This window comes from Hymenobacter sp. (assembly GCF_036388155.1).
Classification (GTDB): Bacteria; Bacteroidota; Bacteroidia; order Cytophagales; family Hymenobacteraceae; genus Hymenobacter.
Genome location: NZ_DASVSI010000025.1, coordinates 1 through 115343, shown reverse-complemented (window position 1 = coordinate 115343; position 115343 = coordinate 1). Strand labels below are relative to the sequence as shown.

Sequence of the window (115343 nt, the reverse complement as noted above, 5' to 3'; positions counted from 1 at the left end):
CTTGACCCGCGAGCGGGTGCGGCAGATTAAGGAAAAGGCCATTCGTCGCCTCCAGCACACCACCCGCTCGAGAGCGTTAATGCCCTACTTGGGCTAGCGGCTGTGGTCTAACCCAGGTGGGTAAAAGGTTGGTTTAAAAGTCGCTTTCACTTCTTTCCCCAAAGGAAGCGAGTTCACGGCACGACCGTTTTGAACAGCTAGTCGTAATGGATTTTTAGTGCATCTTTGCGTAAATTTAACCAAGTAGTTAAACTGTCTGTACAATGGACCTGCCGAAACGCTCCACCGAAGAACTGATTCTGGATGCCGCGCAAGCCGTGTTTCTGGAAAAGGGCTTGGCCGGGGCCCGGATGCAAGAGATTGCCGACCGCGCCGGCATCAACAAAGCCCTGCTGCACTACTATTTCCGCAGCAAGGAGAAGCTCTCGGCGCTGATTATCGAGCGGGCCATCGGCGTGATTCTGCCGCGTGTGATGGCCGTGCTCGATACCGACGTCGAGCTATTTGACAAAATCCGCCTCGTGGTGGACCACTACCTGACCTTCGTCAGCCGCAACAGCTTCCTGCCCCTGTTCCTCGTGAACGAAATGAACCGCAACCCGCGGTTTTTCTTCCGGGCCGTGGCGGAGCAGGAGCGCCCCCGCCTCGACAAGTTCCGCCGCCAAGTGGAAGAAGCCGCGGCGCAGGGACGCATTCACCCCATCGCCCCCGCGCAACTGTTCATGAACGTCATGTCCCTGGTCATCTTTCCGTTCCTGGGCAAGCCCATCATTCAGGTGGGGTTGGGGCTCAGCGACGAGGACTTCAACCGCGCGATGGAACACCGGCGCACCGAAGTGGCCGAGTTTGTCATCCGGGCCATTCGGGCCTGATGTTTTTTTGCTCATTCATTAACCAAATAGTTAAATCGCATGGATAAGAAAAAGAAAGGGGCCGCCTGCCTGCGTTGGCTGGGTGAGCAGGTGACGCGGGCGAGGCGCAACGAGCCGTGGCACGGCGTGCTGCGGCCGGCCCAATCCGATTGTTCCTCGACCCACGCCACCCCAGTGGGGGGGCAATAATCCCGCTTCAGCCCATGGAATTCGTCATTGTCCTGCTGACCCCCGTCCTGTTCATGCCCCTGATTACGGGCTACATGGCGCACGGAAACGGGCGCTCCTTTTGGCGCTGGTTCGGCGTCGGGTTCGCGCTGCCTTATTTCTCGCTTTTACTCATCACATACGTCGTCCACCGCGACCAGCGGAAGTCCCGGACGGCTCACCCCAATCCGGCCAACGCCAATGTGCCCTGAACGCCTTTCCGGCACCTACTGGCGCGTACATGGGGCGGCTAGCCATCGGCCGGCTCGCCAGCTGCCAGGCCACATAATTCGCTCCGACGCGTTGGCTAACTTCAATACCTTCTTTGAATGAACGCGCGACCCCTAGAGCACGCAATGGGCAAAGGCTTTGCTTACCCTTGCTGCTATCGCTGGCCAGGCATAGGCATTAAATGCTTCGTCGTATTTATGCCATTTGTCGGGCGACGCCCTACTGGTTTTTGCTGCCTTAACAGAAGAAATATACGTCCGACTTCTGTCCACCATTTCTAGACCACCTCACTGCCGCTGCCCACGAATGTGGCACACCCGCGCGGCCAGGCCTGGCCGCGGCCCTTCGCCCTCGTATACGAGTCGTCGGCCACGGATGCGCCGCGCAGCGTCAAGGCCACTAGTGGCTTCCAGGCCAGAGGGGCGGATGAGTTCGTGGGGCCGAACGTGGAAACCACCAACGGCCGGCAGGACTATGTATCTTCTCCAGTACCGGCCCGGGCATGGCCACCCACGACGACATGACGGCGCAGGCCGACTATGCCCCTGGTGAGCACGCAAGGGCGGAGCTAAGCAGCCTGCTGCTTGGCCACGGCCGCCCTCTGCCGCCAGCCCGAGGGCGGGCACCTGAGCGCCAACCAGCCCGTGATGTTCGCTTTCAAAGGCCATACGCACACGCCGGTGCTCAACGGCACTACCTACGCGCGCCATTAATCGAGGGGGAACGGCCCCGGCAGCGTCATCTTCGAACTGCCCGCCACGCCCGGCGCTCGGCTGGAGCTACGCTAACCCCGGAGCAGGTGGCGGTACTGATTGGAGCGGTAGCAAAGGGGCAGCTCAGCTTCTGGGGGTAGGGGCAAGAAGCACGCAGTAAGGGCTGGGGAAGCCTTCTCTGTGGGTACGACCTTATGATATAAAAGAAATTTCTTCGCCTAGCTTTCTTATATATTAAATGTTAAAAGTGCAAAATCGTAAATAAAAAAAGCGGCTTTATAAAATCCTCTCAACTGAGAATTGTCGTAATTAGAGGGCTAAAAGTCGCTGTTTAACTGGTTTTTAGTTCTTTTGTATAAATTATTCCGTTAATTTGTTCTTTCAGTAGGCTAGACATATACGCGTTTGTGTTCAAAGTAAATTCATATTTAATCGTTGTTCAGCAACGCTATTTTAGCTGTGCGTCGGACGCACGATGCCCTTTAAAAATATTTCCATCAGTGATGCTCGTCATTCCTTTTAGCTAATCAATTATGAACGCACTATTACAAACCCCACAGGGGGAAGAGGGTAGTTACCCGCCCTGGCCGGTTTATTGGCTCCTAGCGCTGCTAGGGGCGTTGCTGGCCTTTGGCCCGGCAGCCCAGGCCCAAATAGGCGCTACGCCGGGCGATGACGGCGCAGGTATCATCTCGGCGAATTTTAACACCTACTATCCGGCCACAGCCAAGGCCGGGACTACCAGCATCAGCGCAGGTGCGGCCACTGGCACCGGACTGGCCGTTGGGGCCGACGACCAGCTCTCCACTGGTACCATGACGATTTATAGTAGCGCTAGCCGCGCCGAACTGCTGGAAATGCGTTCGGAGCCCAATGCCACGAATGCTAACTCTTTCTCAATTCTTTTTTAGTCAATTTAAGTATGAACACAATGCTACGATTTTGGGGGGCGGGCGCAGCCAAGCCGCATCAGCCAGCCAACCGGACGAGAGCCATCCTTAACGTTAGCCAGGCGCAGGGCGTACTTGCCGCCAGTTGTTCTGGCCGATTCAGGCTGGCCATCGGTTCCTTGCTGTTGTTGCTGCTGCACAGTGCAGGGATACAAGCGCAAAGCATTACCGGTACCGTGTTTGAGGACGTAAACTACGGCGGCGGCGCTGGCCGCAACCTGGCGGGCAGCGGCGGCGTGGCCCGCCCCGGTGCCACGGTGGAGCTATACAATGCCACCGGCAATTACATAACAAGCACCACCACCAACGCGTCAGGCGTATACAATTTCCCCGGGTTAGCGGCCGGCAACTACACCGTGCGGGTGGTAAACTCGACCGTTACGTCCTCGCGCACGGGGGCGACGGCGGCCCTGATACCGGTGCAGACGTACAACGGCACCACCACCCGCGTGGGCGGCGAAGCCCCTGCCAAAACGGACGTGGGCGCGGCAGCCCCCAGCAACGGCATCGGCACCGGCCCGGCGCTGCTGCGCTTCGAGGGCGGCACGGCAAACGGCGACAATACGGCCTTTGTGGACCTGGTGGAGGTACTCAACAGCGGCGGCAACGTTGTGACCGGTGCCGCTAACAACAGCTTTGAAACACCCGACCTGGGCAACGCGGGAGCAAGCTTCAGCTATGGCCCGACCGGTGTCAGTCCTACCAATGCTTCCTGGACGTTCAATGCCCGCTCAGGCATTGCCGCTACGGGCAGTAATTTCAACGTGCCTGCATCCCCGCTGACCGGGCAAGGTGACCAGGTTGCTTTGCTGCAAACGCTTAGTAATGCTCAGCCGACGCTGGAACAGGGCATCACCTTGCCCGCTGGCACGTACACCATCCGGTTCCGGGCCTCGCAGCGCAACGGTAACAATACCGCCAACCAAACGGTGCGAGTATTGGTGAACGGCATCCAGGTGCTGGCCAGCTTCGCGCCCTCTGCTCCCGTCGCTGGCCTTGGCTTCACGCAGTACACCACCGGTGCCTTCACGATATCCCCCACGCTTGCCAGCCTGGTCACGACCACCGCGGCACCCCAGAGCATCCAGGCCGTGACGGTGACCGGTACGGCCCCTACGACCGCCGACTTTGGCTACAACTTCGATACGGTGGTGAATACCAACAACACGGGCCAGGGCTCGCTGCGGCAGTTTATCGCCAATGCCAACGCCTTGGGCGACGAGAATTTACTGGCGCAGAGCGGCAGCAACAGCGCGGGTGCTTTGGTCGCCGGCAAGGAAACGAGCATCTTCATGATTCCCTCGGGTGCGGCGGTAGCCGGCCAGCGGGCCGGCCTTCCTAGCGGCCTCACCACCAGCACGGCCAATGGTATTACCAGCAACGTGGCGAACATCAACATCACAACGGTGCTGCCGAATATTACGGGCGCTAACACCAGCATCGACGGCACCACCCAGACCTTCAACATTGGCAATACCAACAATGTGCCCCTGGGCACGGGTGGCACGGTAGGCACCAGCAGCACGGCCCTGGCGCAGTTCAATGGCCCCGAAGTGCAGGTGAAAGGCGTAAACAATATCAACGGCATCACCATTGCAGACAATACCAACAATACCAACAATACCAACAATACCACCGTGCGTGGCTTGAGTATCTACGGCTTCAATACGAGCATTTTCGGGGGCGTGAATAGCACGGGCACCCGCATTGAGCAGAACGTCATTGGGGCTTCGGCCGTCAGCTTCACCGACCCCGGCGCGGGTATCCGTACGCAGAACGAGGGAATTAACCTGAATGACTCGGACAACGGCTTTGTCACCAACAACCTCATCGGCTTCAACGGCAGCATGGGCATCTGGGTACTAACCAACGGCAACGGCTCCAACGGCAACAGCATCACGGGCAACGAAATCCGGGGCAATGGCCTGTTGCGCAACGCGGGCAATGGCGAGCGTCTGGTATTCGACGGGATAGAGCTGCAAGGCGCCAGCACGAACAACACCGTATCGGGCAACCTGATTACGGCCAACCTCGGCCACGGCATCGACACGTTCGGCAACACCATTGGCGGCAATACCATTACCGGCAACACCATCAGCAACAACGGCGTGGGCGTGGCCACCAACACGGGCGAAGAAGGCTCGGGCCTGCGCGTGTTTGGCGCCACCAACACCACCACTATCGCCAATAACGTCCTGACCGGCAACAACGGTTCGGGCGTGCTCCTGCTGGGCACGGCCAATAGAGTAACTATTTCCCAGAACGCGATGAGCGGCAATACCCGTTTGGGCATCGACCTGCTTACCACGGGCGAAACCAACCTAGGTAGCACGGCCCCCGGCACCCCTTTCTGGAACGGCAACACGGGCACTACCCCGAACGTGACCCTGAACGACAACGGGGAAGCCGCCACGGGTGGCAATGGCTTGTTGAACTTCCCGGTTATCACCTCGTCAACCCTTGTTGGCACGAACCTGGTCGTGACGGGCTATGCCCGGCCCGGTTCGTTGATTGAATTGTTCCTGGCTACGCCGCTCACCACTGACCCCACGAATACGAACAAAGGCTTCGGGCAGGGCTCTGCTTACCTGGGCAGCTTTACGGAAGGCCTCGCCGGCACTGACACGAACAGCGGCACGGGCAGCTACGGGGTGGGTGGCGCTACCGTGAACGGCCTGAACCAGGGCACGGATAACACCAACCTGTTCACCTTCACGATTCCGCTCACCGGCATCGCGGTGGGCACAGTGCTCACCAGCACGGCTACCCTAGGCAACAGCACCTCGGAGTTTTCGGGCAACGCCCCGGTGAAGTTTGCCCCGGTGCCGGCTTATGTGACCAACCCGGCCATTTCGAGCACCGCCGGCCCGACGACGCTCTCGGCCCTGAGCGCCACCGACGCGGACGGCACCGTGGCCAACTACACCATCACGAGCGTACCGGCGGGCTCGGCGGGCACGCTGTTCTACAACACCAACGCCGATGGCGTCAGCGGCACCTACCAGCTCGTGACGGTTCCGCTGACCCTGACCCCGGCCCAAGCCGGCAGCCTGCGCTTCGACCCCACCGGGGCCTCTGCTGGCAACGTGACCTTCACGTACACGGCCACCGACAACGAGGGCAATACCAGCACCACGGCCACCAACGGCGGCACCCCGGTGCAGGGCCCGGCCGTGTTCACCATTCCGCTGAGCAGCGGCGGCATTTCGGCCAGCAACGACTCGAACACGGTGCCGCTGAACACGGCCAAGACGGGCAACGTGCTGCTTAACGACTACAACCCCGACAACACCGGCCTGGCCGTGGCCCTGGCGGGCACCGCCACGGCGGGGGGCACCACCACCACGTACAGCGGCGGGACGGCGACCACCGCGCACGGCACGGTAACCGTGGACGCCAGCGGGGCCTACACCTACACCCCGAACGCGGGCTACATTGGCTCCGATGCCTTTGCCTACCAGGTGTGCAGCACTTCGGGCACCATCACCTGTGTCACCGCGCTGGTCACGCTGCGGGTGTACGACCCCGGCACGGCCTGTACTTCCGGCACCGGCCCCAACCTGCTGGCCAACGCCGATTTCAACCAGGGCAACACGGGCTTCGTAACCGACTACACCTTCGTGACCAAGCCCAACCCGCTGGTGATGAACGGTAACGGGCTGTACCCGACGTTTAACTACGCCGTGGACGCCAATGCCACCGACTACCACCTGGCCTTCTTCGCCCGGGGCAACAGCAGCGCCACCAACCCCAACGACCAGTTCCTGATGCTGAACGGGGCGCCCAGCGTGGCCCGCATCTACAGCCAGACCGTGGCCGTGCAGCCGAACCGCTACTATACCTTCTCGGCCTTCCTGAACAACCTGTTGGACCCGACCCGCAATACCGGCAAGCCCGAAATCGGCTTCGTCATCAACGGGGAAAGCACCTCGGGCACGCGCCTCATCAACGAATCTCCTGACCGCTGGATAGAGGTTTCCGACATCTGGTATTCGGGCTCGAACACGACGGCCACGTTTGAAATCCGCAACCTGAGCACAATCGCCAGCGGCAACGACTTCGGCATCGACGACGTGTACTTCGGTACCTGCAACCTTGCCCCGATTGCCAACAACGACCTGCGCACCACGCCGCGCAACACAACCATCACCTTCAGCGCCACGGCCAACGACACCGACGGCGACGGCGCGGTGGTGCCCGGCACCTTCCTGTTCGCGAACGGCGCGACGAGCGTCAGCGTCACGGGCGGCACCTTCTCGGTGGACGGCAGCGGCAACGTGACCTTTGCGCCCACCACGGGCTTCACCGGCACGGCCGTGACCACCTACACGGTGAAGGACAACAACCCCTTGGCCGCTACCTCCAACCCCGGCACCATCTCGGTGACGGTGGGCCCGCCGCCGGTTGACCTGGCCACGGCCATCGCCGCCAGCGCCACTACGGTAAACGCCGGCGCGACCGAAACCCTGACCGTCACGGCCAGCAATAACGGCCCGGCGGGCACCGCCACCAACGTGACCCAGACCGTGCAGCTGCCGGCCGGCCTCACCAACGTAGCGTTCGGTACGCCCACGGTGGGCGCGGGTGCCACGCTCGTTGCGGGCAGCACGCCCAGCTACAACAGCACCACCGGCCTGGTGACCTTCCCGGTCATTGCCTCGCAGGCCACCGGCGCCACCGGCAACGTGGCCTACACGGTGAGCTTCAACGCCCCGGCCAACGGCCCCTTCACGGCCACGGCTAACGTGACCAGCGCCGACAACAGCGACACCAACCCGGCCAACAACGCGGCCAGCACGACCATCGCCGTGAACCCGCGCTTCGACTTGGTGACCACCCTCAACGGCCCGAACACGGCCGTGCAGGGCACGCTGGCTACCTACACGGTAACCTCGGCCAACAACGGCCCGAGCATCGCCCCGAACGCGGTGCAGACCGTAACCGGCTTGCCCACCGGCCTCACCCAGGCATTTGTGAGCAACGGCGGCTACTACAACGCCACCGCTGCTACCCAAACCTTGTACTATGTGAACGGCAGCTTCACGACCACCAACCCCGGCGGGGGCGCTGCGGCCTACACCCTGGCCGCGGGCGGCGTGATATTCCCGCCGGTGGCCAGCTTCGCCAGTAGCCAAGCCCTGTCGAACACCATCAGCTTCGTGGCCCCGGCCAGCGGCGCCGCCATCACCCCAGTGGCCACGCTGACTCCGAACACGAACGGCGCCGGTGAAACCCTCGTTGCCAACAACACCGCCGGCCTGAACGGCGTGCCCAACGGGGCCACGACCACCACGGCTCCGGCCAACGCCGACCAGGCCAACCTGAGCGTGGCGACCCTCACGACATCGGCCAGCAGCGTCGCTCCCGGCGCGGCCGTGACGGTGAACGTGACTTTCAAGAACAACGGCCCGAACACCGCCGCCGGTGTGGCGTACCAGCTGAGCCTGACGCCCGGCACGGTCATCACCAGCCCCCTGCCCACCGGGGCGAGCTACAACTCGACCACGGGCATCGTGACTCTCAACGGCATAGCTGCTACCCTGGCTTCGGCGGGCACCCAGAGCTACGCCCTCACCTTCACGGCCCCCGCCGTGGGCCCGGTGCTGGTGGCGGCCAACGTGAGCAGCACCCAGACCACCGACCCCGTGCCGGCCGACAACTTCGCCAGCACGAAGGTGGAAATCCTGCCCTCGGCAAACGTGGGCACGAGCATCGCGGGTCCGGCTTTGGCCCTGGCCGGCCAGTCGGTAAACTACGCCGTGACGACCACCAACAGCGGGGCCGCTTCGGCCCAGAACGTGGTGCAGACCGTGGCCCTGCCCGGCGGCCTGTCAGTAATCACCCTGCAGCTGAACGGCTCGACCGGCACGCTGAGTGCGGGCGTCATCACCTTCACGGGCGGTGCTACCTACAGTGTGCTGACGGGGATGCTGACCCTGCCCACCATCGCTAACGCGGCGGCGGGCAGCACCACCACCAACAGCATTACGTTCGTGGCCCCGTCGGGGGTGGCCAGCTTCTCGGCCACCGCGGCCGTGAGCAGCACCACGCCGGACGCGGTATTGGCAAACAACTCCGCCACGGCCACGACGACCGTCACGCCTTCGGTGGACGTGCGGACGCTGGTAAGCGGCCCGGCCTCGGTGCTGGTGTTCAGCCCGATGACCTTGTCGGTCACCACACTCAACGACGGGCCTAGCGTGGCCGCCACCGTGGTGCCCGCCCTGCAGCTGCCCGCCAACCTGACCAACGTGGTGGTGCCCACCGGCGCCAACTACAACAGCACGTCGGGCCTCGTGACCTTCGCCAGCATCAGCAACCTGGCCAGCGGTGCGGCCGTGACCAACAGCGTGTCGTTCACCATGCCCGATGTGGCCCAGGTAACGGCCCTTGGCACCTCGGCCGTGAGCGGCGGGGCCGTGGACCGCAACGTGGACAACAATCGCGTGAGCTTCACCACGACCTCGGCTACGCCCACCGACCAGGTGGCCGACCTGAGCGCCACTGTCACCAGCTCGGTGGGCCCGACGGGCTCGGTAGCAGCCGGCTCGCCGGTGACCCTCACCCTGACCATTGCCAATGGCCCGACCTCGACTTCGGACGTGGCCGCGAACATCCGCCCCGTGCTGGCCCTGCCGGCCGGGCTGAACGTGACCACCCTGCAGGTGAGCGGCCAGACGGGCAACTACAACAGCGGCACCGGGGTGGTAACCTTCCCCAGCGGCGCGACCTACAACGCGAACACGGGCCAGGTGATTTTCCCCGTCGTGAACACGCTCCTGGCCAGCGACGCCGCCGGCTACGCGGCCCTGACCTACACCGTGACCCTGACGGCCCCCGGCACCGGGCCCTTGGTGGCGACGGGCAGCGTGGCTTCGGCCACCAGCGACCCTGCTCCGGCTAACAATCAGCAGACCCTAAACGTGACCGTGACGTCGGCCGCCGACCTGGTGACCAACATCAGCGGCCCGGCTTCGGCGCCGGCCGCGGGCGGCCAGGTGGCCTACGCCATCACCACGACCAACAACGGCGCGACGCCGGCGGCCAGCGCCACGACCACCGTGGTGCTGCCCATCCCCAGCGGCGCCAGCTACTCGGTGAACGGCGGCGCGGCCCAGACCTACAACGGCACCGGCGTGACCCTGCCGGTGGTGCCCAGCCAGCAGCCCGGTGCCAACGGTGCAGTGACCAACACCATCAGCTTCACCTCCCCGAGCGGCGCGCCGGGTACCACATTCGCGGTGACGGCCACGGCCAGCACGACCACCACGGAGACCAACCCGGCCAACAACGTCTCCAGCGCCACCACCACCCGCGCCAACCAGGTGCCCGTGGCCCAGAACGTCGTGAACAGCCTGCAAGCGCCGGAAGGCAACACGGCCGGCCAACTGCGCATCTCGCCCCTGGCGGCTACCGATGCCGACGGTACAGTGGCTACCTATCAACTCACCGGCAGCCTGCCGGCCAGCAGCCAGGGCGTGCTCTACTACAACAACAACGTCGACGGCACCAGCGGTAGCTTCGTCGCCCTGCCCATCGGCCAGAGCCTGACCCCGGCCCAGGCCAATACCCTGCGCTTCGACCCGGCCACGACCTACGCCGGCAACGTGCTGTTCATCTACACCGCTACTGATAACCTCGGTGCGGTGAGTGCGGCGGCCCTCTACACCATTCCGGTGGCTACGGATGTGCAGTTCGCTTACAAGACAACGCCGGTGAAGGGCGGCAATGCCAACCAGTACCAGAACGGCAACGTGCTGGCCTACGGCATCGACCCCAACGGCGCGGCTTATAACACGGCCGGCCTCATCTACAACCTCGATGGGACCACGGCCATAGGCACGGTAAACAACGGCATCCGCATGGGCAAGATTAGCGTGGCCGACTCGACCTTGCTGGCTGGCAAAGGCATCCGCTACACGTCCAGCACTGGCTTGTTCACGGTAGTGGACCGCACCTTGCTGCCCCGCACCGGCCAGGCTATTCCGGTCAGTGTGACCACAGTCGACTTGTTTGGCGGCATCACTACGCAAACGGTGAGTTTGGTGCTCGGCCAGAACCCGCTGCCGGTGGAGCTTACGGCGTTTACCGCTACCGCCGTGAAAAACGTGGACGCTTCGCTGGCCTGGACTACAGCCTCGGAGAAGAACAATGACCATTTCGAGGTGGAGCGCAGCCTCAACGGCGCGGACTTCGTCAAGATTGGGCAGGTGCAAGGCCAGGGCAGCACAACCAGCCCGACGGCCTACGCCCTACTCGACACCGGCATCGGCCCGAAAGCCAACGGCGTGACCGTTTACTACCGTCTCAAGCAAGTGGACACGGACGGCACGGGCACCTACTCGCCCGTACGCACCGTCAGCTTTATAAAAGGTGTGGCCCTGACGCCGTCCATCGGCGTATACCCGAATCCGGCCACGACGGTCACCCAACTGGACTTGACGCAGGTACCGGCTGGCACCTACCAGGTGAGCGTGCTCGATGCCACGGGCCGTGTGGTGCTGCAAACCAGCCGCGATGCGGGATTCGCACAGGCCCTGGACCTGCGCACCGTCGCCAGTGGTACCTACACGGTGCTGGTGCGTGGGATGAGTAATGGCAAAGCCATAAACCTGACGAAGCGCCTCATCAAAGAGTAAGCTTGCTTGCGGTTCGCCGGTTTAAGCTAGACTGGCGGGGCGGAAAAGTGCCCGGTTGTTTCTAAAGAAACAACCGGGCACTTTGTTTTGGGGCACCCTCGGCCGGGCGCTGCCCCAAAACCACGCGGCGTCGCGCACCTGCGGCAACCAAGTGAAGACGACAAATGTGGCAGTTCGTCACGACGCCACGGCCCAGAGTATTTCCCTGGGCGCCCATTGGTCGGCCATGCCGTGGCTGTAATGCGTGACCACCAGGGCAGGCACTGTGCCCAATGCACGTACAACAACGCCCCCGCCGCTTAAGACCCCTATGAGGGCAGCCTGCAGAAACAGGCGGTATTTCATGTCTTGAATATAAATCCTCCTTGATTTGAAGGGAGCGCGTTTATCGCAGTGCCGTTTGGCTGAACACAGGAACGCTGCCGTTTTTCCGGAAAGCAGAACCCTCTGTCCCGCTGCTACACCTGCTCTGGCCATGACTCCTGCTTTCGTTTGCTCCCTGTTGGCTTGGCTGGCCGGGGCCTGTGCCTGGCACTGGAAATTGCCACCCCTGACGCCCGGCATCATGTGCGCCTGGTGCTGCGCGCCCGGTGCCCGTGCCCCCTGCCCTACAAATGCAGTCTCGAGGAGTTGCACCCGGACAACTCCTGGTACGAGGTGCGGGAAAACGTGCGCCACCGGAAGCCCCGCCGGGAGGCCGTTCCGCTCAAATACGCGACCCCCTTTGTCTCCTTGCCGGAGGGGCGAACGGTCCTGGTCCTCTCGTCTCCGTGGAACCTGGTCCCCGCCGCCCGGGCCACGACCTCGGCCTTCCGGGTCAAAGCCGCCTACCGCGAGCAGGGCAATCCCCGGCAGCAAGCCGCCGCGGTGTACTCCGCCGGGCGCCGGTGTTCGGCGGTCCCACCCCATAATCTCGATTGCTTTTCGATCGTGTAAGTGAACACGACCAGTGTGGCGGGGCCACAACTGGTCAGTGCGTGGCCGTTAGACCAGCAAGGCGTGGACCCGGGCGGCGTGGCGCCGGATGGCGAGCCAGCGCGGGTCGGCCCACAGGGCGTCGTCGGAATCGGGCTCGTCGTAGGCGTCGAGCCGGTGCATGAAGGCCGCGAGCTCGGCCCCGGCGGCGGCGTTCAGGCCGGCCTGGCGCCAGGCTTCCAGTGCCACGAACGCGGGGAAGCGGCACTCCTGATAGAGGTAGCGCAGGGCCTGCAAAAAGGACGGCTCGGCGGCCCCCGCCCCGCCGGCACCAACGGGAAACAGGAGGTCGCACAGGCCGCCAACAGCGCGGCGCAGGTCCTGTTTCCACAGGGCGTACTCGTTTGACATGGTGAAAAACGTTGGGGATTTTGCGAGCCGACTCTACGACCGCCGTGAGTCGCCCGGATTTGGCCGGCCCGGGCAGTTCCGGCCAGCGGGCGAACTTTCCCCCCGAATCACCCGGGCAAGTAGATGAAGGGCGGCTGTTGTTGCTGGACCAGGAGGTTGATGGGGGCCAAGCGGTGGCAGTAGTGCTGCGCGCCTTCCTCCTGCACGCGCCGGTTGGGTTCGTGCAGCTGCTTGGCGAAATAGGCGATGACGTCGACCGTTTGGTGTCGATAAGAGGCGCGCGAATCCCATAAGAGGCGCGCGAATCCCACCGCACGGGGTTGCCCATCACCCGCTGCAGCGCCAAAACGGCGGGCACTCCCGGTTGACTGGCGAGCTGCCGGAGCGGGTACATCCGATTCGTGGGTTTGACCCCGTCGGTGTGGTCGCAAAACCCCAGCCCCTGCGCGGGGCCCGCGCCGCTCGCCGGGGCCAGGTGGGCATTAAAGAGCCGCAAGAGTTGGCGCCACACGGCCTGAAAAACGGTGTTCGTCACCCCTTGGCGTTTGGCCGTGCCCCCCGCCAGCAAGCGCCGGGCGGTCCGTCGGCGGCACCAGCCCACGCGTTCGAGCAGGAGGCGCAGCCGTTCGTTGAGGGGAACGTGCGCGACGGGGCCGGGCTTGCTGATGAAAGCGGAGGCGTGCACTTCCTCGGACACGAGCAGGCCGTACGTGGCGGACAGGGGCGGCCAAAGCGGTGAAGGCCCGCCGACCGGCCTGGGAGGTGAACCGGGCCGATGGCCAAGCCGGCCAAGAAGCAGGGCTGAACCGGGCTGGTCGGCGTTAGCCCCGAATCACCGCTTTCGTACACATGGAGAAACTGCGTAGGCAAGCAAAGCACGCATGTTGGCGCGTCTGCTTCGGGGAACAGAAAAAAGGCGTGCAAAGTAGAAGCGCAACCCAAGCGTGACCAATGACCACAATATTTTCCGTTTAGATATACGCAGCCTCATCATTGTTTTCCCACCTGCCAAGGTATCATGACGGTTTTGGACACAAGAATTGTGTGCTTACTAGCCCATGTTTTTCTATCACTGCTTCTGTGAAAAACATGCCTTTTGCGCCGCCGTGCGCGCTCCTGATTAGCAGCCTCTTGATAGCAAGCTGCTCCCCTACGCCCACGAAGGAGGGGGCGTGCACGGCCCCAAGGCACGAAGTCCACCACTACACACCCAATTGGAGCTATTAAGACACCTTGGACCCCATCCGGCTGGCAATCGACGATTCGCTGGTCGTCGCCCAGATGGGCCCACGCAACATCACGGGCGATGAATGTTGAGTCCTCCAGTTAACCCAATCGGCTGTTGACCACAACTGCCCCACCCTTCTTGGGTCTCTCTTACTACCGATAGATTTCCCTATTTTTACCGATGGCCGGCCCCTTGTTTACCTGGAATGCTACCGGTATAAGGCCGCTTTTTTCCTGGAACGACAGCTGCCAGACTGCTTTGTTGTGCCTGGATGCTGCCACCCTCAACATGCCGTGGCACTGTCCCGAGTCGGGTCATGGCCTCTTTATCCAATTTACTCGCCAAGCCGTATGTCCTTATCTGTTACCGCTTGCCCGTTGTGTTCGAGAAATTGTGGCCTCGAGGTCGACACACAGGAGGGCAGACTTGCAAAAATCCGGGGGGATGAAAAGCATCCCATTAGCCAGGGCTACATCTGCCAGAAGGCGGCCCGGCTCGAATATTACCAAAACCACGACGACCGCCTGCGCTACCCGCTTAAGCGCCAGCCCGATGGCTCGTTCACCCGCATCAGCTGGGACACCGCGCTGCGTGAAATCGCGCAGCAGCTCAACCAAGTAAAAAAGCAGCACGGCGGGCCGGCGTTTGCCTTCGTGGGCGGCGGCGGGCAGGGCAACCACTGGGGCGGCGTGTACAGCAGCCAGATGCTGGCCGCGATGGGCAGCCGGTACATCTATACCGCCCTGGCGCAGGAAAAAACCGGCGATATCTGGGTGAACGGTCGCCTGTTTGGCAGCCAGCTCTGCCACACCACCGAAGACATCGAGCACGCCGACTACGTGCTGTTCATCGGTACCAACCCGTTTCAGGCCCACGGCATCGTGAATGCCCGCGACACGCTGAAAGCCCTGCAAAAAGACCCCGCCCGCACCATGGTCGTCATTGACCCGAAGGTGACGGAAACGGCGAAAATGGCCGACATCCACCTGCAGCTCCGGCCCAGCACCGATGCGTACCTGCTGCTGGCCCTGCTGGCGGTTATCGTGCGCGAAAACCTGTGCGACGAGGAGTTTCTGGCCCACCATTGCACCGGTTCCGAGGCGGTGAAACAGGCGTTGCTGGCCATTGATACGGAAGACTATGCCCAGCGCTGCGACGTGCCGCTGCCCGACATTGAGCGCGTGGCAAGAGGCTTTGCCCAGGCAAAAAAGGCCTGCGTGCGGGTCGATTTGGGGACGCAGCATTCCAAAAACACGACCCTGAACGGCTACCTCGAAAAGCTGCTATACCTGCTGACGGGCAATTTTGGCCGGGCCGGCGGCAACAACCTGCACACGTACCTTATCCCCCTGGCGAGCAATACCGACGAGCGAAAAAAGGGCCTTCGCACGGCCGCGCATCAGATGTTTCCGATTGGCGGGCTGTATCCGCCCAACATCCTGCCCGACGAAATCAATCATGCCGGGGCTGACCGGGTGCGGGCCGTGTGGGTCGACAGCGCCAACCCGGTGCTCACCTACGCCGACACCCAGGCCTACCGCGACGCCTTCGAGAAACTGGAATTGCTGGTGGTGGTCGACATCGCCATGACCGAAACGGCCCGGCTGGCGCATTACGTGCTGCCGGCGGCCTCGCAGTTCGAAAAAGTCGAAGCCTCCGGCTTCAATCTGGAGTTTCCTGCCAATTTCTTTCACCTGCGCCACCCGCTGTTTCCGCCCCTGGAGGAGGCGCTGCCCGAGCCGGAAATCTATACCCGGCTACTGGAAAAAATGGGCCTGCTGCCCACCACCTTCCCGGTGCTGAGTCTATTGGCGCGGGTTGAGCCCCGGGCCACGGCCCGCCTGGGCTATTTGCTGGCCTTGCAACTGTTGTTTAAACGCAAGCCGTTCTTGCAAAAATTGGCCAGTTCCGTGCTGTACCGCACCCTGGGCAAAACCCTGCCGCCGTCGCTGGCCGCCGCCGCGCCGCTGCTGGGCCTGGCCGTGGGCTACGCCACGCGCTACTACCACGCCGTGAAAAAAGCCGGCCTCGAGGGCAGCCGCCGCACGCTGGGCAATGCCCTGTTTGAGGCGATTTTGGCGAGTCCATCGGGCCGGATTATCAGCCGGCACGACTACGCCGACGTGTGGTCGCTCCTCAAAAACCCCGACCGGAAGATTCACCTGGAAATCCCGGAAATGGTGGTGGCCATGCAGGCGCTGAAGCAAGCGGAAGTAGCCAGCGACGATTTCCCGTTCGTGCTCATGGCCGGCGAGCGGCGCAGCTACAATGCCAACCAGATTTACCGCAACCCGGCCTGGCGCAAAACCGACCCCAAGGGCAGCCTGCGCATGCACCCCGACGATGCCCTGGAGCTGGACCTCGCGCCCGGCGCGGAAGTGGTGTGCGAGTCGGCCCGTGGCAGCATCCAGGTGTTCGTGGAGGTCGACACTACCGTACGCCGGAAAATGGTGACGCTGCCCAATGGCTACGGCCTGCGCTACCAGGGCGGCCCGCCAGCCGGCCCGGAGCTCAACATGCTGACGGACAGTGAAAATTGCGAGCCTTTCACCAAAACGCCCTACCACAAATACGTACCGGTGAAGATTCGCAAGGTGGCGGGGGCCGCCGCCTCGTAGCCCCCTGCGCTACCCGGAGGCTTGTTACCCAAAGTCAGTTTTTTCGCCCTTATCAGCCGGCACGTACCCACCAACTGACAAGAGCATTTTTAAATTGCGCCAGCGCGGCCAAGGCGCGTGAAAAATCAGTTCAGCCGTGGGCGTGGAGAATGCTGCTTTTCAGGACTTAAAATCGGCCGTTCTGTTTGCAGTAAAGCGAGTGGTTTTACCTGTCGCGAGCCGTAAGTGGCCGTAGGTACGCCGGACAGGCGCGCCCGCGTCGGACAAGTACTTTCGCTCTTGGCGCAGCACTTCGAACGGTTTGTGCATCTTTGCCTACCCCCCGTTTCGCATCACCCGGTCATGCCGCTGCAAAAAACCACCAAGCGCGACTTAGTGCGCACCTGCATCCGCGTGTTTCGCCAGCAGGGCTACTACCGCACCACCATGGCCGACCTGGCCCACGCCAGCGGCCTCACCAAGGGCGTGTTCTACCACCATTTCGCCAGCAAAGAGGAAATCATGCAGGCCGTGCTAGCGGAATCCAGCGCCTTCTTTGCCGAAAAGGTTTTTAAAGTAGCCTACGCCCCCGATTTAACTGCCGCGCAACGGCTGGAGGCGATGGTGGCGGCCGCGCTGAAAGCGTTCAGTTCTGAGCAGGGCGGCTGCATCTTCGCCAATACGGTCCTGGAGACGGCGCACGTGGAAGACACTTTTCTCGACCAGATAAAGGTTTTTTTCGCAGACTGGCAGCACGCGCTGCAAACCATTTTCGGGAGCCGGCACGCCGCGGCCACGGCCGAAAAGCTGGCCATTCGGGTAGTGGCCGATGTGGAAGGCTCGCTGTTGCTGATGCAACTGTATAAGAATTCAGCCTACCTGACGGCGGCCTTCGAGCGCGCCAAAGCATTGCTGTAACTTTTTTGACGGTTTTACATACCAATCGTTTAGTATGCATTAAAACGGCCGTAGCTTTCGGCCTTCCCCAGCAGGCCGGGCGGTTAGCCGCTTTGCTGCTGACCATTTCTCTTTTTCAACGCTATGGCACCCGTTCCTGCGCTCGCGCCCGAAGTGCATACCATTCCGGCCCTCGACGGCCTGCCGCTGGGGGGCCTGCTTTTTCTGCCGCCCGCCGGGCAGACGCCGCGCGCCGCCGTGCAGCTCAACCCGGCCACCGGAGCCAACCGGCGCTACTACGAGCCCTTCGCCCGCTACCTGGCCGAGGCCGGTTTCGCCGTGTGCCTGTGGGATTACCGCGGGGCGCAGCACTCGCGGCCCGTGCCGCTGGCCAAAGCCGCCTACCGTTTCGCCGACTATGGCACCCTGGACATGCCGGCCGTGCTCGACTGGCTGGAAGCCCGCTTTCCGGGCCTTCCGCTGCTGGTGCTGGGCCACAGCGTGGGCGGGCAGCAGGTGGGCCTGATGCCCAACGTGCACAAGCTGGCCGGGCTGGTGGCCGTCGCGACCTCGGTGGGGTACTGGAACTACATGCCGCTGGGCTACCGCCTCAAGACCCACTTCTTTTTCCACCTCTTCAGCCCGGTAAGCCACGCGTTGTTGGGCTACAACGCGGCCGGCCGCTGGGGCCTCATGGAAGACCTGCCTCGCGGAGTGGTCGAGGACTGGCGGCGCTGGTGCAGCGTGCCCGACTATTACTTCGACCCGCGCTTTACCCCCGACCTGCCCCCGCACCACTACCAGGACCTGCGGTTTCCGGTGAGCGTGTACTGGGCCACCGACGACCCCGTCGCCAACGCCCGCTCGGTGCCTCAGTTCTGGAAACATGTGCGCAGCAGCGCCGGCATCGACATGCACCGCCTCGTGCCCGCCGATTTGGGCGTGCCGGGCATCGGGCACTTCGGCTTTTTCCGCCGCGGGCTGCGGCCCACGCTCTGGCCCCGCCTGCTGGCCGACCTGATGCGCATGGCGGGCCCGCCGTAGGGGGCAAGGGGCCGCCCGCCAAATGGAAAGAAACGGAACATACCTTAGCCAGGAAGCACGCCGGAAACGAAGGTAATCCAGCAGCGATTGATTCGAAAAGTTGTTTATTGCCGTTGCTTAAACGATTTTGCTGTAATGCCAGCAGTCGTTATCTGAAGCACTGTATTCCCAGCTCCTTTGCTCCGCTATGACACACCGCGTTGCTCTTTTGGGCTTGTTCGTCGTTGTTGGCGGGGCCGCCTTGGCCTTACCCGGTCGTGATTATCACCCCACCTGGTACGTGGGCGCCATGAGCAACTGGAACGCCCGCGAAATGCCCCTAAATTGCTCGCTCCTCGGCGATGGCGCCTACGAAGCCGTCATTTTCCGCGACGGCGTGAATGCCGACCGCGACGCCACTGGCTACAAACGCGAAGTGGTGAAAGTGTCGGTCAAGGCCCAGCTGAAGCTCAACCTGGGCCCCGGCGGCGGCTGGGCCGGCCGCATTTATCCCGTCAAGTAATTCCCACCTCTCACACTCTGCTGCCCATGAAAAGACGCCATTTTTTACAGTTGATGGGCGTGAGCCTGGCGGGCTTGCTGCTGCCGGGGGCCAGCGAAGGGGCGCCTCGTCGCCCCGCAGTGCAGCTGCCCGAGTCAGTGTTTGTGCAGTTGGCCGACGGCGTGCACGCCCTCACCTCTGCGGATAAGAAAACGTGGACGTATCAGGACATCACCGTTGGCCTGAGCTACCAGCAGAACGCGCTGGAAGTGGCGGTGCAGTCGCCCACGCAGGCCCTGCGGGAAGTACAGCTGCGGTGGCCGTACGCCACCACCGCGGCGGCCACGGTGTGCGGCGACCAGTGGGAACGCACCTACGGGAACGTGGCTTTTGAGCAGCCCAAAGCAGAACGCCGTTTGCCCTGGTATTTCGTGCAGCACGATGGCCAGGCCACGACCTGCTTCGGGGTGAAAACGGGCGGCGCGGCGTTTTGCAGCTGGCAGGTGGGCGGCGGCACCATGCAGCTGAACCTGGACACCAGCAGCGCTGGCGTGGGCGTGCAGCTGGGCGGGCGCACGCTGGCCGCGGCCAGCATCGTGACGACGCAGAACGAGCGGAAGGAAAATGCCTTCGCCACGGCCCGTCGCTTTTGTGGCTTGATGTGCGAGCACCCGCGCTTGCCCAAGCAGCCCGTGTACGGCATCAACGACTGGTACTTTGCCTATGGCCGCAACTCCAGCGACCTGATTATGCAGCACACCGCGCTGCTCGCCGACCTGGCCCCGGCCGGCGACAACCGGCCGTTTTCGGTGGTCGATGCCGGCTGGGCGGCGTTCTCGCCGCTGCTGCCCAACGACTGCTGCTGGCAGGACGACTTCACGCGGCCCAACGAGAAATTCGGCGACATGAGCACGCTCGCCGGCCGCATTCGCCAGAAGGGCATGCGGCCGGGCCTCTGGACGCGCCCGCTGTGCGCGCCCCACACCGCCAAAGCCACCCTGCTGCTGCCCAGCATTCCCGGACGCAACGAACCCAAAAAGCCCGTGCTGGACCCCTCCATCCCGGAAAACCGCGCCCGCATTCAAACTGTCATCCGCGCCCACGCGCAGTGGGGCTACGACCTGGTGAAGCACGACTTCACGACGTATGACCTGCTGGGGCGCTGGGGCTTTGAGATGACCGACGGCCTCACGGCGCCCGGCTGGCGCTTTTACGACATCAGCCGCACCACCGCCGAAATCATGCTCGACCTGTACCGCGCCATTCGGGAAGCGGCCGGCCCGATGTATTTGATTGGCTGTAATACCGTCAGCCACCTGTCGGCGGGCTTGTTTGAGCTGAACCGCATTGGCGACGACACCAGCGGCGAAGAATGGGACCGCACCCGCAAAATGGGCGTGAACACCATGGGCTTCCGCCTGGTGCAGCACAACGCCTTCTACTCCGCCGATGGCGACTGCGTGGGCCTTACGCCAAAGGTGCCTTGGCCGAAAAACGAGCAGTGGATGCGCCTGCTGGCCGAAAGCGGCGCGCCGCTCTTCATCTCGGCGCAACCCGAAGCCGTGGGCGAAGCCCAGCGGAAGGCCATCAAGCAGAGCTTCGCGGCCGCCGCCCGGGTGCAGCCCGTAGCCGAACCCCTGGACTGGCTGACCAACCCGTGGCCCACCAAGTGGCGCCTCAACGGCGTGCCCACCGCCTTCGATTGGGCGTAGCTCGTGGCCCTGCCGCAAGCCGATTTTCCGCCCTTCTTCCTTTCCCAAAACCCACCCATGACCCGACTTCTTTACCTCCTTGGCGCCCTGGCCTTGCTTGGCTCGCCGAGCTTGGCCCAGACCTATAACATCACGAAATACGGGGCCGTGGGAGATGGTAAAACGCTCAGTACGCGGGCCATTCAGCAGGCCGTGGATGCCTGCAACCGCGGCGGGGGCGGCATCGTGGAAGTGCCCGCCGGCACGTTCCTTACCGGCACGGTGAACCTTAAAAACAACGTCAACCTGCACCTCAACGACGGGGCCGTGCTCCAGGGCAGCCCCAATCTCACCGATTACCAAACGTACTCGGTGCCGGAGTACGGGACCAACCGCTACGGCATTCTGTACACCGTCGACGCCCAAAATGTGTCCTTGACCGGCCACGGCGCCGTCGATGGCAACAACGAGGTGTTCTACGACTTCACGAAGGCCAAGACCCTGGACACGGCCACGACGCGCTACACCCGGCAGAAAAACAACTACCGCCGCGTGGCCAGCGGCGTCGGCGACGGCCCGGTGGTGCCCAAGGACCGGCCCCGGCAAATGGTGATTTTCGCGAAGTGCCGCAACGTGCGCGTGACCGACGTGTCGCTGCTCAACGCCACCTTCTGGACCCTGCACTTCGCCGACTGCGACGCCGTGAACGTGGACGGCATCCGGCTGTGGACGGGCATGCTGGTGCCCAACGCCGACGGCATCGACGTGACCAGCTCCAGCAACGTGACCATCGAGAACAGCGACATCCGGGCCGGCGACGACGGGCTGGCCATCGTGGGCTACGACCACCATTTCGAAATCGCGGGCTTCAGCGGGCTGAAGCACCCCTGCGAAAACATCAACATCAGCAACTGCAACATTCAGTCGTACTCCAGCGGCATTCGCATCGGGTTTCTCGACCAGAACCCGGTGCGCAACGTCAACGTCAGCAACTGCAACATCACCAACTCGACGCGGGGCATCGGCATTTTTCTGCGCGACGAAGGCTCCATTGAAAACCTCACGTTCAGCAACGTGCGCATCGAAACCAAGCTGCGCACCGGCGACTGGTGGGGCAACGGCGAGGCCATTCACATATCGGCCATTCGGGGCAAGGACAAGGTAAAGCTGGGCAAAATCAAAAACGTGGCCTTCAACAACGTCACCTGCAAGGCCGAAAACGGCATTCTGCTCTACGGCACCGCCGAAAGCGCCCTGGAGGACATCACCTTCAACGGCCTGAGCCTGGAGTTTACCGACAGCCCGCTCAACGACGTGGCCGGCGGCAACGTGGACCTGCGCGGCAACTCCGACCCCAAATTCGGCTTGTTTGCCCGCGACATTCCGGCCTTCCTGGCCGAGCACGTGAAGGGGCTAACCGTAAACGATTTTAAGCTGCAGTGGACCAACCCGCGGGCGCCTTTCCTTACCCACGGCATCGAAACCAACAACGTCACGGGCCTGCGCGTGCGGCACTTCACCGGCACCGGCGCGCCCAGCAACCCCAAAGCCGCCGCCGTGGCCCTGAAAAACAGCCCCGGCGCCGTGGTGGACCGCAGCAAAAAGGACATCAAGAAACTGTAAACCGACAAGTGGCCCGCGGCCACCTCGTCTCATTCACTATCCAACATCCATGTGGGGCTTCGGAAAAATCATTGCGCTTTCCAGTTTAGGGGCTGCGCTGCTGCCGGCGGCGGCGCATCAGCAGGCGCGGAGCTTGCCCGCTTCCGCAACGGCCGTGCCCAAGAAGCCAGGCTTCGTGCGCCGGCACGGGCAGCTGAGCGTGAAAGGCACGCCAGCCCAGCGGCAAGCCCGGCGTCGTTGCCGGTCATACGTAAACTGCTGTTGCTCTGATACTACTCTCTGTGGAAGAACGATCGTGCCTGTGACCCGCACTACCACCCGGCACGTTGCTTGAAAAAAGAAGTAGCCCCGACCAGTTGAGGGGCCGAAGCTACGCAGGATGAACCCAAAGGCCTTCCTTAAAGCAGCCTGAAGGTAAAAAACGTGTCCCATTCCTTGGTTTTTATCACAGCATCTTTCGGTATTTCGACCGTTTGAGTAAATTGGAACTGCTGAGCCGCGAAGCGTCCGTCGACTGTTTTACCACTGACACCCTGATACCCCGCCTGAGCGGTTCCGAGCCGCTCGCGCGCAGGCAGCGGTGGCTGAGGGGATGGACGAGTGGCTCGGCCCTCACTTCCGCAACCGCTCCGCTAAGCGGCATGGGCGTCGGCCCAGCCACTACCGCGCCCCCAAAAAGAGCGTTTCGGACGGGAAGCGGAAATCGGCCTCCCGCCCGCCACCGACGCCGCCAGCCTGGGCGGCAGCGGCAACTTTTCGCTCTGAACCGCTGGGCTACGGCAGCAGCCCGCTACCAGTGGAGCTGACGGCCTTCACGGCCGCCGGCCCCACCGCCGTGCGCTTGGCCTGGGCCACGGCTTCGGAGAAGAACAGCCGGCAGTTTGGGGTAGAGCGCAGCGCGGATGGGGTGGCATTTGCCCGCATCGGCACGGCCGCGGCGGCCGGGCAGCAGCAGCGCTCTACCACCGCCTCAAGCAGGTGGCCGCCGACGGCACGTTCCGCTACCCGTCCGTGCGGGGGGGGACGCTGAAGGGCGCGCCGGCCTGGCCCTGCACCCGAACCCGGCCATCGGCAAGGCCTGCACCCTCACCGGCACCGCGGGTGACGGACGCGCCGGGCCGCCCGGTCGCCGCGGCCACGGCCGACGCTTCGGGCACCGCCGCGCTGGTGCTGTCGGCGGGCGTGGTGCGCACGGGCAGTAAGGCGTTGAGGCTGACGACAGAGTAGACCGGCCGGGGCGTGGAGCCTTAACTTTGACCGGCTAGCTAGCCCGTGCCGGCCGGTCCTTCCTCTCTTATGCAACATTCCTACTTCAGGCAAGCCTTCTCCCTGAGCCGGCTGCGCGGGCTGGCCGTGCTCGCGGGCCTGCTGGGCGCGGCCCCGGCCGCCCTTGCCCAACCCACCGTCCTGCCCGGCCCGGCCGGCTCCGGCGCGTTCGGCACCACGGTCACGGTGCTGCCCAACGGCAACTTCGTCGTCGCCGACCCCTTGTTCGACGCGGGCGCGGCGGCCGACGTGGGGGCCGTGTACCTCTACAACGGGGCCACCAACGCCGTCATCAGCACCCTGACCGGCAGCACGGCCAACGACCAGGTGGGCAGCGGCGGCGTGGTGCTGCTGGCCGACGGCCACTTTGCGGTGCGCAGCCCCGATTGGGGCAACGGCGCGGCTGCCCCCCGCGCCGGGGCCGTGACCTGGGGCAGCGCCACGGCCGGCGCGGCCGGCGCGGTGAGCGCCGCCAACTCGCTGGTGGGCACCACCGCCAACGACCAGGTAAGCGCCGAGGGCCTGACGCCCCTGCGCAACGGCAGCTACGTGGTGGCCAGCAGCCAGTGGGACAACGGCGCGGCCACCGACGCCGGGGCCGCTACCTGGCGGCCCGCTGGGGCGCCGGCCGGGGCCGTGGTGAGCGCCGCCAACTCGCTGGTGGGTACCTCGGCCGGCGACCAGGTGAGCTTCTACGCCGTCAATGCCCTGCCCAATGGAAACTACGTGGTGCAAAGCCCCTTCTGGAAAAACGGCACGGCAGAAAGGGCCGGGGCCGCCACCTGGGGCAGCGGCACGGCCGGCACCGTGGGGCCGGTGAGCGCGGCCAACTCCCTCGTCGGCACCCAGCCGGACGACTTCGTGGGGGGCTACAACTTCACGGTGCTGCCCAGCGGCAACTACCTGGTGTACGCCGACCGCTGGAACAACGGCCCCGCCCCCAGCGCCGGGGCCGTGACCTGGGGCCGCGGCACGGGCGGCACCGTGGGGCCGGTGAGCGCGGCCAACTCGCTGGTGGGCACTTCGGCCTACGACAACGTGGGCTTCTGGGAAGCCACCGTGCTGCCCAACGGCCACTACGTGCTCCACAACGACGGGTGGCATAACAGCAGCGGCGGCCCCTTCTCGGCCGGGGCCGTGACATGGGGCAACGGCCTGACCGGTACCAGCGGGGCCGTGAACGCCGCCAACTCGCTGGTCGGCGACGGGCTGTACACGCTGAGCGTGGGCCGGGAAGCCCCCGTGGTGCTGCCCAACGGCGACTACCTGGTGGTAACCCCCCGGTGGGGCAGCGCCGCCGTCGAACTAGCCGGAGCCGTGACCTGGGCCAGCGGCGCCGGCCCCACGGCGGGCCTGATAGGCCCGGCCAACTCCCTCGTGGGCACCCACGACCGCGACCAGGTGGGCTTGGGCGGCGCGGTGGGGCTGGCCGGCAGCCAGTACGTCATCAGCAGCCCCAACTGGGACAACGGCGCCACCGCCGACGTGGGCGCGGTGACGTGGCTGGCCGGGGGCCAGGCCAGCGTGAGCGGCGCGGTGGTGAGCGCGGCCAATTCGCTGGTGGGCAGCACGGCCGGCGACCGGGTGGGCAGCACCGGCGTGACGGCGCTGGCCAACGGCCACTACGTGGTGGGCAGCCTTTACTGGAACAACGGGGCCGCCGCCCAAGCCGGGGCCGTGACGTGGCGCAACGGCACGGTGCCGACCGGCGGCGCGGCGGTGAGCGCGGCTAATTCGCTGGTGGGCAGCACGGCCGGCGACCAGCTCAGCAACTACGGCATCCAGGCGCTGCCCAGCAGCAACTACGTGGTGAACAGCCCCGAATGGAGCAACGGGGCCGTGCCGCGCGCCGGGGCCGCGACGTGGCTGCTCGGCACCGGCCCCACGGGCGGGGTGGTGAGCGCCGCCAACTCGCTGGTGGGCACCACGGCCGACGACTACGTGGGCATTGAAACCACGCTGTTGCCCAACGGCGACTACCTGGTGAACAGCGGGGGGTGGAGCGCCCCGGGCGCGCCGCAGGCCGGGGCCTTCACTTGGGGCAGCGGCACCAGCGGCGTCCGCGGGGTGGTGAGCCCGGCCAACTCGCTGGTGGGCTCCCGCCCCGGCGACTTGGGCAGCAGCACCGTCACGCCGCTGCCCGACGGCAAGTACCTCCTCTGGAGCAGCGACTGGGACAACGGCCCCACGACCGACGCCGGGGCCGTCACCCTGGGCCGGGGCGCGGCCGGGCCATTCGGCCCCGTTTCGGCCTGCACCAGCGCGGTGGGCACCATGGCCGGCGGGGGCGACGCCCTTGCGGCCGCCTACCACGCGCCTTCGGACCGGCTCATTGTCGGCCTGCCGAAGGAAAACAAGGTGGTGCGGGGCGACGGCCCGCCCGCCGCGCCCACTGGCGCCGCCAGCCAGAGCTTTAGCCCCGGTGCCACCGTGGCCAGCCTGGCCGCCACCGGCACGGCCGTGCGGTGGTACGCCGCCGCCAGCGGCGGCACTCCATTGCCCACCAGTACCCCGCTGGCCAACGGCAGCACCTATTACGCTACCCAAACCGTGGGCGGCTGCGAAAGCACGGCCCGCTTAGCCGTACAGGCCAGCGCGCCGCTGCCCGTGGAGCTAATCACCTTCACGGCCGTGGCGGAAGGCCCCGCCGCCCGCCTGCGCTGGGCCACGGCCAGCGAGGTGAACAGTGTCCGCTTCGACGTCGAGCGCAGCGCCGACGGGGTGGCCTACGCGAAGGTAGGCGAGGTGGCCGCCGCCGGCAGCAGCGCCAGCCCCCACGCGTATGCCTACTTGGACGGGGCCGCGCCGGCCGGCCAGCTCTACTACCGCCTGCGGCAAGTGGACCAGGATGGCACGGCCACCTACTCGCCCGTGCGGGGGGTGGTGCTGGGCGGCGCCGGCCTGGCCCTGTTCCCCAATCCGGCGCCGGGCGCGGCCACCCTCACGGGCGCGCAGCCCGGCACGGTGGTGACGGTGACGGACGCGCTGGGCCGCCCCGTGGCCGCGGCCACGGCCAACGCGGCGGGCACGGCCGCGCTGGCGCTGCCGGCCGGGGCGCCAGCGGGCGTGTACGTGGTGCGGGCGGGCAGCAAAGCCCTGCGCCTGACGGTGGAGTAACCGAAGCTTTTTCCGTTGCTACCCGGGCTCCATTCGGGCCGCGGTTAGCGGTGAGCCGGGCGCCCAGTGATAAGGCGTTCTGCGGGCAGCCCAACCCGTTGCGTTGTGTCTGGGCCAGGGAAAGAACGGCTCCGCGCCGAGGTCTCGGTGCTGCTCATTCTACCGCCGGTGAGGAGATGTCAATACCCCGTCGTTGGGGTTTACGAAACTCGCCTCTCCAGGGCATTTCGTAAACTTTGATTGATAGACGAGTTTCGTAAACTCTAACTAGGCAAGCCAAGGCTGTGACGGGCTCTTGCGAGCCTGTCAGCCATTTAAGTTATCGGTTCCCGAAAGGAGCATTTTAGGGCCGCCTCAACGGCCTGTCGTTGCCTTGGTCAAGGCCGTTACCGGGTAAAGGACAAGTCCCACACGCTGTACGGCGCACCAGGTACGCGTTCTTGCGCCACGCGCAACGTCAGGTGCTGGTTCGTCAAGCGGTGAAGGAAGACGGGACCGGCTTCTATTCCGGGGACGGGGACGACCCACAGGGTACTATCCTGGCGGGTATAGGAGCGGGCAACCGTGTAGGTGCTGTCACCGGGAAAAGACCGGTCTTCCAGCACGTGGTGATAAATTAATTCGCGGGGCGTAATGTCCAGGGAACGATACTGCGCCTGCGGCGGTCGTTGCGTGCTGGCCTCCAACACGGTGCCGTCCGGGCGGTAGAGGACCTGGTGCTGTTGTTGAAACCGCCAGTGCCCAAGCAACGGAGCCCCGGACGAGGCCGGTCGACAACCCGAAAGAGAGTACAGCAGCCACAGCAAACCAAACCTGTACATCATCGCCCTAAATTGGGGATGGGGTTCTGAACGCATTCTACCCGTCCGGTACGTAACGCCCATGAAGTCTAAGTAAAGGGCCGAACGTAAACGAGGGGTTTGGGAATCGAACTGCAATTGCTGAACCAGCAGAAAAGAGAAACTCCCCGGAATACAAGGAGCAACGCCCGCCGCCCAACTTGCCCTCGTGCTCCCGCTTACTTCAGCGGCTGCAGCTGGTAGCGCAGCATCTTGCGGCTGGCTTCGTAGCGGAACACCAAGACCTGGCCGCGCGGCCCGACCACAAAATTGCTCAGTTGGTCGGCCTGGTAATTGACGACGGCAGGGGCTTGTTCGCCGTTCACGGCTTTGTTCACAACCTCGACGCCGGTGTTGAGCTTCTGTTGCAGGGAGGCCAGCCGGCCGGTGAGCCGGTCCAGGGCCGGGCTGCTGGCCATGGGCGGGGTGGCGGCGTAGGCGGGGAGCTCGGGCAGCTTTTCCGCTTCGGTCAGCGCCCGGGTGGCCGAGCGGGTGGGCGTGTTGGCCAGCACGGTGGCGTAAGCGTAGGCCTGGTTGCCTTCCACCCCGGTGTAGACCAGCGTGGGCTCGCCCCGTCGGTTCATCACGCCGCGGTAGCTGCTCAGGCGCTGCTCGGTGGGGGTGCCCAAGGTTTTAAACGTACGGGCCACGGGGTAAACGCTGGCGGTCGGATAATTCAGCACCACGAACGGACCCGGTTGGGCACCATTGCTGTACTCACCGACCAGTTTGGCGTCGGCGCCGGTGGTGGTGAGCAGGTCCAGGAGTTCGAAGCGGCCCTTGCCTTCGTAGAGGCGGCGGCCCAGCGCCGGTTCACCGGCGGCCGCGGCCAACTCCGCCCACGGCGTCAAGGTCGGTGCCACGGCTTGCCCGTCGGCGCGGTAGGCGGTCATGAACACGCCGAGCACGCTGTCGCGCCGGGTGGCCCGGGGTTGGGCGTAGAGGCCGGCGGCGGCCACGCGCCCGTCGGAGAGGGGCAGCAGCAAGGAGGGCAGCAGCGCGAGCTGCGGCTGGCGCACCGGCGTGCGAAACAAGACCTTGCCCGTGGCCCGGTCCAGCCCGAGCACGACCACGTCGGTCAGGCTGCGCTGCTGCGGGGTGTTCGGGTTGACGAGGTACGATTCGGACAGGAGCAGGGCGACGAGGTCTTTGCTGACGGCGACTTGCAGGGGCACGTGCTGGCGCAACTCTTTGGGGAAGTACATGCGCGACCACTGCGTGTTGAGGTTCTGGTCGAGCACCGTCACCGCGTAGCCGGCCGTGTCGCGGCGAAACGGCTGCACCACGCAGTAGCCTTCGGTGGGCGTCATGGCCAGCAGGGGCACGCCGGCGGGCACGCGGCGCCGGTCCGGGGCCGCCACCAGGTCGCGGCGCAGTTGGGCGCCGCTTTGGGGGTTGAGGGTGTAGAGCGAGAGGGCCGCGCTGTTCTGGTCGTGGAAGGGCAGGGCAAACGTGGTTTTGCCCTCGAGCCGCGGGAGCGCCGCCGCGCCCACGGGCACGGGCAGGGCGTACTGGTGGCGCACCTTCAGGGCCGGGTCGAGCAGGCGCAGGGCGAAGATGTCCTGGCCGTCCTCGCCCGCTTCGCTGCGGTAGAACACGGCGTAGCCCTGGTCGTCGAGCGGCAGCACCTGCGGGGGCTGCGCCACGCCCCGAATTTCCTGCAGGGGTTGTTGCGCCCGGCTCGCCAAGGGCAGGAGCAGGGAAGCAAATAGAAATAGAGATTTCATGAGTAGAATGATATGCGCTTAGTTACCGCCCGGCACGTCCAGCACTTGCAGGTGCAGGCGGGAAGTGGCGGGGTCGAAATGGGTGTAGAGGAATTTGCCCGGGGCGTGCGGCAGCACTTCGTCGAAAAACAGCGCGGCCGGCGCGTAGTCGATGGAGCCGCCCAAATCGTTGGCGTAGCTGCGGGCGGTGAACTCGCCCCGGTCGGGGCCCCCCGCCACGGCGGGCTGGTCGAGGTAGCGGCGGGTGAAGAGGTTGTCGCGCGCGTCGGTGGCGGGCTTGATGCTGTTGACGTAGAGCAGGTCCTGGTGCCAGTTGAACACCACGAGTTCGGGCAACTGGGCCGGGTCGCGCTGGTAGAGGAAGCGGTAGGCGTAGACGCCTTTGCTGTTGAACTCGGCGTTGCCTCCGCCCAGGGACTGGTCGTTGTAAATTTTGTAGGGCTTGGGGATGCGCCGCAGCGACTCGAGCTGGCCCTGCGGGGTGAACTGGAGCACGACGACGTCGAGGATGTCGCGGCGCAGCGGGCCGGGCCCGGCGGCGCCGTTCAGGCCCGGGGCGCGCACCCCGCCCGCGGCCTCGTACTGCGGGTCGGTGAAGCTGAAGTTTTTAAACGTCTCGCCCAGCAGCGCGTAGCCGCCGCCCGGGCGGGGCAGCAGCGCGTGCACTTTCACGCCCGGCACCTCGCCCACCGTGAACTGCTGCAGGGTGGAGTGGGTGTTGAGCTTGCCGGCCAGTTCCCGGGCGTAGCTCAGGCGGGTGAGAAAATCCGGCTTGCCGTCGGGGCCCAGGGCCAGCATGAACAAGCCGCCGGACGGGGGCGCGGTGGTGGAAGTCACGGACACCAGGGGCGTTTTCTGCGCCGGCTCCGCGTAGGAGCCCGTCAGCAGCAGGTGCCCGGCCGCGCTGAGGCCCGCGAAGGTGGGGGTGAGCGGCGTGGCCTCGGCGGGCAGGTCCTGGTGAAACGTTTCCGTGCCCGTGGCGCCGTCCAAGCGCACCACTTCGTAGGTGCCCTTGGTGTGGTCGGCCACGACGTACACGTGGGCCGCGTCGGCTTGCACGAAGCGCACGCGGTACTTGCCTTTTTCGGGCGCGTACTCCTTTTTCCACTTCACGGTTAGGTCCGGGCCGTAGCGGGCCACTACGTACCCCGTCTTGCCCGGGTCGAAGGGGTAAGCTAGGTAGAAATCGCTGCCCCCGGCCGGCACCAGCGCGGCCTGGCTCACGAGGACGTCGTTGGCCGGGAAGCGGACTTCCTTAAACTTTTGGCCCGTCGCGTCGACGGTCAGGAGCAGGCCTTCTTTGCCCGTGAAGAAATAAAACACCGCCTGGTCGCCCACCATGCGCGCGTCGCCCTGGAACCAGCCCCGGCCCAGGCGCAGGTCGGTGGAGCCTTTCTTTTGCAGGTCCCGCCCGTAAATCTCCAGGTGGAATAAATCAAACGTGTTGCGCTCGGGCCGCAGCATGAAATAGAGCTGCCCGTCCACGGTCCGAAAGCCCCGGTAGTAGCCGGCCCCTAAATCGGAAATGGTGGCCTGCTGGGCCGCCGCGGGCCGGGCCCCGAACGGCAGGGCCGCAAGGGCCACGAGGCTGCCGCGTAGCGCCAGCCGCTTCAGTAAAGGATTAATCATGCAAATGGGGTAAAGAAGACGAATAAGACGTGGCGGGGAGATATATAAAATTCATTGGGAATGCAGGCTTCCGTCAAAGGTAGGGGCTGGGATAGCAATCTGAGCCGGTGAGTGTTGCTGCATTGCCGGCCGAGTCCCAATGCAGGGCAATGAGTGAGAAAAGGCGCATTTGCAGGGCGACCCGGGGGCCGGGCTGCCAACCGCGTAAACATGCTACTTCTCACTCCAGCGTAGCCGCTAGCCAGGCAAAACCCCGTGGTACACCTACACACTGGTTAGCGCGAGCGCACCAAGTCGTGCGTGCCCCGCACCGTGACGCGCAGGCCATTGCCAGGATTGACGAGAAAACCCGTCAAATACTTCCTACCTAACATTTTAGTCCCATTCGCCCCGGTGCGGGCTCTCGCCATATTGGCCGGGTGTGGGCAGGGGGGCGGCACCTGGCGGCACCAAAGTTTTATTTTTCCGCCTGTGTAGGCAGCAATACCTGGTAGGTTTCCCAGAACTCGGCGCGGTAGGGCACGTTCGAATCCACTTCGTAGAGCGAGGTGTGCAGCTCCACCGGCCGGGCCAGTTCCACGCCGGTGGTGAGCAGCTCGTGCACGTCCCGCCAGCGGTGGTGGTCAGCGCTCCCGCGCAAGGCGAATTCCCAATTTGTTTCGCGCCGGGCGTACTGGCGGAAGTAGGTGCCGTTGACGTCCGCGTACTGGTAGACGTCGTGGTGGGTGCGGCGCCCCGTGGCCGGCTGCGTAAGGCCGTAGCGTTTAAACTCCTTGGGCTTGGTCAACTCGGTCGGGCTGCGCGTGGTGAAGGCCTCGTACTTGACCACCGCAAAGTTTTCCGCGTCCACAAAAATGCTGCCCTCATACGCCTCGGGCGCGGGGTAGCCGTAGGGTGTGGTGAACGCGCTGGGCCGGTTGCACACAAAAGCTACCTCATACACGGCCCGGTTTTCATACTGGGTCACGCCCTTGAGCGCGAGCGTGTACTTGGGCAGGGCCCCGGCCTCCAGCGGGTTGCGGGTCGTCAAAACGGGGTCGTCGGCCCACAGCAACCAGAACGCGGGCGGCTCCCGGTACTCCGGCCGGGTGACGTCGCCGGTCTTGCGCTGCTGCCGCAGCTGCAAAAAGCGCTGTTTGCTGCCGTGCTCCCAACTACCGCGGCGGTAGCCCTCCCGGTCGTAGCCGTCCAGGGCGGCTTCCGTTTGCACCCGCAGCGAATCGTCGCGCCAGTACTGGGCCCGCGAGTAGAGGCGCACGCTGTGCGCCTGCTGCGGGTAGTTGGCGACAATCCGCTCGCGGGCGTTGCGCAAAATGGTGGCCGCGCTGGGCGGGGCCCGCACCACCACTTCCCCCAGCAAATGGGCCTGCGGCACCAACTGGATGCGCAGCGGCGGCTGGGCAGTTGCCTGGGCCAGGCGCACGGAGGCGTAGCCCAGGCAGGAAATCTGCACGGTGTCGCGGGCGTGCGCCGTGGGCACGAACAAGACAAAATCGCCCGCCAGGTTGGTGACCGTGCCCGTGGCCGTGCCCCGAATGCCCACGCTGGCAAACGAGAGCGCGGCCCCGCTCTTGGCGTCCCGCACTTGGCCCCGCAGCTGGCGCCCCGTCACGGGCGCGGCGGCGACGATGCCCGCGGCCAGCGGCGTGGTGGGGCGCATGGTCCGGATGTAGTACAACCCGTCAAAAATATCCCCCCAGGGACCGCGCAGGGGCAGGTAGCCCAGGGGAGCGGCGTAATAGTTGCCCGGTGGGCTGTGACGCAGGTCCACAAACCCCTCGGCGCAGCCCTCGCGATAGAACGCCGCCTCCACGCTGCCGGGCGGGGGGATAAGCACCGGGTGGAGGGAGGTGGTGTCGCCGGTGCGGCCGTAGGTGCCCTCGTGGGCCACAAAGCCCAGCGCGTAGACCTGATTGCCCAAAGCCTGCTTCACCAAGCGCCCCATCGGCACGGCCCCGCCCAGCAGCTGGCGCGCCGTCAAAGGTTCGTCCTCGTTTTCCGTTAGGCGCTGCTGGACCTGCATCCGGCGTACGTAGGCCGCTGTGCCCGAATCGTCTAGTTCGAGCAGTTCCACGCGATTGGCCAAGTGATAGGATGCGGCCCACACGATAATCTTCGGGTGCTCGGGCTGCCGGGTCAGGAACAATAAATTATCGGCCATGAGCGCGTCGCGCGGATTCTGCGCCACTTCTTTCCGGCCGCGGGCGGCGGATTTCTCGTCCTGGGCGTAGCGGGCCGTCGTCTGCAGCCACTGCTGCCAAAAAGCGGCCCGGCCGGCCTGGGCCGGCTGGTGGGCCGCGAGGTAAGTAAGCGAGGCACGGACGCGCTTAAACCAGCGCGACAGCGCCACCGTGTCGGCCGGGTGCCGCAGCAGCTGCTTGAAATCCCCGCCCGAGAGCTCGGCCAGCAGCTCCTGCGCCGGGTAGAAATCGGCTTCCTTCCACGCCGTGCGCCGGTCCTGGGCCACGAAGTCGCGCAGTTCGGGCAGCAGTTGCTCGGCCGAGTACTCGCCGGACAACTGGCAATCAAAGCCGGCCAGGCGCAGCTTCGGGTGGGTGCCCAGGTAGGCGGCCAGGGCCTGAAATTCGGCCGTGCCCGACCAGATGCCTTCGTATACGGACTTTTGCAGCACCGGCAGCACGGCTGTGCCCGCCGCCACCTCCCGGCGGGCCTTGTCCAGGGCGTACATGTCGCCCTCAAAGGCCAGGGTGGTGAAGCCCAGCGAGTCGTGCAGGTAGCGAATCAGGTCGATTTTGGCCGCGAACGTCGCCCCGTCGTAGTGGGTCTGCTCGCCGAGCATCACCACGCGCGCGGTGCCCAGGGCCCGGCGCAGCGGGGTGTACTTGGTGGGAGCCTCCAGCGAAAGGCATTGCAGGGGCAGGGCCGGCAGCGTTTGGCCCGCAACTGGGAAATAGGCGGCACAGGCTAAAACCCCCAGCAGCAGTCGGAATAGCCGCAGATACCCAGTTTTGTTCATTAGGGGGCGAAAAATAGAAATGTAGGCAGGGGGTGCCGAAACAGGCTGCCCGCCAACGCGCACGCAGTGAAAGGTATTGCCCCGTGACTTGTTACGCGATGAGGAATAGCCGCGATGGAAGGGAATGAGTTCGCCGCCGGGCGCCCCGCGCCCGGCGGGGTACCGACGCCGAAGGGGCAACGCCAAGTACCGTTTAGGAGAACAACGCCACGCCCACCGCTCCCCAGCCGCTAAGGTTCTTGCCGGGCTGACGCGGCAAATAATGCAACGGCCGGGGTTACTTCGCGCAGGAGGAGGAAGTCTACAAAACCCAGCCGAAGGGTTTCAGCTTTATCTTTCAACCCGATAGTTACCCGCGCGCCGCCGCCATGCCTCCAACCCCGGCCCCCTTTTCTGCCGACGCCCCCGTTCTAGACGCTTACGGCTCCCCCGGCGACGTGCTGCGCGAGCTGGTGGAGGTGTCCCTCACCGGGGTTATCTTCTACCGACCGGTGGTGGACGCGGCCGGGGCCATCGTCGACTTCGTCTTCGACTACCTCAACCCCGCCGCCCAGCGCATGATGAGCATGCCGGCCCGGCCCACCCTCACCCACCGGGAGCAATGGCCCCACAGCGAGCAGCAAGGCACGTTTGCCTTTCACGTCGACGCCTTCGTGTCGGGCGAGCCCCGGGCGTTCAACATCAACTACCAGTTCGACGGCTACGACAACTACTACCGCCTGGCCGCCCGCCGCTCCGGCAACGGCCTGCTGATGAGCTTCACCGACACGGCCGACCAGCCCCGCACCGGGGTGGAAATCGCCCTGCGCCAGGCCCAAGCCCGCGAGCAAGCCGCCCGGACCGACGCCGAACGCCAGCGCCAACAGCTGCACGAGGTGCTGCACCAAGCCCCCGTGGCCATGGCCTTGCTTGAAGGCCCCGAGTTCCGCATTGCCTTGGCCAACCCGGCCGTGCGCGAAATCTGGGCCCGTTCCGAGGAAGAGTTGCTCGGCCAGCCCCTGCTCCAGGCCCTGCCCGAGCTTGAAGGGCAAGGCGTCGACGACTTACTCGGCGGCGTGCTGCGCAGCGGCGAGCCGTTTTTTGGCACCGAGCTCCCCTTTGAGGTGAGGCGACGGGGCCGCCTGGAGACCATCTACTTCAACTTCGTCTACCAACCCCAGCGCGACGCCCGGGGCGAGCCCACGGGCGTGCTCGTGGTGGCCAGCGACGTGACCGCCGTCGTGCTCGCCCGCCAGCGGGTGGAGGAGCAAGAGCAGCAAACGGCCGCCCTCAACGAGGAAATCCGGGCCAACAACGACGAACTGACCCGCAGCCAACGGGAGTTGCGGCGCCTCAACGCGGAGTTGGAAGGGCGCATCCACGCCCGCACCCAGGACCTGCAACGGGCCCGGGTCCTGGCCGAGGGGCAGAAGCAGCGGCTGGAGCGCTTGTTCCAGCAGGCCCCGGCGGCCATCTGCATCCTCACCGGGCCGGACATGGTCTACGAACTGGTCAACCCGGCCTACCAGCAACTGTTCCCCGGCCGCCAGCTGCAGGGACGCCCCCTGCTCGAAGCGCTGCCCGAAGTTGCGGACCAGGCCGCCTGGCACACGCTGCTCGAGGTGTACCGCACCGGGGTCAGCCACCACGAGGCGCGCCTGCTGCTGCAAGTGGCCCCGCACGAGGACGCGCCGCTGCAGGACTTTTACTTCGACAACGTGCAGCAGGCCCGCTACGACGAGCGGGGCCGCATCGACGGGGTGGGGTTTTCGCCTTCGACGTCACGGCCCAAGTGCTGGCCCAGCGCGTGCTGGAGGAGCGGGAAACGTCCTTCCGCCTCATGGCCGACAACGCCCCGGCCATGCTCTGGGTCACCGACCCGGCCGGGCAGTGCACCTACCTCAACCGGCCCTAGTACGCCTTCACCGGGCAAACGGGGGAAGAGGGCTTGGGCCTGGGCTGGACCATGGCCATCCACCCGGACGACGCCGGGGCGGCGGGTGATGCGTTCCTAGACGCCAACGCCCGTCAGGCGCCGTACCAGGCCGTGTTCCGCCTGCGCCGACACGACGGCACTTACCGCTGGGTGCAGGACACGGGCTTGCCCCGCTTCGCCGACGACGGGGCCTACGAGGGCATGGTGGGCACGGTCATCGACGTGCACGAGCGCCGGCTGGCCGAACTAGCCTTGCAGCGCCTGACCAAGCAACTGCGCGCTTCCCGCGACCGGGCCCGCGGCCTCAACGCGGAGCTGCTGCGCGCCAACGAGCAACTCACCCGCACCAACGTGGACCTGGACACGTTCATCTACACCGCCTCGCACGATTTGCGCGAGCCCATCAACAACCTCGACGGTCTGGTGCAGGCCCTGCGCGAACAAGTGGTCCAGGCGCCCCTCCCGGACCCGCTGGTGCCGCGCCTGCTGGGCATGATGCACGAGGCGGTGGCGCGCTTCCAGCTCACCATCGCCCAGCTCACCAACCTGGCCCAACTGCAACAGTCCCAGTCCCCGGCGGCCGAAACCGTGGACGTGCGGGCCCTGGTCGAGGCGGTGCGGCTGGATTTGGCGCCGGCCCTGCACGCGGCCGGGGCGCGGCTGCGGGTGGACGTGCCACCGGGCACCGTGGTCTCGTTTCCGCCCAAGCACCTGCGCAGCATCGTCTACAACCTGCTCAGCAACGCCGTCAAGTACCGCGCCCCCGACCGGGCGCCCGACGTGCGGCTGCGGTGGCGCCGCGAGGCCGGGGGCTTCGTGCTCGAAGTGGAAGACAACGGCCTGGGCCTGGACGCGGGGCAGCAAGCCCGATTGTTCGGCTTGTTTGAGCGCCTGCACCACCACGTGGAAGGCTCCGGCGTCGGCCTGTACATGGTCCGGCGCATCGTCGAAAACGCCGGCGGCACTATCGGCGTGCGCAGCCAGCCCGGCGCGGGCGCGGCCTTCACGGTCCGGGTGCCGGGATAGAGACTACAAGCCCCAGCGTTGGCCAAGGGACGCAAACGCCCGCCGGCTTGGTGCGCAGGGGCGTCACACCGCCCCTCCTTTAAAGAAGCGTTTCGACGCTGAGGAAGCATCGTGTCGAAGCAAGTTTGAGCAGAGGCGGAATACCGGCGTGAACCGGTCCATCCGCAGCACCCTGTTCCGGTTCTTTGACTTGGCCTAGCAAGCCTTTCGGCCAGGAAAGGAGGCCATCGGCCGGGGCGTGGCCGTTCCGCCCTGGCAAGGCCTGTAGGTTCGTTCTTCCACTTTTTTGCCCACGCGGCTGTAGCCTCGTGCCCGACAGGATTTTTGCCTTCTCCCATGCTTCCTTCCGACCTGGCCGTTGACCTCGCCACGGTGGTCCACGGCGACACCCTATTCGCCGGGCCCGCCGCATTCCCCTGGCCAGCGCCAGCCCGGCTCCGGGTGCTACAACACGTACTGCCGCCACGGCCCCAAGCCGACGACGGCCGGAAAACCGCCTACGCCGTGGGCTCATACTTCGCCGCCGGTAGCGGGGGGCTGGTCGACCTACTCCCCCTCAGGGACGCCCGCAGGGCGTTGGATAACGCCTGCCGCGCCACCGGACGGAGCACGCCCCGGGGCTTTTACCGCGCACCGCCGGGCGTTGAGTTCGGCTTTCTCACCGGCGTGGCCCGCCAGTTCAACCCCGCCGAGCCGGCAACAATCACGACGGGTGGTCCGCGCGATTCGCGCCCCACCGTGCCCCGGCCTCGCTGGTAAGCACATACTCCTTTCATCTAATTCCTCTTTCCATGGCCAGCTCCCTTTACCCAGGTTACACGCCGCCCAGCTTACAGCACGTCGACATCATTGAGGTCGCCGGGCGCCAGTATTGGTGTAAGACCTTTCAGTGCACTGAGCAGCAATTGCGGGCGGCAGTGGCCGCGGTCGGCCACGACGTCAACAAAGTCCGCGAGCACGTGCACGGAAAGGGGTACCGCCCGTAACCCCAGCTACGAGCATCGGGGCGGCGGTTTTCTGACCCGAGCCTTTCCCAGGCAGCGGCGCCGTATGCGTACATAGGGTGTACCGCACTGGAGGCCTTCTAACTTCACGTAAAACTTCCCCGCAAGGAAGCAGTAACCGCTATGCCCCCGCGACAGGAGTAGGTTTATTTGCTTAGATGCATAGCCTCGCCTCGATAAGGAGGTACGTCAGTCCCGGATGGGTCAGCGGCCCGTCTGCAACGCCTGGCGCAACAGCGGGAGGGGGTGCAGCCGCTGGGGCACCCCGAAGGCGTTGCGGAGGCGGTTGTATTCAACCGGGGCGAGGGCAATCACCGCCACGCAGCGCGCGCCGTGAAACACGGCCAACTCCCAGGGCCCCTCGTTTTGCACCACCGTCCCGAGGCACTCGTTGGGGTAATCACGCAGGTGGAACAAGGCGTCGCGCATCCCCCGCAAACGGGGGAACGACCATTTATGATGCATGCGACCAACATATTTATTAATCTATAAAACTCTGTTTATCTGTTAATTAATGCACAAAAGGCTTTTATTCTCTCAACGCGTCATCGCTTTAAGAGAAAAGGGCACCGCTAAACCCTGGCCGATGTTGTCCTCTGGAGAGGACCCTTGTCTGGGCAAATGTATCCCAGGGTCCGAACGACAAGCAAGCACTGCGAATGCGTCGTCACTGGCGGAGCGACGGCTCTGCTGCAAGAACGCCGCGGACGCGTAAAAACGTATTCTTCTTATCGTCAAGCCCTGACACACAGTACGGAAGGATTTACCAACCCCTCGTGCCTGGAGCCCGTTACTGACCCGAAGCCTACGCCCGGGTGGGCGAGGGAAACAACCATTATTCCCCTCTACCACGTTTTCCCCGCTCCGTGACGGATTTCGCCGCTTTGTTCCTGCACCAGGCGGAAGCCAGTGCCCACGTGCAGTTCGCGTACGACCCCGTCGCTGGCCGCGTGGCCTACGTCAACCCGGCCTGCGAAGCCGTGCTCGGCGGCACCCGGGCCGGGGTCAACGCCGAGTGGCCCGGCCTGCTGGCCCGCCTGCACCCCGACGACCGCCCCTACCTGGCCCGCTGCTGGCAGCCGTGGCAGCAGGGCCGGCTGGTGGAGGAGATTGAACTGCGCCTGCAGGACGCCGACGCGCCGGACCAAACCTTCTGCCTGACGCCGACTTACCTGCCCGCGGCCGATGGGGGCCCTGGCTCGTGGGCACCGTGCGCGACATCAGCGCGGCCAAGCGCCACCAGGCCAATTCCGATGCCTTCAACGCCCGCAAGAACGCCGTGCTGGAAATCCTCTCCCACGACCTGAACGGCTCGTTCGCCCTGGTGCAGCAAATCGCCGACTTCCTACGCCAGGAACTGCCGGCCGCGGCTGGAGCGCGCGTGCCAGAGCTACTAAGCGTACTCGAGCGCACCAGCCGCCGCAGCCGCCGCATGATTCGCGAGCTCGTGGAAGTGGAGTTCCTCACCTCGGCCAACACGGACCTCAAGCGCGACCGCGTGGACGTCGGGGCCGTGTTGCGCCCGCCCCTGGAGGAACTGCAACGCTGTCACGGGCTGCTGGGCCAGCGGTTCACCTATGCCTTGCCGGCCAAACCCGTGTACGCGCTCCTGGACGTCAACAAGATGACGCAGGTGCTTACCAACCTGCTCAGCAACACCCTCAAGTTCACGCCCGACGGCGGGCAGGTCAGCGTGGCGGTGGAGGCGGCCCCGGGCGGGGTGCGCCTGCAGGTCCGCGACACCGACGTGGGCATCCCGGCCGACCGGCAGCCCGTGCTGTTCGAGCGCTTCACCCCCGCCCGCCGCCGCGGCCTGCGGGGCGAAGAAACCACGGGCCTGGGCCTGGCCCTGTGCAAGACCATTGTGGAGTGGCACCACGGCACCATCGGCGTGGTGAGCGCCGAGGGCCAGGGCAGTACCTTCACCGTGGAGATTCCCGGGGCCGACGCTTAAGGACGGTGGGCGGGTTGTGCTTGGTGCAGCGGGGCCAGCGCCCCGGCGGCAGGCATTGGCCCCGCTGAGTGCCAACGCGGAAGCAATTCCTGCAGCCCGTCGAGTACCGGGTCGATTTCCAGGGCCGCGGCCGGGCCACAATCCGGGCGCCACGGGCGTTGCGAGACGCGGTAGGAGAGGTTGTGCCACGAGAGACGGGTCGGGCGGAAGCGGTGGCCGTGGGTAAGCCAATAATTGCAAGCCCGGGCAAATGGTCAGGGGCAGGACCCGTTGGGTCCTGTTTTCGGTGGGGCCAATCATCCTCCCCGTGTGACGATTCGTAGTCCCAATCCATCCGTTGGTCGATTCGACCGGGCGAGTGGCAATCCGCAGGCCCCTGCCCGGGCGTAAAGTCGGCGCCCCCCGCGGGGTCACCGCCATTTTTCGCCATGTCACACGAGTACGCCCTGTGGAAACAGGAGCTGCGCCGGGCCGTTGGGTGCCTGCGCGAAGTCCCCTTTCGGAGCCCTGCCTGCGGGTCACCGGCCGAAGGGGACGAATCTTCTCTTCGACGGGCCCTGGCCCACTTGTACCACGAGTGCCGTTTCCCGGCCTTCGTGGCACTGGAAGCCTGGCGCCAGGCCGGCCTGGACGCGGCCGCCGGAGCCGAGCTCGTGGCCTTCCAGCACCGGCTCGACGCCTACGACGAGCCCGACACCGACGCCGAGCTCGCGGCCGACCCGCGCTGGCACGCCATTCAGCGCCACGCGGCCCGGGTCCAGGCCCTGCTGGCGTAGACCGCTGGCCAGGGGAATAAGGCTATCGAATAAAAGGTTAACGCCTGGGGGCCCCTGGTGCCGTTGCGGATGGCCACGGGCGGGCCACCCGCGTCTGCGGTTTCGCTCCAGCATCAGCTCTTGGTGTGGTTCAAGCTGGGGGCATGCGCGGGCACCGCGACGAGGCCTGGCTGAAAAAAGTAGTCGTTAAAGCCACGCGCGTAAAGCACTGCCCTGGCAGACTGGCCCGGGGTGGGCCTTGCCCGCACCAGCGTGCTGATAACCGCCCCTTCGTAGTCAGCCGGCTGGGGCAGCAACAGTTATTCAAAATCGGAGCCGAGTACGTCGGGGTGGTAAGTTGCTATGCCGCAAAGAGAGAGGGCTGGAAACGGGCGAAGGTTGGTGAAAAGCGCTGCCGCACGTGTTTCAAATTTTGAAACGACGCTGCACCCCGTCCACAAAACAGTCGCAGGCGGCCCCATCCCCGCAAACCGGGCATGGGGCCAGGGCGGTGCAGAAATAAGAGAGGTGCCTCAGGGCGGTGGGTGCCACTTTCGGGTTGAGCCAGTAGCTCATCGTCAGCCCCTCCACTTCCACGTCCAGCAGCCCGCTTTAGCGCAAGGCCACTAGGTGGGCGGAGACCGTGGTGCGCGGCAGGGGCCGCGGTGATTTCTCCTGACAGTCGCCGCTTGCGGTCGGCAAGCAGGCGCAGGATGGCCAGGCGCACGGGATGGGCCAGGGCGAGGGTAACGCGCACGAGTTCCTTATCCGTGGCCGGGGAGAGCGGTTTTTTGTCGATTGGCATGGGGGGCAACCAAGCCATTGACGTAAAAATACGTCAATGGCTTGGTTGCCCCTTTGGGTTCTCAATCCTTGTCGGTCCTGGCGAGCAACCTTAAGTCCCCGCCTCTTCGTCAAAATCCAGTAACTCTTTCAGCGGCAGGTGCAACGCCAGGGCCAGGGAGGCGAGCACGTCCAGCGAGGCCACTTGTGTGCCGGCTTCCACCCGCTGCACCGTGGGCCAGCTCAATTCTGCTTCGTCGGCCAAGGCTTGCTGGCTGAGCCCGCGGGCCTTGCGCAAGCGGCGCAGGTGCTCGCCGAAAGCTTGAACGAGGGCCGGGTGTTTCACGGGTCGAAGGACCGGCAAGCGCCAAGCTTTTAACTTATTGGATGCGATATAAATAGGGCACTCAACCGTATATTTGTGGGCCGCAGCTGCACCGGCTGGGCACCATCCTTCCCCATGCTCAAACCCGCTTACTGGTTCCTCGCTTCGGGGGCCCTGCTCCAACTCTTTGGCTGCGAGACCCTGACCAAGTACCGCTTGAGCGGCACCTACTATCGCCACAACCCCGACAGCACGGCAACGCTGGCGGTGTAGAAGCTGCGCCTCACGAACACGAAATTCATCCTGTCTATGCCCACGACCGGGGACATTGCCATGGACTACTCCGTCGAGAAGGATGTCATCTACGTGGGCGGCCAGCCCAGCCAGCTCTGTTTCACCATGGACGGGTTGGGCGTCATTAGCAACAAAGGGCTGGTGGGCATTGAAGGTACCTACATCAAAGAAGCCGAAGCGGAGTAAGCGGGCTTGACGCCGGACGCTCGCCGCTCTTTCTTTTCCGTTGGCTCTATCCACTCAACTCCATTGTCCATGCCCTCGTACCTTCCCATGGCCCAGGCTATCACCCCGCAAGGTGCGGTGTGGTACGTGGCCCAGGCCCGGTCCCACCACGGCTTTGTGGTGCAGCGCCGCTACCGCGGCGTAGGCACTCCTTTTTACAGAAAACACTATCCTTACCCTTCGGATTTATGGGCAGGTTACCAGTATGCGGAAGCGTACCTGGAACCTTTTCTGAATCCCAGCGCCGTGCAGGCCGCGGGGCTCTGCGCGACCACTATTCGACAGTGGGCAGCCGCTCACCCGGACGAAATATTTACTCATCCCACCTACGCCAGCTTGTGCCTGCGCTGGGGCGAAAACGCGCACGGGTATCGTGTGGAGGAGTTCCGCGAACCAGCGCTCACCCCCGATACGCTGCCCTTCACCCCCCACACGTGCTGGGAGTCAGGCACTACCTATTACCAGTGGGCGGCAGGCCCCAACGTCGAAATCGATTTGTGGGAGCGGATTCGCGTGCCTGCCCGTTTGCAAAATCACCTGCGCGAAATAGGACGGGAAGGCCGATGGTCCGGGTGGTACACCACCGACTACCGGGCGCTGGACCAAGCACTGGCGACCCAGGGCCGGCGCCTGGCTTTGGCTCAGCCGCGAATGGGCTATGGGGTCTTCACACAAGAAGGCGGCGAATTGGAAGTGCTCATGACCGCGGACACGGCTGAAGAAGCCCAGGCGTATTTTGCCGCCTTGCCCGCCGTTCCGTTTACGTACCATTGCCCCCCCGTCGGTGGCACCTTCACCTGCTTGGGCAGTTGGGTGCAGTGGCCAGGCCAGGTTCCGGAATGGCTCAATTTGGGTGAGAAATACGTGGTGCTGGTGCCCGAGCATAAAGAGTTTCTATTACAATCTTGCGCGGCCAGTGCACTCCCGCTCACGCGGACGTATGTCGGCGAGTTGTCGGAGCAGGACATGCCCTTAAGCGTGCCCTTGGTGACGCTGGCCGCAGTGCTGGCCACCGCGGGCTTGGTTCGCTGGCAACTGGCCGAAGCCTTGGGGTGGTCCATGGAGGAACTCAGCGAGCGGGAACAGAATCCTGGTGGCTTGACCCTGGCAGATGTTGAACGCATTGGTGCGCTAACGCAACGACCGGTTGAGCACCTGCTGATGCAACTGCGCGAAGAGATGCGGGCGCGCGCCAGTGGCAAAAGGGGCCACTGCTCCAGCCAGCGTGCCGGCCTAAGGTCCGGCAAAGAGTGCCTTAATACCGGAGTAGGCTCCTGCTTCAGCTCATCGTATCCCGGGAATGGTTTGCGCGGGGTAGGAACGACCGAACATTCGCTGAGGTCATCGGTGCTCATTTGAAGTTACGCTACCTTGTCTTTTCATTTGTCCATGATTAATAAGCTCGAATCCGAGATTCGCTCGGCCCTGCTGGGCCTGGCCGTGGGCGACGCCTTGGGCGTGCCCGTTGAGTTTACCTCCCGCCAAAACCGCCAGCGCGACCCCGTAATGGGGATGCGCGCCTACGGCACCCACCACCAGCCGGCCGGTACCTGGTCCGATGATGCCTCGTTAACCTTTTGCCTGGCCGAGGCGCTGGCGGAGAAACTCTATTCCGTGCGCCAGCTGGCCGATAACTGCGTCCGCTGGGTGGAGGAGGGGTTCTGGACGCCCCAAGGCCGTGTGTTCGACATCGGCATCACCACGCGGGAAGCTTTGAACAAACTCAAGAAACAAGGCAAAAACGCGTCTCCGCTGGTCGGGGGAAAGGATGAGATGAGCAACGGCAACGGGGCCTTGATGCGCATCTTGCCGCTGGCGTTTTACCATTCAGGGCATGATTTACAAGCCCGCTTCCAGCTAATTCGGGAAGCCTCGGCCATCACCCACGGCCACGTGCGCTCGGCCATTGCCAGCTTTTTGTATCTGGAAATGGCCGGGCATACGCGGCAGGGGCTGGCGCCCCCTGCCGCGTATGCCCGGCTCTGTGCCCAAGCGCCTGCCCAACTAGCAGAGTTGAGCATCGCGGAGAAAGAGCTCGCGCATTTCCAACGCATCCTGGGCGGGGAGTTGATGAACTTACCCGAGTCCGCCATTGCCAGCAGCGGCTACGTGGTGCACACGCTGGAGGCCGCTTTCTGGTGCTTGCTGAAGTACGACACCTATGCCGCCACCGTGCTGGCCGCGGTCAACCTCGGCGAGGACACGGACACCACCGGCGCCGTCGTTGGGGGCCTGGCGGGAATTTGCTACGGGGAGAAAGCCATCCCCGCAGCATGGCTCGACGTCTTGGTTCGTCGAACGGATATTGAACACTTGGCTCACCGCATGGCGCAAGCCTGCGCCCCGGCCTCATTGCCCCGCCCAATTCCGAACAGCTACTGGGCTACCGAACAGGTGCTGGGGGCTGAATATCCAGGGGATAAAGATTTAGTTAAAGCGAAGGCTAAAATTACCGCCTTGCTCGCGGCCGGCATTACCGATTTCTATGACCTAACGGAAGCGCACGAATTGACTTCTTACGAGCCCTTGCTCGAGGAACTGGCGAGCGCAAAAGGGATTGATATTACTTACCAGCGTTACCCAATCAAGGACGTGGATGTGCCTGATTCGGCTACGCTCGAGGCGGTGTTAAGCGCCCTGGCTGATACAGTACATGCAGGCCGCAAAGCGGCGGTTCACTGCTGGGGCGGGGTAGGGCGCACGGGTACAATCTTGGGTTGTTACTTGGTTCGAGCCCAGAATTTGAGCGGAAGCCAAGCCCTGGCCCGAATTGCTCAGGAATGGCAAGGAGTGGAAAAGCAAAACCGCAAACCGAATTCGCCGGAAACGGCGGCCCAGTGCCGGATGGTGGAGACATTTGAATAAACAAGGCCTCGGCGAACCCTGCATTTGCCAATCCTCGAAGAGTATCCTCGACGGCCCGCCTAAGAGTTCTACTTCCCTCAGCGAAATGGTAGCCGTTGGTCCACACCTTGCCCTTCGCCTGCGAAGGGTTGCCATCGCCGACAAAATCGCGTGAGCTGACCAGAACAAAGGCTAAAACTTCTTTGGGAACGAGCAGCTCTCGTGAGTCCGCATGGCGTTGCGTTGGGGTCGGAGTAGGAGAGGATAAGGTGGAATCCATACATCACCCCCGGCGAGCGCAGCAACTACCTGAGCAACGAAATTAGCGGCGGGCATGGCGGCTGGTTTTAGGGGTGCGCTGATAGCTTTCGCTTTGCAAGGCCGCCAGGATGTCGGCCCGCATGAAGTAGGAGCGAGCCCCTAGCTTGTGCACGCGAAGTTTTCCAGTCCGGACGTACTCGTGCACCGTTTGCCGGCAGCAATCCAATAATTTGGCCGTCTCTTGAACGGTGTAGGGGTGGAGGTCTTCCTCGGCAGAAGGGGCGGAGGCCATGGCTTTGCGGACCTCTTCCTGGACCACTTTGCGGACCTCGTCAAGCAACTCCTGCGGCGTCAACTCGTAAATGTGTACCTGTTTCATTAATTAGGCTCCTTCGTTGAAGTGCGAAGGCGCCGCATAGATGGCAGGTAGAAAAGCTATTAGACTAGCGTGAAACGACACGGATTGCTCTAATGCGACACTAGGGCCTATTTGTCATAATTAGGCCACTTCCGTGCAGGCTCGCCGGACGTTTTGCTCATCATGCCTTCCGGTTTCATTTCTGGTTTCACTTCTGCCAGCTTTATGCCGACACAACGTACTCAACTGGCTCCCTCTGCATAGGCCCAGGTAGATTCCTTTTCCTCGCTTTGTTCCGCGATGTTGCGATAGCGTTTAAACGACTGCGGGCCGTGGTGGCAGGTCGCTGTCATCACGGCCCGCGCCCACAGGCTTCGCTTGAGTGAGAGGATTAAAAAGGAGAGCGGCCCAGTGCCCCAGCGAGGTGCTTGAATACTTCAGGTCGTGCCGGCTGCTCTGGCCCAGCTCACAAAAAGTCACTGGCTTTTCTCGGTGGCTAAGCAGGATTCCGTTGCAGTTCGAGCAAGGGAATGGTTGGCCTGCCCTGGCTTTGTTCGTGTCCGCCGCAAAGCTTCCCACCCAATCATCGCCGAGCAAAAAATCAGCGGCCGCGGGAATCAATAAAATCGCACTGTCCCAGAAAACGTCCCAGGTAAAAGCAAAAACGCCCTCTGCATGGCGCAGAGGGCGTTTTTAGTAGTCCGTAGGGGAATCGAACCCCTGTTGGTAGAATGAAAATCTACTGTCCTAACCCCTAGACGAACGGACCGTTTTTGTTTTGGTGGTGCAAAGATACAGGGCGCCGCGTTCAATGCAAGTCCAGGCCTGAAAAAAAGTGCTGCACAGACGAAAATGCCTTGTTTTTCAGGCGCAAAGATTTTTGGTGAATCTACTGCCCGTTGCTGGTGAGGGAAGAAAGAGCGGCTTGCTGGTTATCCATTGGCAGGAGCTGTTCGTAGGGGAATAGTTGGGAGCGAGGAAAGCCCAGGATTAGCGAACCCGAACAAGCCTGCTATCTTCGCCCCGCGTTTCAACCGGCTGCCAGTGTGGCGGCCAGTCACTCTTTTTTCCTGTTTTGCTATGGCAAAAATTAAAGTCGCCATCAACGGCTTCGGCCGCATTGGCCGCCTCACTTTCAAGTCGCTGCTGGGCCGCGACAACGTGGAAATCGTCGCCATCAACGACTTGACCGACAACAAGACGCTGGCGCACCTGCTGAAGTACGACTCCGTACACGGCCGCTTCGATGGCACCGTGACCTACGACGAGGAGAGCCTGACCGTGAACGGCCAGCGCATTCACGCCCTCGCCGAGCGCGACCCCAAGCTGCTCCCCTGGGGCACGATGGGCGTCGACGTGGTGCTCGAGTCCACTGGCCGCTTCGTGGACGAAGCCGGTGCGGGCCAGCACCTGACCGCGGGTTGCAAAAAAGTCGTGATTTCCGCTCCGGCCACCGGCAACATCCCTACCGTGGTACTGGGCGTGAACGAGGACATCCTCACCGGCGAGGAAACCATTCTCAGCAACGCCAGCTGCACCACCAACTGCCTGGCCCCGATGGCCAAGGTGCTGGACGATGCTTTCGGCATTGAGAAGGGCTACATCACCACGGTGCACGCCTACACGTCGGACCAAAACCTGCAGGACGCGCCGCACAAGGACCTGCGCCGTGCCCGCGCCGCTGCCTACAGCATCATCCCCACCAGTACCGGCGCCGCCAAAGCCGTGGGCCTGGTGCTGCCCAAGCTGAAAGGCAAGCTCGACGGCCTGGCCATGCGCGTGCCCGTGCCCGACGGCTCGATGACCGACCTGACCGTCATCCTGAAGCGTGAAGTGACCAAGGAGGAAATCAATGCGGCCCTGAAAGCAGCGGCCGACGGCCCCCTGAAAGGCATCATTGAGTACGCCACCGACCCGCTCGTGAGCATCGACATCGTGGGCAACCCCCACAGCTGCGTATTCGACTCCGAATTGACGTCGGCCAACGGCACGCTGGCCAAGGTCATCGGCTGGTACGACAACGAATTTGGCTACTCGACCCGCACGGCCGACCTGATTCAGAAGCTCGGCGAGCAGATGAACGGCTAATTTGCAGATTGTTTGATGTGCTGATGTGCTCATTTGACAACGAAGCAGCTAAAAAAGCCTGCCCCACGGCAGGCTTTTTTTGTAAATTAAGGAGGATGATTTTTGCCCCTAGGCTCGGTCGCAACGGCTGATGACCCGTCTCCCTACCACGTCGACTAGTCAACGTATCCGCACATCAGCTTATCGAGTACTTAGCACATCAACCCGTGCCCAAAACCTGTTTCATTCTCAACCCCAAAGCGGGCCCCAGCCGCCGCCACGACATGCCGGCGCTGATTGCCCAGCATTTTGGGGCCTTGGAAGCCGACTACGAAATCTGGCCCACCCAATACGCCGGGCACGCCGTGGAACTGGCCCGGCAGGCGGCGTCCGAAGGGTTTCGGGTGGTGGCGGCCGTGGGCGGCGACGGCACCGTGAACGAGGTGGGCCGCGGCCTGCTGGGCACCGACGTGGCCCTGGGCATCGTGCCGCAGGGCTCGGGCAATGGCCTGGCCCGCCACCTGAAGGTGCCGCTGGCGCTGCCGGCGGCATTGCGGCGGCTGGCCGCGCCCGATTTCAGCCGCATGGACGTGGGCGTGATGAACGGCCACCCGTTTTTCTGCACGGCCGGGTTGGGGTTTGATGCGCACGTGAGCCAGCACTTTGCCCAGGCCGGTTCGCGCGGGCTGAGTACCTATTTGCGGGTGACGCTGCGCGAGTACCGCCGCTACCAGCCCGTGCCCGTGCGCGTGGACCTGGACGGCCGCGTGGAAACGACGAACTGCTACGTGTTGGCTTTCGCCAATGCCTCGCAGTACGGCAACAACGCCTACATCGCGCCCCTGGCCGACCTGCGCGATGGCCTGCTCGACGTGTGCCTCATTGACGCACTGCCCGTGGGCCGGGCCATCAAGGTGAGTTTGGGCATGGCCTTGGGCAACCTGCCCCAGTCGAAGGCCGCGGAGTATTTTCGGGTCTCTAAGGGCAGGGTGACGGCCCAGGCGCCCATCGGCTTCCACGTGGACGGCGACTACCTGGGGCACGCCACTGAGTTTGAAGTAGAGCTGTTGCCGCTGGCACTGGCCGTGGCTGTCTGAACAAACTAAGGCATGAACAACAAGCGTTATGAAAGCTGATAAAAACCAACGGCAAGGCGTGGTGTATTCCACCAATCCTGATTTTGCTTACCAAACCGACGAGCCGGCTGCCGCTATCACCTTGCCACCCCAGCAGCAGCAGCTTCGGGTGCAGCTTGACAAAAAGCAACGCGGCGGCAAGCAGGTGACGCTCGTGACCGGGTTTGTGGGCACCGACGCCGACTTGCAGGTGCTGGGCAAACTGCTCAAAACCAAATGCGGCGTGGGCGGCAGCGCCAAAGACGGCGAAATTGTGGTGCAGGGCGACTTTCGCGACAAGGTGCTTGACGTGTTGGTGAAAGAAGGCTACAAGGCCAAAAAAACCGGGGGCTAGGGCCGGCCGGCATCTCAATGCGGGCGGGGCCGTATTGAGGTGGTGGTTGCTCACCTTTTGCCCGCCTTGGTGCTTCAATTTCCTGCCGTCTCCGAAGCCGCCCGCGACGTGACCACCGTGCACGGCCAAGCCGAAAGCGGCGTCATTGAGGCGGTGCTGTGGCTGAAATTGGGGGTAGAAACCATCGGGGCCGTGATTATTGCGCTGGGCATTCTCAGCGCGGCCTGGCTGCTGGTGAAAGCGGTGGTGCGCCGGCAAACCGCCGACTTCACCGCCATTCGCCTCGCACTGGCGCGCTACCTGGCCCTGGCGCTGGAATTCCAGCTGGGGGCCGACATCCTTTCCACGGCCATTGCCCCCAGTTGGGAGCAGATTGGCAAGCTGGGGGCCATTGCCGTCATCCGGACGGCCCTCAACTATTTTCTGTCCAAAGAAATGCGCGAAGAGCGCCGGGAAATGACTCCGGAAGGCCACGTGGTCGACCGCGCGGAGAACTAACTCGCCAGCCGTGCGCGGGCCTTTTCGGCGTCCTCGGGCGTGTCGATGCCAAACGCATCCAGCTCGGTTTCGGCGCAGCGAATGCGGAAACCGGCTTCCAGCCACCGCAGCTGTTCCAGGCTTTCGGCGGCTTCGAGTGGCGACACCGGCAGCTGCGTGAGCTGGGCCAGCACGGCGGGCTTGTAGGCGTACAGGCCCAGGTGGCGCAGGTAGCGGTGGTGCGCCAGCCACTGGGCGGGCTCGCGGCCGCGCTGGTAGGGCAGGGGGTGGCGGCTGAAGTACAGTGCCTCGCTCCGCTGGTTGAGCACCACCTTGGGCAGGTGCGGGCTGAACAATTCTTCTTCCGACACCACGGGCTTGACCAGCGTGGCGATGTCGGGCGCGGTGGCCGCGTCGGCAAACAAGTCGGCCAGCGCGTTGATTTGAGCGGGGTTGATGAAGGGCTCGTCGCCCTGAATGTTGACGATGCAGTGCACGTCGGAGGGGCTGCCCAGCTGCTGGAAAGCTTCCCAGAGGCGGTCGGTGCCGGAGGGGTGGTCGGGGTGGGTGAGCACGGCCTCGCCCCCAAAGTCCTGCACGTACTGCAGAATGCGGGCATCGTCGGTGGCCACCACTACCCGGGCCAGGTTGGCCTGGCGGGCCTGCGTTACGACCCGCTCAATCATGCTTTTGCCGCCGAGGTCGATGAGGGGTTTGCCGGGCAGGCGGGTGGAGGCGAAACGGGCGGGAATGAGGCCAATGACCATGCGAAATGCGAAGAAGAGCGAAGACAACTGCGGGAATACTTTCCCAAAGAACGGCGGTTGCCTGCTTTTGGCAGGGTGCGGAGCCAATTCCCCGCGGGTTTTTGCGTTATTTTGCCTCTGCGGGCTGCTCGGCCGTCTCCCCGGGCGGGGTGGTGTAGATTTTGTAAGGTTGATTTTATGACGATAATTCTTTCGCTTTTCACGATGCTGGCCCTTGGTGGGCCCGGTCCGGGTAAAAGCGCACCCTCCAAAAGCGCCCCCACGGACTCCATTGGCGTGGAAATCCGGGGCGGGCAGCGTTTCGTGAAGCACCGCGTGGCGGCCGGCGAAACCCTCACGGCCCTCACTCGTCGCTACAAGGTGACCCTGGCGCAGCTCACGGCCGCCAACCCGCAAATCAAAAATGGGTTGGGCGTGGGGCAAATTGTTTTCGTGCCCCGGCCCGCCGCAGGCAAAGCAACCGCCGCACCCGCTACGGCTCCGGCCACGGCCAAAGCCCCCGCGACCGCGCCCGTCGCTCCGGCCGGCACTGTGCCCGCTCGCTACACCGTGGCCAAAGGCGAAACTCTGTTTGGCATTGCCCGGAAATTCCAGCTCACGCCCGACGACCTCATCCAGCTCAACAAGCTGCCCGCCAATGGCTCGGTGCGCGTGGGCCAGCAGCTGATTCTGACGGCCGCGCGGACCGGCGCGCCCGCCGCCGACACCCCCCCCACGGCTGCCACTCCCGCGCCAGTGCGCCCCGCCGAGTTGGAATCCATTCCGGCTACCCCCACGGCTGCCAAAACGCCCGCTCCCGCTCCCGACAAGCCCGCCCAAATAGCAACTGTGACCACCACTCCACCGGCGGAAACGGAGGAGGCGGAAGCCCGCACGCCCACTCGCGCCAGCGAGGTGCTGGCCCGCGTGGTAGAAAACGGCTTGGGTGCGCCCATCGAAAAAAGCGTGACCGACAAGTACCTCGCCTTGCACAAAACGGCTCCCGTGGGCACCATCATGCAGGTGCGCAACGCCATGAACGGCCAGTCGGTGTACGTGCGCGTAATTGGCAAATTGCCCGATACGGGCGAGAACAACAACATCCTGGTGCGCCTCTCGCCGCGCGCGGTGCAGAAGCTTGGCACCACGGATTCCCGTTTCCGCGTCGAGACGAATTACATCCCGCAGTAGCGGTGACGAGCCGACAGGGCAAACAGGCCGTCATGCAGAGCGTAGCGAAGCATCTCGCCCGTGGCAGTAATCCAATCGCAAAAAGGGTCACTGCTGCGGGCGAGATGCTTCGCTACGCTCTGCATGACGGCCTGCTTTGAGCGAGGCCCCAACAAAATGCACCTTCCCAACTTGAACATCAACCAGCTTCGTCGCCAACTCGACGCCCAGTACGAACAGTACAACCGCTCGGAGTTCATCCAAAACGACCCCATCCAGATTCCGCACCGCTTCACCCAGCGGCAGGACGTCGAAATCAGCGCGCTGTTTGCCGCGCTGCTGGCCTGGGGGCAGCGGCCCATCATCATCAGCAAGTGCAGTGAGCTGCTGCGCCGCATGGACGACGCCCCGCATCAGTTCGTTACCCAGCACCAGGACGAGGACCTGAAGCGCCTGCTGGGCTTCTGCCACCGCACCTTCTGCGATACCGACCTGCTGTATTTCGTGCACTTCCTGCGCGACTGGTACCGCCAGCACGACTCGCTAGAAACGGCGTTTCTGGTGGGCCACACGCAGCGGGAGCGGCTCATCAACTTTCACAACCGCTTTTTCAGCCTGCCCGATGCGCCGCCGCGCACCCGCAAGCACGTGGCCACGCCGGCCCGTAAGTCGGCCTGCAAGCGCGTGAACATGTACCTGCGCTGGCTGGTGCGTCGCGACAGCAACGGCGTCGATTTCGGCCTCTGGACTCGCCTCTCGCCGGCCGACCTCATCATGCCCATTGACCTGCACGTGGAGCGCCAGGCCCGCCCGCTAGGCCTGCTCACCCGCAAGCTGGTGGACTGGGAAGCGGCCGAGGAACTCACCGCCAACTTGCGCAAGCTGGACCCCGCCGACCCGGTGAAGTACGACTTCGCGCTGTTTGGGGCGGGCGTGGACAAGAACTAATGGGGCGCAGCATTATGGAAAAAGAATTCCGCTTACGCATTGTCAAAACATCTTCCCAGGCCAGAGTTTGGGGTCTTTTGGCGAATGCGGCCTTGTTTATCGGTTTTGGCTGGCTCATCACAACCCAGCAGGTATCAACGGGGCGCATGCTGCTTATCATGATTCCGTCGGCGCTAGGGGTATACCTGCTGGCCCGGCTGCTCCTGACATATGACGCGCTGGCAACGGTGGGGGCCACCCGGGTGCTGGTGCAACCCCTGAAGAAGCAGGAAGCGACCCTTATCTCATTCGATGAGGTGGCATCTTTCTCGCTGGAAAAGACCCGCAAGACCGAGCTGCTCCGTTTCAACCTCACGGACGGAACTACTCAGGAGCTGGACGGCATCATGAGCGCGGGCGAGTCATTTGCCGATTTCGTGCGGGCGGTGGACCAAGCCGCCGTGCGGTACCGCGCCCAGCACCCGGCCCGAATGGCCCGGGGTGCAGGCTTTGAAAACACTCCGACAGCCCCGACGACCACTCCATGAGGCAAATGGGGCTGAGGAAGTCGGCGATATTGCCTTGCGGACGGGCGTTAGGTAACCGGCGCAAGCTGGCATGTTGGGCTTGTGAGATAAGATTGATGCTACACGGAGCGAGGCGGGTGATTGGATGGTGACGGAAAGCCCACCAATATATTCAACGTGATACAGCCAAATATTCAACGTGATACAGCCAAGCTGGCACAGGCTACACACACAAAGGCCCCGGTATTGCTACCGGGGCCTTTGTGTCTAATGTTTAAGCAGACAGTGAATTTTAAAAAGGGTATACCCTAGCGTCTACACTCTTTCTTACTTCTTACTACTCACTACTAACCCGCCCTATTGGAAGGTGTATACCTGCAGGTTGCCGCCCAAGGGCCGGTTTTGTTCCACGACGAGGCCGGAAGTACCGCCGGTGGGGCTGAGGTGGAACCAGTAGTCAGCCGTACCAGCGGCTGCGGTGCGGCGGCGCTTTTCGAGGGCGGCGTACACGGGCGGGTCGGTTTTGTCCGCGTGCTCGAAGAGGCGCACGTCATCCGTGCCGTCGAAGGTGGTGGTGAGCTTGAACGGCTGCGCGTATTTTACCGACGTGTAGGTGCGTTCGTCCTTGTCCTTGCCCGGCAGGTAGTCGTAGCGCAGCGGCTTGAGGTCCTTGTCCATGAACAGGTCAAAGTCTTCGCTGTTGCCGTACACCCGCAGGGGCGAGAAGCTGAACTGGCTCTGGCCGGTGAGGGGGTCGAGGTGGAAGCGCGTGTTGCGGTAGATGCCACCCTGGAAGCTGGCCTTTTTCTTCTTGGCCCGCATGGCTTCGCTGTAGGGGCCCTGCACTTGGGCCAGGGCCCGGCCGTCGGTGGCGTAGCGGCGCATGAAGAAGCCCTGCAGGTCACCGCCGGACATGTCCGGCAGCTCGCCTGCGCCGTATTCGCCGTAGACGAGCACGTCGCCGGTGGCGTAGTCGAGGTAGAAGGAGCCAATGCCGCCCGTGCTGATTTCCCACTCGTCGTACGTCACGTAGCGGTTTTTGCCCTGCGACTGCTCGAAGTAGAGCGGGATGTGGTTTAGCTCGCCGGGGTTGGGCATCGGGCCCGAATAGTACGGGCGGGTCCCCTTGTTGAGGACCAGCGTGGTGCTAAAGCCGCCCGTCGGCGCGCCCCGGTCGTCGGTGATGTGCACTTGGTAGGTGAGGGGTTGCCGGCCGGGTTTCTCCTTCGGCGCGCCGCTCACCAGGGTGCGGCGGCAGAAATAGGTTTGGTTGGGGCGGTGGCCCAGGTAGGCCCATTCCTGGTACCAGTGCCGGAACTGGCTCATGCCGCTCACGTGCTCGGGCGTGGCGGGCAGGTCCAGGGGCTCGCGGCGCACGGTTTTGGTGTTCAGGTCGAAACGCATCTGGCAAAACACCAGGGTTTCTTCGCGCTTGTTGGTTTCGCGCACCACTTCCACGTAGCCGTTGGCGTCGACGTAGCGACCCAGGGTGATGGCATCGGTTTTCTTCGATTCGGCCTCGGGGCGGGGCTCAAACAGGTGCTGGGCGAGGCGGCCCTGCTCGTCGAGGCGCTGCACGTACGTCTGCCCGTCCTTCAGCTTGAGGGACTTGGCCTTGTTGAGCTTCTTGAGCGCGTCTTCGTCCAGCCGCTCGACCAGCACCACGGTGTTGCCATCGGTCAACACGTTCACCGGGTAGAGGGAGGCCGCCAGCTTGTCTTTTTGCAGCTGCTTGTTTTCGCGGGCTTCGCGCCCAATGGCGATGTCGCGCGTATCGAACAACAAATTGCTGCCCAAGGGCCGCTGGTAGCGGTTGAGGGCCGTTTTCCAGACGGTGCGACCATCGGGGGCCAGGCAATGCGCCGTGATGTCAAACGTCACCGCGTCGGTGAGCAGCAGCACCGTATTGTGGTTGGGCAGGACCAAGGTGCCGGCCAGCATGGCGTGCTCGCCCAGGCTGATGCTTTGCACCGATTGCAGGGGGGCGGGAGCAGGTTTTTGCTGGGCCACGGCGTTGCTGGCGCCGGCTAGCAGGAGCGTGGCCGTCAGCGAACAGTAAAGGTTTTTCATGAATAAAAGAGCAGAAAAAGAGAAGAGGCTAGGGATGATTCTGTGGACTAAAAAGACTTGCCAACGGTCAGGTTGAACTCCCGAATGCGAATGGCTTCTACCAGACCAGCGCTCGAGTAATAGTTGTAAAAGCGCATGGGCTTCAGGTCAGCGCTGAGCCGGATAAACCAATCGGTATCCGAGGTGGAATACACGCCCTCCAGCATGGCGCTGGGCGAGTTGAAAGGCAGGAAAAACCGGCAAAAACGGTAGCCCAGGCCCACGCCCAGGCCGAAGTCTTTTTTGGAATGCTTGCTCGCTTTGGCCCCGTAGCGGTAGGTGATGTACTCCGGAAAATCGAGGATGAGCGAGCGGTTGAAGCCGTCCACGTCCTGGCGCGTCGTGCCCAGCAGGCCGGCGTGCGCATTCAGCGACACGCCAAAGGATTGCTCGCCGGCGCTCATCTGGTAGAGCGGGGCGTCGAAGCCCAGGCTGCCGTTGAGCAGAAACAGGTTGGCGTTAGTCGTTTCCAGCACGTAGCCATTGGGCGTGCCGTAATAGCCGTCGGGGTTGGCTTGGGCGGGGCCCGTGGCGCGCAACGGCACCAAGCCAACGCCCAATGCCCCGTTGAACTTGCTGACCTGAGCCTGAACGGGGCGTGCCAGGGCGGCGCCGGCCACCAGGGCCAGCGCGAAGAAATACTTGTTCATCGGTTATTGATAGTGAAAACGGTAGATGAGCCCGCGCGAGCCCACGGCATAAAAAGTGCCGGCGTCGGCAAAGTCGGCGGCCCGGAACGTGGCCGTGAAGCTGGTGCCATCGGGGGCGTGCACGTACGCCCAGGGCGTGTGCTCGCTCTTCGAATAAGCCGGGTCGCGCCGAATGAGGGTGCGCTCGCCCACGGCCACCACCGGCCCCTTGGGCCCGGCCGAAGCCAGCCCGTACACGGGGTAGCCGTAGCGCTCGTCGTCGGTTTCGGAATAGCCCAGCGCCTGCGGCGAGTAGGCCTCGAAACCGTGCGGAGTGGCCAGCATGTACGTTTTGAGGTTGAGGCGCAGGATGTCGTGGGTGGTGTTGTCCTGGGGGTTGCCGAGGTAGTCGAATATGTCCCAGGTTTGTCCGCCGTTGGCGGTTATCCACCGCGACTGTTCGTCGCCCACCACGGTGCCCGAGTCCGCCGACGTGAACGACACGGCCCGGAACGTGTAGCGCTTGTCAATGCGGCGGTGGGTGTTGGTCCAGGTGGTGCCGCCGTTGGTGGTTTTGTTGATGATGGCCCCCGCGCCCACCGCGTAGCCGACTTGGGGCGTCACAAACTGCACGTCCGTCACTTCGCCGGCTCCGGAGCCGTAGGCATCGGAGAGGCTCAGCCGCTGCCAGGTTTGGCCGCCGTTGGTGGTGCGGTAGAGGCCGCTGCTGGTGCCCGCCCAGCCGGCGGTGGCCGAGGTGAAAAGCAGCTTGTTGATGGTGCCCAGCGAGGGCTGGCTGCGGCGCGTCCAGGTAGCGCCGGCATCGGTGGTGGCGAAGAGCGAGCCCTTCGCTCCGCCCACAAATCCCTCGCGGGCCGAAACAAAGTCGACGGTGTTCAGCCCGAGCGTGTCGGCGGCGGCGGGCAGAGCCAGCACGTCGTAGCGCATGGTAGAATACGAATCGAGGACGTAAACTTCTTCCTTGCACGCAGTAATTCCCAATACCGTTCCGAGCAAGGCAAACGGGTAAAATTTCTTCATAGAAAAATTAAATTGTAAAAGTATATTTAGGGTCAAAGCTAAGGGGTTTGTCGCACAAATGTCCTATTTCTCAAGGCCCAAGCCGTAGCTTTTTTTGAGTCGGTGGGGCGCTGGAGGTCCGCGCTTGCGAAGGCGCATGAGCAGCCAGTGGTCGAGGCCCGCGTCGGGGTAGCACAATTGCGGCAGTTCCCGCGAATCTTCCCGCCCTTTCAGCTGTTTACCTTCGTATCCTATTCTCGAATACCGAAAGACTACTTTCTTGCTCTTACCCCAACATTTCGAACAAAAGATTGGCTTCAGCACCCTGCGCGAGCAGCTTGAGGCCAACTGCCTGAGTGCCTTGGGCCGCCAGTACGTGGCCCGCATGGAGTTCCAAACCAAGCACGAGCCGCTGCTGAAGCTGCTGCAACAGGCCGACGAGTTTGCCTACCTGCTGCGCAGCGGCGCTGACTTTCCGGCCTCGCACTACCACGACGCCAAGGCCCATCTCAAGCGCGCCGCCCTGCCGGGGGCCTACCTCGACGTGGACGCCTTTTTTGAGGTGAAGATGAGCTTGCGCACCATCCGGCAGGCCCTCAGCTTCTTTTCGGAGGCCGATGCCGGCTTGTATCCCACGCTGCGGCTGCTGGGCATTGGCATTCAGGTCGACCGCAACTTGCTGGCCGCCATGGACCGCGTGGTGGACGACGAAGGCCAGGTGCGCGACGACGCTTCGCCGCTGCTCCGCCAGATTCGGCAGGAGCTCATTGCCCGTCAGGGCCAGCTGCGCAAGCAGATTGCCGGCATCCTGCGCCACGCCAAAACCGAGGGCTGGATTCCCGGCGATGCCGAGCCGACTATTCGGGGCGGCCGGTTGGTGCTGCCCGTCATTGCCGAGCACAAGCGCAAAGTGAAAGGCCTGATACACGACGAGTCGGCCTCGGGCCAGACCGTGTATATCGAGCCGGAAGCCGTTTTTGAGCTCAACAACGACATCAAGGACCTCGACAACGCCTATCACCGCGAGCTGATTCGCATTCTCACGGCCCTCACCGACCAGCTGCGCCCGCACATCCCGGACCTGCGCAAAGCCTATTCCTATCTCGGGCTGATTGACTTCATTCGGGCCAAGGCGCGCCTGGCCCTCACGCTCGATTGCCGCCTGCCGGTGCTGCACAACAAGCCCATGCTGAAGTGGGTGCAGGTGCGCCACCCGCTGCTGCAGCTGGCGTTTGCCCAGCACAAGCGCGACAACGGCGACGCCCGCGAAGTGGTGCCGCTCGACTTGGAGCTGAACGCCGAGCAGCGCATTCTCATCATTTCCGGTCCCAACGCGGGCGGCAAATCGGTGAGCTTGAAAACGGTGGGCCTCGTGCAGTTCATGCTGCAAATGGGCCTGCTCATTCCCTGCGCCGACAACTCCGAAGCCGGCGTGTTTGAGGACATTTTCCTGGACATCGGCGACGAGCAGAGCCTCGAAAACGACTTGTCGACCTACTCTTCGCACCTCATGGCCATGAAGCAATTCATGCTGCTGGCGGGCAAGAAGAGCTTGGTGCTGATTGACGAATTTGGTACCGGAACCGAGCCCAGCCTGGGCGGCGCCATCGCCGAAGCCGTGCTCGACCAGCTGAATAATTCGCGCGTGTTCGGCGTCATCACCACGCACTACACCAACCTGAAGAACTTCGCCGAGCGCACCCCGCACCTCATCAACGGGGCCATGCGCTACGACCCCGAGCGGCTGCAGCCCTTGTACCGCCTTGAAGTGGGCAAGCCGGGCTCGTCTTTCGCCATCGAAATTGCCCGCAAAATCGGCTTGCCCAAAGAGGTGGTGGAGCGGGCATCGCAGTTGGTGGGCAAGGACAAAATCCGTTACGACCGCCTGCTTGAAGGCCTCGAAAAGGAGAAAACCGAGCTAGAACAGCGCACGGCCGAAGCCACCAAGGCCGAAAAGCGCCTCAAGCGCGCCGCTCAGGAATACCAGGACCTCAAGCAGCACCTCGAAGACACCCGCCTCGAAACGCTGCGCACCGCCAAGCAGCAGGCCAAAGCTTTGCTGGTGAACACGAACCAGCAGATTGAAGCCACCATTGGCGAAATCCGCCGCGGCCAAGCCGACAAGGAAATCAACAAGGCCGCCCGCGAGAAGCTGGACACCTTCGTGCGGACCGAGCTGCAGATTGAGCCGCCCAAACCCAAAGCCACCCGCGAGCGCGCCGAAGCCGGCGAGCTGCAGGCCGGCGACAAAGTGGCCCTGTACGGCCAGGAAGGCCACGGCGAGGTCGTCAGCGTGAAGGGCAAAACCGCCGAAGTCATGTTTGGCGGCATGAAAACCCTGACCAAAGTGAGCCAGCTCGAAAAGCTGGGCCGCGCCGAAATCCGCGAGCGGGAGCAGGCCGCCAAGGCCAAAGCCGGCAAGCTGAGTGGCGGCGGGGGAGGAGGCAACGGCGTGAACATTACCGACCGGATGGCCGGCTTCAGCCCCACACTGGACTTGCGCGGCGAGCGCGCCGAGGATGCCCTCACCAAAACCATGAGCTTCGTGGACGACGCCGTGATGCTGGGCATGCCCGAAATCAAGTTCTTGCACGGCCGCGGCAACGGCGTGCTGCGCCAAGTGGTGCGAGACTACCTGCGCTCGCAGCGCGCCGTGGCCAGCGTGGCCGACGAGCACGCCGACCGGGGCGGCGACGGCGTGACCATTGCCGTGCTGAAATAGCGGAAAGCAGACACCCATTTGGGAAAACGTCCGACCGGTCCTGCTCATCTGGCGTCCGCGCAGCCGAAGCATCTCTATGCAATATTAAATGCACGGAAAAGATGCTTCGGCAGGCTCCGCAGGACCATTCTCTTTTCTGAAGCTATTTAGGAAGTCGGTCCTGCCCGGTCCGACGCCTTAGGCGTCCGACTTGTTGCCGCAAACCCGATACCCAAAGGGCCGTGGACCGACAACCGGTCGGACGCCTAGGGCGTCGGACCGGGCAGCGACATTTTTAACAGATTCTCTAAGAATTCATTATCGAATAGGTTCTACGCTCATATAAGAGTCCGCCCCGAAAGGCGGACTTTTTTTGGCTCATTACATAGTAGTAACTGAATGTTAGATTAAATTGTGGATGATTCTGACTTTTAACCCTTTTGTCATGGCCACGACTTTTTCTGCCGACAATTTGCGCAAGCTGCTGCGGGTCAATTCTTACCCGTTTTCTGAAACGGCCTACATCCTTTTCGGCATTCGGGGGGCGGCGTCGGCGGGCACCAAGTGCGAGGAATTTCGCGACGCGCACGCCATCAAGCCGGCGGTGGTGAACTACGCCGAGCCCCGGTGCCTGCTCGGCATCTGGAACCCGGTGCAAAATCAAATTGCGCTGTTTCCGGGCAGCACCGTGCCCCACCTGCGCTACATCAAGGGCAACATTGAAGGGCGTGCCAAGTGCAACTGCATGATGAGCGGCTACTACAACTATTACGAAAAGGGCTACCACAACCCCAGCCCCGCCAGCGCGCACCAGGCCCTGCGCCTGGCCACCAACATCGGCTACCGCCGCTCCTACGACGACTACGACTTCACCAACACCGACCTGGTGGAGGTGGGCAACCCCAACGACAACCTGCACGCGGCCTACACCGACAGCCTGGTGGGCGCCTACAGCAGCGCCGGCTGCCAGGTGATTGTGGGCCAGCCCAAGTGCCAGAAGCGGGGCGCGCTGAGCAATACCTCCTACTGGAAAAAGTTTTACGACGCCATTTACCACGGCACCAGCCAGCAGCGGTTTGCCTATGCCTTGTTTCGCTGCGCCGATGCGGCCGCCGTGGCCGCCGCTCCCGGCCCACTAGAGGGGAGGCTGCGCTTTGGCTCCCAGGGCAGCGCCGTGCTCGCGCTGCAAAACGCGCTGGAGCGGGCCGGTTTTTTCTACACGAACAAGGACGGCGCTTTCGGCCGAAACACCCTGCAGGCTGTGCTGGCCTACCAAACGAAGCAGTTTGGCGAGGACGAAGCCGACGGCGTGGTTGGCCGCGCCACGGCCGCGGCGCTGCGCATTCAGCTCCCGATGATTTGAACTGGCTGGCTACCTTGCCCGCAACCGCACGTGGAAATGGCCCCAAAAAGGCCGCGGAGCAAAGCTTGAATTGTCCCAATTATTTGGGTTTGCATCAGTTGAAAAATAGGCTCAGGGCATTCAGTATGCATTTACATGAATGAACATGCTGCCTGGGTTCGCATGCTGAAAAGTCTGATGCAGCCGAGTTTCGACTAGCGACCGAGCGAAGGCGGCGGTAGGTTTGCTTCGCGTTGTCAGAGTTCCTAAGCGAGCCGGCCGCCGCGTCACTCAATCACCATTTTCTGTACCATGAACCCTCAATTTGCCCCCCAGCCCAACCCGCAACCCTCGCCGGCTTTCGTGGCCGCTTCCTGGGCCGCCTTGCTCGCCGGGGTCGTCGCCTACAACATTGGCCTGTGGAACGCCGAAATGGCGCTGAACGAGAAAGGCTATTATTTTACCGTGCTGATGTACGGCCTGTTTGCCGCCATTTCGGTGCAGAAAAGCGTGCGCGACCGCCTCGAAGGCATCCCGGTCACCAACCTGTACTACGGCATCAGCTGGGTGTCGGTGCTGCTGACGGTGGTGCTCCTCACCGTGGGCCTGTGGAATGCCACCCTCACGGCCAGCGAAAAAGGCTTCTACGCCATGGCGTTTGTGCTGAGCTTGTTCGCGGCCATCGCGGTGCAGAAAAACACCCGCGACACCCGGCCCACCGGCCCCGCCGAGCCGTCTTCCATTAGCTAGTGCGGCTCGCGACCTCGATGCGGCACCTCCCGGTAATGCTCGTTTACTCCCGGCTGCTCCTTGGCGGGTTGTTGGTTGTGCTTAGTAGTATGGGCGTGGGCCATTTTGCGGCGTGGGCGGTGGGCTTGCTCACGCTGGGGCTGCTCACCGACGTGTTCGACGGCATTGTGGCCCGCCGCCTGGGCGTGTCGACCGAGAAGCTGCGCCGGCTCGATTCCGCGGTCGACCAAGCGTTTTGGGCCCTGGTTTTGGTGGCCACTTACCTGGCTTGTCCCAGCTTCTTTGCCCGGCACGCCGCCCAATTGTGGGCGCTGCTCGCGCTGGAAGGCTTCACCTATGCCGTGTCCTACCTCCGGTTCGGCAAGGAAATCGCCACGCATTCGTGGGGCGCCAAGGCCTGGGTGCTGGCGTCTTTCGCGGCCCTTGTCCAGATAATCACTACCTGCGATTCCCAAGTGCTGTTCACCGCTTCCCTTTGCCTTGGGGTAGCCAGCCGGCTCGAGATTGTGGCCATCCTGTTGTTGCTGCGCCGATGGACGAACGACGTGCCCACCTGCTACCACGCTTGGCTGCTGCGCCAGAACAAGCCCATCAGGCGGCATAAATTATTGAATGGGTAACTGAAACTGTTGCAAAGGTCGGCTCCGCCCGATTGGACGCCTTACGCGTCCGACCGGTTGCCGTGACGACGATACGCCGCCGGCCGGTGACCGATAACCGGTCGGACGCCTCGGGCGTCGGACCGACCGGTCAGCGACGTGCTTCCTAAACAGCTTCGTTATCGAAAAAGGCCGCTTCCTGCTCAGGAAGCGGCCTTTTTTGTCAATGCAGTAGTTGGTCTAAAAATATACTTTGAAATACAAAGTACTTCATAATACATTTGTGACGTTAGGGCTAAGGGTTCGCCTCGTGCGGCCTGTCCTGTTTTCCACTTCAAGCCGGCCGCGGTCGGACCCAGCTAATGCACAGCCTACGCAAGCCCCAATGGGTGTTCCTAATCAATACCGCGCCGGTGCTGCTGCTGCTGGCGCTGTGTTACGGCGAGTTTTCGGTGGTGCGCAGCTTGCTGCCGCCGGCCAGCGTGGCGCAGTGGCAGGGGGGTGGGCTGGCGCTGGCGCTGCTGGGGGCGGGGGTGGCCGGCTACGCCGGTCTGCAATGGCAACGCCACCAGCCGTTGAGCATTTGGTACAGCGTGGTGGTGCTGGTGGCCTATAGCCTGCTGCTGTGCTGGTTCACGGCCAATTCGCGCGAGTTGCTGCCCTGGAGCGTCCCGGCCTGGATGGTGCCCACCGACCCCTTCCTCATGGCCTGGACCTTCCTTATGCCCACGCTGGCGCACGCGGTGCTGGCGGTGGTGGCCAAGTTTACGCCCGAGGACCACAATCAGTCGGCGCTGGCCAACATTGCGTTTGCCTTCGGCGTGTTGGTCGCCAGCGCCGTTGGTTTTCCGATAGTGAGCTGGCTGGTAAGGTTGCTGCCGTGGTCGGTGTTGGAGGAAATACTACTTGTTCCGGCCTTGGTGGTCAGCACCCTGGGCTTCTTCTTTTTCTTGGTGCGGGCGGTGTTCATCATGGCGATGCGCAAAGACGGCGTCTGGGCCGAAACGGCGCTGCTGTGGAAGGTGCTGCTCACCATTGTGCTGCCGCTGCTGGGCCTGGCGGTGAACAGTGGCCTGTTTTTCGGGGGCGGCTTTCAGTCTTCGGGCGGCATTTTCGGCAACTTTTCTAGCCCTTGGTTTTACGGGCTGGCGGTGCTGAACGGGGTGTTGCTGTGCCTGCCCAGCAGCGCCCGGCCCTTGCCGCGGCTGCTGTTGCTGCTGGGCCGCAGCGCGCTGTTTGGCTACACGTTCTACTTTTTCATGGTGTTCCTGCCGTTTTTGCCGCTGTCCATTCCGGCCATCATTCTCATTGGCACGGGCTTTCTGATAATGACGCCCGTGCTGCTGTTTGTCATCCACGTGCGGCAGTTGAGCGAGGACGTGGCCGTGGTGCGCGCCGTGTACTCCCACGCGGTGGCCGTGGGCGCGCTGCTGGCGGGGCTGGCCGCCTTGCCGGTATCCATCACCCTGGATTACTGGCACAGCCGGAAGGTGTTGCACGAGGCCCTGGCCTACGTGTACACGCCCAACTACGCGGAAACCTCGCGCCTGGACGCCGCGGCGCTGAGCCGCACCCTGGCCGTGGTGAAGCAGCACAAGGCACGCAACTGGGGAGACTTTTTTGCCGGCCATCAGCTGCCGTATCTGTCGACGTACTACAACTGGCTGGTGCTGGACAACCTGATGCTGTCCGAAGAGAAAATGGCCGACCTGGAGCGGGTGTTTACCGGCCTGCCCGCCGTGCAGACCGTGGCCGAGCGGCGCTTCGTTTCCCGCCGGGAGGGAAACTTCGGGCCCGCGCTGCGGAACCTGAGCGCCAGCAGCACCTACGACGCCCGGCAGCAAGCTTGGGTGAGCTGGGTCAACCTGGAAATTGCCAACACCGACGTCACCGAGTCCGACGGGGAGTACAGCACGCGCCTGACCCTGCCGCCGGGCTGCTGGGTGGGCGACTATTACCTCACCATCGGCAACCGGCAGGAGCGCGGCATTCTGGCCGAAAAGAAGGCCGCCATGTGGGTATTTGCCCAAATCCTGAACGAGCGCCAGAGCCGCGACCCCGGCCTGCTCTACTACCTGGGCCCCAACCAAGTGAGCCTGCGCGTGTACCCGGTCGTTCGGAGCGAGCCGCGCTACACCCGCGTTCAACTGCTGCACAAGGAGCCGGTTTCCGTGATGATAGACGGCCAAACCGTGGCGCTGGGCGACGCCGCTGCCGCCCCGCCGAGCGCCGCGCCCGTGCCCACCCCCGACCGCGGCGTGGTCTACCTCAGCGCCCAGGCCAAGAAAAACCTGCCGCTGGTGCAGCGCCGGCCCTACTACCATTTCCTGCTCGACGCCTCGGCTGCTTCCGGCGCGACGGTGGCCGACTACCGCGCCCGCGTTGCCCGCCAGCTGGCGCTGCCCTTGCCCAACGGCGGCCCCGCGCGCTTCAGCCTGGTGAATGCGTACTGCACCCCGGTGGCAGGCTCCGACTGGGAAGAGGCCCTGCGGAGCACCGCCCGCGAAGGCGGGTTTTACCTGACGGGGGCCATCCGCCGGACGTTGTTTGAAAGCCAACAGCGCCCCCGCGCCGAATACCCCGTGCTGGTAGTGGTGACAGACAACCTGAAAAACGCGGTGCTCGACGATGATTTTGCTGATTTCAGCAGCGCCTACCCGGAAAGCGACTTGTTCTACGAACTAACCGGCGCCGGGCAACTCGTGCCGCACTCGCTGCGCAGCGCCTCGGTAGAGCCGCGGCCTGAAGCGGCCCAGCCACCCGGTGCGGCCGTGCCCGTGCGGGCCTGGCCCACGGCCGCCCAGCCCCGCGCCTACCTGCCCGACAACGACGTGCCCGACATCGTGCTGGCCGAGCCCAACCCCCGCATGCAACAGGCGGCTGCAGCCGGCAACCGATGGCTCACGGGCCTCGCCCTCCAGGGCTATACCCAGTGGCAAAACTTTCACCCCGAAACCACCGAGCGCGAGCGGGTGCCCTTCATCCAAGCCAGCTTCCGGGCGCGCATCATGACGCCCTACACCTCCTTTCTGGCCCTGGAAAACGACGCGCAAAAAGCGGCGCTCTACCGCAAGCAGGAGCAGACCCTGGCCGCAAACGCGTCGTTGGACACGATGGAAAGCAACGAGATGCAGCAACAACAGCAACCCGTGGAAACTCCCATCGACGGCGGGGTGCTGTTCTTGTTGGTCGCCGGGGCGGTGCTGGCGGGCTGGTACCTGCGGCGGGGCCGCCTTCTCCCAGCATAGATAATGGGACAACAAAAAAGGCGGCCCCGGCAATGGGGCCGCCTTTTTTGGGACTGTCTACCGGTGGTTATTCCACCGCTGCCCCGTCCCCAACGGCGGGCGCTTAATTCTTGCTCGTGGGGCGCGCCTGCTTGCCAGAACTCGTGATAAAGGGCACGGGTGGCGCCGTTTCGGTGCCCGCCGCGTTGCGCGAGCTAACTTCCACGTAATAGGTGGTGCCCGGAATCAGGTCGCTCAGGGTCAGGCTGTGGTGGGTGGTCGGGGTGGGGTCCGTTTTCACTTCTTTCAGCTTCTTGGCATCGAGGCCGTAGCGCACGCGGGTGTCGCCGGGGTTGAGGGTGGAGTAGACCACCGTGAAACCCGTCGGGTTCACGTCGACCGGCACGGGCTCTTCGGTGAGCCGGGGCAGGCCGCCACCGAGCACCATGTCGGTGGCCAGGCGGGGTAGCAACTGGTAGCCGCCCGTGCCGCCTGGTGCGTACTGGCTCAGCACGCCGCGCAGGTCGAAGGGCTCGGCGGTAGGCAGCGGGGAATCGATGAGGCCGTCGGGGCCGGTGCTGGCGGCCGTCACGCGCACCAGGGCGCCGGGCAGGCCGTTGATGAGGTAGTTCGCGTTGCCGGCCAGGGTGCGCACCGGGGTGTTGGCGGGCGTGAGCAGGCGCGTCACGCCTTTGATTTCCATCAGGCGGCTTTCGTTGGATTCGATGAAGGCCGTGGTGGCCTGGGCGGCGGTTACTTCCACGGCCCGCAGCCGCCGGCCGCCAGCCAGCTTATGCAACGACGCCACGGGGTCCATTTCCAGCAGGCCGTTGTACAGCTTGAGCTGGCCCGTCACCTGAATGCTGTCGCCGGCCCGCAGCTCGCCGAAGCCCGGCAGCTTGGCCGGGTGCGCGTAGAGGGCCAGGCCCGCCTCGCTGTCTTGCACGTACCGGATGTTGCCCATCTCGTCGCCGTTGAGCACCACGGCCCGCACCGTAACGGTGCTGCCGGCGCCCAGCTCGCGAGCGGCTTTCACGCTGAGCACGGGCGGCACGCCGGGAGCTTCGGCAGCAACAGCCGCCGGGAAAGTCAGCGAAAACAAGCCCGCAACGAGAAGCAGTGTAGTTGTCATGATAATTGCAGAATAGGCAGACCGACAGCGGAGGTGCTATTGCAAAGTTGACGATAAATTATCTATTTCCTGCTAATCAGTGCTTCATCAATTGCATTTATCCGGAATCATGCTAAATCACATAATATTAACTTCCGGGTGAAGCTCAACTGCAAACTGCTGCCGCACCGACGCAATTATTTCCTCGGCTAGCTGCCGCAGGTCGTTGCCGGTGGCGCCGCCGTGGTGCACCAGCACCAGGGCTTGGCGGTCGTGCACGCCGTGGGTGCCCGGGCCGGGGCCGCGGCGCAGGCCTTTCCAGCCGGCCCGCTCGATGAGCCACGCGGCGGGCACTTTTACGCCGCCGGGCACGGGGTAGCCCGGCAAGTCGGGGTACTGGCTTTTGAGCTGGTCGAACTTGGCCTGGGACACCTCGGGGTTCTTAAAAAAAGAGCCCGCGTTGCCAATTTCGGCCGGGTCGGGCAGCTTGCTGCGGCGGATGTGCACCACGGCCCGGCTCACGTCGTGCGGCGTGGGCTCGCCCGCAATGCCGAGTTCGGCCAGCGTGTCGCTGATGGCGCCGTAGCGCACGTTGGGCCGGGCCTTGCGGTGCAAGCGCAGGCTGACGGCCGTGACCACAAACTGATTTTTGAGCGTGTTTTTGAACACGCTTTCGCGGTAGCCAAAGCCGCACTCGCCAGCCGTGAACACGCGCAGCGCGCCGGTGCTCAGCTCCAGGGCTTCGAGGTGGTCGAAGGTGTCGCGCAGCTCGGCTCCGTACGCGCCGATGTTCTGGAGCGGGGCCGCGCCCACCGTGCCGGGGATGAGCGAGAGGTTCTCGATGCCGCTCAGGTTCTGGTCGAGGGCGTATTCTACCAGGCCGTGCCAACTTTCGCCGGCGCCGGCCCGCACCAGGGCGGTGTTGGCGTCGGCGTCTTCGCTGGTTATTTCCAGGCCGCGAATTTCGTTTTTCAGCACCACGCCCTCGAAGTCCTGGGTAAAGAGCAGGTTGGACCCGCCGCCGAGGATGAGCTTTTCGGCAGCCTGCACTTCGGGCTGCTTCAGCAATTCGCGCAGCTCGTCGGCGGAGGCGAAGCGGGCGAAATAGCGGGCCCGCACGTCGAGGCCAAAGGTATTGTAAGGGCGGAGGGAGACGTTTTCTTCGAGTACCATGCCGCAAAGGTACCGGCCGTGGCGTGTGGGCAGAATATTTCGCTCACGAAGCAGAAATGAGCTTTATGCTTGTGCTAACAGCCTATGCTTTGTGCCCGCGGAATTGCGCTTGTGCTTGTGCAATCTTCTTTGTACTCCCCGCGGGCGTTTTGTACTCTTAAGGCGCTGTTTGTGCCTAAGCATGTAGTCCGGGCGGGACATTTCTGTGCGTTCTCAATGCAAGATATTATTCAAATGCATTTGCTCCTCATAAATTTTACAACTGCCACTTAGACGAACTTTGCCGCCATGGATACCAAACAAGCCACTCGCCTGAGCAAATACCTGAGCCTGCACCTTCGCCACAAACCCGCCGCCATTGGCCTGACGCTGCAAGACGGCGGCTGGGTGGGCGTGGAGGAACTGCTGGCCGCTTGTGCAGCGCACGGCACCGCCATCAGCCTTGATGAACTGACCGAAGTGGTGGCGGGCAGCGACAAGCAGCGTTTTGCGTTCAGCGAAGACGGCACGCGCATCCGCGCCCAGCAGGGCCACAGCGTGGAAGTCGACTTGCAACTGACGCCCGCTACGCCACCGGCCGTGCTCTACCACGGCACGGCGCCGGCCGCGCTGCCGGCCATCAAACGGGATGGCTTGCAGAAAATGAGCCGCCACCACGTGCACCTTTCGCCCGACGAGGAAACGGCCCGCCGCGTGGGCGCCCGCCGGGGCCAGCCAATTATTCTGATGGTAGATGCCGCCGGGCTGCACGCGGCGGGCAGCGTTTTCTACGAGTCCGGCAACGGCGTGTGGCTGGTAGATGCCGTGCCGCCCCAGTATCTGGGGAATTGGCCAAGCGGCATTTAGCCCAAGTAATGAGCCGCGTAGATGATGCCGTAAATCCAGACGGTGTACAAGCTGGCGTGCCAGAAGCCTTGCCACATGCTGGCGCCCAACTGGCCGCGGCAGCGGTTGGAGTTTTTGAATACCAGCCGCAACGCCCGGAAAAACACCCAGTAGAGCATGGCGGCGAAAACCAGAACTCCGGCCCAGAGCACGGCCCCGAGGAGCCAAATAATGAAAACCGCCACCACCGCTACCACCAGGGCCACTAGAATGGCGGCCAGAAAGCCCAGCACGCCACCATCGTTCATGTCCAGCGAAGGCAGCGACTCGAGGCCGTCGGCGCTGGGGAAATTTTTGCGGTTGATGCGGTCGGTGAGGCGCCTTACGTCGTCGCGCAGCTTCACGCCGTGGTATAGGCCCACGGTGATGAAGAGGAAGAAGGCGGTGAATAAAATGGTGGTCGAGATGAGGGAATTGGCGAACAGCGAGCGCTGCTGGCCCAGCCCAAAAAGCCACACCGCCACTACGGTCAGTACTATCACAATGCCCGTAACCAGGGCCACGTTGCCGGCGCTGAGCAGCCGGTAGGTGCGGGGAGCGGTTGGCGTTTCCATCGGATTACTACGAGCCCCCTCCGGCGCAAGTTCAACCGTAGGGCCTTGCAACGGTGGGCATTACCGTACGCGGTAGCCGCTCAGCGCATAGAACAGCAGGTACAAATAGCACAGCGCCGGCACCACAAACGCCACGCGCAGGCCCCCGCCATTGGTGGCCAGCCAGCCCATAAGCGGCGGAATCAGTGCCCCGCCAACAATGGCCATAATCAGGTAAGAAGAGCCTTGCTTGGTGAACGGGCCCAACCCGGTGATGGCCAGCGGGAAGATGACGGGCCACATGATGGAGTTCATCAGGCCGCACAGCACGATGAGCCACAGGGCGGTTTCGCCGGTGCTCAGGATGCTCGCGCCCACCAGCGCCACGCCCGCGGCGCACACCGCCACCAGCAGCGCGCGGTTGTGAAACCGGAGCAACAACGGGATGCCCACCACCCGGCCAATCAGCGAGCCGAACCAGTACGACGCCACCAGCACGGCGCCCACGGCCTTGGTGAAGCCCGCAGTGGTGTCAATCGGGGCCGGGTCTTGGCCAAACAACACGCCGACGTAGTTGGTGGCCACGTTGAGGCCGCGCACCAGGCTTTGGGTGAAGGCCGAAAGCTGCTGGATGCCCTGCGACTCGCCGTAGCGAATGAGAAACGAGCCCAGTCCGACTTCCACGCCCACGTACACGAAAATGGCCACCACGCCCAGCACCAAATGGGGGAACGCCAGCGCCGACGTGCGGCCCGCCGCCATAGGTCGGGCTTCTTCGGCGGCTTCCTCGGGAATGCCTTCGATGTCGGGGAGCTTGACGAGGAAGAAAAACATAGCCGCCAGCAGCACCAAAAATACCGCTAGGCCAATGTATGGCCCTTTTACTAGCTGCGACTCTTGAGCCAGGCGCTCGTTCAGCGGCAGTGCGGCCAGCCGGGCTTTCAGCGCCACCGAGCCACCAAACAGCACCAAGCCGCCCACCAGCGGCGAAAGGCTGCCGCCGAAGTTATTGGCCACGCCCACCACACTCACCCGAGCCGCCGCGCCACGTGCCGGGCCCAGGATGCTCACGTAAGGGTTGGCGGCCACTTGCAGCAGCGTAACTCCGGCGCCCAAGGTGGCCAGTGCCGTGAGGAATAGGGCGAATTGCCGCGAGTCGGCGGCCGGGATGAAGAGCAGCGCGCCGCCGGCCATCACCAGCAAGCCCACCACGATGCCGCGCTGGTAGCCCAGTTTTTTCAAAACCCAGCCGGCCGGCAACGACATCAGAAAATACGCTCCGAAGAAAGCCGACTGCACGGCCGAAGACTGCAAATCGGTGAGTTGGCACACGTCCTTGAGGTAGGGCATGAGCACGTCGTTGAAGTTGGTGACGGCGCCGAAGAGGAAGAACAGCGTGGTCATCAGCACCATGGGTCCGGCGTAGGAGCGGGCGGGCGCGGCGGTGCTGGTAGCAGTGGTGAGGGGAGCAGTGGCCATAAATGCAGGAGTGGGACGGCGAAAGGCGAAAGTAGCGCGAACTTTGTGGTTCGCGTTTCGGCACCGCTGGGTTTTTCTGGCGCCGCCGGGACGCGGACTACACAGTCCGCGCTACTTATGCACCTTACCGCCACCACCCAGTTCGGCTTGGAAGAATTGCTCGCCGACGAGCTCTACAACCTCGGGGCCGACATTACGCACATCGGCTCGCGCGCCGTAGAGTTCATCGGCGACCACCGCCTGCTGTATGAAACGGCCCTGTGGAGCCGCCTGTCCATGCGCCTGTTGCGGCCCTTCGCTGCTTTCCACGCCGCCGACGAGAAGGGCCTGTACCGCGAAGTGAGCCGGGTCGACTGGCAGGATTTCATCGGCCCCGGCCAAACTTTCGCCATCACTTCAGTGGTCAACCGCTCCACGTTCGAGCACTCGCTTTTCGTGTCGCAGCTCACCAAAGACGCCATCGTGGACCAGTTCCGGGCCCGCACCGGCGAGCGGCCCAGCGTGGACACCCGCACCCCCGACATCCGGCTGCACCTGCGCATGTCGGAAAACGAAGTCATCCTCAGCCTCGACGCGGCCGGCGACTCACTGCACCGCCGCGGCTACCGCCAGCACACCAACGAAGCGCCCCTGAACGAGGTGCTGGCCGCTGGCTTGGTGCTGTTGTCGGGCTGGGACGGCAAAAAGCCCCTCATCGACCCCATGTGCGGCTCGGCCACCATCCTCACCGAAGCCGGGCTCATCAGCCAGCGCATTGCGCCGGGCTTGTTTCACCAAGGCAAGTTTGGCTTTGAAAACTGGTACGACTTCGACCCCGAACTCTGGAACCAGGTGCGCGAAGAAGCCAAGGCCCAGCGCATCGAAGAGCCCCAAGCCTACCTGGCCGGCTCCGACCTCGACCCCAAAGTCATCGACATGGCAGCAGCCAACATCACGGCCGCGGGCCTGGAAGACTGCGTGCGCCTCTCGGTGCGCGACGTGAAAGACGCCGCCGCGCCCGCCAAGGAAGAGCCCGGCATTGTGCTCACCAACCCGCCCTACGGCGAGCGAATAGGGGAGGAGGCAGAAATGGCGGCTTTGTACAAGGCCATTGGCGACACGCTGAAAACAAATTTCCAAGGCTACAACGCCTTCGTGTTTACCGGAAATCTGGAAGCGGCGAAGAGTATCGGGCTGAAGCCGGCGCGGCGGGTGCCGCTGTTCAACGGGCCCATTGACTGCCGCTTGCTGAAGTATGAGCTGTATGGGGGGAGCCGGCGGGCGTCGAAGTCTGAAACCCAAACCAACTCCGACCTTTAATTAAAGTCATGGATTATCAGCGGATTCCCTTCTCGGAGGTGAAACACCTGCTTCCAGTCGATGCCTGGGCTGCTTGGCGGAACGGAGAGCGTACCGGAGAATTTGACGAAGAATCTGTACTCTTGTTCGACCAGTCAGCCGTCATCGAAAAGCTGCATTTGGATGCGCCTTTTGATGAGGTCGAGCACGTCTTTTTGATTGTAGTCCAGGGTGATTTGACGATAGAAAAGTATATCTACAACGAGGACACAGACGGCGCGGCAGGGCTCATTGTATTAGGCGATTTGCGAGTTCGAAACATGCTGGTGGGCGGGCAAGAAATTTACGTAACCGGTTCTTTAATAGTAGCAGAAGTCTTCTGGGGAGACTATAATCATGGCGACTTGCACGTGGTCGGTAATGCTACCTCCACAGTATTTGTGGAAACGGATGACTATTCGGTAAACATTGAGGGTCAGTCTTCTTTCACTCACTATCTGGACCAGTATGGTTCGGGAAATATTGCTACAACCGGCAATGAAAGTGAGAGCCCATACCAAGGGTTGAATGAGCAATTAGTTAGGGAATTGTTTGTGCCAGAATTTATCCTGTCTGATGATGACGGGACGACTTTGGTGCGCGACGAATTCATTCTAGCTCGGCTAGAGGCTGGTCTTTCTCTTCTCAAACGCTAGGGAGCCTGCTTTGCCAAAGTGGTTGGAACTTCCCTGCCCGCATAGTTATTTTATCTTCTTACTCTCGTTACCCCATGTCCGATACCTTAACTACCGCCAAACCCGACCTGCTGCCCGCTGCCCGCCAGGCCCTGAAACGGTATTACGGCTACGACAATTTCCGCCCCATGCAGGGCGACATCATCCAGCACATCCTCTCGGGCAAGGACACGGTGGTGCTCATGCCCACCGGGGGCGGCAAGTCGGTCTGTTTTCAGATTCCGGCGGTGGTGTCGGAGGGCACCTGCATCGTGGTGTCGCCGCTCATTGCCCTGATGAAGGACCAGGTGGAGGCGCTGAAAGCCAACGGCATTGCGGCGGCCTACATTAATAGCAGCGTGGGCCAGTCGGAGTCGAACGACATTGCCCGCGCCGCCGTCAGCGGCCACTTGAAGCTGCTGTACGTGTCGCCGGAGAAGCTGCTGTCGGAAGGCTTCCTGCAGTTTTTACAGCGCGTGAACATCAGCTTGTTCGCCATCGACGAGGCGCACTGCATTTCGAGCTGGGGCCACGACTTCCGGCCGGAATACACCCAGCTGGGCCAGTTGCGGAACCACTTCCCCAACACGCCCATCATTGCCCTCACGGCCACAGCCGACCGCCTCACCCAGCGCGACATCAAGACCCAGCTCAACCTCGCCGAGCCCAAGGTCTTCCTGTCCAGCTTCGACCGGCCCAACATCAACCTGCTCGTGCGCCCCGGCCAGGACCGCATGGGCTCCATCCTCGACTACATCGCCCGCCACCCGCAGGACCCCGGCATTATCTACTGCCTCTCGCGCAAAACCTGCGAAACCGTGGCCCAGAAGCTCATTGCCAAGGGCGTGAAGGCCGGCCACTACCACGCCGGCATGACGCCCCTGCAGCGCGGCAAGGTGCAGGAAGCCTTTTTGCAGGACGACCTGCAGGTCATCGTGGCCACCATCGCCTTCGGCATGGGCATCGACAAGAGCAACGTGCGCTGGGTGATGCACTACAACCTGCCCAAAAACATCGAGGGCTACTACCAGGAAATCGGCCGCGCCGGGCGCGACGGTTCGCCCAGCACCGCCATCCTGTTCTACAGCTTCGCTGATGTGATGCAGATGCGCGAGATGGTGACCAAGGACGTGCCCGCCCGTCAGGCCCAGCTCAACACCGCTAAGCTTGAGCGCATGCAGCAGTTCGCCGAAGCCGCCAGCTGCCGCCGCAAAATCCTGCTCAACTACTTTTCCGAAACCCTGGGCGAAGACTGCGGCAACTGCGACATCTGCCGCAACCCGCCCACGACCTTCGACGGCACGCTCATTGCCCAAAAAGCGCTTTCGGCCGTGTTCCGCAGCCGCGAGCGGGTGGCCATCACCCTGCTGATTGACATCCTGCGCGGCATGCGCAACCAGGCCGTGCTGCAGGGCGGCTACGACCAGATAAAAACCTATGGCGCCGGCAATGATTTGCCCTACCTCGACTGGTACAGCTACATCCACCAGATGCTGAACGACGGCCTGTTCTACATCGCCTACGAGGAAGGCTACGCCCTAAAAATCACCGAGCGCGGCCACCAGGTGCTGAAAGGCCAGCTCGCCCTGCCGCTCAAAAAATTCCAGCCTTCGGAGAAGGCAGAAAAGCCCACCCGCGCCAGCAAAAAAGCCGCCAACGCCGCAGCCAGCGCCGCTGTTGGCACCCCCGAGGCGCAGTTGTTCGACAAGCTGCGCAAGCTCCGCAAAGCCATTGCCGACGAGCAGGGCGTGCCGCCCTACGTGGTGTTCTCCGACGCCACGCTGCAGGAAATGGCGGCCGAGCGGCCCGTCAGCCGCGTGGGCATGTTGGGCATTTCGGGCGTGGGCATGAAGAAGTTCGAAACCTACGGCGAAGCCTTCATCAAGCTCATTCTGGAGCACGGCGGCGGTGGCCAATACGTGCCCTCCGATTCGGACAGCATGTTCAACGAGGCGGCCCGCCCGCGTCTGGCAGCCCCCACCGCCACGGCCGACAAGCCCGTGAGCGACTCCGAAGACGCCACCGTGCAGTTCCACCAGATGGGCCTCACGCCCGAAGACATCTCCGAGCGCCGCGGCCTGGCCCTGAGCACCGTAAAAACCCACCTCTACACGGCCTACGCCAAAGGCCGCGAGCTGCGCATCCAGGACTTCGTGAGCGACTCGGAGCTGGCCGAAATCCTCACCGCCCGGGCTCAGCTCGGCGGCGATGCCACGCTGCGCGACTTGTTCGACCACCTGCGCGAGAAGTACGACTATTTCCAGCTGCGCATGGCCGCGCTGTACCACAAGCGCCTGCGCGGGCAGTAAGCCCACGAATTAAAAAGCCCGCTGCGTACAACAGCGGGCTTTTTTGTGGAACATTGATTGGGCTAGGGGCGGCGAAACGTACTGATGAGAATCGGATACCCCAGCGTGGCCGAAATGCCCGAGCCGCGCGCCTGCAACACCGTGGCCCCGCGCCGGCCGTTGTAGCTGTACTGCACCGGAATGGTCAGCATGTCCGTCAGGCCCTGGGTCAGGGCCAGGCTGAAATTGAGGCGCTCCTTGCCCCGGCGGTAGAAACGGGCCGTGGCCCCGGCCGTCACAAAGCCGCCCCAGGTGCGGCGGTAGTAGGGCTGCTCCCGAAACTCAATGACGTCCTTAAAAGGATTGGTTTGCCCCGTGATGGGGGTAGGGTTGGGGTCTCCGCAGGCCAAGCAGTTATCACCGACCCGGTTCAGGCCGCCGCCCGCAAACACGTCCAGTTTGAAGCTGAGCAGGTAGAGCCGGTCCAGGGTGTCCAAGGGAATCCAGTTGACTCGCCGAATGGTATAATGTAGTTGCACCGGCAGTTGGTGCATGTACGCACTGCGCGCGCGCGCCGATTGATTCCCTTGCGGAAAAGGGTTAACCGTCACGTCATCCGGGACTTCAATTCTATAGCCCCAAGACAGTTCACTTCCTCGGTATCCTGCCGTCAACGCCCATTGCTCATTGAACTGAACTCGCGGCTGCAAGTACAAAAAATTGTGCAGGATGAAGTGTCGGGCTTTGAAAGGGCGTTGTCCTTTACCTGAATGCGCACCTTCTGCAAAATTGTAGCCTGCGCCTATTCGAGCATCTAGGTAAATCTTGGTTTGGGCAGAAGCCTCCTGCAGTAATACCCCCGCTAACAGCAAAACGAGTGCCGCCGAGCAATAGCGACTATTCATGATACTATTGGTTTATGTAGTAACGCCTAGATTTAAAATTGCCAGTCTCAAATTTTACGCTGATTTGATATTTGTCTAAACCTCTGGTGGATTCGTGATAGCGCTTTACGGCTTTGTTGTCATTGCATGAGTTGCCGATAAAAGCATTATAATAATTGGTGTAATTTAAGCATTTCTCACGCCAAAAGGCTCCTGGGTCCGGAATGATGCCCATGCAAGCTTCTTTAGAAAACCAAATCCCTAAGGTTCGCTTTTGAAGTTTTACTTTGGCTAAAAGTGAAAAATAAATGCCAAATTTTTGATATTCAGCGTTGCATTTCATTCGCAGGTTGTTGGCCAGATAGTCGTAGTCATCATCCACGCGTCTTTCCGCTCCGTTACCACATCCGAACCCGCTGCCCAATCCAATTCGAATGACCAACGCTGAAGTACCTTGGTCCTCGGTTGTGATGAGGTCAAGGGCCGCTTCGTCGAAATAATAGTACTTTATTTCTTCGCTGTCGGGGTTGCTCACCATTCGGTCATATAATTCATTTGCTCTGTTTGCTGGAATGTGATAGATGCGCCGTTGCGCAAAATCAAGCCGGTAGATTCGGTCCGCAATCTGCACCGTCCCTTCGGGCGACACCACGGCCGCAAAATAATCGTCTTCGATGGGACAGGCAGTGGAATCGCCGTTAGCAGCTGCTTCCGCGTGCTTTTTTCGCATCGAGTAAAAGTTGCCGTGCTGTTCTTCCCACTGAGCTAGGTGACCATCAACGGTTTCTTCCGGCAACAAATCATCAATGTTGTGAACGGCCTCTTCAAACTCGGCACGGTCAGTGAAGGCCAAATAGCGGCCGATATTGGCGCTGTTGCCCACGCCGACACGCGCAGTGGGAGTGGTTGAGTCAACGGCTTTTTCGCAGCCTGAAAGAACCAAAAAGGTGCCAACGAGCACCAAACACGAACAAAAGTGTCGAAAATCGGGTAGAAATTTTATGCAGTGATTGAAGGTTAATGGTTATTGTATAAGCTCTTAACGAGTGGTTTAGTTTTTTGTTTTATAATTCAAATAAATTTGAGTTTATATACTATCGACCCCATCAATCTGAGCTGGAAGTGCCCACGCATGCAAAGCCAGTCTAGCTCCCAGTTCTCAGTTGATGTGCGCCAAGCTAGGAATTCATTGAATAAAGAGTAGCCACCGCGTGCGACATAAAACCAGCCCGACGCTAAAGTAGTGGGCAGAAAATTATTAGCTAAGTGAATTAGTAACTTCGCACTTGCGTTGCTAACTTCACCAGCCGAATTCGCGTTACAATCAACGCCATTCCCGGCTGCCGCCCCCCGATGATTAACACCAACCTCAAATTTTGCCGGCGCGAGCTCGCCCTTACGCAGGCCCAGATGGCCGACAAACTCGGCATCAAACGCTCCCTGGTGGGCGCCTACGAAGAAGGCCGCGCCGAGCCCCGCCTCGCCACCCTCGTCAACATGGCCCGCTTGTTCGGCATTACGCTCGACCAGCTGGTAACCACCGACTTCAGCAAGAAGAAGAATACCAAAATCATTGGCTCCCTGCCCGCGACCGACCCCGCGGCCGCGGACACTGACGACAACCCCGAGCCGCCCACCCCCGCCGGTGGCAAGCTGCGCGTGCTGGCCTTGACCGTGGACAAGGACCAGAACGAAAACATCGAGCTGGTGCCCCAAAAAGCCGCCGCCGGCTACCTCAACGGCTACGCCGACCCCGAGTACCTGGAGGTGCTGCCCAAGTTCCGGCTGCCCATGCTCTCGCAAACGGGCACCTACCGCGCCTTCGAAATTGCCGGCGACTCCATGCTGCCCATTGCCAGCGGCACGGTCATCGTGGGCCGCTACGTGGAGGACTGGACGACCGTGAAGGACGGCACGCCCTGCATCGTGGTGAGCAGCAAAGACGGCATCGTGTTCAAGCGCGTGTTCAACAAACTGCGCTCCAACGCCATGTTTGTGCTGCACTCCGACAACCCACACTTCACCCCCTACGACGTGAACGTGGACGACGTGCTGGAAATCTGGGAAGCCAAAAGCTACATCAGCAGCACGTTCCCCATTGCCGAGCTCTCGTTGGAGCGCGTGGCTAGCCTCGTGCTCGACCTGCAGCAGCAAGTGGCCTTGCTCAAGAAAGCGTAATTTTTGGACTCGTCATGCAGAGCACAGCGAAGCATTTCGCGTGTGGTAGTTAAGTAGTTTTCCGAGGCAAGATGTCTCGGCTGCGCTCGACATGATGGTATATTAGCAGAAAAGCCCTTCCGTCCGCGCGGAAGGGCTTTGCTTTTGGGGCCTGTCCCAACCGCAACAACCGCCACCGCGTATGCGGTGCACGCCCACTTTTATTGTTCCGCTCATGCTCAAGTACATTTCCGCCGCCGACCGTTACCATGCGGCCCCCGCGTCGTGGCTCAGCAGCTACTTTTTGTTTTCGTTTGCCGACTATTTCGACCGCGACAACATGAACTTTGGCCCCCTGCGCGTCTTCAACGACGACAGCGTAGCGCCGCAGTCGGGCTTCCCGCAGCACCCGCACTCCGAAATGGAGATTGTGACGCTCGTGCTGGACGGCGAAATCACGCACCAGGACACGATGGGCAACAAAACGACCATTAAGGCCGGTGAAGTGCAGCGCATGACGGCCGGCACCGGCCTGGCCCATTCCGAATTCAACCGTCAGGATAAGCCCCTGCACCTGTATCAGCTGTGGTTTATTCCGGGGCAAAAGGGTTTGGCCCCTAGCTACGAGCAAAAGGACCTGGGCTTCACCAGCGGCAACAAGAACGAGTTGGTGCCCCTCGTGACTGGCCAAAAAGTGCTTGAGGACGTGGTGTACATGAATTCCAACAGCACGGTGTATTGGTCCAACCTGAACGAAGGCAAGGAAATTGAATTCAAAACTTTCCCCATTCGGCTCACCTTCATCTACGTGAAGGAGGGAAGTATTTTCGTAAACGGCACCGAACTCGGCCCCAACGACCAAGCCCGCATGACCGACGACCACGTGGTGCAAATTCGGGCTTCCAAAGACGCGCAGTTCATCCTGATTGACTTGCCCAGCGCCGAATCGAATTATTAGTCGGTAGCAGGAAAAAAGTAGCAAGTAACAGGACAGTAAGTGGCTGTCATGGAGTGACCAACTGAAGTGTGGTTCTCTGCCTGTCTGCTCAACCTGCGGTGGTACACAAGCAAAAAAGCCGGCAATAGCCGGCTTTTTTGCTGTAAGAATTTTTAGCGATGAGTTAACGCTCAATAAGCAGTGATAAAGCCCTTGTTCACTTGAATAATTAGCGAACAGACGGTCTTGCCACTTGCCTCTCACTACTGATTTAAAAGTTGTAAGAACCGCCGGCTGAAAAGCCCGTTGCTTTGCCAATGTTGCGGCCAGCTACGTAGGTATTGGCGCCCAACACCACGCCGAAGCCGTTGGCAATGGGCCGGTAGCCGCTGATGCCCAGGCGGATGTAGTTGACCCGCGTGGAGGGAAAAAACCCGTTAAACCCGTTCTGCGAGATGTCGGTGCCGCCGTTCGACTCTTGGAAAGACGCGTAGCCCTCGATGTAGTTTTTGGGGCCCGCGTAGCCGATTTTGGCTTCTCCAATCAGGGCGTGGGGCACTTGGCCGGTGCGGAGGCTGTAGCCCACTTGCCCGGTGACGAACACGCCCGTGCTGGTTTTGAGGTGCGCCACGCCCGACGCCGTGTACTTGGTGGCGCGGTTGCCGATGGCGATGATGTAGCCGTAGCCGGTGTTGGTTTCGTAATTGCCGACGGGCGTGCTGAAGCTGGCCACGCCCAGCAGGTCCAGAATGCTGCTGCCCAACTCAACGGTATAAGACTTGAACTTCAGGATGGCCGTAACGTCCTGCAAGCCCTGCCGAACGTTGGTGTAGCCGGCCGTGGAGTACAGCGCGTTCAGGTCGCTAATGACCGTGCCGGGGGCCTTGCCCTTCGACTGAATGTAGGGCAAGCTGATGATGGCGTCGATTTTGTCGGAGAGGCCGTAGGTCGCGTACAGGTTGAGAGAGTTGACCCGCACTTCCTGGAAAATGGGCACGCCTCTGATTTTATCTGGCGCCAGGTACACGTCGTCGTAGCGCTCGGTTGTGCCCGAAACCACCACTGACCCGTGGCCTTTTCCAGCCATAAAACCGCTCACAAAACTTTGGGCCTGCGCCGTACCCGAGGCGCCTAACAGCAGGGAAGTGGCCAGCAGTGGGAAGAAGTTTTTCATAAATAGAAACTATCTGTGGTAGAATTAGCTAAATAGCTATTCTGGCTTGGTAGAAAAGCATTAAGCGCAGACGGAGAGGCGCGCGCAATTTACGGAGGAGTTTGGGGAAATGGATTTATCTTAGCGCAATCCAAAGCCATTTTAAAACCGTTTGTATTCAGCGCTTTGGGCCTAACGCAAGAATAGGCTCGATAAACTCAATATTTCCTCCGATGAAAATCATCATTACGCGCAAGATAGGTGCTTTCGCGCTTGGGCTATTGCTGCTGGGCGGCTGCGCCAAAAACGAAGACGTCGATGCTTCCATCACCAACATTGCCGTAACGAACCCCGACTTCCAGACCCTGGAAGACGCCGCCGTACGCGGCAACGTGGCCGTGATATTGGGCAACAAAAACCCCGACCCGCAAAGCGAGGGCAACTTTACCGTGTTTGCCCCCACCAACGCCGCCTTTGCCCGGCTCGGGCTAAACAGCGCGCAGGACCTGACCGGCTTGCAGCAGTCTTTCCTGAGCAGCACCTTGTTCTATCATGTATTCAGTGGCTCGCTGCCGGGCAGTGCCCTCACGGCGGGAAGTGCTTCGCCCGGAGTATTCAAAACGGTGGCTACGCCTACAGCGCCATCTGTTACCCCTGCCCGCCGCATTATTCAGCGCGCTAACGGCGAGATGTTCGTGAATGGCTCGAAGATTCTGAACAAGGACATAACGGCCGCCAACGGCTTAATTCATCCCATCGACAAGGTGCTGCTGGCTACCGGCGGCAACGTGGTGCAGTCGGCGGTGGCGCTGAGCACCGGCAAGGACGTTTTCGTGAGCCCCGAACTCACGTTTCTGGTGGCTGCGGTGGTCAAGTGCAACCTGCAAGGCTTGCTTTCGCAGCCCGGTCCCTACACCGTATTTGCTCCCACCGACCAGGCTTTCAGGGATGCCGGCATTGCCAGCGTCGACGCCATCAACGCCATGACGCCGGCCCAGGTAACGGCCCTGACCAACATTTTGGCCAATCACGTGCTGGCAGGCAGCCTGGGTAATAAGTTTACGCCCGAATTGCCCGAAAGTACCTCGGTCAATTCGTTTGGCGGCGGAGCACTGCAAATCGGCGCCTTCACCAACGGCGTGATGACCGTCAAGTCGGGCAGCAACGCTACCCCCGCCAACATGGTGATTCCGGACGTGCAGTGCACCAACGGCGTGGTGCACGTCATCGACCGGGTGCTGCTGCCCTAAGCGGGAGCCCTTCAATAGTCCTTAACTAGATTCCCAACTGCCTGGCCTGCCACCGAGGGTGGGGGCGTAATGGCACAATACCGCATGTTACATATGCTGTCCCGCAAGGCGGGAAAATGGGCGCTATGGCTCTGTTTTCTGCCCGGGTGGGCAATGGGGCAAGGCACCACGCCGGCGCCGGCCGCTGCCGTGGTGGCGCCAGCGCCGGCACCCGGCACCCTGGCCGGCACGTGGAAAGGCCCGCTGTCGATACCCGGCGGCACGTTGCCCATTCAGCTCAACATCATTCAGCCGGGAGCCAACAAGCTAATCGCCACGTTCGACTTGCCGGGCAAGCGCACCAACCGCACGGCGGCCTCGGTCACTTTTCGCGGCGATACCCTGGTTTTTTACGCCGCCATGGCCGACTGCCGCTTCACTTGCCTGCCCACGAGCGACGGGGAAGAGCTGCGCGGGATGTGGACCCAGCCCGGGCTGCAAGTGCCGCTGACGCTGCGTCGGTACGCCGACGGCACTACGCTCGTGGCCAGCCGGCTGGCTCCCGTGCGCGTTACCACGTACCACGTCGAACCGGTAACCGTGACCAGTGGCAACGTGCAACTGGCCGGCACGCTGAGCATTCCGGACGGCACCGGCCCTTTTCCGGCGGCGGTGCTGCTTTCCGACATGGGCAGCCAGGACCGGGACGCGCGGATGGGAAAATACCGGCTGTTTGCCGACATGGCTTCGGCGTTGGCGCGGCAGGGCATTGCCGTGCTGCGGCTCGACGACCGCGGCGTGGGCCAGTCGGGCGGCAACGGCGCCCAGGCCACCACCGCCGATTTGGTAAAGGACGCGCAGGCAGCCTTGGGGTTTCTGCGGGTGCGGCCCAGCCTCGACCCCGCCCGAACGGGGCTCATTGGCCACGGCGAAGGCGGCAACGTGGCCCTGCTGGCGGCGGCCCAGCCCGTGCCCCCCAGCTTTGTGGTGACGCTGGCGGCGTCGGGCCTGAGCGGCCTGGAACTGCTGGCCAACCAGCCAGAGCCCGTGGCCAACCCCGCCGACACTGCGCGGGCAGGGGCGGCGCGGCGCCAGGCCTGGGCCGCCGTGCTCGACAAGGCCTCGGCCCTGCGCGCCAGCGGTTCCAACGCGGCGCAGGTGGAAACCTACGTGGCCCAGCAACGCATAAAACTGAAGAACGAGGAGCGGAAGCGGGCCGACGCCATGCTCAAGTTTCGGCGCAACATGCTGGAAATTATCCGGCAAAATACCAACGACGACCAAGCCCGCGCCATTGTGGTCAACATGCTGCGCCAGCGCTACCCCGAGCAAGAGCCGGCTTTGGCCAACAGCCGCGCCGAGCAGCTCATCACGCCCTGGCATCGCTACTACATCAATTTCAACCCCCAGCTGCAGCTCGCCGACGTGCAGTGCCCGGTGCTATTGCTCCAGGGCACCGACGACGCCGAAGTGAACGCCGCCACCAACCTGCCAGCGCTCGAAAAAGGGCTGCGCGGCAACAAACGCGTCACGGCGCGCCGCCTGCCCGGCGTCAACCATTGGTTCCAAAAGCCGGCTGCCGAATTGCTACCGGACGCCGACGGCCGCATTGACCCGGTGGTTTCCCCCGCGCTGCTGGAAACCGTGCGCGATTGGGTGTTGGAGCAAGCGGCTAATTAGGCTGTCTCCGTCAACAAAATTCATCGAAGTAGAGACGCAACAGCTTGCGTCTCGTCGGCTGCGCCGCATAGCTGTCGTTCGCCGCGTAGTTCAACGCATCGTCGTTCAACGACGAGACGCAAGCTGTTGCGTCTCTACCGCGGCTCGGCTAACCGAAACCTATTGACACAAGGTAAAATGGAACGGTCATGCTCACCTGGCATTCGCGCAGTTGAAGCATGACCGTTGAATCTCATTTGACTGCTTTTATAGTTGCTTCACAGGCACTACATGGTGTATTTGCGGCCTTTGTTCTGCACTTTCAGGTAAGCCAGCAGGGGCTGGAAATAGTCGACCATGGCGCGGGCCGAGAGGTCTTCGCCGGTCTTTTCCTTTAGCACCGCGCGCCAGTCGCGGCTCGAGCCGGGCTGCATGATGTCGCGCAGAAAGTTGCCCACTTCCTTGTTGCCGTAGTAGTTGGTGGCGTGCGGGTCTTGCTTCAGAATGTTCTTGGCAATGTGGTCGTGCAGCTGGAACAGGATGACGTAGCTCAGCGCGTAGTCGTAGTACTGGGCGGGGTCGTCGTTGATGTGCGTTTTGGTGGCGGGGTCGAGGTAGTTTTCGCCGCGAGTGGTGGGCGGCACCATGCCTTGGTACTGTTTGCACAGCTCCCACCAGCGGGCGTTGAGTTTGTCGGCCGAGAGTTTGTCGGCGTAGAAGCTGTTTTCCCACTCGCTCATCACACCCGAGGCAAAGGGAATGAACACCACGTAGCTCAGTGCTTCTTTGAGTAGCTGCTGGGTTTGGTCGGTTTTGGCGGTGGGTGAAACCAGGCCCAGACCGGCCAAGAAAGGCTTCTGCTTGGCCGCCAAACCCATCATCGAGCCAATGGCTTCGTGGTAGGCGCGATTGGCACCCTGGCGCAGCAGCGGCGGCACCTCGGGGTTGGAGTAGGTCTGGTAATAGAAAATGTGGCCCAGTTCGTGGTGCGAGGTTTCGTACCACTCGGTGTTGGCCTCTACGCTCATCAGGCTGCGCAGGTCGTTGTTCAGGTCGATGTGCCAGGCCGAGGCGTGGTTGTTCTTCTTGTAGTCGGCGCCGGCGGGCAGCGGGTACAGGCTGCTTTTCTCGTAGAAGGAAGCCGGCAGCGCCGGAAATCCCAGGCTCTGGTAGAACCGCTCGCCCTGCTTCACTTGCCATTCGGCTCCTTTCTTGGCCAGCACCGCGTCGAGGTTCAGGCCCTTCACGTCCACCATCGAGCCCCAGTCCTGGCCCCAACGGTTGGGCAACCAATGCGCCGGCAGATAGTCGGGCACCTGCTTGGCCTTGTATTTTTTGGCCAGCTCGTAGCGGGCGTAGGTGTGCAACTCGCGGTAGAGGGGCCGCAATTCGGTGTTGATTTTGCGCACCAGCGCCATCATCTCGTCCCGCGTCAGGCCATAGTCGGAGGCCTGGTACGTAAAATAATCGGGGTAGCCCAGGGCCTGCACGGTCTGGTTGCGCAGCTCGCGCAGGTTCAGTAGGCCCTCTTTCAGGGTGGGGCCGATGGCCTTGCTGGCTTCCCACACGGCTTGGCGCTTCTGGGCGTTGTTCTCCTTGCGCAGCAGCTCGTCGAGGTCGTTGGTTGTGACGGACTTGCCCGCGTATTTGTACTCGAAGCCGTAGAGCTTTTCCGTTTGGGCGGCCTCAGCCTGAATGCGCTGCTTCACCACGTCGGCCACCGTTTGGGGGTTGTTGGCGGCGATGTAGAGGGCGGTTTCCAGCTGCTTGGTTTGCAGCGCGGTGAGGTCGGCTTTGTGGGCCAGCAGCTCGCGCAGCTGCCGGATGTTGTCGGCGCTGCCCGTGAAGGCGGCCATGCGCTGGTTGGCGCGGGTGGTGGCCCCGGCGTTGGCCGTGTCGCCGGCCACAATGTGGGTATTGGAACGCCACTCGGCCTCGCTGGAAGCGGTGTAGAGCCGCACGTACTCGGCGTTGTAGGCGGTCAGGAACTGGTCGGCCTGGGCCCGGTAGTCGGGCGGGGCGGGGGCGGTGGGGGCGGCGGGAGCTGCAGTTGCGGCCGGTGCCGTGGCCACGGGCGTTTTTGCGGTGGGAGCGCAGGCGGCCAGCAAGGCAGCAGGTATGATGGAAAGCAGAGACGTTTTCATGCCGCAAAGAAAAGCATTCGCCGTGCGCACGGGGCTGAGCTTTCGCCTCAGTGTTTCATGCCACCCATGGCGGGTTTGCCTTTGCCCAACTGGTCGAGGGCCGCGCGGAACCCCGCGGCCAGCTGGATGGCCGGCCCGCGCCCGTAGTAGTGCAGAAACACCATGCGGGGCTGGTCGAACAGCATGTGGTTGTGCACGGCCACCACTTCCAGGCGGTGGGCGCGCAGGGCCCGAATGACGGGGTTGACCTCGTGCTCCAGCATGGCAATGTCGCCAGCAATGTGCGCGGCCTGCGCCGTGCCCGCAAATGCGGCCCAGGAATTCAGGCCGATGGCGGCCGTCATCTCGGTGTTCATCATCAGCACTTGCAGGTCGTCGCGGCCCACGGTGTATTTGTAGGTGGGGCCGTTCACCTTGCCCTGGTACTTTACCACGGCATCCAGGGCCGGCAAATCAAACAGCTCCTTGCCGGTGGGGGCGGCGTTGTTGCCGGTTGACGCCGGACCAGTTGGGCTCGGCGGCTGATTGGCCGGCAGCAGCTTCGAGTTTTTGAGGGTAGCGGCAAACTTGCGGGCCAACGCGGCGGGCGTTCCCATGCCGTGCACGTGCATGTAAAAGATGCGCGGGTCTTCGTAGAAGAAATGATTGTGCACGGCCCCGATTTCCAGGCCGTTGGCGTGGGCCGCGTCCATTAGCGGGGCCACTTCCTCTTGCAGTAGCACGGTGTCGCTCATCAGCATGGCCGATTTGCCGTCCAGGGTGCGCTTGATGGCCGCCCAGCCGCCAAAGCCGAACGAAATGGGCACGGGCTCGCCCCGCACGGCCATTTTCAAATCGTTGCGGGGCAGGGCGGTGACGTGGGTGGCCTGGGCTTCGTCGTAGCTCCCTTTTTTGCCCATGGCCGTCTCAATGGCTGCAATGTCGGCTGCCGTCAGGGGAGGGGTATTGGTTTTGAGGGGCTTGGCTGCCTGCGCCTCGACGCCCAGTAGCGAAGTGGCTCCCAACAGCGCGGTGGCGCGCAGAGCTTCGCGCCGAGACATGGAGTCATTCATGGAAAGAAACGAGCAGGAAGAAGTGGCAAAAGGATAGGCTGAGGACGTGCAGAACCAGTGGTCGTACCTGCTTCGCTGTTGACAACAAGCGATGACGGAATTTGGTCAAAAAAAGGCCGTAGAGGAAACGCCGCCCAGTGATAGCAGGCTCACCGGAGTCCTCCAACGTGTGCGCAAGCTGATTTAGCAGCTCCAAAATTAGGACTTGCTTTCGCCCAGCGGCACGCTGTCGAGGTGGCAGTCCTTGTACTTCTTGCCGCTGCCGCAGGGGCACGGGTCGTTGCGGCCAAACTTGCGGCGGCTGCGCAGCGTCTTCAGCCACTCGCGCGGGTCGGTGGCGAAGCGCAAGAAGCGCTTCTTGGGGTTTTGGCGGAAAGCGCGGCCCAGCAGCTCGTACAGCTCGGGGTGGTTTTCCTGCAGTTTTTCGGGCTTCTCGAAAAAGTATTCGGTCACCACGGCGAAGAACTCGGCTTCGTTGGTGGCCGCGTAGGGGTTGATTTCGGACTTTCCGGCCTCGATGGCGGCAATTTCGCGCTGCATGACTTCGGCCCAGGGCTGGAGCAATTCGGGCGGCAGGGCGGCTTTGGGCACGCCGTCAATCACGCCGTCGGCCTCGTCCAGCATGTGGGCAAACTCGTGAATGCCCACGTTCTGGCGGTCCAGCCCGTCGCGAAAGCCTTGCTCCAACGACGCCTTCGACAAGCGCATGTAGTGCTGATTTTGGAAGTTCTGCACCGAGCCCAACAGGGTGCCCTGCAACGGCTTCACTTCCTTGGTGGGGTCGTTTTCCAGTTTCCACGCGTCCGGCACAATGAGCACTTCGCCCAGGTTGCTGTACTCCCAATCGGGAAAGCCAAACACTGGAATGATGGCCGAAGCCGCCACCAGCAGGCGGGTGGTGTCGTCGACCTCCGTTTGCACGCCGGTGATGCGCGTGCCGGCCAGAAACACCTGCACCTGCTTCTCGAACCGGGCTTTTTCCTTCTTGGTGAGGGAAAGGTAAAACGCGACCCGCTCGGCCAGAATGTGGCGCCAGGCAACTGGAAATTCCTCCGCCAAGGCCTCGGTGCGCCGCCGCGAGTCGGCCGTGGCGTATTGATAAAAAGCGTAAACGACGGCGGCCAGTACCGCCAGGGAAATCAGGTAAACCATGGGCCGGTTAAACGGCGGCTGGGCCGGGAAGTTGGTTTACCGCAGCCTATTTGCTCGCCTTGGCGGCGTCCGGGTTGCGGCCCAGTTGGTAAGCTACACCCAGCCGCAACGCTACATTGGACCCAATGAAATTGGACAAGTACTCTGTTCGGCTCACATTGCCCTCGTCGTAATACATCTGCCCGTCGAGGTTTAGGGTGAGGCGATTGCTGCGCCAACCCAAGCTGAGGTTTGGGAAATAGGTTGGGTCGGCGTACACCAGTTTTTCGCGGGTGCGCGGGCCGGTTGGGCCGGTGGAAGTAACCACCGTTTGGCCCAGGGCGGAATTAAGCTCGTAGCCCACGCCCAGCAGCCATTTCCGCTCCTGCGGCAAGGGAAAAAAGAAGCGGTATCCTATCCGAGCCGTGCCCAGCACATGGCGGCTCTCGACATTGCGCTGGTTCGGCACAAGGTTGCCGTCAGTATACACCAACAAGGGGGTCAGGCTGCCAAAGGTGCTGAAGCTGAGCTCGCCGTAGAGGGCCGATGTGCGGCTGGGTTGAAAAAGGTCGGCGTACAAACCCAGGTAAGGAAGCGCTTGGCAATCAGTGCACTCAGCCTTGTTGTTATAGTAATTAGCGGTTCCGCTTACAATGCGGTTGTAGCGCACCCCGGCCAGCACCCCGCCAAGCAGCGCCACGCGGCGACGCGGCTTGGCGCTGCTCAGAAAATCGCGGCCAGTTTGCTGACCGGGGGCACACTCCCGGTTGTAGGCTTGCACAATGGCGACCAACGCCTCGGCCGTAAAGGGGGCCGTGCGGGCCATTTTGCTCGCGGGGCATTTGGAGAAATGGTTGCCCAATAATGCCTTATAGTTGTTGCCGTCGGCAATGGCCCACACGCCGTTGTCGTTTTCACGCAGGTATTTGTGTTCGCTCAGGCTGAGCATGGGCCGACCGGGGCTGCTGACCACGTAGTGAACGACACTGGACCGGGCCACCCGATACAAGCTGCCCGTGCCTTCCACCAGCACTTCGGCCAGCAGCGTATCAATCTTAATGTCGCTGGCCAGGACGCGTGCCAGCTTGTCCAATTGGGTTTGGGCGGCGTAGTCAATGGGCAGGGCCTCGTAGCGGAAATACCGGCCGCCGGTGAAGCTCACCGCCCGCAGCTGGCGGGGCTGAAACAGTTGGCTGGGGCTGCCGGCCGCGGGCCGGAAGCGGATGAAGGCGGGCGGTTCTACCCAAAAGCCGTTCTCGAGTTCGCCCCGCAGGGTGTCGCCTTGGCTTGTTACCAGCAGGCCCGGCTCGTAGGCCTGGGCCCGGGACTCAAACGCGCAGAAGAAAAAGGCGGGTAGAACGAAGAGTAAGCGTAGCAGCATGCAGAAAGGTTAAGTTGGTAGCGAGAATAAGGGCAAATGTACTGCGAGCTTCTCGTGAAGTAGGGCCACAAGTTTGGCGTCTCCAAACGGGTATTTGTCCGGGATGCGCAGCACGATGACGGGCTTGCCGGTCAGCTCTTCCGCAAACTTTTCCTGTAACCGGTCAGCGTGCCGGCGCTCCATCACAAAGATGACCTCAGCCCAGCCCAGGTGGCCCGCCGTGACGCGCACGCGGGCACCCGGCTCGGTGCCGGCCGAGCGCGCCTCGTAGTGCGGGTGGTCATCAAAGAGCCGCTCGGCGGTGAGGCTGCGCCACTTGTTCTGGCTGCAAATGAACAGGAGGCGCATGCGAAGAAGTAAAAAACCGTCATCCTGAGCGCAGCGAAGGACCTTCTCACGCTTGGCACAATGATTACTGCAAGCCGTTCTGCAGTGAGAAGGTCCTTCGCTGCGCTCAGGATGACGGGCTTCTTGAACGATGTTACCGAATCAGGGCCACCTTCACCTTTTTGCCCTTCACTTTGGCGCCTTGCATGCGGGCCAGCACTTCCTCGGCCTGCGCCTCGGGCACGGCCACGAAGCTGTGGTGGTCGAAGACCTCAATGCGGCCCACGGCGTCGCGCTCCAGGCCGCCCACGCTCACGAAGGCCCCTACCAAGTCGCCGCGGCTGATTTTCTCGCTCTTGCCCGCCGACACGTGCAGCGTGACCGTGCTGGGCCGCGGGGCTTTGGGCGCCGCCGCGGGCAGCGACGGCGGCCGCAAGCCCGCCCACTGCACGGCGCCGGCCGAGGGCCAGCTTTGCAGCTTCTGCTGCTCGGGGGGCGTCACAATGAGGTGGGCCGTGCCCACGGCGCCGGCCCGGGCCGTGCGGCCGGCGCGGTGCTGGAAGGTTTCGGCCTCGTGGGGCGGGTCGAACTGCACCACGGTGTCCAACTCGTTCACGTCGAGGCCGCGGGCTGCTACGTCGGTGGCCACCAGCACCGTGGCCGAGCCGTTGCGTAGTTTCATCATCGACTTGTCGCGCTCGGGCTGCAGCATCTTGCCGTGCAGCGCCTCGGCGGCCAGGCCCCGGCCGCGCAGGAAGCGCGTGAGCTCCTCCACGCGGTCGCGGGTGTTGGCAAACACCAACGAGCGGCCCGCGTCGGGCTGGGTGATGATGTGAAACAGGGCGGCGGGCTTCTGGTCGGCGGCGCTCACCACGTGGCCGCGCAGCACCAGGCTCTCGGGCAGGGTGGTGGCGTTGGAGCCGCCCACGTTCATCACGCGGGGGCGGGTGAGGTACTCGCGCACCAGGGCCAGCACTTTGTCGGGCATGGTGGCTGAGAACAGCAGGGTTTGGCGGCGCACCGGCAAGCGGCTGATGATGGTGGCCATTTCCTCCTGGAAACCCAGTTCCAACAGCTTGTCGGCCTCGTCCAGCACCAGCACCTTCAGCCGGTTGGGGATGATGGTGCGGCGCTCGAGGTGGTCGAGCATGCGGCCGGGGGTGGCCACCACGATTTGCGGGGTTTGCTGCAGGCCCTTCACTTCGTCGCGCATGGCGTGGCCGCCGTAGTAGCCGGCCACGCGCAGGTTGGGCACGTGCTTGCCGAGGCGCTGGAGGGCGTCGCGCACCTGCAGCACCAGCTCGCGGGCCGGCACCAGCACAATGGCCTGCACCGTGGCCGAGGTCGCATCTACCTGCTGCAGCACGGCGAGGCCGTAGGCAGCGGTTTTGCCCGAGCCCGTGGGCGCCTGGCCGGCCACGTCCTGCCCTTGCAAGGCCGGGGCCAGCACCAGTTGCTGCACGGCGGTGGGCTGGGTAAAATTCAGCTCGGCCACGCCCGCCAGCAGGGCAGGAGAGAGGTCGAAATCGGCGAATTGAAGGTCGGGCTTGGCGGCGGGGGCGCCGGAAGTGGCGCCAGCGGCGGAAGAATCAGGAGTTTGCACGGGGCAAAGGTACCGGACGCTTCGCTTAATGAAGAATGAAGCATGAAGAAGGGCGATGGCGCGCGTTTGCAACGCGTGCCGACTGGTTTTGAGCCTCCGGCTCGCCGCCTGAACGAAGCCCGAACGGCGCGACCGGGGGCGTTGAAAACGCCCAGCCAGTCCGGCACGCGTTGCAAACGCGCGCCAGCCCCGGCGTTGCTTCATTCCTCATTCCTCATTAAGCGAAGCGTCCTCCACGTTCACCAGCCGGTAGCGCACGGCCGTTTTCTTGGGCCGAATGTCCAGGCCAATGCGGTGTGCGTACGCTTTGGTGAACGCCGCCCCGAAGTAAAATATCATGGCGCAGTAGAACACGAACAGGAGCACCAGCACCAGGCTGGAAGCCGGCCCGTACACCGGCCCCAAGTCCTGGGCCACCAGCAGCTGGCCCAGCACCACTTCGCCCAAGCTGATGAGCAACGCGGTGAGCGCCGCACCGCGCGTAACGGCCCGCCACGGCACTTTGGCCAGGCTGAGGGTGCGGAACGTGACCCCAAACCACGCCGCCAGAATGAACCAGGCCGCCACCGCATTCAGCACGCGCACCACGTAGTAGGCGAAAGTGGCGTCGAAGTCGCGAATGCTTTCGGCAAACAAGCCCAAGGCCGCGTCGGAGCCAAAAGCCAGCAGCGAAAGCACCGCCGTGGCCAGCAAAATGCCAATGGAGCGCAGGCGTTCGGACAGGGCTTGCGAGAACTGGCCCGTGCCACGCCGGGGCCGGACTTGCCACAGCTGGTTCAGCGAGTGCTGGATGATGGTGAACAGCGTGGTGGCAATGAAAACCAGAAACGCAAAGCCTGCCCACGTCACCAGGCGGCTGCGCATGGGGTCGGCCACGTTCATCACAATCTGCGAAACCAAGCCCGCCGCCGACGACCCCACCAGGTTGCTCACCTTGCCCAGCAGCAGCTGCCGCACCAACGACGAGGGGTAGAGCGAGCTGAGCAGCTCGATGAGGATGATGAGCACCGGCGGCAACGCAAACGACGTGAAAAACGCCGTGGCCGCGCCCAGCCGCAGCGGGTCGTTGGCGCCGAGCTCGCGGCCGGCCCGGTGTAGCAGAATGGGGAGTTCGCGCCACCACGGGCCCGGCAGCTCCGCCGAAGAACCTAACTTTGTCATAACGCCTTAAAGGCAACATTTTGGAGCACAGCCGTAAGTAGAGTACACTCCTCGACGAAGGTAAGGGCTGCCGTATTGCTCCAGGCGCGGCCCATCGTTTTTCTGTATGTCGCTCCCCACCGACTCGTCGCCCCCGCCCATTGCCGAGCCGCCGCCCGCGCCACGGCGCTCGTGGCTGCGCCGACGCGTGGTCGACCCGCTTCTCGACTTGCTTAAGGCTGGCCTCTCGCCCGAGCAATTGGCCCTGACGGTGGGGCTGGGGGTGGCGTTTGGGCTGGTGCCTACTTTTGGCATCACCACGGTGGTGAGCGCGGCCACGGCCCTGCGCCTGCGCCTGAACGTGGCCGCCATGCAGCTGGTGGCCCACCTGATGAGCGCCTTTCAGCTGGCCTTGCTCATTCCCTTCCTGCGGGCCGGGGCCACCATCATGGGCCAGGGCGACCGGGTGGCCGGCCTCACCATTAAGGGCCTGCGCCAGCTCATCAGCCACGAGGGCTGGGGCGCCGTGGGCCAACTGCTGTGGCGAGCCCAGGTGGGGGCGCTGCTGCTGTGGGCCGTGGCCGCCGTGCCCTTGGTAACGGTGCTTTATTTCCTGTTTCGAGCCGTGTTTCGCCACATCAAGGCCCAGCAGACGCCCCCGGAGCTGCCGGTGGCCTAGAATGCCAGCAGTGCCTGGGCTTGCTCGCGCAATAACTGCCGGGAAAGGTCGAGGTTGAGGCCGTCGCTGTCGTTCAAATCCTTGTTGATGAACGGCAGGCGTACGCGCTGGGGCAGCACGGCCGTGCCCAGGTACATGAGGATGTCGGTGAGGTGCGCCATGGCCAGCAGGCCGCCCTGTCCGCCGCTGCTCAGGCCCACCAGCGCCGCTTTTTTGCCCGCAATGCCGCCGGGGTAGGGCAGCCCGTCGATGAAGGCTTTCAGCACGCCGGGAAAAGAGGCGTTATACTCCGGGGTGATGATGACCAGCTTGTTGCCCGCGTCCAGCATGGTCGAGAGGCGGTTGAATTCGGGGTTGGTGCCCACTTGGTCGTAAAGCGCGCTGATGATGAAATCGGTGGGCAGTTCGGCCAGGTCCAGGATTTGGCTTTCGGCGCCCAACTCGGTGAGCACGGCGCGGTAATAAGTGGCAATGCGGCGGGCGCGGGAGTTGGGCCGGTTGGTTCCGGCGAGCAGGGTTATCAAAACAGAGCGGGAAAACGGGGATGAGTCTGCGGTTAACCTCTTAGCCCGGCCGTTGGTTATGGGCGACTGTAAGAACTCTCGTGCGGCTGGTTAAAAGACCAAAGGCAGCGCGAAGAAAAGGCGAAGCCCCAGCTGATGGCACTGCTGAGGCTTCAAGAAACAGACAGAATCGGTACCTGCTTGCTCGCCTGAGTTTATTCGTCGTCTGGCTTGCGGGGCAACACCTTGCCGCTTCTGATTAAGCCAGCGATGCGCTTGCTGGTCCGTTCATAGTCGGCGCGGTTTTCAAAAGCACCTTCTTTAACCAAAATAGAGGACAAAGGACTTGCGGCGGCTGCAGGAACGGCAACGTGGCGGGCCGAGGATGCTTCAGGTATGCCTTGCGCAGGCGCTTGAGCCGTTGGGTTGCCAGGGCTGCTAGGCTTGAACTGCCCCGGTTGGGGCACCCGCGGGCGACCACCGCCCGGATGCTGGGGCGTGCCTTTAGAATCGGGCGAATCGGGGCGTTGCGAGGCAGCCAATGTTAGGGTTTGGGAATGAACAGCGCTAAGTAGTCGGGGTTTCGGCTTTTCTGCAAAAACAAAGCACAACCGCTCTACCTTGCAGCCCCCAAACTCTACCCTCAATGGCCAAGAAATACCAAGTATTCATCAGCTCCACTTTTGATGACCTTAAAGAGCACCGCGACGCGGTAGTTAAAGCAGTATTGCAGCTCGGCCACCTGCCCGTGGGCATGGAGATGTTCAACGCCGGCGACCAAACCCAGTGGGAAACCATCAAAAGCTACATCGATAGCTCCGACTACTACCTCGTAGTGCTGGCCCACCGCTACGGCTCCAAAGACCCAAAAAGTCGCATCAGCTACACCGAGAAGGAATATGATTACGCTGGTAAGCAGAAAATACCACGTTTAGGTTTCGTGATTGATAAAGCCGCGGCGTGGCCTGCAAATTATATTGAAGCAGATGCCAAGAAAGAACTTGACGCTTTCAAAAGCAAAGTTGGTAAAGCTCGGGTTATCAAGTTCTGGGACACAATTGATAAGCTGGCTTATCATGTATCGCTTTCGCTGAGTAATGAAATTACCATCAATCCGCGCATTGGTTGGGTGAGGGCTACGGAAGCGGCTAGCCCACAGGTGGCAGAGGAATTGGCGCGATTGAGCAAGGAAAATAACGAGCTTCTTGAAAAGATAAAGCAGGTACAACCTCCTGATGAGTACAGCATAATCCTCGCTCTCTTAGAAGAACAAACAATAGAGATACCTGCAAAAGGCGAATTAGTACCTGTTTCATTGCGAGATGTATTCTTGGCCGCCTGTAGCAAACAAGACAGAGCATTTACGCACATAATACACAATGCAATTCGAGCTGCTAATGGTAGTCCATTTATCAATCAAACAGCAACTGATAAAATGGAAATAACGAAGGAAGCGCTGGAAGAATTAGCAAGGTTAGGTCTTTTTAATGTCGATAGGGGACCTAAAGGCAGTGGTCAGATTGAGTCTTGGCATTTGTCTGGAAAAGGCCAGCAACTCTATATTAAGCTACGTCAGGTAGGGATTGCCAGCATTTCATAGTCAAAGAACTAAATGTGTCTAAATAGCTAATACTATCCCACTACCTCCCATGCCCCTGCTCTCCTTCTTCCCCGCCGACGCTCCTCTACCCGCCCCCCTTACCGCTTACGACCCCACCATTGCCCTGCCCGACTTCGCGGCCCGCGTGGAGCGGCTGCGGCGCTGGCAGGCCAGCATCGCCTCCGGCTACGTCACCACCCAGAAGGAGGAAGCCTTGCAGGCCGAGTTTCTGAACCTGATGTTTGGGCAGGCGCTGGGGTATGAGTTTGAGCGGCCCAACTTCCGCCAACTCCGGCTGGAAAAGAAAACCAACGTGGACGGCACCAAGCCCGACGGCGCCCTCGGCCAGTTTGCCGACTAGAGGGTGCGGCAGCTTAGCATAGCACCTCGGATGGGTAGACCAGAGGCCAGTGCACCATGGATAGAGAATGAGAGAAAAAATATTTCACCCTCTACCTCGTTGGTAGAGAATCAAAAAGTTTTTCTCACGTTCTCTACCGCTGCCTAGCTATGGCCTGTGCCCTCACGCATTCCGTCTCCTCCAACGCGCTGGCGGCGGGCATTCGTGGTCACTTCGGCCTTACCCAGGCAGAGTTGGGGCGCTACTTGAACGTAAGTAGCGGCTACGTGGCCCACCTCGAAGCCGGCCGGCGCCGCGCCACCCCGCTCGCCAACCTGCGCCTTGCGCGCCTGGCCCGGCTGCTGCCCCCGCCCGAAGGCACTGGCGTGGCCGCGCCCCCTGCACCTGCCTACGTGACCCCCGCCGCCCAGCCCTTGTTCGGTCCGGAACTGCCCCTGCCGGGCCCTCTCGCCGCCGGCCCGCTCCAGAAGCGGCAGCGGCAGTGCGCCCGCCGGCTGGCCCTGCTGCGGCGCGACCTGTACGTGCTCACCGACCGGGCCGCTGCGCAGGAGCGCCGCCGCTGGGCCCTGCCGGTGCTGGAAGCCTTGCTCACGCCCCACCCGCACGACCCCGCCGGCGCCACCCCCGAAGAACAAGCTCACCTGCGCCGCTGGCTGGCCGAGCTGGCTGCCAAGCTGCCCGCGGCCCCCGCGCGCCGGCCCGACGCCCCCACCGGCCTGGCGCTGCTGCTGGTACGCATGGCGGCCCTGGAAGCCGAAGCGGCAACGCTGGCGGGGTTGCCGCAGGGTGAAGGGCTGGGGTAAGAAGCTGTTTGGGTTACTTCTCAGGTGGCCTTCCGCGGTAGAGATGCAACATCTTGCGTCTCGTCGTTGAACGACTACGCACCGAACGATGATGTACAAACGGCATCTAAACGGCGCAAACGCCGAGACGCAAGATGTTGCGTCTCTACCGCCGCTGGGCTCTTTTTAACTAATTGAAACAACTTTTAGGAGGCTCTCTACCATCCTGCTCGTCAGAATCCTGTATCACGCAAGTGAAAAGTATATTTGAGTATTTATATACCAAAAGCACAACCGTACCGTTGGCGGGGAAATCAATCTTTTTCCAACCATTTACCCAAAAAACCAATGGCATACCCCGTTGAATTGTTGACCTCCGTGGCCGAGTGCGACACGGTGCTCACCCAGACCCAATTTGAGCTGCGCGACCTGAACGTGCGCGAAACCGTGCTCGACGCCCAGGGCGAGCGCACCAGCGAAAGCGCCGCCGACATCACCGCCGACCTCTCCGCCCAGGATGCCATCATCGCCGCCCTCACGCCGGTGGTGGGCACCCTGCCCGCCGGCAGCAAGGCCCGCTTAAACACCGAGGGCGACCTGCGCCGCGCCACCCAGCGCCGCGACAACCTTACGGCCAGCCAGCAGCTGCGCGGCCCCGTGGCCGCCCTCAACCGCGCCCTCGACCTACGCCAGGTGCAGGTGCAGATTGCCGAAATCAACACTTTCGTGGCCGAAGTGACGGCCCGCAAGGCGGCCCTGTAAAATTGGTGCTCGCACTAGGTCGACAACGGCCCCCAGCCCACCGGTTGGGGGCCGTTTTTCGTTGATGCAGACGACCCCGGCGCACTACTTCGGAGTCACTTTTGGGGGCTCCTGCCGCGCCGCCAGCACCGTTACCACCGCCAGGCACAGCGCAAACCACGCCCACGGCAGCCGCAAGTCCAGCACCGACAGGCCACCGAAAACGAGGGTCGTCACAAAGCTCGCCAGCCCCTGGAAAGCTTGGTTCAGGCCAAACACTTCGCCGCGGTCGGCGTCGCTGGTGCGCTGCGCCAACAAGCCTTCCAGCAAGCCCTGAATGAGGGAGAGCGTGAGGCAATCGAGCGTAACCAGCACGTAGAGCGTGCTGCGCGAACTGCCCACCAGGCCGTAGCCGGCCAGCACCGGAGCGCCCAGCGCGGCCAGCCACACAATGGCGCGTCGCTGGTTGATGCGGTCGGCCACGTAGGTGTAGAACACGTAGTTCAGCACAATGCTCAGGCCGCCGAAAAACATGAAGAAGTAGGAAATGGCGCGGGCATCCATCCGCAGCGCACTCAGGCTGGCGAAGGGCACAAAGTAGAAATAGTAGCCCGTGCTGCACGTGAGGGCCACTTGCGTGAGCACAATGCGGCGCAGCCCGGGCGTGGTGGCGTCTTTCTCCCGGAGCCGGGCCCACAGCGTGAGTGGGTTGACGCTGCTGGCCAGTTCGGCCCGCAGCTCGGCGCCGCGCACGCCGTTGCGCTGGGTGTGGGTTTCGGGCAGCCACAAGCTCAGCAGCACGTTGAGCCCCGCCAGCGCCACGGCCAGCCCCACCACGTACGCCGCCTGCTGGGCGGTGGGCACGCGCAGCACCGTGAGCAGCACCCCCGCGGCCATGGGCCCCAGCACAAAGCCCAGCGAAATGATGGCCCCTTCGATGCCCAGGTTGCGAAACAGCCGTTCGGGCGGCGAAATGTCGGTGATGGCCGAGCGCACCGTGGCGTACATGCCGTTGGTCAGGCCGTCAGAGACGCGGTTGGCGAAATACAGGCCGGCCCGCACGGGCAGCAGCAGCGCATTGGCCAGCAAGGTGCCCACGGCCGACAAGATAAAAATGGGCCGCCGCCCGTAGCCGTCGCTCAGCCGCCCCAGCAGGGGAGCCGAAAACAACTGCACGCCTAGGAATATCCCCGTGCCCACCGACAGCCACAACTGCGGCTCGCGCAGGCCCCGCACAAATTCGGGCAATACCGGCCCCACCGCCGCCCCCACGATTACGTCCACCAAAATGATGGCGTAGAGCAACGGCAAGCGGCGGTCGGAGGGAAGAGGCACGGTACAAAATACGGTGCCAGGCACCAGGCAGACCCGTCGGGCAGCCCAACAGTAGGAACCCGTTGCGGCTTCCGCTCGTCTACAGGACCTTTGTTGCTGATATGAACCTATGTAGCGAGGCCAGCTTCGGTTCCACAGCTACCCGCCAACTTTTAAGCCCGAACCCACTCAGTGCCTGCGCCTTCGAGAAAGGTTGACGGGTGGGCGGGCCCTTGCCTTATACAATGAGTGAAGTTTTGACCATGCGCACGTCTCCGACGCGGGCGCGCCTAGCCATTGCGCTATTTTTCTTTGTCTCGGGGTTTGGATTTGCCACCTGGGCCTCACGCATTCCCCTCATTCAGCAGCGCCTGGGCCTAAACGAAGCCGAATTGGGCGCCGTGCTGCTGGCCTTGCCGGCGGGCCTGATGCTCACCTTGCCCGTAACTGGAAAACTGCTGCAGCGCTTCAGCAGCCGCCAGGTGATGATAGCGGGGGCCGTGCTCTACAACCTGGCGCTGGGCTTGTTGGGCTCGGTGGGGCAGACCTGGCAACTTGCGGTGCTGCTCTTCTGCTTTGGCTCGTCGCGCAACCTGCTCAACCTGTCGGTGAACGCGCAGTCGGTGGCCGTGCAGGCTTTCTACGAGCGGTCCATCATTGCCACCTTTCACGGCATTTGGAGCGTGGCGGGCTTTGCCGCGGCCGGGGTAGGGGCGTTGCTCATCCGGAACGACGTGTCCACCAATTACCACTTCGTGACCGTTTCGGTGCTTTTGACGGGGCTTTCGCTGGCCTTTTTCTCCGAAACGTTGCCCACCCCGCCTTCGCCGGCCACCAAGTCGGTCCTCTCGTGGCCCGACAAAACCGTGCTGAAATTTGGGCTCATCACGTTCGCCTCCATGGCCTGCGAAGGCACGTTCTACGACTGGAGCGGCGTGTACTTCACCGATGCCGTGCACGCGCCCAAAAACCTGGCGCCGGTCGGATTCACGCTCTACATGGTGGCCATGACCACCGGCCGCTTCCTGGGCGACTGGCTCGTGGAGCGTTTCGGCACCAAACCCATCCTGCAAGTCAGCGGCGTACTCATGAGTAGCGGCTTGCTGCTGGCGGCGGCTTTCCCAACGCCGTTAGTGGCGGGCCTGGGGTTCGTGCTGGGCGGTTTTGGCGTGTCTTGCGTGGTGCCGTTGGTGTTCAGCCTCGTGGGCAAAGCCAACCCACTGGGGGCTGGCACCGCTATTGCTTCCGTGTCAACGGTGAGCTACTTCGGCTTCCTCATGGTGCCGCCGCTCGTTGGCTTCGTGGCCAAAGCCGCCAGCCTGCGCTGGTCGTTTGCCTTGGTCGCCTTACTGGGTGGCCTGATAATCTACCTGGTGCCCAAGCTGCCCGAAGACGCCGAAGCGTCAAGCCCTAATTAGCCGCTGTCTCGCTGGGTTGAAAGAGCTTTTTGTCGGCCCAGAAAGTGCCAAATGGCACCAGTGAAGCCACAAACCCCAGCAGCGCTTTCTTAAACGACCAGCTGCGCTCAATGCTCTGCTGAATCAGCAGGAAGACATAGAGCACAAACAGCAACCCGTGCGCCATGCCCACGTGCTTCACCGCCTGCGGCTGGCCGGCGAGGTATTTCAACGGCATCGCAACGAGCAGCAGTACCAAAAACGACACCCCTTCGAGGATGGCCACGAGGCGCAAGCGGCCCAATCCGGTCAGCAGAAAATCTTTCATACAAAAGCAAAAAAGCGCGGCGAATGACCGCCGCGCTTTTCATCAAAAAGTTGCTTGATTAAGCTAGGTTGTTGGACGTCGCCTTGGCCGCGATGTATTCGCGGTTGAGAATGGCTATGTTTTCCAACGAAATGCCCACCGGGCACTCCGCTGCGCAAGACCCGATGTTCGAGCAAGCGCCGAAGCCTTCCTTGTCCATCTGCGCCACCATGTTTTCCACGCGGGTTTTGCGCTCAGCGTGGCCCTGGGGCAGCAGCGCCAATTGCGACACCTTGGCCGACACAAACAGCATGGCCGAGGCATTCTTGCACGCCGCTACGCAAGCACCGCACGAAATGCAAGTAGCTGCTTCAAACGCCCGGTCGGCAATTTCCTTCGGAATTGGGATTTCGTTGCCGTCAGGGGCACCGCCGGTGTTCACGCTTATGTAACCCCCCGCCTGAATGATGCGGTCGAACGCCGAGCGGTCCACGCTCAGGTCTTTGTTTACGGGGAAAGCGTTGGCGCGCCAGGGCTCGATGGTGATGGTGTCACCGTCCGAAAACTTGCGCATGTGCAACTGGCAGGTCGTCGTACCCTTCTCGGGGCCGTGGCTGCGGCCGTTGATGAACAAGTCGCACGAACCGCAAATGCCTTCGCGGCAGTCGTGGTCGAACGCCACAGGGTCTTGGCCGGTGTGCAACAGGTCTTCGTTCAGCACGTCAAGCATTTCCAGGAAAGACATCTCGGGCGAAATGTCCTTCACTTTATACTCCACAATTTGCCCTTCGGTGTTGCGGTTGGGTTGCCGCCACACTTTCAGGGTGAGGTTCATCGGTTTGGCGTTGGGATTGGAGCCGGCCATATGTTGGAATTAATAATTAGGAATTAAGAATTAAGAACTAGCAAGCCGTGAAGCACCACCAAAACTCAATTCTCAATTCCTAATTCATAATTATTAGTTAATTATTTGTAGCTGCGCTGGGTCAGCTTCACGTTTTCAAACGCTAATTCTTCCTTGTTGAGTTTCTCTGGCTGGTTCTCGCCTTGGTATTCCCAGGCCGCTACGTAGGCGAAGTTTTCGTCGTCCCGCAGGGCTTCACCTTCGGGGGTCTGATACTCTTCGCGGAAGTGGCCGCCGCAGCTTTCGTTGCGGTTCAGGGCGTCGTCCACCATCAGTTCGCCCAGCTCCAGGAAGTCGGCCACGCGACCGGCGCTTTCCAGTGCCTGGTTCATTTCTTCGCCGGTGCCGGTGATTTTCACATCCGTCCAGAACTCGTTCCGCAGCTTGCGAATCTCAGCTTTGGCGTGGGTGAGGCCTTCGGCGGTGCGGGCCATGCCGCAGTACTCCCACATGAGGAGGCCCAAGGCGCGGTGGAACTGGCCCGGTGTGCGCGTGCCGTTGATGCTGAGCAAGCGCTCGGTACGGGCCTGCACAAACGCTTTGGCTTCGGCGAAAGCGGGGTGGTTGGCATCAACTGGCTTGGGCGCCGTGTTGGCTAGGTAGTCGCCAATGGTGTACGGAATCACGAAATAGCCGTCGGCAAGGCCTTGCATCAGGGCCGAGGCTCCGAGGCGGTTGGCGCCGTGGTCCGAGAAGTTGCACTCGCCGGTGGCGTACAGGCCCGGGATGGTGGTTTGCAGGTTGTAGTCAACCCACAGGCCGCCCATGGTGTAGTGCACCGCCGGGTAAATGCGCATCGGCAGTTTGTAGGGGTCTTCGTCGGTGATTTTCTCGTACATGGCAAACAGGTTGCCGTACTTCTGGCTCACCGCCTCGGCACCCGTGCGTTTGATAACGTCGGCAAAGTCGAGGTACACGGCCAAGCCGCTGCTGCCCACGCCCCGGCCTTCGTCGCACATCTGCTTGGCGTTGCGCGAGGCCACGTCGCGCGGCACCAGGTTGCCGAAGGCGGGGTACTTGCGCTCGAGGAAATAGTCGCGGTCCTCTTCTTTGATGTCCGTAGCCTTGATTTCGCCTTTGCGCAGGCGCTCGGCAATCTCAACCGTGGCGGGTACCCACACGCGGCCGTCGTTGCGGAGCGACTCCGACATCAGCGTGAGCTTCGACTGGTAGTCGCCGCTCACCGGAATGCAGGTGGGGTGAATCTGGGTGAAGCAGGGGTTGGCGAAGAAGGCGCCCTTCTTATGGGCGCGCCATGCAGCCGTGGTGTTGCAGTATTTGGCGTTGGTGCTCAGGTAGAACACGTTGCCGTAGCCGCCCGTGGCCAGCACCACGGCGTGGGCCGCGTGCGTTTCCACTTCCCCCGTAATCAGGTGACGGGTCACGATGCCGCGGGCCTGGCCATCTACCACCACCAAGTCGAGCATTTCCGACCGGGTGTAGAGCTTTACCTTGCCGTAAGCTACCTGCCGGCTCAGGGCCGAGTAGGCGCCCAAGAGCAACTGCTGTCCGGTCTGGCCGCGGGCGTAGAACGTGCGGCTTACCTGGGCGCCACCGAACGAACGGTTGGCCAGCAAGCCGCCGTATTCGCGGGCAAAGGGCACGCCCTGGGCCACGCACTGGTCGATGATGTTGACCGACACCTGGGCCAGGCGGTACACGTTGGCTTCGCGGGCGCGGTAGTCGCCGCCCTTGATGGTGTCGTAGAACAAGCGGAACACGGAGTCGCCGTCGTTCTGGTAGTTTTTAGCCGCGTTGATTCCGCCCTGCGCCGCGATGGAGTGCGCGCGACGGGGCGAGTCGTGGTAGGTAAAAGCCTTCACGTTGTAGCCCAGCTCGGCGAGCGAGGCGGCGGCCGAAGCACCGGCCAAGCCCGTGCCGACCACAATCACGTCGTACTTCCGCTTGTTGGCGGGGTTCACGAGCTTAACGTTGAACTTGTGCTTCTCCCACTTTTCGGCGAGGGGGCCTTCGGGAATCTTGGAATCCAACAGCATAGAGCGACTGAGTGATGGAGTGACTGAGGAATAATACAGTAGGTAAACAGCTGAACCGGCCAGGTGTTACGACCAAGTTGCCATTTTACGGGTCACTGCTGCCTTAAAAAGCGGCGGCCACGCTTTGCAGCAACGCCGGCGCATTGGCCGCTAGTTCGCCTTGCTCGTTGGTGAACAAGAAAAAATACAGCGGCATGGAAGCAAAGCCCGCCGATACCACCACGGCAAACACGTAGCCGGAGTACTTAATCAGCGGCATGTACTTGCGGTGGTTCAGGCCCAGGGTTTGGAAGCCCGAGCGGAAGCCGTGCCACAAGTGGTAGCCGAGGCTAATCTGAGCGGCCACGTACAGCAGCACGTACCACCAGATGTGGAACGACGACACCACGGCCAGGTACAGGTTGTCGTAGTCGCGCGTCTCGATGTCGGCGCCGCCCATCTTGGGAAGGTCGCCGGCGAAGCGGGCACGCCAGAAGAAGTTGTAGAGGTGCACAATCAGGAAAATCAGGATGATGGTGCCCAAGATGCCCATGTTGCGCGACGTCCACTCACTGTTTTGCTCGGCTTTCCACTGCGCGTAACCGTGGCCGCGGGCGGCCTTGTTGCGGCGCGTCAGGGCAAAAGCTTCGTAAATGTGAAAGCCAAAACCCAGCACCAAGCCCCACTCGATGGTGCGGATGATGGGGTTGGTGCCCATGAAGTGCGAGTAAGTGTTGAAAGCGGCGCCTCCGTCGTGCTTGAACAGCTGCAGGTTGCCCACCAAGTGAACCACCAGGAACGTGCACAGAAACAGGCCCGTAAGCGACATGATTATCTTCCGGCCGATACTGCTGGTTAAAGTTTTTGTTATCCAACTCATAAAGTAGCCAAACTGGGGAAGTGAAGAAGTAAGTTTATCGTGCTCAAAGGTAGCCCCCACCCGCTAACCGGGCAACGTACCGGCCTGATTCTTGCCTGTGGGAAGGCCCCAAAAAAACATTGCCACGCCGTGGTGAATCTATCCAGCGCCGGCATCGTTTACACGCACGGGCGCGGTGTGTTCATAACTCACAGTAGCTGTCGAATGTTGGAATTTTGACGGCTTTCTCCCCACTACAATAAAACGGCTACTTTGTCGTTTATTCTTTTCGTCATCAGCACGTTGGTATGATACAGATTTTTCCACTTCGGGTCAAAGCGTGGGTGCGGGGGGCGTTGCTCCTGTGTGTGATTGGCCTCGGCTTAGCGGTGCGGCCCACTGCCGCGTGGGCCACGCACATCCGCGCCGGCGACATTCAGGCGAAGCCCGACACCACGCGTAATGCACCGATTGGCTCGCGTCGGATGTTTTTTAAGCTAATCCTGTATACCGACAACACCTCCAGCGTGCCGGCGGACAAAGCCACCGTTTTTTTCGGCGACGGTGTTTCCAGCTGTATCGATGGCGTTGACCGTTTTGGTGGTCGGCGGCCCATTCCTGGCAACACCGACACCAGCGTCAACATTTATTATTTTGAACACACCTACCCCAGCGCGGGCACTTTCACGGTTAGCTACATCGGCGAAAACCGCAACGTGTCGTTGAACATTGACCGGCCGCTAGACCAAACGTTCTATATCAGCACCACCTTCCGGCTCGACCCGGTATTGGGCGTCAATCGGTCGCCCGTGCTCACCGCTCCCGCCATCGACAAGGCCGGGGTGGGCCAAGTATTTTTGCATAACCCCGCCGCTTTTGATGCCGACGGCGACGTATTGCGGTTTTACCTGCGCACTAGCCAGCAGGTACCCGCCGGCATTTCCGGCACCGTAGGCGGTGCTCCGTGCACGGGTACTGGCGCCGGCACGGGCAACAATCGGCCCCTGCCCCAAACGGTTACCAACTTTCGCTATCCCAACGACCCGAGCATTACCGGACCTGCCAACCCACCGGTGCAGGTGGCCTATAATGGGGTTCCGGCGGGCGTGCCCGGGGCACCGGCTATTTTCGTGCAAGACTCCATCACGGGCCAGATTACGTGGAACGCGCCCATCGCGGCGGGCTCCTACAACGTGGCCATGATAATAAACGAGTACCGCCGGACGCCGGCGGGATTACGCAAAATCGGTATCGTGATTCGGGACATGCAGATAGTGGTGGTGGCCACGGCCAACGTGCGGCCCACCATCACCATCCCGCAGGACATTTGCGTGATTGCCGGCGAAGTCGTGACCGGCACCGTGACGGCCGTGGACGGCACGGGGCCCAACACGGTGCAGACGCCCATCGACTTGTTTGCTTACTCGGGCATCATTCCGCCGGCCATTTTCCGGCAGACCGTGAAAGGGCCGCCGCAAGCCCAAGGCACTTTCACGTGGCAAACGCAGTGCAACAACGTGGCCCAGGAGCCTTACACAGTGGTGTTCAAAGCCCAGGACACGCCCACGCCGGTTACGCCCAGCAACCCGCCGCTGATTGACGAGAAAACCTGGCGCATCACGGTGGTGGGTCCCGCTCCGCAAAACCTGCGGGCCAACCCCCTGGTGGGCACGGGTACCGACCCCAACCGGGTCGAGCTGAATTGGAACACCTACCAGTGCGCCAATGCGTCGCGCATTCACATCTACCGGAAGATTAACCCGTCGGGTTTTGTGCCGGGCCCCTGCGTGACCGGCATTCCGGACAACGCGGGCTATACGCGCATTGCCTCGGTGCCGGCCACGGCAACCTCGTTCACCGATACCAACGTGAGCGCCAACGGCACCGTGCTGGGCCTCGACCGGGGCCAAACCTACTGCTACCGCATCTACGCGGAGTTTCCGGGGCCTGCGTTCGGGGCCAGCATTGCGTCGGCCGAGGTGTGCGCGCCCTTCCCCGGCGCTCCCACCCGCTTGGTGAAAGTGGACGTGGAAAACACGGGCGTCACCAACGGCCAGATTGGGGTGTGCTGGACCCGGCCCCGGGCCGCCACGGGCACCTTGGAAGGAACGCCGAGCTACGTGCTCTCGCGCGGCGAAGGCCTCACGCCGGCCACGTTCACCACCATCGCCACCATCACCACGCTGGCCGATACCTGCTACACCGACACCAACATCAACACCGAGGAGCGGCAGTACACCTACCGGCTGGAGTTTGTGCGCACCTTCCCGCCGGGCGACAACCGGGCCCCCATTCGGGAGGCAGTGCCCACGGCCAGCAGCGTGCGGGTAGCGGCGGTGCCGGCCAATGCGGCGGCCACCGCCGTCACGGTGAGCTGGACCTACAACGTGCCCTGGGACAATGCCTCGCGCCCGGTGACCATTTTCCGGCGCACGGGCAACACCGGGCCCTTCACCCGGCTGAACACGGCCCCGACCACGGCCACCGGCGGCACCTACACCGACAACGACCCGGCCCTGCGCAAAGGCGAGACGTATTGCTACTACGTGCAGACGGACGGGCAATACCCCGGCATCGCCTACCTCAGCTCCCTGCTAAACCGCAGCCAGGTGCGCTGCCTGGTGCTCACCAGCCCGCCGTGCACGCCGGTGCTCACCTTGCAAACCACCAACTGCGACAGCCTGGCTTCGCTGCAGGAATTCCCAACGCTGAACCAGCGCTACTCCAACCGCCTGCGGTGGACGCTGAGCAACCTGCCCACGGGCTGCGACGCCACCATTGCCAGCTACAACGTGTTCTACCGGCCCGGGCCTAACGGCGCGTTCACGCTCATTGGCACCACCGCGCAGCCGAGCTATGTGCACAACGACCTGGAGTTCTCGGGCGGCTGCTACGCCGTGCAAGCCGTGGCGCCCAGCGGCGCGGTGAGCGACACGAGCAACGTGGCCTGCCAAGACAACTGCGTATTCTTTAAGCTGCCGAACATCTTCACGCCCACGGGCGACGGCATCAACGACGTGTTCCGGCCGAAGAACAGCAGCCCGGTGCGGCGCATCCATTTCCAAGCGTTTAACCGCTGGGGCGTGAAGGTCTTCGAAAACACCACCGCCGCCGCCGACCGCATCCTCATCAACTGGGACGGTGGCGGGCCAGTGAAGGAAGCCAATGCCGGCCGGAAAGTGGTAGACGGGATTTACTACTATTTGGCCGAGGTGGAATTTGCCGACTTCGCCAATACCAAGCGCACCTACAAAGGCTGGGTCGAAATCGTCAGGTAACGCCACGCGCTTTGAATAAAAAGCCGCCCCAACCGGGGGCGGCTTTTTTGGTTACCATTATCGAAACTGCCCGCCGCTGGACCAACGCAATGCGGGGTAGTTGCTCGAAGCGAATTACTTATCATTTGGCCGTCGGCACCCGCGAGGCTTGCGACGCTGATTTTTTCTCAAAAAGGTGCCACCTTTCGGCTTCGATGCCGGTCTGTACCTTCTGTTATTCCCCTTCTGTCACACCCGTCAGCATGAATAAATCTTTCTCACTTCAAGGGTCAGCGTGGATGCGGGTAGCGCTGCTGCTGGTGGCCCTTGCTACCGGGCTGGCGTGGCGGCCCACGGCTGTGTGGGCTTCCCACATTCGGGCCGGTGAAATCACGGCCAAGGGCGATACCACCGTGGGCGCCCTGCCAGGTTCGCGCCGGGTGTTCTTCAAGATGGTGCTCTATACCGACATCATTGGCATTCCACCAAACCTGGTGGTGACGCAGCCCTCAGTCACCATTTTTTTTGGCGATGGCACGGCCACTTGCACCCCCGTGCCCCGCTCCACCCCGGCGCCCCTGCCCATACCGGGTAACAACGACACCGCCCTCAATATCTATTACTTCGAGCACACCTACCCCAGCGTCGGAACGTTCACCGTGCGCTTCACCGGTGAGAACCGCAACCAAGGGGTGGTGAACATGGACAATTCGTTGAACCAGTCGTTTTACATTGCTACGACGGTGGTGCTCGGGCCGACGCTCAATGGCAACCGGTCGCCGGTGCTCAGGGCGCCGGCCATCGACAAAGCCGGGGTGGGCCAAGTGTTTCTGCATAACCCCGCCGCTTTCGACGCCGACGGTGACTCGCTGACATTCGAGCTGCAACCCAGCCAAAAAGTGGACCTGCTGGCTGATGACATTCTGGGGCCGCCTTGCCCCGGTGAGACGGGCACCAACACTCCCTTGCCGGTCGTGGTGCCCGGTTTTCGGTATCCTAACGACCCCAGCATCGGGCCCAATCCGCTGCAAGTGGCCTACACCGGGGTACCGCCGGGGAGGGTGAATGACGCGGCCATTTTCGTGCAGGACCGCAACACGGGCCAGATTACCTGGAACGCGCCGGGCAGGGCGGGCATCTACAACGTGGCCATGATTATTCGGGAGTACCGGCGCGCGGCATCGGGCGGCGCCAGCCTCATTGGGTCGGTCATCCGGGACATGCAGATAGTGGTGGTGGCTAGCAACAACTTGCGGCCCACCATCACCATTCCGGAGGACATTTGCGTGATTGCCGGCGAAGTCGTGACCGGCACCGTGACGGCCGTCGACGGGGTGTCGCCCACCAGCACCCCGCAGACGCCGGTGGCCTTGTTTGCGTACTCGGGCATCATCCCGCCGGCCACTTTCCAGCAAACCACCGCCGGCCCGCCGCAAGCCCAAGGCACTTTCAGGTGGCAAACGCAGTGCAACGACGTGGCCCGCTTGCCTTACCTGGTCGTGTTCAAAGCCCAAGACACGCCCACGCCGATTACGCCCAGCAACCAACCGCTGATTGACGAGAAAACCTGGCGCATCACGGTGGTGGGCCCGCCGCCGCAAAACCTGCGGGCCGTGCCCGAGGCCATCACTGGCCTCAACCGGGTAACGCTCAACTGGAACCCTTACATATGCGCTAACGCGACGCGCATTCACATCTACCGCAAGGAAGGTACCGGACCCGACCCCGGGCCTTGCGTAACCGGTATTCCGGCTTCGTCGGGCTACGTGCGCATTGCCACGGTGCCGGCCACCGCCACTTCCTATATCGATAACAACCCCTCAACGGGCGGTGCCAACCAAGGGTTTGAGCGGGGAAAAACCTACTGCTACCGCATCTACGCGGAGTTTCCGGGGCCTGCTTTCGGGGCCAGCATTGCGTCGGCGGAGGCGTGCGCAACGTTTGGCGGCCGCTCGGCGCAGCTTACCAACGTGGACGTGGAAACGACCAGTACCACCACCGGCCGCGTCTTCGTGCGCTGGACCCAGCCCCGGCCGGTGGTCGGGCTGACGTTCGACGGGACGCCCTCTTATGTGCTGACGCGCGGCGAGGGCCTGGCGCCCACCACTTTCGTGCCCGTGCGAACCATTACCACCCTCACCGACACCACTCTGGTCGACACCAACCTCAACACGCAGGACCGGCAGTACACCTACAAGCTGGAGTTTGTGCGCACGTTAGCCACCGGCCCGCCCGTGGTGGAAACGTCGCCCACGGCCAGCAGTGTGCGCATCACCACGGTGCCCACCAACCTGGGCACCACCATGACCGTGAGTTGGACCTACAACGTGCCCTGGGACAACGCCACCCGCCCGGTGACCATTTTCCGGCGGGGCAATGCGCCGGGCAGCGCGTTTGTGCAGGTGGGCACGGCGCCCACCACGGCCACGGGCGGCAGCTACGTAGACCGCGACCCCACGCTGGTGAAAGGGGAAACCTACTGCTACTATGTGCAAACTAATGGCTTGTATCCGGGTATTCGCTACCTCGACCAGCTCCTGAACAAGAGCCAGGAACAATGCGCCGCGCTCATTCCGCCGCCGTGCACCCCGGTACTCACCCTGGCCCCAACAGACTGCGAGGAGCTGGCCAATCAACCGGAGTTTCCCAAGCCCGGCGACACCTACACCAACCGCTTGAGCTGGACGCTGAGCAACCTGCCCACGGGCTGCGACGCCACCATTGCCAGCTACCGCCTTTATTACCGCCCCGCGCTTACGGGTCCGTTCGCGCTGCTGGCCACCACCACGCAGCCGAGCTACGTGCACAGCGGCCTGGAGTTCTCGGGCGGCTGCTATGCCGTGCAGGCCGTGGCTGCCAGCGGCGCGGTGAGCGACACGAGCAACGTGGCCTGCCAGGACAACTGCCTGTTCTTCCGCTTGCCCAACATCTTTACGCCAAACGGGGATGCGCAGAACGACGTGTTCCGGCCGAAGAACAGCAGCCCGGTTCGGCGCATCCATTTCCAGGCATTTAACCGTTGGGGCGTGAAAGTCTTCGAAAACACCACCACCTCCGCCGACCGCATCCTCATCAACTGGAACGGCGTGGGCGCCACCGGCGAAAGCAGTAGCGCCAACGCAGGCAAACCAGTCGGCGGCATCTACTACTATTTGGCCGAGGTCGAGTTTGCCGATTTCGCCAATACCAAGCGCACCTACAAAGGCTGGGTCGAAATCATCCGCTAGCGGAGACTAAAGCTTCGTAGAGCGGCTTGGTGAGTAGGGTATATGTACTCTGCCCATCAAGCCGCTCTTTTTGTGAGGTGTTTATAATTCACATGTACAATTCCACGCTGTCATGCCGAGCGCAGCCGAGGCATCTTGCTTGCTTCGGCTACTCGATTGAGTTACTACCCCAGCGAGATGCCTCGGCTGCGCTCGGCATGACAGCCTTCACGTGATTGGTAATGAAGCTGTTTAGAAAGTCGGTGGCTTTTACCATTTGACCGTCATCCTGAGCGCAGCGAAGGACCTTCTCAAGTCAGAACAGTCCGTTGAGAGGTAAAAAGGTCCTTCGCGGTGCTCAGGATGACAGTTTCTAAACAGCTTCCATGTTTGGAAGCCGACTACCAACGGCAAAAACGACCATCTACAAGAGTCGGCTTCCCCTGAAATAATTGTTGGCTTACTTTCGCCTTCCATTATACCAATCCACTCAATCTTTTTCCTGTGGTTAAAACCGCCATCATCTTCCCCGGCCAAGGCAGCCAGTTTCCTGGCATGGCCCGCGAGCTGTTCGACCAAAACATGGACGCCCGCGCGCTGCTCACCCAAGCCAACGACATTCTGGGCTTCAGCCTGACCGACATCATGTTCACGGGCTCGGACGAAGACCTGCGCCGCACCGACGTGACCCAGCCGGCCATTTTTGTGCATTCGGTGGCTCAGTTCATTGCCCGCCCCGAGCTGCAGCCTGCCATGACGGCCGGCCACTCGCTGGGCGAATTCTCGGCGCTGGTGGCGGCCGGCGTGCTGCGTTTTGAGGACGCCCTGCCGCTGGTGTCCCGCCGCGCCCAGGCCATGCAAGCCGCCTGCGAGGAGCAGCCCGGCACCATGGCCGCCATTTTGGGCCTTGACGACGCCACGGTGGAGCGCATCTGCCAGGAAATCACCGCGGCGGGCGACGTGGTGGTGGCCGCCAACTACAACTGCCCCGGCCAGCTGGTCATTTCCGGCTCGGCCGAAGGCGTGACCAAAGCTTGCGAAGCCCTGAAAGCCGCAGGTGCCAAGCGTGCCTTGCCGCTGCCAGTTGGCGGGGCTTTCCACTCGCCCCTCATGCAGAGCGCCGCCGCCGCCCTGGCCGAAGCCATCGAGAAAACCACCTTCGGCGAAGCCCGCTGCCCCGTGTACCAAAACGTGGACGCGCTGCCCCACACCAGCGCCGACGAAATCAAAGCCAACCTGCTGGCCCAACTCACCGCGCCCGTGCGTTGGACCCAGGCCGTGCAGGCCATGGCGGCCGACGGCGCGACCGAATTTGTGGAGTGCGGGCCCGGCAAGGTGTTGCAGGGCTTGGTGAAGAAGATTGTGCCCACGGCCACCATCGGCTAGGCCGTGGCAGAAGGAGCGGAGTCGGCGCCCGGGGCGCGGTGGTTTGCGTGGTCGGTGGGGCTGGCGGCGTTGGTGCAGCTGGCCCTGTTTGCCGCCGCTACTGCGCCCGGCCTGGCCGGCACTTCCGACTCGGGCTTTTACCTCCACGCGGCCGGTACCTTGCGCGAAGCCGGCCGCCTGCTGAACCCCGACGGCTCGGCCTACCGCTACTGGCCGCCCCTGTACCCTGCGCTGGTAGCGCTGATGGGTAGCCCAAGCGGTGTGCGCGTGCTGCACGGGGCGTGCTTGGTGGCCAGCCTGGTTGCCTGGAGCCGCTTGGGCCGCTGGCTGCTGCCCGGCCCCGGGGCGGCGGTGCTGCCCTGGGCTGTGGCGCTCAGCACGCCGTGGCTGGTGGTGAGCAAGTTTGTGTGGGGTGAAGTGGCGTTTCTGGCCCTTTTTGCGGGGTACGCCGGGGCGTTGTTTCAGTGGTGGCGCACCCGGCAGGGTGGGTGGTTTGCGTTGGCTGCCGGGCTTGGCTTTCTGCTGCCGCTGCAGCGCACGGCTGGTTTTTTTCTGCTGGCTGGGGTGGGGGCGGGGCTTTTGCTGGAAACCCGAAAGCAGCCGAAGCAATGGGCGCCGCTGACCGGGCATTTTGCCCTCACGGTGCTGGGCGGGCTGGCCTGGCATTACTACGCGTTGCTGCTGGCGGCCCCCAGCGTGTACAAGCTCAACCGCGGCTGGCCGCAGTTTTTCAGCTCCGCCGCCGACTACGGGTTTGTGTTGAGTCGCTGGCTGCTGCCCGTGAAGGCCGCATGGCGCCCCGAGTTGTCACTGCTCTGGGCCCTGGCGTTGGTGGGAATCCTGATGCTGCTGTGGCCGCAGCGGCCTCGGGGACCCGTAGCAGAAAGCCCCAGTGGCAACGAGCTGCCCAGCGCCACTCGCTTCCTGCGCGTTTTGTGGACTTCGACGGTCGTATTTGTCCTGCTGCTGATTATTTCCACCACCTTCACCCGCAGCGCCGCCGGTCTGCACGACGCTGAGCGCTACGCCAGCGTCTTGTTTGCGCCGGTGGTGGTTCTGGCTGTTCATCGTGTGGCAGGCCAAGCGGGCCGCCCGGGTTTGCCTCAGTTGGCCCGCCTCGTCGTAATGGGAGTAGTGGGGTTTTGGCTGCTATACTCAGCAGGAAGGGCTGTAAGCAACGTTGCGGCTCTGCGCAAGCTGCCGCCCCTGACGTTGCAAGCGAGATAGTCTGACCAATCAAAGAAAAAGAACGTCCTGTTGAGCTTGTGTTCCAGAGCGTTTGCAACGTTGGTGTACGGGTTCCGGTCCGACGCCTTAGGCGTCCGACCGGTCGTTGGTCGGACGAAATCGTTCGGTTGTCTCGGGCCCCCGACAACCGGTCGGACGCTTAAGGCGTCGGACCGGAACCGTACATCGCCTCCAAAAACCGCTGCAAGTAGTCGGAAATCACCAGCTGCTCACGCAGTGAGCTGCTCCCTACCAAAACCGGTTGGTGCACACTACTTGGGCTTTCTTCTTGAGCCGTAGCCCTACCAGTACCTCGTGGCTGCCACCGTGGTACTCGGCCAGGTCGGAAAGGCCCGCATCGTAGGAATAGCCCAGCGTGAATTGCTCGTAGCTCAGGCCCACCATCGCCACGGCCGAGTCGAAGGCGCGCCACGACACGCCGGCCCACAGCAGGTCCTGGTACTTGAGCTTGGCGTTGAGGTCGAGCGAGAGCGGGGCCGGGTTCACGGCCTTCACCAGCACCGACGGCACCAGCGACCACTCATCATTGATGGGCACTCGCACGCCCGCCGTGGCGAAGTAGTGCCGCTTCAGCGTGTTGCCGGGCGCGCCTTCGCCCATCTGATTGGGGCCGTAGGAGAAATTGAGCTTGTTGCCCAGCAGCTGCGCGCCCGACAGGCCCACGTAGAAATTGGAGGTGTACACCCACAAGCCCACCGACCCATCCAGCACCCGCGAAGCCGCGCTGGCCGCGCGGGTCGTGGGGTCGAAAAATCGCAGCTGCTGCCCATCGACGGCAAACTGCTGCATGCCCGCCGACACGCCCAGCGCCACCCGGAGGTCGGGCGTCAGCACCATGTTGTAGGCGTAGGAAAGGTAGGCCCCCGTGCGGCTCGTGGGCCCGGTTACGTCATTGTACACCAGGCCGCCGATGGCATGGAACGGGCGCCGCCGGTCCCGAATGGTGCGCTTGGGCGTGCTGCGCCACTTGCCCAGCGAGGAGTTGATGCTGGCGTAGTAGGTTTTGGGCGCGCCCTCCAGGCCCGTCCACTGGGTGCGGTAGCTGAACTTGACGTCGATGTAATCCTCCACGCCCGTGGTGCCGGGGTTCAGGATGTAATTGTTGTTCATGTACTGGCTGTACTGCGCCTGCTGTTGGGCCAAGGCCGGTACGGTGGCCACTAGCAGCGGGAGCAGCAGCAGAGTTAGAGCTCTTTTCATAACAGTAATGGCCTCGGTGTCTGTTTATCAAAGAAGAAGATGGTCCGGCGGCAGTGCGCGCCGCCGGACGTGCTGTTAATACAAAACCGTAATCGAGCCGCTGTAAGACTTGCCCAGCGGGCCCTTCGTCACGACCACGTAGTAATAGGTGCCCACCGGCGCGGGCTGGCCGTTGATGTCGCCGCGCCACTCGTTGGCCCGGCTGTAGTTGTTGGCCGAGAAAACCTTGTTGCCCCAGCGGTTGAACACGTTCACGGTATTGTCCGGGAATTGCTCGATGAACTCAATCTGCCAGGTGTCGTCGCGGCCGTCGTTGTTGGGCGTGAAGGCGTTGGGAATCCGAATGGCCGGGCGCACCGTAATGGTCACCTGGTCGGAGTCGGCGCAGCCACCCGAGCCGGCCGAGATGGTGTAGGTCGTGGTCACGGTGGGCGAGGCCACGGGCCGCAGCGGGTCGTTGGCGGAGAACGACAGGCCCGCTTGCGGCGTCCACGTCACGGGGTAGTTGCCATCGGCGCGGCCTTCCAGCGTGATGGACGTGCCCGCCAGAATCTCCCGGTCGGGGCCGGCGTCCACGTCAACCGGCGGCTGGATGCGCACCGGGATGCCGTTGGAAACCGCCGTGACGGGCTGCCCACAGGCGTTGGTCGAAATCAGGCGCAGCGTTACGGTTTGGCCTTCGCGCAGTGTCGAGCTGGTGAAGGTTGAGCCCGTGGCACCGGCCACGTCGCTGCCGTTCACCTGCCACTGGTATTGGGGGGCCGGGCCGCCGTCGGTCACGCTTATAAGGGTGAAGGTAATCGGTGCACCCAGACAAACCGGCCCATCCGGCTGCGCATTGATGGTGAGCGTGGGCAGGGGCGTCGGCGTGCGCGTCACCGTGACCGTGGCCACGGCCGGGCCCGTGCTGCACAGCCCCGCCGCGGTCGTCACCTCAACCCGCACTACGTCGCCGGTAACCAGCGTGCTGCTGGTGAACGTGGGCCCGCTGGCCACGGCCGCGTTGTTAACAAACCATTGGAAAACCGGCACAGCGCCCGCGTTGGTTGCCACGGCCGTGAACGTCAGGGCTGTGCCGGGGCACTGCACGGGCGGAACTGCTAGCGTTACGGCGGGCGTCAGGACGGGCTGCACCCGCACCGTCACCACGTTGGAAATCCCGGTTGAACAAGTGCCAGTGCCCGAAGTCACTTGGCGGCGGAAGAGGGTGGTGGTCGTGAGCGGGCCGGGCGCGAGCGTGGCGGCGGTGGCGCCGGGTACGGCGGCCCAGGTGGCGCCGTTGTCGGTGGAGAGCTCCCACTGGTAAACCGGCGTGCCCGTGCCGCCGCTGGCCTCGGCGGTGCTGGTCAGTGGTGCCGGCGCAGTGCCCGCGCAGATGTCCCGGTCGGCTGCAATGCTACCCGGGTTCAGCGTTAGCCGCACCGTCAGCGCAACGGAGGGCGAGTACACGGGTTCGCAAGTTCCCGAAGTCACTCGGAGGCGGTAGTAGGTATCGCCCGTGAGCGGGCCGGGCTGGTACGTGGTCCCAGTGGCGGCGCCGGGGGCGATTGTCCAGTTTGCGTTATTGCCCGATGATTCCCATTGGTAGTTGTAGCTGCCCGTGCCGCCGCTGGGGCCCGCCGTGATGGTAAGAGGGGCAGGAGTTGCACCCAGGCATAGTAGTAGCTGGTCGGCGGCAATGGTGCCGGCGGTCAGGGCGGGGGTTACGGCAATTCTGACCACGTTGGAAAAGACCGGGGCGCAGGCGCTGCCCGCGCTCGCCCGGCGGCGGAAGAGGGTGGTGGTGGTAAGTGGGCCGGGCGCGTAG

At 62.9% G+C, this 115343-nt stretch carries 94 protein-coding genes, 1 tRNA gene and 1 pseudogene (1 of these 96 running past the window's edge); 58 read left to right on the top strand and 38 right to left on the bottom strand.

Annotated features, from left to right (window positions below):
- From VF629_RS03765 to VF629_RS03720, 10 genes and pseudogenes are all read left to right on the top strand, one after another.
- Positions 1 to 97 (top strand): annotated as a pseudogene (locus VF629_RS03765) (sigma-70 family RNA polymerase sigma factor); its annotated part reaches 476 nt to the left of the window's first position; the annotation flags it as partial.
- Positions 98 to 263: 166 nt separating this feature from the next.
- Complete coding sequence (locus VF629_RS03760) at positions 264 to 872, top strand: TetR/AcrR family transcriptional regulator (RefSeq protein WP_331057117.1); 609 nt, start codon at positions 264 to 266, stop codon at positions 870 to 872.
- 39 nt (positions 873 to 911) lie between these two features.
- Positions 912 to 1061, top strand: coding sequence for a hypothetical protein (locus VF629_RS03755; RefSeq protein WP_331057116.1), 150 nt, complete (start codon positions 912 to 914; stop codon positions 1059 to 1061).
- A 14-nt stretch (positions 1062 to 1075) separates the two neighbouring features.
- The gene (locus VF629_RS03750) at positions 1076 to 1291 is read left to right on the top strand and encodes a hypothetical protein (protein WP_331057115.1); all 216 of its coding nucleotides are present in this window, start codon (positions 1076 to 1078) and stop codon (positions 1289 to 1291) included.
- A 327-nt stretch (positions 1292 to 1618) separates the two neighbouring features.
- Complete coding sequence (locus tag VF629_RS03745) at positions 1619 to 1834, top strand: hypothetical protein (protein WP_331057114.1); 216 nt, start codon at positions 1619 to 1621, stop codon at positions 1832 to 1834.
- Positions 1835 to 1894: 60 nt separating this feature from the next.
- Entirely contained in the window at positions 1895 to 2023 is a 129-nt protein-coding gene (locus tag VF629_RS03740; RefSeq protein ID WP_331057113.1) for a hypothetical protein, read from the top strand.
- Positions 2024 to 2556: 533 nt separating this feature from the next.
- Positions 2557 to 2934, top strand: coding sequence for a hypothetical protein (locus VF629_RS03735; protein WP_331057112.1), 378 nt, complete (start codon positions 2557 to 2559; stop codon positions 2932 to 2934).
- Positions 2935 to 3101: 167 nt separating this feature from the next.
- Complete coding sequence (locus tag VF629_RS03730; RefSeq protein ID WP_331057111.1) at positions 3102 to 11612, top strand: Ig-like domain-containing protein; 8511 nt, start codon at positions 3102 to 3104, stop codon at positions 11610 to 11612.
- Between the two features lie 82 nt (positions 11613 to 11694).
- Positions 11695 to 11853, top strand: a complete 159-nt coding sequence (locus tag VF629_RS03725) for a hypothetical protein (protein ID WP_331057110.1) — start codon at positions 11695 to 11697, stop codon at positions 11851 to 11853.
- A gap of 251 nt (positions 11854 to 12104) precedes the next feature.
- Entirely contained in the window at positions 12105 to 12548 is a 444-nt protein-coding gene (locus VF629_RS03720; RefSeq protein WP_331057109.1) for a hypothetical protein, read from the top strand.
- 48 nt (positions 12549 to 12596) lie between these two features.
- On the opposite strand, the gene VF629_RS03715 is transcribed toward VF629_RS03720, so the two are convergent.
- Positions 12597 to 12938, bottom strand: a complete 342-nt coding sequence (locus VF629_RS03715) for a hypothetical protein (protein WP_331057108.1) — start codon at positions 12936 to 12938, stop codon at positions 12597 to 12599.
- Between the two features lie 107 nt (positions 12939 to 13045).
- Complete coding sequence (locus tag VF629_RS03710) at positions 13046 to 13249, bottom strand: hypothetical protein (RefSeq protein WP_331057107.1); 204 nt, start codon at positions 13247 to 13249, stop codon at positions 13046 to 13048.
- 1267 nt (positions 13250 to 14516) lie between these two features.
- Between VF629_RS03710 and VF629_RS03705 the strand changes: the two genes are divergently transcribed.
- The 6 genes from VF629_RS03705 (at position 14517) to VF629_RS03680 (ending at position 22499) form a co-directional block, all read left to right on the top strand.
- Positions 14517 to 16784 carry a molybdopterin-dependent oxidoreductase gene (locus tag VF629_RS03705; RefSeq protein WP_331057106.1) on the top strand — a complete coding sequence of 756 codons (2268 nt, stop codon included), beginning with the start codon at positions 14517 to 14519 and terminating at the stop codon, positions 16782 to 16784.
- A 342-nt stretch (positions 16785 to 17126) separates the two neighbouring features.
- Positions 17127 to 17681, top strand: coding sequence for a TetR/AcrR family transcriptional regulator (locus VF629_RS03700; RefSeq protein WP_331057105.1), 555 nt, complete (start codon positions 17127 to 17129; stop codon positions 17679 to 17681).
- Between the two features lie 123 nt (positions 17682 to 17804).
- Positions 17805 to 18704 (top strand): alpha/beta fold hydrolase, encoded by a 900-nt coding sequence (locus VF629_RS03695; protein ID WP_331057104.1) that lies wholly within the window; start codon positions 17805 to 17807, stop codon positions 18702 to 18704.
- A gap of 187 nt (positions 18705 to 18891) precedes the next feature.
- Positions 18892 to 19206: a glycoside hydrolase family 97 C-terminal domain-containing protein gene (locus VF629_RS03690; protein WP_331057103.1), complete on the top strand. Its 315-nt coding sequence runs from the start codon at positions 18892 to 18894 to the stop codon at positions 19204 to 19206.
- 26 nt (positions 19207 to 19232) lie between these two features.
- Positions 19233 to 20897 (top strand): hypothetical protein, encoded by a 1665-nt coding sequence (locus VF629_RS03685; RefSeq protein WP_331057102.1) that lies wholly within the window; start codon positions 19233 to 19235, stop codon positions 20895 to 20897.
- 57 nt (positions 20898 to 20954) lie between these two features.
- Entirely contained in the window at positions 20955 to 22499 is a 1545-nt protein-coding gene (locus VF629_RS03680; RefSeq protein WP_331057101.1) for a glycoside hydrolase family 28 protein, read from the top strand.
- Positions 22500 to 23273: 774 nt separating this feature from the next.
- On the opposite strand, the gene VF629_RS03675 is transcribed toward VF629_RS03680, so the two are convergent.
- Complete coding sequence (locus VF629_RS03675) at positions 23274 to 23423, bottom strand: hypothetical protein (protein WP_331057100.1); 150 nt, start codon at positions 23421 to 23423, stop codon at positions 23274 to 23276.
- A 372-nt stretch (positions 23424 to 23795) separates the two neighbouring features.
- Between VF629_RS03675 and VF629_RS03670 the strand changes: the two genes are divergently transcribed.
- Complete coding sequence (locus tag VF629_RS03670) at positions 23796 to 26882, top strand: hypothetical protein (RefSeq protein WP_331057099.1); 3087 nt, start codon at positions 23796 to 23798, stop codon at positions 26880 to 26882.
- 386 nt (positions 26883 to 27268) lie between these two features.
- Here the strand turns inward: VF629_RS03670 and VF629_RS03665 are convergent, their stop codons facing one another.
- The 4 genes from VF629_RS03665 to VF629_RS03650 all read right to left on the bottom strand — a co-directional run bounded on the left by VF629_RS03665 (position 27269) and on the right by VF629_RS03650 (position 34054).
- A complete protein-coding gene (locus VF629_RS03665; RefSeq protein WP_331057098.1) occupies positions 27269 to 27706 on the bottom strand; it encodes a hypothetical protein in 438 nt (145 codons plus the stop codon).
- 194 nt (positions 27707 to 27900) lie between these two features.
- Positions 27901 to 29448: a hypothetical protein gene (locus tag VF629_RS03660; RefSeq protein ID WP_331057097.1), complete on the bottom strand. Its 1548-nt coding sequence runs from the start codon at positions 29446 to 29448 to the stop codon at positions 27901 to 27903.
- A gap of 18 nt (positions 29449 to 29466) precedes the next feature.
- Positions 29467 to 31077 (bottom strand): hypothetical protein, encoded by a 1611-nt coding sequence (locus VF629_RS03655; RefSeq protein ID WP_331057096.1) that lies wholly within the window; start codon positions 31075 to 31077, stop codon positions 29467 to 29469.
- A 457-nt stretch (positions 31078 to 31534) separates the two neighbouring features.
- Positions 31535 to 34054: an erythromycin esterase family protein gene (locus VF629_RS03650; RefSeq protein ID WP_331057095.1), complete on the bottom strand. Its 2520-nt coding sequence runs from the start codon at positions 34052 to 34054 to the stop codon at positions 31535 to 31537.
- Positions 34055 to 34422: 368 nt separating this feature from the next.
- Between VF629_RS03650 and VF629_RS03645 the strand changes: the two genes are divergently transcribed.
- From VF629_RS03645 to VF629_RS03630, 4 genes are all read left to right on the top strand, one after another.
- Positions 34423 to 36048: a PAS domain-containing protein gene (locus VF629_RS03645; RefSeq protein ID WP_331057094.1), complete on the top strand. Its 1626-nt coding sequence runs from the start codon at positions 34423 to 34425 to the stop codon at positions 36046 to 36048.
- Positions 36000 to 36995 carry a PAS domain-containing sensor histidine kinase gene (locus VF629_RS03640; RefSeq protein ID WP_331057093.1) on the top strand — a complete coding sequence of 332 codons (996 nt, stop codon included), beginning with the start codon at positions 36000 to 36002 and terminating at the stop codon, positions 36993 to 36995. Before VF629_RS03645 ends, VF629_RS03640 begins: the two co-directional genes overlap by 49 nt.
- A 336-nt stretch (positions 36996 to 37331) precedes the next feature.
- A complete protein-coding gene (locus VF629_RS03635; protein ID WP_331057092.1) occupies positions 37332 to 37754 on the top strand; it encodes a hypothetical protein in 423 nt (140 codons plus the stop codon).
- A 32-nt stretch (positions 37755 to 37786) separates the two neighbouring features.
- Positions 37787 to 37981: a DUF3606 domain-containing protein gene (locus VF629_RS03630; RefSeq protein WP_331057091.1), complete on the top strand. Its 195-nt coding sequence runs from the start codon at positions 37787 to 37789 to the stop codon at positions 37979 to 37981.
- Between the two features lie 222 nt (positions 37982 to 38203).
- On the opposite strand, the gene VF629_RS03625 is transcribed toward VF629_RS03630, so the two are convergent.
- Positions 38204 to 38428 (bottom strand): hypothetical protein, encoded by a 225-nt coding sequence (locus VF629_RS03625; protein WP_331057090.1) that lies wholly within the window; start codon positions 38426 to 38428, stop codon positions 38204 to 38206.
- A gap of 437 nt (positions 38429 to 38865) precedes the next feature.
- On the opposite strand from VF629_RS03625, the gene VF629_RS03620 reads away from it, so the two are divergent.
- The 3 genes from VF629_RS03620 (at position 38866) to VF629_RS03610 (ending at position 40729) form a co-directional block, all read left to right on the top strand.
- On the top strand, positions 38866 to 39306 hold the full coding sequence (locus VF629_RS03620; protein WP_331057089.1) for a PAS domain-containing protein: 441 nt from the start codon (positions 38866 to 38868) through the stop codon (positions 39304 to 39306).
- Entirely contained in the window at positions 39210 to 39953 is a 744-nt protein-coding gene (locus VF629_RS03615) for a HAMP domain-containing sensor histidine kinase (protein ID WP_331057088.1), read from the top strand. Before VF629_RS03620 ends, VF629_RS03615 begins: the two co-directional genes overlap by 97 nt.
- Before the next feature lie 428 nt (positions 39954 to 40381).
- Entirely contained in the window at positions 40382 to 40729 is a 348-nt protein-coding gene (locus tag VF629_RS03610; protein ID WP_331057087.1) for a hypothetical protein, read from the top strand.
- 874 nt (positions 40730 to 41603) lie between these two features.
- Here VF629_RS03610 and VF629_RS03605 read toward each other — a convergent pair.
- Complete coding sequence (locus VF629_RS03605) at positions 41604 to 41837, bottom strand: helix-turn-helix transcriptional regulator (protein ID WP_331057086.1); 234 nt, start codon at positions 41835 to 41837, stop codon at positions 41604 to 41606.
- A gap of 114 nt (positions 41838 to 41951) precedes the next feature.
- Between VF629_RS03605 and VF629_RS03600 the strand changes: the two genes are divergently transcribed.
- The 4 genes from VF629_RS03600 (at position 41952) to VF629_RS03585 (ending at position 45200) form a co-directional block, all read left to right on the top strand.
- Positions 41952 to 42089, top strand: a complete 138-nt coding sequence (locus VF629_RS03600; protein ID WP_331057085.1) for a hypothetical protein — start codon at positions 41952 to 41954, stop codon at positions 42087 to 42089.
- Between the two features lie 36 nt (positions 42090 to 42125).
- A complete protein-coding gene (locus tag VF629_RS03595; protein WP_331057084.1) occupies positions 42126 to 42296 on the top strand; it encodes a hypothetical protein in 171 nt (56 codons plus the stop codon).
- Between the two features lie 69 nt (positions 42297 to 42365).
- On the top strand, positions 42366 to 43694 hold the full coding sequence (locus VF629_RS03590) for a hypothetical protein (RefSeq protein WP_331057083.1): 1329 nt from the start codon (positions 42366 to 42368) through the stop codon (positions 43692 to 43694).
- Between the two features lie 30 nt (positions 43695 to 43724).
- Positions 43725 to 45200, top strand: coding sequence for an ADP-ribosylglycohydrolase family protein (locus VF629_RS03585; RefSeq protein ID WP_331057082.1), 1476 nt, complete (start codon positions 43725 to 43727; stop codon positions 45198 to 45200).
- A 301-nt stretch (positions 45201 to 45501) separates the two neighbouring features.
- On the opposite strand, the gene VF629_RS03580 is transcribed toward VF629_RS03585, so the two are convergent.
- A complete protein-coding gene (locus VF629_RS03580) occupies positions 45502 to 45819 on the bottom strand; it encodes a helix-turn-helix domain-containing protein (protein ID WP_331057081.1) in 318 nt (105 codons plus the stop codon).
- Positions 45820 to 46495: 676 nt separating this feature from the next.
- Positions 46496 to 46567: transfer RNA gene (locus VF629_RS03575), tRNA-Glu, on the bottom strand.
- A 311-nt stretch (positions 46568 to 46878) separates the two neighbouring features.
- On the opposite strand from VF629_RS03575, the gene gap reads away from it, so the two are divergent.
- From gap to VF629_RS03555, 4 genes are all read left to right on the top strand, one after another.
- On the top strand, positions 46879 to 47886 hold the full coding sequence (gap, locus tag VF629_RS03570) for a type I glyceraldehyde-3-phosphate dehydrogenase (RefSeq protein ID WP_331057080.1): 1008 nt from the start codon (positions 46879 to 46881) through the stop codon (positions 47884 to 47886).
- 206 nt (positions 47887 to 48092) lie between these two features.
- The gene (locus VF629_RS03565; RefSeq protein WP_331057079.1) at positions 48093 to 48962 is read left to right on the top strand and encodes a diacylglycerol kinase family protein; all 870 of its coding nucleotides are present in this window, start codon (positions 48093 to 48095) and stop codon (positions 48960 to 48962) included.
- 28 nt (positions 48963 to 48990) lie between these two features.
- Entirely contained in the window at positions 48991 to 49335 is a 345-nt protein-coding gene (locus VF629_RS03560) for a translation initiation factor (protein WP_331057078.1), read from the top strand.
- Positions 49336 to 49404: 69 nt separating this feature from the next.
- Positions 49405 to 49833: a DUF1622 domain-containing protein gene (locus VF629_RS03555; RefSeq protein ID WP_331057077.1), complete on the top strand. Its 429-nt coding sequence runs from the start codon at positions 49405 to 49407 to the stop codon at positions 49831 to 49833.
- Here the strand turns inward: VF629_RS03555 and kdsB are convergent.
- Positions 49830 to 50579 (bottom strand): 3-deoxy-manno-octulosonate cytidylyltransferase, encoded by a 750-nt coding sequence (gene kdsB, locus VF629_RS03550; RefSeq protein ID WP_331057076.1) that lies wholly within the window; start codon positions 50577 to 50579, stop codon positions 49830 to 49832. The genes VF629_RS03555 and kdsB overlap by 4 nt on opposite strands.
- A gap of 177 nt (positions 50580 to 50756) precedes the next feature.
- Here kdsB and VF629_RS03545 point away from each other — a divergent pair, with 177 nt between their 5' ends.
- The 3 genes from VF629_RS03545 to VF629_RS03535 all read left to right on the top strand — a co-directional run bounded on the left by VF629_RS03545 (position 50757) and on the right by VF629_RS03535 (position 53203).
- A complete protein-coding gene (locus VF629_RS03545) occupies positions 50757 to 51749 on the top strand; it encodes a LysM peptidoglycan-binding domain-containing protein (RefSeq protein WP_331057075.1) in 993 nt (330 codons plus the stop codon).
- Between the two features lie 156 nt (positions 51750 to 51905).
- Positions 51906 to 52676, top strand: a complete 771-nt coding sequence (locus VF629_RS03540) for a TIGR02757 family protein (protein WP_331057074.1) — start codon at positions 51906 to 51908, stop codon at positions 52674 to 52676.
- Between the two features lie 92 nt (positions 52677 to 52768).
- Positions 52769 to 53203 (top strand): hypothetical protein, encoded by a 435-nt coding sequence (locus tag VF629_RS03535; protein WP_331057073.1) that lies wholly within the window; start codon positions 52769 to 52771, stop codon positions 53201 to 53203.
- A 336-nt stretch (positions 53204 to 53539) separates the two neighbouring features.
- Here VF629_RS03535 and VF629_RS03530 read toward each other — a convergent pair whose 3' ends face one another.
- From VF629_RS03530 to VF629_RS03520, 3 genes are read right to left on the bottom strand one after another with little or no spacing between them, the layout of a single operon-like run.
- Positions 53540 to 55252 carry a hypothetical protein gene (locus VF629_RS03530; RefSeq protein ID WP_331057072.1) on the bottom strand — a complete coding sequence of 571 codons (1713 nt, stop codon included), beginning with the start codon at positions 55250 to 55252 and terminating at the stop codon, positions 53540 to 53542.
- Between the two features lie 47 nt (positions 55253 to 55299).
- Positions 55300 to 55941 (bottom strand): hypothetical protein, encoded by a 642-nt coding sequence (locus VF629_RS03525; RefSeq protein ID WP_331057071.1) that lies wholly within the window; start codon positions 55939 to 55941, stop codon positions 55300 to 55302.
- Between the two features lie 3 nt (positions 55942 to 55944).
- Complete coding sequence (locus VF629_RS03520) at positions 55945 to 56961, bottom strand: WD40/YVTN/BNR-like repeat-containing protein (protein WP_331057070.1); 1017 nt, start codon at positions 56959 to 56961, stop codon at positions 55945 to 55947.
- Between the two features lie 259 nt (positions 56962 to 57220).
- Here VF629_RS03520 and VF629_RS03515 point away from each other — a divergent pair, with 259 nt between their 5' ends.
- The 5 genes from VF629_RS03515 to VF629_RS03495 all read left to right on the top strand — a co-directional run bounded on the left by VF629_RS03515 (position 57221) and on the right by VF629_RS03495 (position 65580).
- Positions 57221 to 59662 carry an endonuclease MutS2 gene (locus tag VF629_RS03515; RefSeq protein WP_331057069.1) on the top strand — a complete coding sequence of 814 codons (2442 nt, stop codon included), beginning with the start codon at positions 57221 to 57223 and terminating at the stop codon, positions 59660 to 59662.
- Between the two features lie 424 nt (positions 59663 to 60086).
- Positions 60087 to 61004, top strand: a complete 918-nt coding sequence (locus VF629_RS03510) for a peptidoglycan-binding domain-containing protein (RefSeq protein ID WP_331057068.1) — start codon at positions 60087 to 60089, stop codon at positions 61002 to 61004.
- A 291-nt stretch (positions 61005 to 61295) separates the two neighbouring features.
- Positions 61296 to 61733 carry an inner membrane protein YiaA gene (gene yiaA, locus VF629_RS03505; protein WP_331057067.1) on the top strand — a complete coding sequence of 146 codons (438 nt, stop codon included), beginning with the start codon at positions 61296 to 61298 and terminating at the stop codon, positions 61731 to 61733.
- A 35-nt stretch (positions 61734 to 61768) separates the two neighbouring features.
- Positions 61769 to 62353, top strand: coding sequence for a CDP-alcohol phosphatidyltransferase family protein (locus tag VF629_RS03500; RefSeq protein ID WP_331057066.1), 585 nt, complete (start codon positions 61769 to 61771; stop codon positions 62351 to 62353).
- Positions 62354 to 62694: 341 nt separating this feature from the next.
- Positions 62695 to 65580 carry an MSEP-CTERM sorting domain-containing protein gene (locus tag VF629_RS03495; RefSeq protein WP_331057065.1) on the top strand — a complete coding sequence of 962 codons (2886 nt, stop codon included), beginning with the start codon at positions 62695 to 62697 and terminating at the stop codon, positions 65578 to 65580.
- 103 nt (positions 65581 to 65683) lie between these two features.
- Here VF629_RS03495 and VF629_RS03490 read toward each other — a convergent pair whose 3' ends face one another.
- Both VF629_RS03490 and murB read right to left on the bottom strand, forming a co-directional pair.
- A complete protein-coding gene (locus VF629_RS03490) occupies positions 65684 to 66691 on the bottom strand; it encodes a fibronectin type III domain-containing protein (protein ID WP_331057064.1) in 1008 nt (335 codons plus the stop codon).
- 117 nt (positions 66692 to 66808) lie between these two features.
- On the bottom strand, positions 66809 to 67843 hold the full coding sequence (gene murB, locus VF629_RS03485; RefSeq protein ID WP_331057063.1) for a UDP-N-acetylmuramate dehydrogenase: 1035 nt from the start codon (positions 67841 to 67843) through the stop codon (positions 66809 to 66811).
- A gap of 288 nt (positions 67844 to 68131) precedes the next feature.
- On the opposite strand from murB, the gene VF629_RS03480 reads away from it, so the two are divergent.
- Complete coding sequence (locus VF629_RS03480) at positions 68132 to 68689, top strand: RNA 2'-phosphotransferase (protein WP_331057062.1); 558 nt, start codon at positions 68132 to 68134, stop codon at positions 68687 to 68689.
- Here the strand turns inward: VF629_RS03480 and VF629_RS03475 are convergent.
- Together VF629_RS03475 and VF629_RS03470 are read right to left on the bottom strand one after the other, a co-directional pair.
- Positions 68686 to 69282, bottom strand: a complete 597-nt coding sequence (locus VF629_RS03475) for a hypothetical protein (RefSeq protein ID WP_331057061.1) — start codon at positions 69280 to 69282, stop codon at positions 68686 to 68688. The two genes, VF629_RS03480 and VF629_RS03475, sit on opposite strands and share 4 nt — an antisense overlap.
- A 60-nt stretch (positions 69283 to 69342) precedes the next feature.
- The gene (locus VF629_RS03470) at positions 69343 to 70740 is read right to left on the bottom strand and encodes a sugar MFS transporter (RefSeq protein WP_331057060.1); all 1398 of its coding nucleotides are present in this window, start codon (positions 70738 to 70740) and stop codon (positions 69343 to 69345) included.
- Positions 70741 to 70857: 117 nt separating this feature from the next.
- Between VF629_RS03470 and VF629_RS03465 the strand changes: the two genes are divergently transcribed.
- The 3 genes from VF629_RS03465 to recQ all read left to right on the top strand — a co-directional run bounded on the left by VF629_RS03465 (position 70858) and on the right by recQ (position 75040).
- A complete protein-coding gene (locus tag VF629_RS03465) occupies positions 70858 to 72039 on the top strand; it encodes a THUMP domain-containing class I SAM-dependent RNA methyltransferase (protein WP_331057059.1) in 1182 nt (393 codons plus the stop codon).
- 38 nt (positions 72040 to 72077) lie between these two features.
- Positions 72078 to 72713 (top strand): hypothetical protein, encoded by a 636-nt coding sequence (locus VF629_RS03460; RefSeq protein ID WP_331057058.1) that lies wholly within the window; start codon positions 72078 to 72080, stop codon positions 72711 to 72713.
- A gap of 74 nt (positions 72714 to 72787) precedes the next feature.
- The gene (recQ, locus tag VF629_RS03455; RefSeq protein WP_331057057.1) at positions 72788 to 75040 is read left to right on the top strand and encodes a DNA helicase RecQ; all 2253 of its coding nucleotides are present in this window, start codon (positions 72788 to 72790) and stop codon (positions 75038 to 75040) included.
- 62 nt (positions 75041 to 75102) lie between these two features.
- Here recQ and VF629_RS03450 read toward each other — a convergent pair whose 3' ends face one another.
- Both VF629_RS03450 and VF629_RS03445 read right to left on the bottom strand, forming a co-directional pair.
- Complete coding sequence (locus VF629_RS03450; protein WP_331057056.1) at positions 75103 to 75558, bottom strand: hypothetical protein; 456 nt, start codon at positions 75556 to 75558, stop codon at positions 75103 to 75105.
- Positions 75559 to 75928: 370 nt separating this feature from the next.
- Positions 75929 to 76867, bottom strand: coding sequence for a hypothetical protein (locus VF629_RS03445; protein ID WP_331057055.1), 939 nt, complete (start codon positions 76865 to 76867; stop codon positions 75929 to 75931).
- Positions 76868 to 77256: 389 nt separating this feature from the next.
- Between VF629_RS03445 and VF629_RS03440 the strand changes: the two genes are divergently transcribed.
- Both VF629_RS03440 and VF629_RS03435 read left to right on the top strand, forming a co-directional pair.
- A complete protein-coding gene (locus tag VF629_RS03440) occupies positions 77257 to 78081 on the top strand; it encodes a helix-turn-helix domain-containing protein (RefSeq protein WP_331057054.1) in 825 nt (274 codons plus the stop codon).
- A gap of 214 nt (positions 78082 to 78295) precedes the next feature.
- Positions 78296 to 79018, top strand: a complete 723-nt coding sequence (locus tag VF629_RS03435) for a pirin family protein (RefSeq protein ID WP_331057053.1) — start codon at positions 78296 to 78298, stop codon at positions 79016 to 79018.
- Between the two features lie 250 nt (positions 79019 to 79268).
- Here VF629_RS03435 and VF629_RS03430 read toward each other — a convergent pair whose 3' ends face one another.
- On the bottom strand, positions 79269 to 80171 hold the full coding sequence (locus tag VF629_RS03430; protein WP_331057052.1) for a hypothetical protein: 903 nt from the start codon (positions 80169 to 80171) through the stop codon (positions 79269 to 79271).
- A gap of 212 nt (positions 80172 to 80383) precedes the next feature.
- Here VF629_RS03430 and VF629_RS03425 point away from each other — a divergent pair, with 212 nt between their 5' ends.
- Together VF629_RS03425 and VF629_RS03420 are read left to right on the top strand one after the other, a co-directional pair.
- Positions 80384 to 81400, top strand: a complete 1017-nt coding sequence (locus tag VF629_RS03425; RefSeq protein ID WP_331057051.1) for a fasciclin domain-containing protein — start codon at positions 80384 to 80386, stop codon at positions 81398 to 81400.
- A gap of 153 nt (positions 81401 to 81553) precedes the next feature.
- Entirely contained in the window at positions 81554 to 83059 is a 1506-nt protein-coding gene (locus VF629_RS03420; RefSeq protein WP_331057050.1) for an alpha/beta hydrolase family protein, read from the top strand.
- A gap of 266 nt (positions 83060 to 83325) precedes the next feature.
- Here the strand turns inward: VF629_RS03420 and VF629_RS03415 are convergent, their stop codons facing one another.
- From VF629_RS03415 to VF629_RS03385, 7 genes are all read right to left on the bottom strand, one after another.
- A complete protein-coding gene (locus tag VF629_RS03415) occupies positions 83326 to 85182 on the bottom strand; it encodes a M2 family metallopeptidase (protein ID WP_331057049.1) in 1857 nt (618 codons plus the stop codon).
- Between the two features lie 47 nt (positions 85183 to 85229).
- On the bottom strand, positions 85230 to 86234 hold the full coding sequence (locus VF629_RS03410) for a DUF1259 domain-containing protein (RefSeq protein WP_331057048.1): 1005 nt from the start codon (positions 86232 to 86234) through the stop codon (positions 85230 to 85232).
- A 198-nt stretch (positions 86235 to 86432) separates the two neighbouring features.
- On the bottom strand, positions 86433 to 87386 hold the full coding sequence (locus VF629_RS03405; protein WP_331057047.1) for a zinc-dependent peptidase: 954 nt from the start codon (positions 87384 to 87386) through the stop codon (positions 86433 to 86435).
- Between the two features lie 46 nt (positions 87387 to 87432).
- Positions 87433 to 88746: a hypothetical protein gene (locus VF629_RS03400; protein ID WP_331057046.1), complete on the bottom strand. Its 1314-nt coding sequence runs from the start codon at positions 88744 to 88746 to the stop codon at positions 87433 to 87435.
- Between the two features lie 9 nt (positions 88747 to 88755).
- On the bottom strand, positions 88756 to 89094 hold the full coding sequence (locus VF629_RS03395) for a protein tyrosine phosphatase (protein ID WP_331057045.1): 339 nt from the start codon (positions 89092 to 89094) through the stop codon (positions 88756 to 88758).
- 133 nt (positions 89095 to 89227) lie between these two features.
- Complete coding sequence (locus tag VF629_RS03390; RefSeq protein WP_331057044.1) at positions 89228 to 90676, bottom strand: DEAD/DEAH box helicase; 1449 nt, start codon at positions 90674 to 90676, stop codon at positions 89228 to 89230.
- Between the two features lie 207 nt (positions 90677 to 90883).
- Entirely contained in the window at positions 90884 to 91837 is a 954-nt protein-coding gene (locus VF629_RS03385; RefSeq protein ID WP_331057043.1) for a YihY/virulence factor BrkB family protein, read from the bottom strand.
- A gap of 106 nt (positions 91838 to 91943) precedes the next feature.
- Between VF629_RS03385 and VF629_RS03380 the strand changes: the two genes are divergently transcribed.
- Positions 91944 to 92495: a DUF2062 domain-containing protein gene (locus VF629_RS03380; RefSeq protein ID WP_331057042.1), complete on the top strand. Its 552-nt coding sequence runs from the start codon at positions 91944 to 91946 to the stop codon at positions 92493 to 92495.
- Here the strand turns inward: VF629_RS03380 and VF629_RS03375 are convergent.
- Both VF629_RS03375 and VF629_RS03370 read right to left on the bottom strand, forming a co-directional pair.
- Complete coding sequence (locus VF629_RS03375) at positions 92492 to 93019, bottom strand: NAD(P)H-dependent oxidoreductase (protein ID WP_331057041.1); 528 nt, start codon at positions 93017 to 93019, stop codon at positions 92492 to 92494. The genes VF629_RS03380 and VF629_RS03375 overlap by 4 nt on opposite strands.
- Before the next feature lie 194 nt (positions 93020 to 93213).
- The gene (locus tag VF629_RS03370) at positions 93214 to 93540 is read right to left on the bottom strand and encodes a hypothetical protein (RefSeq protein ID WP_331057040.1); all 327 of its coding nucleotides are present in this window, start codon (positions 93538 to 93540) and stop codon (positions 93214 to 93216) included.
- 104 nt (positions 93541 to 93644) lie between these two features.
- Between VF629_RS03370 and VF629_RS03365 the strand changes: the two genes are divergently transcribed.
- The 4 genes from VF629_RS03365 (at position 93645) to VF629_RS03350 (ending at position 96503) form a co-directional block, all read left to right on the top strand.
- Positions 93645 to 94598, top strand: a complete 954-nt coding sequence (locus VF629_RS03365; RefSeq protein ID WP_331057039.1) for a DUF4062 domain-containing protein — start codon at positions 93645 to 93647, stop codon at positions 94596 to 94598.
- 49 nt (positions 94599 to 94647) lie between these two features.
- Positions 94648 to 94959, top strand: coding sequence for a hypothetical protein (locus VF629_RS03360; RefSeq protein ID WP_331057038.1), 312 nt, complete (start codon positions 94648 to 94650; stop codon positions 94957 to 94959).
- Between the two features lie 149 nt (positions 94960 to 95108).
- Positions 95109 to 95762: a helix-turn-helix transcriptional regulator gene (locus VF629_RS03355; RefSeq protein ID WP_331057037.1), complete on the top strand. Its 654-nt coding sequence runs from the start codon at positions 95109 to 95111 to the stop codon at positions 95760 to 95762.
- Positions 95763 to 96089: 327 nt separating this feature from the next.
- Complete coding sequence (locus VF629_RS03350) at positions 96090 to 96503, top strand: hypothetical protein (RefSeq protein ID WP_331057036.1); 414 nt, start codon at positions 96090 to 96092, stop codon at positions 96501 to 96503.
- Between the two features lie 84 nt (positions 96504 to 96587).
- Here VF629_RS03350 and VF629_RS03345 read toward each other — a convergent pair whose 3' ends face one another.
- Positions 96588 to 97817, bottom strand: a complete 1230-nt coding sequence (locus VF629_RS03345; RefSeq protein ID WP_331057035.1) for an MFS transporter — start codon at positions 97815 to 97817, stop codon at positions 96588 to 96590.
- A 242-nt stretch (positions 97818 to 98059) separates the two neighbouring features.
- Between VF629_RS03345 and VF629_RS03340 the strand changes: the two genes are divergently transcribed.
- On the top strand, positions 98060 to 99214 hold the full coding sequence (locus tag VF629_RS03340; protein WP_331057034.1) for an MFS transporter: 1155 nt from the start codon (positions 98060 to 98062) through the stop codon (positions 99212 to 99214).
- Here VF629_RS03340 and VF629_RS03335 read toward each other — a convergent pair.
- The 4 genes from VF629_RS03335 to VF629_RS03320 form a co-directional block, all read right to left on the bottom strand.
- The gene (locus VF629_RS03335) at positions 99207 to 99521 is read right to left on the bottom strand and encodes a DUF3817 domain-containing protein (RefSeq protein WP_331057033.1); all 315 of its coding nucleotides are present in this window, start codon (positions 99519 to 99521) and stop codon (positions 99207 to 99209) included. The genes VF629_RS03340 and VF629_RS03335 overlap by 8 nt on opposite strands.
- Positions 99522 to 99579: 58 nt before the next feature.
- Positions 99580 to 100335 (bottom strand): succinate dehydrogenase/fumarate reductase iron-sulfur subunit, encoded by a 756-nt coding sequence (locus VF629_RS03330; RefSeq protein WP_331057170.1) that lies wholly within the window; start codon positions 100333 to 100335, stop codon positions 99580 to 99582.
- Positions 100336 to 100466: 131 nt separating this feature from the next.
- Positions 100467 to 102401 (bottom strand): fumarate reductase/succinate dehydrogenase flavoprotein subunit, encoded by a 1935-nt coding sequence (locus tag VF629_RS03325; protein ID WP_331057032.1) that lies wholly within the window; start codon positions 102399 to 102401, stop codon positions 100467 to 100469.
- 103 nt (positions 102402 to 102504) lie between these two features.
- Positions 102505 to 103260, bottom strand: a complete 756-nt coding sequence (locus tag VF629_RS03320) for a succinate dehydrogenase cytochrome b subunit (protein ID WP_331057031.1) — start codon at positions 103258 to 103260, stop codon at positions 102505 to 102507.
- 287 nt (positions 103261 to 103547) lie between these two features.
- Here VF629_RS03320 and VF629_RS03315 point away from each other — a divergent pair, with 287 nt between their 5' ends.
- The 4 genes from VF629_RS03315 to VF629_RS03300 all read left to right on the top strand — a co-directional run bounded on the left by VF629_RS03315 (position 103548) and on the right by VF629_RS03300 (position 112315).
- Positions 103548 to 106517: a gliding motility-associated C-terminal domain-containing protein gene (locus tag VF629_RS03315; RefSeq protein WP_331057030.1), complete on the top strand. Its 2970-nt coding sequence runs from the start codon at positions 103548 to 103550 to the stop codon at positions 106515 to 106517.
- Positions 106518 to 106759: 242 nt separating this feature from the next.
- Positions 106760 to 109723, top strand: coding sequence for a gliding motility-associated C-terminal domain-containing protein (locus tag VF629_RS03310; protein ID WP_331057029.1), 2964 nt, complete (start codon positions 106760 to 106762; stop codon positions 109721 to 109723).
- 483 nt (positions 109724 to 110206) lie between these two features.
- Positions 110207 to 111088, top strand: coding sequence for an ACP S-malonyltransferase (gene fabD, locus VF629_RS03305; RefSeq protein ID WP_331057028.1), 882 nt, complete (start codon positions 110207 to 110209; stop codon positions 111086 to 111088).
- A gap of 3 nt (positions 111089 to 111091) precedes the next feature.
- Positions 111092 to 112315, top strand: coding sequence for a hypothetical protein (locus VF629_RS03300; protein ID WP_331057027.1), 1224 nt, complete (start codon positions 111092 to 111094; stop codon positions 112313 to 112315).
- A 249-nt stretch (positions 112316 to 112564) separates the two neighbouring features.
- On the opposite strand, the gene VF629_RS03295 is transcribed toward VF629_RS03300, so the two are convergent.
- The gene (locus tag VF629_RS03295) at positions 112565 to 113536 is read right to left on the bottom strand and encodes a type IX secretion system membrane protein PorP/SprF (protein ID WP_331057026.1); all 972 of its coding nucleotides are present in this window, start codon (positions 113534 to 113536) and stop codon (positions 112565 to 112567) included.
- A gap of 75 nt (positions 113537 to 113611) precedes the next feature.
- On the bottom strand, positions 113612 to 115343 hold a 1732-nt coding region (locus VF629_RS03290), incomplete at its 5' end, for a gliding motility-associated C-terminal domain-containing protein (RefSeq protein ID WP_331057025.1).

Coding starts and splice junctions, on each gene's coding strand:
- VF629_RS03760 (WP_331057117.1), top strand. CDS start 264: ATGGACCTGCCGAAACGCTCCACCGAAGAACTGATTCTGGATGCCGCG.
- VF629_RS03755 (WP_331057116.1), top strand. CDS start 912: ATGGATAAGAAAAAGAAAGGGGCCGCCTGCCTGCGTTGGCTGGGTGAG.
- VF629_RS03750 (WP_331057115.1), top strand. CDS start 1,076: ATGGAATTCGTCATTGTCCTGCTGACCCCCGTCCTGTTCATGCCCCTG.
- VF629_RS03735 (WP_331057112.1), top strand. CDS start 2,557: ATGAACGCACTATTACAAACCCCACAGGGGGAAGAGGGTAGTTACCCG.
- VF629_RS03715 (WP_331057108.1), bottom strand. CDS start 12,938: ATGTCAAACGAGTACGCCCTGTGGAAACAGGACCTGCGCCGCGCTGTT.
- VF629_RS03705 (WP_331057106.1), top strand. CDS start 14,517: ATGTCCTTATCTGTTACCGCTTGCCCGTTGTGTTCGAGAAATTGTGGC.
- VF629_RS03700 (WP_331057105.1), top strand. CDS start 17,127: ATGCCGCTGCAAAAAACCACCAAGCGCGACTTAGTGCGCACCTGCATC.
- VF629_RS03695 (WP_331057104.1), top strand. CDS start 17,805: ATGGCACCCGTTCCTGCGCTCGCGCCCGAAGTGCATACCATTCCGGCC.
- VF629_RS03690 (WP_331057103.1), top strand. CDS start 18,892: ATGACACACCGCGTTGCTCTTTTGGGCTTGTTCGTCGTTGTTGGCGGG.
- VF629_RS03685 (WP_331057102.1), top strand. CDS start 19,233: ATGAAAAGACGCCATTTTTTACAGTTGATGGGCGTGAGCCTGGCGGGC.
- VF629_RS03680 (WP_331057101.1), top strand. CDS start 20,955: ATGACCCGACTTCTTTACCTCCTTGGCGCCCTGGCCTTGCTTGGCTCG.
- VF629_RS03675 (WP_331057100.1), bottom strand. CDS start 23,423: ATGCGGGCAAATGCCACCCCATCCGCGCTGCGCTCTACCCCAAACTGC.
- VF629_RS03670 (WP_331057099.1), top strand. CDS start 23,796: ATGCAACATTCCTACTTCAGGCAAGCCTTCTCCCTGAGCCGGCTGCGC.
- VF629_RS03665 (WP_331057098.1), bottom strand. CDS start 27,706: ATGATGTACAGGTTTGGTTTGCTGTGGCTGCTGTACTCTCTTTCGGGT.
- VF629_RS03660 (WP_331057097.1), bottom strand. CDS start 29,448: ATGAAATCTCTATTTCTATTTGCTTCCCTGCTCCTGCCCTTGGCGAGC.
- VF629_RS03655 (WP_331057096.1), bottom strand. CDS start 31,077: ATGATTAATCCTTTACTGAAGCGGCTGGCGCTACGCGGCAGCCTCGTG.
- VF629_RS03650 (WP_331057095.1), bottom strand. CDS start 34,054: ATGAACAAAACTGGGTATCTGCGGCTATTCCGACTGCTGCTGGGGGTT.
- VF629_RS03645 (WP_331057094.1), top strand. CDS start 34,423: ATGCCTCCAACCCCGGCCCCCTTTTCTGCCGACGCCCCCGTTCTAGAC.
- VF629_RS03640 (WP_331057093.1), top strand. CDS start 36,000: ATGGCCATCCACCCGGACGACGCCGGGGCGGCGGGTGATGCGTTCCTA.
- VF629_RS03635 (WP_331057092.1), top strand. CDS start 37,332: ATGCTTCCTTCCGACCTGGCCGTTGACCTCGCCACGGTGGTCCACGGC.
- VF629_RS03630 (WP_331057091.1), top strand. CDS start 37,787: ATGGCCAGCTCCCTTTACCCAGGTTACACGCCGCCCAGCTTACAGCAC.
- VF629_RS03625 (WP_331057090.1), bottom strand. CDS start 38,428: ATGCGCGACGCCTTGTTCCACCTGCGTGATTACCCCAACGAGTGCCTC.
- VF629_RS03610 (WP_331057087.1), top strand. CDS start 40,382: ATGTCACACGAGTACGCCCTGTGGAAACAGGAGCTGCGCCGGGCCGTT.
- VF629_RS03600 (WP_331057085.1), top strand. CDS start 41,952: ATGCTCAAACCCGCTTACTGGTTCCTCGCTTCGGGGGCCCTGCTCCAA.
- VF629_RS03595 (WP_331057084.1), top strand. CDS start 42,126: ATGCCCACGACCGGGGACATTGCCATGGACTACTCCGTCGAGAAGGAT.
- VF629_RS03590 (WP_331057083.1), top strand. CDS start 42,366: ATGCCCTCGTACCTTCCCATGGCCCAGGCTATCACCCCGCAAGGTGCG.
- VF629_RS03585 (WP_331057082.1), top strand. CDS start 43,725: ATGATTAATAAGCTCGAATCCGAGATTCGCTCGGCCCTGCTGGGCCTG.
- VF629_RS03580 (WP_331057081.1), bottom strand. CDS start 45,819: ATGAAACAGGTACACATTTACGAGTTGACGCCGCAGGAGTTGCTTGAC.
- gap (WP_331057080.1), top strand. CDS start 46,879: ATGGCAAAAATTAAAGTCGCCATCAACGGCTTCGGCCGCATTGGCCGC.
- VF629_RS03560 (WP_331057078.1), top strand. CDS start 48,991: ATGAAAGCTGATAAAAACCAACGGCAAGGCGTGGTGTATTCCACCAAT.
- kdsB (WP_331057076.1), bottom strand. CDS start 50,579: ATGGTCATTGGCCTCATTCCCGCCCGTTTCGCCTCCACCCGCCTGCCC.
- VF629_RS03545 (WP_331057075.1), top strand. CDS start 50,757: ATGACGATAATTCTTTCGCTTTTCACGATGCTGGCCCTTGGTGGGCCC.
- VF629_RS03540 (WP_331057074.1), top strand. CDS start 51,906: ATGCACCTTCCCAACTTGAACATCAACCAGCTTCGTCGCCAACTCGAC.
- VF629_RS03530 (WP_331057072.1), bottom strand. CDS start 55,252: ATGAAAAACCTTTACTGTTCGCTGACGGCCACGCTCCTGCTAGCCGGC.
- VF629_RS03525 (WP_331057071.1), bottom strand. CDS start 55,941: ATGAACAAGTATTTCTTCGCGCTGGCCCTGGTGGCCGGCGCCGCCCTG.
- VF629_RS03520 (WP_331057070.1), bottom strand. CDS start 56,961: ATGAAGAAATTTTACCCGTTTGCCTTGCTCGGAACGGTATTGGGAATT.
- VF629_RS03510 (WP_331057068.1), top strand. CDS start 60,087: ATGGCCACGACTTTTTCTGCCGACAATTTGCGCAAGCTGCTGCGGGTC.
- yiaA (WP_331057067.1), top strand. CDS start 61,296: ATGAACCCTCAATTTGCCCCCCAGCCCAACCCGCAACCCTCGCCGGCT.
- VF629_RS03500 (WP_331057066.1), top strand. CDS start 61,769: ATGCTCGTTTACTCCCGGCTGCTCCTTGGCGGGTTGTTGGTTGTGCTT.
- VF629_RS03495 (WP_331057065.1), top strand. CDS start 62,695: ATGCACAGCCTACGCAAGCCCCAATGGGTGTTCCTAATCAATACCGCG.
- VF629_RS03490 (WP_331057064.1), bottom strand. CDS start 66,691: ATGACAACTACACTGCTTCTCGTTGCGGGCTTGTTTTCGCTGACTTTC.
- murB (WP_331057063.1), bottom strand. CDS start 67,843: ATGGTACTCGAAGAAAACGTCTCCCTCCGCCCTTACAATACCTTTGGC.
- VF629_RS03480 (WP_331057062.1), top strand. CDS start 68,132: ATGGATACCAAACAAGCCACTCGCCTGAGCAAATACCTGAGCCTGCAC.
- VF629_RS03475 (WP_331057061.1), bottom strand. CDS start 69,282: ATGGAAACGCCAACCGCTCCCCGCACCTACCGGCTGCTCAGCGCCGGC.
- VF629_RS03470 (WP_331057060.1), bottom strand. CDS start 70,740: ATGGCCACTGCTCCCCTCACCACTGCTACCAGCACCGCCGCGCCCGCC.
- VF629_RS03465 (WP_331057059.1), top strand. CDS start 70,858: ATGCACCTTACCGCCACCACCCAGTTCGGCTTGGAAGAATTGCTCGCC.
- recQ (WP_331057057.1), top strand. CDS start 72,788: ATGTCCGATACCTTAACTACCGCCAAACCCGACCTGCTGCCCGCTGCC.
- VF629_RS03440 (WP_331057054.1), top strand. CDS start 77,257: ATGATTAACACCAACCTCAAATTTTGCCGGCGCGAGCTCGCCCTTACG.
- VF629_RS03435 (WP_331057053.1), top strand. CDS start 78,296: ATGCTCAAGTACATTTCCGCCGCCGACCGTTACCATGCGGCCCCCGCG.
- VF629_RS03430 (WP_331057052.1), bottom strand. CDS start 80,171: ATGAAAAACTTCTTCCCACTGCTGGCCACTTCCCTGCTGTTAGGCGCC.
- VF629_RS03425 (WP_331057051.1), top strand. CDS start 80,384: ATGAAAATCATCATTACGCGCAAGATAGGTGCTTTCGCGCTTGGGCTA.
- VF629_RS03420 (WP_331057050.1), top strand. CDS start 81,554: ATGGGGCAAGGCACCACGCCGGCGCCGGCCGCTGCCGTGGTGGCGCCA.
- VF629_RS03415 (WP_331057049.1), bottom strand. CDS start 85,182: ATGAAAACGTCTCTGCTTTCCATCATACCTGCTGCCTTGCTGGCCGCC.
- VF629_RS03410 (WP_331057048.1), bottom strand. CDS start 86,234: ATGAATGACTCCATGTCTCGGCGCGAAGCTCTGCGCGCCACCGCGCTG.
- VF629_RS03405 (WP_331057047.1), bottom strand. CDS start 87,386: ATGGTTTACCTGATTTCCCTGGCGGTACTGGCCGCCGTCGTTTACGCT.
- VF629_RS03400 (WP_331057046.1), bottom strand. CDS start 88,746: ATGCTGCTACGCTTACTCTTCGTTCTACCCGCCTTTTTCTTCTGCGCG.
- VF629_RS03395 (WP_331057045.1), bottom strand. CDS start 89,094: ATGCGCCTCCTGTTCATTTGCAGCCAGAACAAGTGGCGCAGCCTCACC.
- VF629_RS03385 (WP_331057043.1), bottom strand. CDS start 91,837: ATGACAAAGTTAGGTTCTTCGGCGGAGCTGCCGGGCCCGTGGTGGCGC.
- VF629_RS03380 (WP_331057042.1), top strand. CDS start 91,944: ATGTCGCTCCCCACCGACTCGTCGCCCCCGCCCATTGCCGAGCCGCCG.
- VF629_RS03365 (WP_331057039.1), top strand. CDS start 93,645: ATGGCCAAGAAATACCAAGTATTCATCAGCTCCACTTTTGATGACCTT.
- VF629_RS03360 (WP_331057038.1), top strand. CDS start 94,648: ATGCCCCTGCTCTCCTTCTTCCCCGCCGACGCTCCTCTACCCGCCCCC.
- VF629_RS03355 (WP_331057037.1), top strand. CDS start 95,109: ATGGCCTGTGCCCTCACGCATTCCGTCTCCTCCAACGCGCTGGCGGCG.
- VF629_RS03350 (WP_331057036.1), top strand. CDS start 96,090: ATGGCATACCCCGTTGAATTGTTGACCTCCGTGGCCGAGTGCGACACG.
- VF629_RS03340 (WP_331057034.1), top strand. CDS start 98,060: ATGCGCACGTCTCCGACGCGGGCGCGCCTAGCCATTGCGCTATTTTTC.
- VF629_RS03335 (WP_331057033.1), bottom strand. CDS start 99,521: ATGAAAGATTTTCTGCTGACCGGATTGGGCCGCTTGCGCCTCGTGGCC.
- VF629_RS03330 (WP_331057170.1), bottom strand. CDS start 100,335: ATGAACCTCACCCTGAAAGTGTGGCGGCAACCCAACCGCAACACCGAA.
- VF629_RS03325 (WP_331057032.1), bottom strand. CDS start 102,401: ATGCTGTTGGATTCCAAGATTCCCGAAGGCCCCCTCGCCGAAAAGTGG.
- VF629_RS03320 (WP_331057031.1), bottom strand. CDS start 103,260: ATGAGTTGGATAACAAAAACTTTAACCAGCAGTATCGGCCGGAAGATA.
- VF629_RS03315 (WP_331057030.1), top strand. CDS start 103,548: ATGATACAGATTTTTCCACTTCGGGTCAAAGCGTGGGTGCGGGGGGCG.
- VF629_RS03310 (WP_331057029.1), top strand. CDS start 106,760: ATGAATAAATCTTTCTCACTTCAAGGGTCAGCGTGGATGCGGGTAGCG.
- VF629_RS03295 (WP_331057026.1), bottom strand. CDS start 113,536: ATGAAAAGAGCTCTAACTCTGCTGCTGCTCCCGCTGCTAGTGGCCACC.